Consider the following 115,343-nt stretch of genomic DNA (forward strand, 5'->3'; position numbering starts at 1 on the left):
TGTGATGTATCTCCAATCCTATCTTTTCTTTATACAAATAAAAGTACCCTATAGAGAGACTTTTTTAAAGTGTCTACTCTATAGGGTACATTTTACGATTTGCATGCTTCAGCTTGTTTTTTATTTTTCTTCTTCCCAAATGATCCATTCATGAACTTCAAGGATTTCAAAAAATTTCACAAGTCGTGGTAAGGCCGGTTCGGCTTCTTCCCCAAAGTGTTCAATCATCGCTTCCGAAATCGCTTGAACATTCTTGCGATATGCCATTTGTTCAATGGCAAATCTCCCAAACTTATCTAGCTTGATTTTACGAAATGCCCTTTGCTTCAAGAAACGAATCGTCAGTCTCTCGATGAAGTTAGTTCTCTGGATAATCAAAAATCCTAAGTCCGAAGAAGAATCCATTTCGAGGGTGACACGACTTTCCAAAAGAGGAACCATAGTTAACAGGTTCCTCTTTGATTTTTGCTTTTTACGAAACATCTTCTTTATTCCTTTTGCTAGATACAAACCAAAGTACTCCAGCTAAAGCAAGGAAAAGTAAGAATGGTATTAGGTTGCTCGCTATCACCGCTACGGCTGGAACTTTTACTCCCACTGCAATTAAGACTGCAATAAGCACTCCAATCAATGATTCACCGGCGATTAAACCGGACGCGAACAATGTTCCTCTATCTACTCTTGCTTTACGTGCTTCTTTAGATTTAGAAAAACGTTCAACGAAGTAACGTACAAATCCACCGATCATGATTGGCGCACTCGTATGAACTGGCAAGTAAATCCCAACTGCCACACTAAGTGAATTCAAACCGAAGAACTCTAGAGTAATGGCAATCGCCGTTCCGATGAAGATAAGGGTCCAAGGTAAGTCTCCTCCAAGAACACCTTCAGCAAGAATTTTCATCAAGGCCGCTTTAGGTGCAGGAAGTTCTGCAGAACCCATTGTATAAGCATTATCCATTAACACTAAGGTAAAGCCAATGACAGCTGCAGATGCAACGACACCAATCATCATCGCAACTTGTTGTTTCCATGGCGTACCACCGACAATATAACCTGTTTTCAAATCTTGAGAAACGTCACCTGACACTGCAAGTGCCGTACAAACGATTGCAGCAACCGTTACTACAGCTATCATGCCATCCATGCCAGTGAAGCCTGTTGCCTTATAAATAAGCGCTACAATTAGTAGTGTCGCAATGGTCATCCCAGATGTAGGGGATGAAGAGCTTCCGACAATCCCAACAATCCTTGAAGCGACCGTCACGAATAAGAACCCAAAAATACCGATTGCAACTGCGCCTATGATACCTACTTCCGTTACAGGTGCAAAGGCAATGATCAAAAGAACAATAAGCATCCCTAACCACACGAATTTAGCAGGAATGTCTTTTTCAGTACGAATTAGCCCGGCTTTAAGCTGACCTTTATTCGCTTGCACGCCTCTCAGCGTTGCAAAAGCAGAACTGAATAGAGTGGGCAATGTCTTAATCAGTGTGATTAAGCCCCCAGTCGCAACTGCTCCAGCTCCGATGTACCGAATATAATTATCCCAAATTCCCCAAGCGTCCAGTTCACCGATAGGAACTTCTGACGGGAATATAGGTGTAGAGCTACCACTACCAAAGAAGCTAATGGCCGGTATAAGGACGACCCAAGCCAATAGACCCCCACCGATCATTTGACCCGCAACACGTGGACCGATGATATACCCGACACCCAATAGGGAAGGAAATGCATCAAGGCCGACTACTGCATTTTTAAAACCAGTGATGCCTGTTTCCACTTCCGTTTTAAATAGCTTGAATCCATCTCCAAGCGCTTTAACCACACCACCGATTACTAAACCGACTCCGATTAATTTAGCGCTAGAACCGCCTTTTTCTCCTGATTTCAATACCTCGGCACATGCCGTACCCTCAGGATAAGGTAATGTTTCGTGCTCCCTTACTATTAAAAGCTGACGAAGGGGGACCATCATGAAGACCCCAAGGAATCCACCAGTTAAAACAATGAATAGGATTAACGCTTGACTAACATCCATCCCCCACATAAATAATGCTGGGATAGTAAAAACGGCTCCGGCCCCAATGGCCTCACCTGCTGTTGTCATCGTTTGCACAATGTTGTTTTCTAAGATGGAATCTCGTCGAAAAATCCCTCTCAGGATTGCCATTGAAATTACCGCCGCGGGTATAGATGCGGAAACCGTCAATCCAATAAGGAGACCTAAATATGCATTAGCTGCTCCAAAAACGATGGCAAGAATGATACCTAGAATAATTGCAGTGACAGTTAATTCGGGTAAAGATTTCGAAGCAGAAACGTACGGGACGAATTTGCTCTCTTTCGAATTGTTAGACAATTTAGACACTTCCTATATCTTTTTAACTTTAAAAACACAGGAATTATTATATCACTGTAATTTCTATTCATGCAATGGGAAAATTCTGCTTATTCTTAAATAAGACAATAGGGAAAATTCAGTTAAATGATATTTTATAAGAATATTATTTTGAAAGACTTTGGTTTCTAACTACAATCTTTATCATGGGCATTTGCACATTCTAATGGTAAACCACATATCCTGCTCAAACCAACACTATCGTAAAGGAAGGATACCTATGGATTATGCATCACCTTCGACTCTATTTACCTTCGATGTAAATAAAAGTACTTTAGTAAAAAAAGATAATCTGAACTATATAAATGTATTGGGCATTTCACAGTTGAACACCCTGGAGAATACTTCTTTACTCGATATATTCTTAAGTGCCAATAATATCATCGAACCTCATTACCATCAAAATGCAGCTGAGCTAGTTTATTGCATCTCCGGGGCCGCTACAGTATCCATTCTGAATCCATATACAAAGCTCATTCAGAACTACCCCATTACTCCCGGCCAAGTAGCGAACGTCCCACAAGGCTGGTGGCATTATGAAGTGGCTACCATGGACCAAACACATTTACTTGCTATTTTTAATGCACCTATCCCTGAAGTCATTCTTGGATCGGATATCTTGAAATTAACGCCAGCGGATATCATGGCCCACACTTATTCCATAGATGAAAACCAATGGAAAAAAACGGTGTCACCCGTTCAGCCCTCGACTTTCATTGGCCCACCCGTAACCTATAACAGAAATGGGAATAATCATTCCAATCAATCATGGCACTATCTAAACCAATGGTACGGTAGCCCATACTACAATCAAAATCCATCAGCTTTACCATATTATTAGTATTATTTTAATAAAATAATATAAAATCCCATAAATAACTAAAATATTATCCTTATATTTATATTAATGGTATATTTTAATTAATTCATGCATAAAATAACAGATAAATATCTATACGAATGAAAAAATACTATTTTAAAATATTTATTATCTCACTTTTCTCTTAATAACCATGATAAGATATGCTAGGGTGATATAATGATGAAAAAACTTAAAGTAATATTAGTGGCTGTTCTATGTTTAACTTTATTTACTGGAATCCAGTCAACTGAAGCTGCTGCTTCCAATGTGAAGGTACACTTTATCAATGTGGGCCAAGGCGATTCCATCCTGATTCAAACCGGTAATGAAAACATTTTAATTGATGCTGGTGGAAAAGGAAAAGGCGATGATGTCGTTGCCTATCTGAAAAAACAAAAGGTAAAAACGTTGAATGCGGTTGTCTCGACGCATCCGGATGCCGATCATATCGGTGGACTGGCCTATGTAATCAATAACCTGAAAGTCAAAGCTGTGTATGCACCGAAAGTTTCCCATACCACACAAGCTTACAAAGACTTTTTAAAAGCGGTTAAGAAGAAAGGGCTAAAAATCAAGAAAGCCAAGACCGGGGTAGTAATCACAACGAAGGCAAAGAATACGTCATTGAAATTCCTTGCTCCAGTCAAGGACTATAAGAAAGACTTAAATAACTGGAGTGCCGTCCTATTGCTTAAACATAATAAAAAATCGTTCTTGTTCACTGGCGATGCTGAAGAAAAATCCGAAAAAGACATGCTTGCCAAAAAGGTAGTACCAAGCGTGGATGTCCTTAAAGTTGGGCACCACGGGGCAAAAACATCTTCTAGTTCAGCTTTTATTAAGAAAGCAAAACCAAAATACGCTATAATAAGTGTAGGAAAAAATAGGTATGGGCATCCTACTTCTACCGTTGTAAAACGCTTGAATTCCATAAAAGCTAAAATCTATCGTACAGACAAATCTGGAAACATTATTTTTACTTCTACAGGTACGAAACTTACTGTAAAGACGGTGAAATAAATGAAGCAAGGAATAATTGATCGCTTTGAAGGTAAAATAGCTGTCGTGGAAATCGATGGTGGCGATATGAAGAATTTTCCGAAAAGCTCCCTTCCAAAAGGGGCCAAGGTCGGAGATATGCTGATTATCGATGGTGATACAATTACTGTCTCCAAAGAAGGAACAAGAAAGTTAAAAAAAGAAATTGATGACTTGATGGATGAGTTGTTTGAAGATTGACTTCGACTATCCCCTTCTCAAAATGAGAAGGGGATTTTTTCTACATCTTTTACCTTAATAATAATGAACTAGCTGAGAAACATGAACTTACCCTGGAGGTATATTTTTTAACTTACACGTTCCCTTTCATTCTTATCACTTTTCCCTCTAATTCAAACCCTACTTCCTGCATTCCATTTTTACGATAAAAAGACAATGCGTTTCTATTAGTAGGAGAAACGCGTAGATGATATTCCTTTACCCCATATTTTTTAAAGAAATGAAGAGCATATCGGTGAAGTTCCTTCCCTAACCCCATTCTACGTTTTTCAGGAATGAGATAATAAAGATTTACGTAGCCTACTTTACTACCCTGATATTCTTTAATTGTAAGTTCAAGTTGACCGATGGGCACATTATCTTCCATAACCAAGACAAATCCACCTGGATATCGGTTCGATTTTATTTTTACCCAATCCAGATATTCCTCTACGTTTCCAAGATCCTTATCAGAACCAAAGCTTATGATGAAAGAGTCCCTACGAAATCGAATAATGAATGTTCTATGCTTCGTTACATCAATCGGTTCAAAATGCAAAGAAACTCCTCCCTTAGCATACATATTACGTATTATGTTGGTACCTATCCCAAAGAGAACCCCTTAATAACAAGGGGTTCTCTTTTCATTTTCACATCACCCTTTTAAACATCTTTTCCATTTCGTAAATTGAATAGGAGATGATGATGGGTCTTCCATGCGGACAGGTGAATGGATCGGTTGTTCGCCTTAATTCATCAAGAAGGGCTTGTATTTCATCGTTACGGAGGTGGCGGTTGGCTTTAATGGAGGCTTTGCAGCTCATCATGATGGCCGCCGCTTCACGCAGTTTTTTTATGTCCACCTTTTTCATCGACAATAATTGTTCAATCATGTCTTCAAGGATTTCCTGTTCAATTCCTTTAGGGAACCATTGTGGATGGGACCGGACGATAAAGGAATTGTAACCGAATTCCTCTAAAAAGACGCCGACCTTTTCTAGCTCATCCTTGTATTCATTGATTCGAATTGATTGATCGGTCGAAAATTCTAACGTGATCGGAACGAGCATATCCTGTAGCTCATTTTCGACACGACCAACCTTTTCTTTGAAATATTCATATTTAATCCGTTCCTGTGCAGCATGCTGATCGATGATATACAAACCTTTTTCGTTTTGGGCGAAAATATAGGTGCCATGCATTTGTCCAATTGGATACATAGGAGGTATGCGGCTTGAAGCATCTTCCTCCTCTATTTCTTCCTCATCCTCTTCGACTGTATATGTTGTATACCCTTCAGCGGATTGGAACAAGGACCTTTTTTCTTCTGGAAGTATGACAGGGATAGAGGCCTCTCCCATTTGCATTCCATCTTCACTGCTATATATTAATTCATGCATGGTATCAATATCCTGGTTATCATCGATAGATTCCACTGGAACTTCTTGCTGTTGTTTTTCTCGTATCAAGGTATTCTTTAGTAGGGATGCTTCTTTTTTTGCTTCTTCAAGAACTTGCCTTCCTCTTTCTACGACATGGTCTAAGCTGAGAGACGTCTGCTCGCTTTTAGGCTCCTCTTTCTTTTGTGACGGCGTGAAACCGCTTGGAATCAAGGAAAGTTTCTTGAAAGCTGATTTAATCGTTTCCGATACTAAGGCATATAACTCTTGTTCCTTACTAAGTCGCACCTCTAATTTGGACGGATGTACATTAACATCGACCAAGATTGGATCCATTTCAATATTCAACAAAGCAATTGGGAAACGTCCAATAGGAAGGAGTGTGTGGTATCCCTCCAGGATTGCCTTAACAAGAACATAGTTTTTTATAAATCTACCGTTAATCATCGTCGAAATGTAATTTCTGGAGGCACGGGTGACCTCGGGCATTACGATATATCCGGTTATAGTGAAGTCCAAAGACCTCGTCTCTATCGGAATCATCTTTTTGGCGATATTCATTCCGTAGATTGCGGCCAGTACTTGCCGGACATCTCCATTACCATTTGTATGCAAAATACGCTTCTCATTATGCGTAAGGCGTATCGAAACGTCAGGGTGTGACAAAGCCAGCCTGTTCGTGACATCCGTAATGTTTCCTAGCTCCGTATGAATCGTTTTTAAATACTTCAATCGTGCCGGTGTATTATAGAAAAGCTCGGAGACCGTGATGTCCGTCCCTTTTCGGCTTGATGAAGCCTCCAATTCACGAATGATCCCCCCTTCAAGCAGAATTCGGGTTCCTGGCCCCTCTCCCGTGCTGCTTTTCATTTCAAAATGGGAAACTGATGCGATACTTGGCATGGCTTCACCACGGAACCCGAGCGTCCGAATCCGAAACAAGTCATTTTCATCTTTTATTTTACTTGTGGCATGACGTTTAAACGCCGCTTCTACATCGTCGGCCGTCATTCCATCTCCATTGTCTATGATCCTGATGGACCCAAGTCCGGCCTCCATCAATTCAATTTCAATGATGGTACTGTTGGCATCTATGGCGTTCTCCACTAGCTCCTTCACGACTGAGGCAGGACGTTCAACCACTTCGCCAGCTGCTATTTTATTCGATAAAGACTCGTCTAGCTGTATGATTTTCCCCACTTTTATCGCCTCGCTTCAATTATTCATTTCAATTTCTTATGCAATTTATAGAGTATATTCATCGCATCCAGTGGTGTCATTTCTAGGATATCGAGCGATTTGATATCATCAAGCACTTTTTTTTCCTTAGCTGATGAACTGGTTTTTTCCCTTGGAACTTCTTCTCCGAAAAAGGAAAGTTGCGACGCTTCATTTACAACCGTACCATCCTTTTCTTTAGATCCTTTAGGAACATCTATATCTACTACAACAGCTGACTGTGAAGGTGTTTGCGTCACTTGTTCATTATCACTTTCAAGTTGCGCTAAAATGGCAGCTGCCCGGTCAATTAACTGTTTTGGAAGGTTGGCAAGCTTGGCAACATGAATACCATAACTTTTATCGGCTGGTCCCTCTTTTATTTTATGAAGGAAAACGACATTCCCATTCTGTTCGATTGCACTTACGTGGATATTTTTCAGTTTAGGAAGTTCCTCTGATAGCACGGTCAATTCATGATAATGTGTTGAAAAGAGTGTCTTTGCACCGATTTCTCCATGAATATATTCAATGATTGCCTGCGCTAACGCCATACCATCGTAAGTGGAAGTTCCTCGTCCGATTTCATCGAATAAAATCAAGCTGTTTTCCGTAGCATTCATGATGGCATTTTTTGCTTCGAGCATCTCGACCATGAAAGTACTTTGCCCCGAAATGAGATCATCCGCTGCACCAATTCGAGTGAACACTTTATCGAAAATCGGCAGTTCCGCTGAGGTCGCCGATACAAAACAACCGATTTGGGCCAAAATGGATGTCAACGCAATCTGACGCATATACGTACTTTTACCCGACATATTAGGTCCTGTAATCAAAAGTAGCTCACGGTCGCTATCCATAAAACAGTCATTTGGAACATACTCTTGAGAATGCAGTACTTTTTCGACAACAGGGTGGCGTCCTTCCTGTAAGGCTATTTTACGATTTTCAGAAAAGACCGGCTTTACATAATGACGCTCTTCACTGATTGTTGCAAAGCATTGGAGAACATCAAGTTCACTGATGCCTTTCGCAAGCTCTTGTAAACGTGGGATATAGATTTTCACCTGTTCACGGAGGCTGAGGAACAGATCATATTCAAGACCGATGCTTTTCTCTTCGGCTTGTAAAATCAAGGCTTCCTTTTCTTTTAGTTCAGGTGTGATATATCTTTCAGCATTGGTCAAGGTTTGCTTCCGTTCATACCGTCCCTCTTCAAGTAAATGCAAATTGGCGCGAGTCACTTCAATATAATAACCAAATACTCGGTTATAGCCGATTTTCAATGATCGTATTCCGGTACGTTCCCGTTCCTCCCGTTCCAGCTGAGTGATCCACGTTTTTCCGTTTCGGCTGGCATCTCGATATGTATCCAGTTCCGAGTGGAAACCATCTTGGATAATGTTCCCTTCCTTAACGGATAACGGTGGATTTTCCACTAATGCCGTTTCAAGTAAATCGGTCACTTCCTCACAGGGATCCAGCTTTTCGGCGAGAGCTGTTATATCGCCATTGGAGCCCAAGGATTGGACGATTTCACGAATGATGGGTACTTGTTGGAGTGAACGTTTCAACTGGATTAAATCACGTGCATTGACATTTCCAAACGCCACCCGGCCCGCAAGACGCTCTAAATCATATACTTCCTTCAAGCGCTCGCGCAAATCTTGACGTTCGAAGTAGTGATCCTTCAATATTTCCACAAGGTTTTGTCTACGTTCGATTTGCAGTCGATTGATGAGTGGACGATCAATCCATTGCTTAAGCATCCTGCCTCCCATCGCTGTCTTCGTCTCATCCAAAAGCCATAATAACGACCCTTTTTTTCCTTTGGAACGGATGGTTTCCGTCAACTCCAAATTACGCTTGCTATAATAGTCGATTTTCATATAATGGGACGTTTCATATGCAAATACTGGCTGCAGGTGATCTAGGCTTCTTTTTTGGGTTCGGTATAAATAATTCAATAAACGCGCAGTCGTTTGAGCTTGCTTATCTTCTTTCAACAGTCGAAACAAAGAAACGAACGACTCACTTTGCTCTAAGTTATCCTCAAGGGAAAGTGCTGCGGCACCCCGTTCCTGCAATTGCTTTTTCCATTCATCGTTAAAATCCGTTGCAATGACAACTTCGCTGGCACCAAGGTTTGCAAACTCATTCAATACCTCTTCAAAACTTTCAATCAACGTGACCTTGTTTTCACCTGTCGACAAATCGTTGTAAGCAAAGCCGAATGGCCCATCTGTAAAGGACGTGATGGATGCAATGTAATTATTTTCTTTTTCCCGAAGTCCCTTACTATCCATTTTGGTTCCCGGTGTAATCAGCTGGACAACTTCCCGGCGGACGACCCCTTTTGCTTGTTTAGGATCCTCTGTCTGTTCACAAATGGCTACCTTAAAGCCTTTTTCTATCAAAATATCAATATAATTAGGAGCCGAGTGATAGGGAATGCCACACATGGGAATTCGATTTTCCGTGCCACCCTCCCGGCTCGTTAATGTAATCTCCAGTTCCTGTGAGGCATTCAATGCATCCTCAAAAAACATTTCATAAAAATCCCCTAAACGGAAAAATAAAAAGGCATCCTGATACTCTGCCTTGATTTTTAAATATTGTTGAATCATTGGTGTATATCCAGCCATTCTTTCAAAACCTTTCCAAACTATAATCTGTTATTTATATATGTCATTTATTATACCATACGGGATAGCACCTTTCCTGTATTCGCTATTACAAGAAAACATGCATAATATACTGTTTTTTTCCTTTTTATAAGGGGATTTAGGACGCCGAGGAGCTTATGCGGGTAATAAAATACTCTACTAATTTGGCCTGTCCCTCTTTTAACGTAAATAAGACCGGATGAAGGGAATGTCATCCGGTATTGACTATATTAAAGTATTTTACTCATCTTCGAATTCATCAAGGAAATCCGGATCTAAATCTTCGAACTCATCATCATCAAAATCTGAGCCCCAGTCATCTTCACAGCGGCCATCTGGGCTTACAGCGACGCAAATTTTCGTTTCGCCAACGACCTCCACAAAGAATTCTCTTTCCACATGAACAATGATCTTTTGTCCACATGGGGAGATGGATGCTTCTAAACAATTCGGCTGTTGGACAGCTTGTGCTACGATTTCATGGTCATCATGACAATCTGGATCACGGTATTTTAGCGAAATCACGTCGGTATATTGTACTTTTTCAGTGACAACTTCCGTCTTTGAATTATGGTTATATGAATACCAAACGTTGATTTCGTAGCTACCGTGAATTTCTACCTTTTTGCCGACTTTCTTGGCATCGTATTTATGGTTGATGATCCAACAACCTAGAATGCTAGAAGGATGATGAGCCGGGCAAATGGTGTGTGAGGACTTTGTGAATTTACGTCCCTTGGCCACCACCGCTTTAGTTATTATCTCTCTATATTGTGACATGCTAGCGAACCCTCCTCATACAGTTTCCATTCATCCTATGCGTGGTAAAAGTCTAGTGTGCGTAGAATTTTTAATATCTGAAAACTGCTGTAATGTTTAAATCTAGGTTATTTTATGCACCAGTTTTGGGATATGTGTCACGAATGGGCGCTGTATAAGGGTTTTTGAAACATAAAAAAGCCCTTCTGCATCCAGAAGGGCTTTCCGAAAATATTATGAACAACCTCCGCCACCAGCCTGTACCTTTGATCCTGTCTCACCACGAAGGATATCACCTTCAGTTGATTCAATTATCAAATCCGTCACCTTATTGGATACTTGCGAAGAAACCATTTGAAGAAGGTCGTTGACATCGACTTGGGATTGCTTGAACTCCTGGACGATTGGAAGCTCATCCAACTGCTTTTCAAGGGCATCGATTTTCGCCTGAACTTGCCCGTATGCTTTTTCTTTTCCATAATGTTGGAAGTTCACAGCTTGTTTTTGTAAGCTTTTGATACTGGCAATCATTTCACGTATCTTTTGGTTTTCATTAATATGAGCCTCAGCCCGTTTAAAGAAATCCACTTCTTCCGTGCTGGCAATCATTTCAGCTAGCTCTGCCGCTTTTGTTAAGATATCATCTTTTGTATATTTTGTCATTTTAATCCACCTCTATTGCTGTCGCTTCTTCAACCATATCCCCATTCAATGACCATGTTTTCGTGTCGGTGATTTTCACCTTGACGATTTGGCCAATCGCGGACTTTGGTCCTTTGAAGTTCACTAGCTTATTTTTCGTAGTATACCCTGCTAATACATCTGGATTTTTCTTACTTTCACCTTCCACGAGAACTTCTACAATTTGCCCATTGTACTCTTTCATTTTCAAAGCACATGTTTCGTTCACAAGAGCATTTAAGCGTTGCAGACGCTCTTTTTTCACTTCCATCGGGACATTATCCTGCATTTTTGCTGCAGGCGTTCCTTCTCGCGGAGAGTAAATATACGTATAAGCAGCATCAAATCCAACTTCCCGGTATAAAGACATCGTTTCCTCGAAATGTTCTTCCGTTTCATTTGGATAACCGACAATAATATCCGTCGTTAAAGATGCACTAGGAATTGCTTCCCTAATTTTTCTAACAAGCTCTAAATATTGTTCACGCGTGTATTTACGCGCCATGATTTTAAGCGTTTCCGTACTTCCCGATTGAACAGGAAGATGGATATGATCCACTAAGTTACCGCCTTTAGCAAGAACTTCAATCAAATGATCATCGAAGTCACGGGGATGACTAGTAGTAAAGCGAATCCGCGGGATATCTATCTTACGGATTTCATCCATCAAGTCACCAAGGCGATACTCCATGTCTGTAAAGTCTTTTCCATATGCATTCACATTTTGACCGAGGAGGGTGACTTCCTTGTAGCCCTGTGCCGCAAGATGACGAACCTCCTGAATGATGTCTTCGGGACGGCGACTCCTTTCTTTTCCTCGTGTAAAAGGCACGATGCAATACGTACAGAATTTATCACAGCCGTACATAATATTGACCCATGCTTTTGTTTTCCCTTTACGTACTTTAGGAAGATTTTCAATCACATCCCCTTCTTTGGACCAAACTTCAATGACCATCTCTTTTGAAAGATATGCCTCATTTAGGATTTGTGGTAGTCGGTGGATATTATGTGTACCAAAGATCATATCGACAAAATGATGTTTCTCAAGGATTCTTTTAACGACCGATTCTTCCTGGGACATACAGCCGCAAACGCCCAACAGTAAATCTGGTTTTTCCAATTTAAGTGATTTTAAATGCCCTAGTTCCCCGAATACTTTGTTCTCCGCATTTTCCCTTATTGCGCAAGTGTTCAGTAAAATGACATTCGCATCGTCGACTGTAGTGGTCGGTTGATATCCGAGTGCCGTAAAGATACCCGCCATGACTTCAGTATCGTGCTCATTCATTTGGCAACCGTATGTACGAATAAGAAATTTCTTACCTTCTCCCATTCCTCGGAATTGTTCAGGAATAGCAAAGTCATCATGATATTCTACATTTTCTTTTCCTCGTTTTTTAGCATCCTTCAAGGAAGGCGGTATATAAACTGCCTGAAAGTACTTACTGTAATCCTTTTCGGATTTTTTGTCCGCTGGATTTTCATTCTGTACTTGTTGTAATTCTAATCTTTGTTTCTCGTTCATGTTAATCTCCTTTCAAAATAGTTAGTTTATTTAACGTCCTAACTATTTCCAGACCCGCATGCTAACCAGGTTTTTTGTTCACTTACCTATTTCATTCACGTGTAAATATTTGCTTTTAAGTGTGATATATCCACATTAACATAGTATAAAGCTTTTACCAGGAAGAAACAATCATTCTGTCAATCCTTTAGCGTTTGTTAGAAAAAATTCACAAAATAGGGAATTAAGAGATGGTAATCAACCAGTAACTTTCTATTTACTTCTCTCCAATCCGTTATCTAGGGCTATCGTACATTTTCTCTATATAGGACATAGTCCTATAACATCCTGTCCGCTCTTGAATAAGATATCTCGTACAACAAAAACAATTTAAGGAGTGACTTATATGTCATGTTCTGGAAATAACAATAATAATCACGATCATCATCGTAATAACGACGATAATAGCAGAATCGAAAGAGATTTCTGTCGTGCGGTGAGGGGTTGTCAAAGACGCGACAATGACCGCGACGACCGCCACAACGACAACAACAATCACCATCACCACCACCATCATCATAACAACAATAACAACAATAACAACAACTGTTGTTGTAGAAGAAATCGTTGTAATTTCTTCTCTTTCGGGTGCTGTAACCGAGGAAACCGCTGCGGATGCAATAACGGTTTCTTCTAAGCCCTACTATTTAGGTAGCACCATCTTCTAGCGTGCTGTCTCCTCATTAGAACGCTTGGTTATTAACCACAAAAAAGGTTCACCCCAAATTTGGGGTGAACCTTTTCACGCTTACATAAATTCTTCAACAAGTTTATCAAAATGAGCTTGATCTAGAGTTAAATCAGACTTATTCAATGCTTCTTCTGCATAACCTGGAATTAATTCTTGATAAGAAGAACGTGAAGAATCTTGATAAATGATTCCTGTCACAAGACTGTCATGCTTCATCAACGTTTGCATGGCTTGTTCTTTATTTGTAGAATCATATCCTTCAATCATGCTTAATTTTGTTAGATTTTGTTTGAACCAATCATAGGTATTGATTTTGTTATACGTTACGCATGGAGAGAAAACATTAATAAAGGAGAATCCTTTATGATTGATTCCTGCTTCAATAATTGCAGTTAAGTCTTTTAAATCCGTCGAAAAGCTTTGAGCGACAAAAGTAGCACCAGCCGATAAAGCTAATTCCATCGGAGAGACAGCCCTCTCAATTGATCCTTCAGGGGTGGATTTTGTTTTAAACCCAGCAGCTGAACGTGGGGAAGTCTGTCCTTTTGTTAAACCATAAATTTGGTTATCCATGACAATATACGTAATATCGATATTACGACGAATGGCATGAATGGTATGTCCCATCCCGATTGCAAAACCATCTCCGTCACCACCGGAAGCTATAACGGTCAACTCGCGGTTAGCCATTTTCAATCCTTGGGCAATCGGTAGCGAACGACCATGAATGCCATGGAAACCATAAGATTTGATGTAGCCTGAAATCCGACCTGAACAGCCGATTCCAGAAACCACAGCTAAGTTTTCCGGTTCTAAGCCTACGTTGGCTGCCGCACGCTGCATGGCAGCCTGAACGGAGAAATCCCCACAACCAGGACACCAATTAGGTTTTACATCATTTCGAAATTCTTTAAATGTTGCCATATTCGAACATCTCCTTGCATTGTGTGTGAATTTCATGCGGGAGGAATGGGTTGCCGTCATATTTTAGGATGCTTTTAATTTTATTTACATGCCCGACATTCATCTTGATAATATTAGCCAATTGTCCAGTCGCATTATTTTCAATTACTACTACTTTCTTAGCTGATTGCACTAAAGAAAGAACTTCATCGGCAGGGAATGGATGAATCAAACGAACTTGTGCATGATTCACTTTTATTCCATCCGTTTCTAAACGGCCGATTGCTTCATCTATCGTTCCACGGGTAGAGTTAAACCCTAGGATTAATAAGTCAGCCTCTTCGTGTGGTGCATTCTTGTAAACGGGTGTATTGAATGTGTTCGCTAAATTGCTAAGCTTACGCATCCGCTTATCCATTTGTGCTACACGATTTGCAGCTGATTCAGAAGGCTTCCCTGTTTCATCATGCTCTACACCCGTAACATGGTGAATTCCGTTTTTCATGCCTGGAACGACACGAGGAGAAACTCCATCTTCTGTTACTTCATAGCGCTTGAAATATGTTTTTTCTTGAGGGCCTTCTATTTCCGTGTCCAAAAGTTTACCACGTCTGATTTCCACTTTACTGTAATCTAGCGGTTGCACGGTCTGCTTACCCAATGATAGCTGTAAATCGGATAAAATGATAACCGGACATTGGTATTCCTCAGCAAGATTGAAGGCTTCAGCCGTATCATAAAAGGCTTCCTCAACCGTACTTGGAGCCATGACGATTTTCGGTATTTCTCCGTGCGTCCCATAAATCATCGCCATTAAGTCAGATTGTTCTTGTTTCGTTGGAAGTCCGGTAGAAGGACCGCCACGTTGTGTATCTACAATAACAATCGGAGTTTCTGTGATTCCCGCTAAACCGATTGCTTCCATTTTCAATGAAAGACCTGGTCCGGCAGAAGCTGTAATAGCACGAACACCACCGTAGTTAGCCCCGATTGCCATCGTAGCTGCAGCGATTTCGTCTTCCGTCTGAATGACGGTACCACCCACTTTAGGCAGTTTCTTGATTAAATACTCCATGATTTCCGAGGCTGGCGTAATCGGATAAGCAGCCATAAATCGACATCCACCGGCAACTGCACCTAGTGCGATTGCGTCGTTACCAATCATGAATAAACGTTTTTGACCATCCGCTTTTTCAAGTTCCATAGCGCCCACTTTTTCACCAAGCAATACTTCCATGGCCTTATAACCAGCAGTAATCGCATCCATGTTCTTTTTAACGATTTCTTCACCTTTACGGCCGAAGATTTCATCAACAACATCATTGAACACGGAGATTTCCATGCCAAGTACAGCACAGGTAGCTCCGATTGCCACCATGTTTTTCATTAAAGAAGTACCCAATTCAGATGCGATTTCCGTAAATGGGACTATATATAACTCTGCCTTTGTATCTTCAGGGCAGACAGGTTTAAATTTTGCATCAGCGATAATGATGCCGCCTTCGTGTAGTTCTTTATAATTGACGTCTATTGTTTCTTGATCGAAAGCAACTAAGATGTCTAAATCATCTGAGATAGCACGAGTTTCAGAAGTACTTACACGAATCTTATTATTCGTGTGTCCTCCCTTTATTCGAGATGAGAAATGACGGTAGCCATACAAGTAATAACCTAAGCGATTGAGGGCAATACAGAATATTTCTCCTGTACTTTCAATACCTTCACCTTGTTGTCCGCCAACTTTCCATGAAAGTTGATTGATCATGTCTTACACTCCTTTAGAACGTTCGTATATAACTGCTATTTACCTGTACCTCTCTTCAGAACGTTCAATATGTAAATAATCGTTCTATGACAGAAAAGGTGTACTAAACGCTTTCAATTCTATCGGTTAAATACATAAATTGCAACCTTTTTGCTTTTATTTTTTATATTTTCAGAATATTCAATCCTATCTACAAAATCAGAATAAAAACACCATTTCGCCCTATCCTTTTTTTATCGAGGATAATGACGAATGAAATTTTCAAAAAGAATGCCTTTTACGAATTCTGTGGAATAGAGCCTATCAAGTTCATCAATTAAATTTTGGTAATTGCTATAAGAGACCAAGTCATCGACCATCTCTTCTATGCCATCGAAATCCGATCCAAAACCAATTTGTTTTTCTCCACCTAAACTACAAATATGTTCAATATGATTGATAACGTCTTTTATGGACGCGGATTTACCTTGTGATAAAAATTGAGGAACAAATGTCACCCCAATAGTCCCATTCTTTTTTAGGAGAGCCTTTATTTGGCTGTCTTTCAGATTCCTTGGATGTGGGCATAAACGATAGGCGTTCGAATGGGAAGCAATCGGAAAGTCAGCTATTTCTATGGTGTCCCAAAACCCAGATTCCGATAGGTGGGAAAGATCGCACCATATCGACTGCACATTCAATAATGCCACCACATCCGTTCCAAATCTCGTCAGCCCGCCTCCTCTTTTTTCTAAAACTCCGTCGGCTACCAGATTGGCATAATTCCATGTTAATCCTACCGAAGTAACCCCCAGCTGAAGGAGGGTTTTCATCTTTAATACATCATCCCCGATGCAATCACAGCCTTCTAATGTCAGCAAAGCTCCTATCTCTTTTTCACCCAGTGAATCGATATCTTTCTTTGACCTTATAAATTTCATTTCAGGTTCAGCCAGGATTTTTTTGTGAAAGATATCCACCATCGCCAAGGCAGCCTGAAATCTCATATCCGAATGGACTTGTTCAGGAATGTATATCGCAAAGCATTGGACCTTTCCACCTGAAACCATAAGTTCACGCTTCGTTATATGTAACTTATCACTGTCCACAAAGGAAATATCCGGATCTATAAACAATTTCATCAAAACATCACAATGCGCATCAAAAATCACCCATCCAATCCCCCTTCTCTCCCTTTCTTATTCGTCACATACAAAAAATAACCTGCTCGCCATCCGACAAACAGGCATAAACTTATGAATTTATCTTGGTTCAACGATTAGCTTAATTGCCGTACGCTCTTCGCCATCAATGAGAATATCCGTAAAGGCAGGAATACAAATCAAGTCGACTCCACTAGGTGCGACAAATCCTCTTGCGATTGCTACTGCCTTAACGGCTTGATTTAACGCACCTGCACCAATTGCTTGAATTTCTGCGGTTCCTCTTTCTCTGAGAACCCCCGCCAGTGCGCCTGCTACAGAATTAGGATTAGATTTTGCTGAAACCTTTAATATTTCCATTCCTAGTCCTCCTTGTTTTCCCTGCCGATTATAACTTGGCTCAATAGTTATAACACTTTCCACTGCTACTATATTCAGCTAGTAAAACTTGTATGACAAAGAAAACCAGGATTGTCCAACAACAGATTTTAGATTCCCTATTAGGAGACCTTACTTAACTTTTTCTCTCATTGAATCCTTCGTGTGAAAATCACGTAGCTTTTATAAAGAAAAATGGACAATCAGCCACGACTGATGTCCATTTAAGTTAGTTATAAAACGGGTTATCTTCGTTTATCAGTATTCGCTCAATGTTTACCGCCTTGCCTGACTTTTCATCAATATCTATTAATACAGCACTTAATAAGGAACGGCCAGCTTTAGGTACTTCAAATCGCACAGGGAGGCTCGTCAAGAACTTATGGATGACAGCCTCTCTTTCCATTCCCAGAATGCCGTCATAAGGCCCTGTCATCCCTACGTCCGATACATAAGCTGTACCTTGTGGTAAAACCCGGTTATCAGCTGTTTGGACATGTGTATGTGTGCCTACCACCGCTGTCACCTTCCCATCAAGGTACCAGCCCATTGCTTGTTTTTCACTTGTAGCTTCACCATGGAAGTCGACAAAAATGATAGGTGTCCTTTTTTGGGCTTCCAGAACGAGCTCTTCCGCTTTTCGGAAAGGACAATCCAATGCCGGCATGAATGTCCGGGCCTGTAGATTGATGATAGCGATTTCCTGGTGATCTAGAGCTATATACTTCAGCCCCTCACCTGGGGCACCCATGGGGAAATTGGCTGGACGAACAAGATATTCCGCTTCATCAATAAACGAAAAAATATCTCGATTATCCCATGTATGATTTCCCATTGTTACGGCCTGCGCGCCCCACTCCAGAAAACTGCGATAAATCTTTTCCGTAATTCCCCGGCCTCCTGCAGCATTCTCACCATTTATTACCGTGATGTGCGGGTGATATTTTTCTTTAAGTCTTGGGAGGTATTCTTTAACCATATCACGGCCCGGTGCCCCCACTACATCTCCTATAAATAACAATTTCATACTAAAACCCTTTCCTATATACATTTCACTTATTTGGTATAACTGGTTGATTGCACAGACATCCTCAAAAAAGTTCATACAAAAAATGAAAACGAAGTGGTTTTCACCACTTCGTTTTCCAAGCCAAATCATTTGGCATATTCTACCGCTCTTGTTTCACGGATTACTGTTACTTTTATATGACCTGGGTAATCAAGCTCTTCTTCAATCCGTTTCCGGATGTCACGAGCAAGTTTATGAGCCGAAAGATCATCTATTTGTTCTGGTTTCACTAGAATCCGCACTTCACGTCCGGCTTGAATCGCGAAGGATTTTTCCACTCCATCATAGGATTCGGATATCTCTTCAAGTTTTTCAAGTCTTCTAATGTAATTTTCCAGCGTTTCACTTCGTGCACCTGGTCTTGCAGCTGATAAGGCATCAGCGGCCGCTACAAGCACCGAAATAATGGATGTTGGCTCTGTGTCACCATGATGTGAAGCGATGCTGTTGATGACAGTTGGATGTTCCTTATACTTAGTCGCTAATTCAACGCCGATTTCAACGTGACTACCTTCCACTTCGTGGTCAATTGCTTTCCCAATATCATGTAATAAACCGGCACGGCGGGCAAGTACTTCGTCCTCACCAAGCTCAGCTGCCAATAATCCTGAAAGTTGGGCCACTTCAATAGAATGTTTCAGTACGTTTTGACCATAGCTTGTACGGAACTTCAAACGACCAAGAATCTTGATAAGATCTGGATGAAGCCCGTGAACACCCACTTCGAAAGTTGTTTGTTCACCAATTTCACGAATATGTTCATCTACCTCACGTCTTGCCTTATCAACCATTTCTTCAATACGAGCCGGATGAATCCGTCCGTCCTGAACTAGTTTTTCAAGAGCCAAACGTGCTGTTTCCCGTCGAATTGGATCAAATCCAGATAGGATGACTGCCTCAGGAGTATCATCAATGATAAGATCAATACCCGTTAGCGTTTCAAGTGTTCGGATATTTCGGCCCTCACGTCCGATTATCCGTCCCTTCATTTCATCATTTGGAAGATTCACTACAGAAACGGTGGTTTCTGCAACATGATCAGCCGCACAACGCTGAATGGCTAGAGATAAGACTTCTTTCGCCTTTTTATCAGCTTCTTCTTTGGCGCGGGTATCACTTTCTTTAATCATAACTGCTACATCATGAGCAAGCTCATTTTCTGTTCGATCTATAATGATCGATTTAGCTTCTTCACGAGTCAAACCTGAGACACGTTCAAGCTCCGTTTGTTGCTTGCGTACCGTCTCGTCCACTTTGCTTTCCATCTCTTCAATATGCTGTTGTCTTTGGTTAAGAGACTCCTCTTTTCTCTCTAAAAGGCTTTCACGTTTATCCAACGTTTCATCCTTCCGATCAAGATTCTCTTCTCTTTGCAATAATCGATTTTCTTGTTTTTGTAATTCGTTCCTTCTTTCACGGGATTCCCGATCGGACTCAGAACGAACCTTGTGAATTTCATCTTTTGCTTCCAACAAGGCTTCTTTTTTAAGCGCTTCCGCTTCACGTTTTGCATCCTCAAGGATATGTTCAGCAGAGCCCTTTGCCCCTGCTATTTTACTCTCAAATTTTGATTTGTGAATAAAATAACCAACAACTGCACCGACGATTAGGCCAAGCAAAGTGAAGATGATTGTCATGGGTTCCATCGTTTCACCTCCCCTTGCTATGAACTTTTACATAAAATGTTGAACTGTCGGCAAGTACATTGCACATAAATTCAATATACAGCTCTTAATTTTCAAAATTTTAGTTTGAAAAATTGTAAAATATACATATTAATTGTATAGTTGAGAATTTTTATTGTCAAGCCTTTGTCCCTTATGTATCAAGGTTTATTCTCGTTTTATTACTATGCATAGCAATTATGTATCAGTTTAACATAATTGAGGACTGCAAAACCGCTTTAATTTTTGCAATTTTTCCATTTCAAAGATCTTAAGGAATATAGAAAAGGCCTAAGCATAATTAGCTTAGGTCCTTTCCTACCATCAATCAAGTAGTTCAAGATGCTCCTCTTCAGCCTCTTTCGGGAGCTCAAACTCTCCATCTAGATTATAATGGTCCCTGATTTTTTGTGAGATTTCCTTAGCGATGTCCTGATTTTCTTTCAAGAACAATTTCGCATTTTCCCTACCTTGTCCCACACGCTCATCATTGTATGAATACCACGAACCACTTTTTAGGACGATATCCAGGTCTGCACCCATATCAATGATTTCGCCTTCCTGTGAGATTCCCTGACCATACATGATATCGACTTCCGCTTGACGGAAAGGTGGAGCTACTTTATTTTTAACGACTTTAATCTTTGTTTTATTACCAACGATTTCATTACCTTGTTTTAATTGTTCAGCACGACGCACTTCAAGACGAACAGTCGAATAGAACTTCAAGGCACGACCACCAGGAGTCGTTTCTGGATTCCCAAACATAATCCCGATCTTTTCACGAATCTGGTTAATGAAAATCGCAATGGTATTTGATTTATTGATAGCACCAGAAAGTTTTCTAAGGGCCTGTGACATCATACGGGCTTGAAGACCCATATGGGAATCTCCCATTTCTCCTTCGATTTCCGCTTTAGGAACAAGTGCTGCTACGGAGTCGATAACAATAATATCCACCGCACCACTTCTCACTAACGCTTCCGCAATCTCAAGGGCTTGTTCACCAGTATCAGGCTGTGAAAGCAACAATTCATCAATATTCACGCCAAGTTTTTCAGAATATGCTGGATCCAAGGCATGCTCAGCATCAATAAATGCAGCTGTTCCGCCAGTCTTTTGCACCTCTGCTATTGCATGCAAGGCAACAGTCGTTTTACCTGAACTCTCCGGTCCGTATATCTCAATGACACGGCCTCTCGGATAGCCACCTACTCCCAATGCTACATCCAACGCTAGAGACCCACTCGAAATCGTTGAGATTCTTCGATCGGACTGTTCTCCAAGTTTCATTACAGAACCTTTACCAAATTGTTTCTCAATTTGTTTTAACGCCATATCTAAAGCCGCTTGACGATCACTACTCACTTAAGTTCCTCCTCTATATTCAAATAATCGGCAGTCCGATTAAAGATGTTCTTACGTTAGCCATTCTTTGAGGACAAGGTCAATATCTTGTCTCAAAACCTATCTTAACTATATACTCTTTTTGCTATTTTGCCAAGCAAAAAGTCGAACATTCATTCGTTTTTTTCTTTTGGTTAAATCTTCATGAAAAAGTATTTTGTCTACGTGATTTTACCTTTTTCTTTTAGATATCCGCTAATAAAATGCCTTTTTATTGAATAAACTGTTTTCTTCTTTTCCCTAATTCGACAAAACGAAAACTTCTAAGACATAAAAAAACAGAGCCTTTTAAGCTCTGCTTTTATGTCGCTTATAAACCCCGTAATAAATAATGGCAACCATATTTTACACTTCTTACTCGGTTTTGCGCCCTGCTTCCAGATAAATTCAACTCTTCAAAGCGGGTGTCCCCATCCCGTAAGGAAATGCCAATGAATACAGTACCCACTGGTTTCCCTTCTTGTTCATCGGGTCCTGCCACGCCAGTAAAACTGATACCCACATCCGCATCAAGCTTCTCCCGTACCTTAGAGGCCATTTCCATGGCACACTCTCCGCTCACGACGCCATGAGTTGAAATGGTTCCTTCGCTTACGCCTAGCACATCCGCCTTTGCATCGTTTGTATAGCTGACAATACCGCCTTTGAACACTTTTCCAGCACCTGGTATGGTCGTTAACTGTTCTTGAAACATTCCACCGGTCAAACTTTCCGCCGCCGCGATCGTTAGCTTACGGACCGTTAATTCTTTAACCAGTTCTTTTATCAGCGATGTATTATCACTTCCATAATAATATTGACCGACCCGACTAAGGATTTCCTTCTCCGCTCCCAAAATAAGCTCTTCACACTTTTCTTTAGACGATTCTTTTGCTGTAATCCTTAAAGTCACTTCCCCTTCAGCTGCAAGTGGGGCAATGGTTGGATTGGTTTGGTCTACGAGAAGATCTTCTATCACCGTTTCCAGCTCCGCTTCCCCTATTCCGTAGAAACGAAGAACCTTCGAATCAATTCGTTCATGCTTTTCAAGCCTTTTCATGATTGCTTCATATCCGTAGTTTAAGAACATTGGTTCTATTTCGCTTGGTGGACCAGGAAGCAGCATATATGTGATTCCCGATTTAGCCAAGACCATTCCGGGTGCCATGCCATGGTCGTTTGGCAATACATCACAGCCTTCCAAAACAAGAGCCTGCTTCTTATTATTTTCAGTCATTGGACGACCGCGCTTTTGAAAGTACGCTTCTATGGATTGTAGTGCATCCTCATCAAAGACGAGCTTTTTCCCAATGTGGCGAGAAATTGTCTCCTTCGTTAAATCATCCTTCGTTGGACCAAGGCCACCAGTAAAGACAATTAAGTTAGCCCGTGACTCAGCAATCTCTATGGCTTGTTGCAGACGACGGTCATTATCTCCGACGACAGTATGGTAAAAAACATTGACACCCATTTCAGCAAACTGTTGCGATAAAAACCTTCCGTTTGTATTGTTAATTTGCCCCAATAGAAGTTCAGAGCCTACTGCAATGATTTCTGCATCCATATCAACGACCCCTTCGTTACTTAGAATTAATGAAAGCTTGCTTGTTTTTCACAAAATAATCGGCCCCAGACCATATTGTAAAGATTAACGCAATCCATAGAGCGATATTGGCAAATGGAAGCGAAATAAAAGCAAAGGGCAGGTTATGAAGCAATAAAGCAGATATTGAGACAATTTGTGCCCATGTTTTAATTTTACCCAATTGGTTGGCCGCGACCACTTCACCCGTACCGGCTAAAACCAGTCGTAAACCAGTAACGGCAAATTCCCGACTGATAATGACGATGGCAATCCAGGACTGGCCGTACATTAAATCTAAGTCAACTAAAACAATCAATGCTGCCGAAACTAGTAATTTATCGGCCAACGGGTCTAAAAACTTCCCTAAATCAGTAACCAAATTATATTTTCTTGCAAAATGACCATCAATCCAATCCGTAGTAGAAGCTATGATGAAAAGTATAGCCCCCGCTAGATGTGCCACCGGCAATGTATACTCTCCCCAAGTAAGTGTTCCCCAAGAAAAAGGTACGAGCATGATGATTAAAAAAACTGGAATTAGACAGATTCTTGCTACTGTAATCTTATTAGGCAGATTCAAACTTTTAACCTCCAAAATATACGCTTGCTTTTAGGCAATGCGCTTTCCATCATTGTAATGTGGCCAATGGCCAGGTTTACCTATGTATAATTTACCTCAAAATCATTGATGTATGCCGGTTTAACATGGACATTTTCCATATAGAAAAGAGAAAAATAGTCATCTAAGAGATGACTATTCCGCTTTCGTAAATTGTATCGTAACCAATTGCGTAGTCATATCATTGGGTGAAATAGTATACTCAAGCTTTTCATCATTGACAAAAATTTCCGTTTCGTTTGCTCTACCAATATTAATGACAGCTTCTTTTTCTTCAGTAAAATCTATTTCCTCACTTTCATTTTCCTTGATTGTCCCTTGGAAAAGTAATTTCCCTTCACCATTTGTAATACCTACCCATGGCGAACCTTTAGAGGAAACTTTCAATTTGAAAGTATCCGAACCTTTTAACTCATACGTACTATTTTTACCGCTAGAACTGACAACAGTCAAATCCTGCTCAATCTTTTCTTCTTCTTTTTCTTCTTCTACAGCATTGTCTTTATCCTTTTTATCAGCTGTATCTGTTTCTTTTTTCTGGTCTTTATCTACTTTTTCTTCTTTTTCGTTAAACTCATTACTTTCGTTATATCCAACCACTTCATTCGGTTTATCGCTCTTTTTATCATTGTCATTGGACTTACTCATACTATTGGAAACCAACACCCAAATCAATATAGCGACACCAATTACCACGATCACACCTAGGATTTTAGGCAACATCTCTACAAATTTGGAGTCTTTTGCCGGAATCGTCTTACGGGTTTGAACCCTTGAAAGCTGTTCAGGCAGTTCCTCGCTATAGACAGATGGCACGTCGCTCTTGAACTCCTCGAATATTTCATCAGGGTCCAGACCTACAGCTTCACAATATTGCTTGATGAATGCCCGCACATAAAACTTTCCAGGCATCATACTATAATTTCCCTCTTCAATCCCTACAAGATACCGCTTTTGAATCTTTGTCAGTTCCTGTAAATCATCAAGGGTAAGCCCTTTGGCTTCCCTAGTTTCTTTTAATCGATTACCTAATTCAGTCAAATAAAACACCTGCCATTTTAAAAGTCAAAGGATCCAAATTCCGAACCAGAAAACTGATCTTTTTGGTCCACAACTTCATATGTAATTTCTTCTTCTGGATTGTTTCTTAGTTCAATAATATAATCAAAGTCTTCGAGCGTATACTCCGTATTTTGAACAAACACATCTGGATGTTCAATGACTTTGACAGCATCAAGCCTCATTATTTCACGGATAAGCTGCCAATGTCTCTCATTGGCGCGACGGGTTGATACAATTCCGTCTAGAATAAACAAATTATCATTATTGTACTCATCCTCGATAAGTTGACTGCGAATCGTCTGCTTTAGAAGGGTAGATGACACAAACAACCATCTTTTATTCGCACAAACGCTTGATGCAACTATCGATTCGGTCTTTCCGACTCGGGGCATTCCTCGAATACCGATTAACTTGTGACCTTCTTGTTTGAATAGTTCGGCCATAAAGTCCACCAGTAAGCCCAATTCATCACGAACAAATCTGAATGTGTTTTTTTCATCGGCATCACGTTGTATATAACGGCCATGCCTGACCGCAAGCCGATCGCGTAATTTGGGTTCTCTAAGTTTAATGACCTTTATCGTATCCATCGTATGGAGAATGGACTCAAATCTCTCTATATTTCGGCTGTCGTTTGCCCTTAAAAGCAAACCTCGCCTGCCTTGGTCGACACCGTTAATAGTGATGATATTAATGGATAGCATACCCAGCAAAGATGATATGTCCCCTAATAAACCTGGACGGTTAACTTGAATTTCATATTCAAAATACCATTCTTTTTTCTCCACGATAACACTCCTTAAGCCTAGAAGCTTTTATCCAACCATCGAGTATTACTTATCCGTCATACTATTTCATCTTCTTTACTTTTAAATTATTACTGTCTAGATTCTATAATATAGTATTTCTTGATAAGTTAAAAGGAAAAACCCTATAAAAAATCTCCATTTTCATTGAAGGATAGCGGAATATTTTATATAACCAAGATAAAGGCCCCATTACAAGGGTAACGGGGCCTTTATCTTCACATATTTACTTTGTTCCGTTGTTCTCGACTAACTTGACCATTACATTTGCCATTGCTTGTTTTTCCTCATCGCTCGCAACGGACCAAAGATCAGCTAGCACTTTTTCTTGGTCGTTTTGGGGCTCAACCTGCTTAGCTAAGTAATCACCGATTTCGAAAGCCAAGCTATTTACTGTCTCATCATTCAACCCTTGGCGTTCACCCTCATTAAGACGATCTCCCAAGAAATTTTTCCATTGATCCCAATTGTCTAATACAGACATGTGTGGTCACCCTTTCCTTCAAAATAGTACAAGTATATTTTGTGAAGGAAACGATGAAATTATGCATCTTAAAAAATTTTATTCAAGTATACCAACCGCCATTTACACCAAGGATTTGCCCGGTTATATAAGAAGCCTTATCTGAAAGTAAATAGGAAACGGCTTCCGCCACTTCCTTGGCACTCCCCATCCTGCCCATTGGGATGTCGCCTTTAATGATTTCCAAATCCTCCGCACTAAAAGATTCCAGCATGGAAGTTGAAATCGCGCCAGGGGCGACGGCGTTTACACGAAGTCCATTTAATGATACTTCTTTGCTTAATGCCTTGATAAAGGCATTTTGCCCTCCCTTGACCATCGAATAAAGCACTTCACATGAAGCACCCGTCTGACCCCAGATGGATGTAACTGCGACGATGGTCGCCTTTTCTTGATACATTAATTTAGGCAACAATTCCTTGGTTAATTGAAAAGGGCTGGTCACATGTAGCTGAACCATTTCATTGACAATCTGCTCAGTCATGTCTGATATGAGTCCATAATAACTATTCCCGCTATTAAGGACGATGGCATGAAGAGCAAATATATTTTCCACCAATTTTTTGTAACCATCCCCGGTAGACAAATCTGCCTGAATCGGGATGAGTTCGACCTGAAATGGACGAAGTTGTTCAATTAGATCATGAATGGCTTCCTCATTGCTATTGTAATGTAAATAAAGTGAATAATTTTCTTCCGCAAGTTTTAAAGCAATTTCCCTGCCGATTCCTCCGCTAGCTCCCGTTATAAGGGCAAAACGCTTTTCCACTTTCATGCCCCCTCTATATGTTATTTAGGAAGTACCTCACAGACCGTCATCCGCTCAACGGAGATTAGATCCTTGGCAATCTGTTCGATGTCTTCCATTTTAAGTTTTTCCAAAACTGCTACCACATCGAATAATTTCATCTCATTGAATGCATACCGCGTAAATTGGTTGGCAATATATTCGGGTGAATTCAGTGAGCGAAGGAAAGAACCAATTTTTTTCTTAATTGTTCTTTGCAAACTTTCTTCACTTAAACCAGTACCTTTTTTAGAATTCTCCAGGATTTCCAACAAAGACTTTGTTAATTTTTCAGGATTGGCCGTGTCTCCACCAATTAAAGCGAAACCAAACCCTTGTTCCTGGGTATAATCATACGAGAAGCTTTGATCAATCAATCCCTCCTCATACAGGTCTTCATGAAGGGATGAACTTTTCCCGAACAGCATTTCTAAGTATATATTCGTTGCCAGTTCCCGCTTCAAAAGTTGTTCGCCTGTTTGAAAAACATCGGTGGCCTTGATTCCAATCATCACTTTCGGTGTTTGAACATTCATTTTTAAAATATCCTTATCCTTAGCTACTGTATCGGGCTCCTTTTCGAATCTCCGTTCGATTTCCGGTTGTTCCCGGTAGTCTTTACCGTTTTGATTATCCCGTATCTGCTTCATCGTTTTCTCCACATCCACTGGTCCTACAACGAATAATAGCATGTTGCTTGGATGATAGAACGTATTGTAACAATCATAAAGCATGTCTTTCGTAATATCTGCGATTGATTCGACTGTGCCTGCGATGTCGATCTTCACAGGATGGTGATGGTACATGTTCGCAATCGTACCAAAATATAAACGCCAATCAGGGTTGTCATCATACATATTAATTTCTTGTCCTATAATGCCTTTTTCCTTCTCGACGGTCTTCTCGGAGAAATAAGGTTCTTGGACGAAGTCTATTAATGTGGTTAAGTTCCTTTCAAAATCCGATGTGCTCGAAAAAAGATAAGCCGTCCTTGTAAACGATGTGAAGGCATTGGCGGACGCACCCTGCTTAGAGAATTGTTGAAACACGTCTCCGTCTTCTTTTTCAAATAATTTATGCTCTAAGAAATGGGCAATTCCATCCGGTACTTTTGTAAATCCTTCTTGGTTCAATGGTTTGAAATGGCTGTCAACTGAACCGTACTTTGTCGTAAACGTGGCGAATGATTTGTTAAACTCTTTTTTTGGAAGAATATATACCTCTAATCCATTCTCCATTTTTTCATGATAGAGCTCTTCTTTTAATTGGGCGAATTCAATTTTTTCCATTATTCTTGCACCTCCGTTCCAGATAGGAAGTAAATTGTATCTAGCTCAATCTTTTGGCCAACTTTGATAATATCTTCCTTGGTTGTCTGTTCCGTTTTTTCAAACCATTCATCAAGTGAGATATCTTTCCCCGATAGAACATTATGATAGAGGATTTCGACTAATCCCCTTGATACATCAATGGTTTCTAGAAGTTGATTTTTAATGACAGCTTTCGTTTGCTCCAATTCTTCTTCCGAAAAATTCCCTTGCTTCATTTCCTTCATTTGTTCATGAATGATATCTATCGCCTGCTTATAGTTAGCATTTTCGATGCCAGCCATCACCATTAGAAGTCCCTTATGACTTTCAAGTCTTGAGGCAGCATAATAAGCCAGGCTTGCTTTTTCCCTGACATTGATGAAAAGTTTTGAATGTGAAAAACCGCCAAAAATCCCATTAAACAGCTGGAGGGCATAATAGTCGGGATCTCCATATGAAATATGCGTCCGATACCCCATATTCAACTTCCCTTGTTTCACATCAGCATTCTCAATGATTTCTTGTTCTTTCTCAACTTTTCCCCCTATATTTCTTTGAAGTCGGGCCGGAACCCGTTCCGGAAGGGAAATATATCGGTCAGCCAGCTTCTCCACTTCTGACTCATCAATATCACCAATGACATACAGATCGATATCATCCTGAGCCAGCATTTTTTCATAAAAAGCATAAAGTGATTGTGGAGTAATGGTCTCCAGGTCTTCTAAATTGCCACTGGCCTCCAAAGCATATGGCTCATTTTTACACATTTCCTCGACAAGACGAGTAGCGGAGTATCTCATTTTATCATCATAGATTGACTGAATACGTTGCCTTAATGACCTGATTTCATTGGTAACAGTCTTGGCATCAAAAGCCTCTCCATTTGTTTTGGGATGAAAGATCACTTCAGAAAGCAACGCAAAAGCTTTTTCCAGAAGGGGGGTCGGGTCGCTTAAGAACTTTTCGTTGACGATATCAATGGTAAAGCTCACGACTTGATATTCCCCTTTTTTTGCCACATCGACGTAAAAGCCCGCTCCATATAGATCATCCAAATAAGACCGAAGCTCGGGCGTAGTTGGGAATTTACTTGTACTGCTTTGAAGCACATATGGCAATAAAGCACGGTATGTAACGGAATCTTTAGTCAGTGGAGCTTTCATTTTCAACACGAGCGTGTTTGTTTTATATTTATCCGTATGGACAATATGCAGCTTATATCCGCTTTTTTCTGTAACTGTGTCGGATGCAATAGACATGGATTAATCCTCCTCGATATGGAATGCATTCTTAATTAAGTTATTGTTTGTAGATACGTAATCTTTTAAACATCTCCTTAAAATATACATGTCAAAGGAAAATTCATGCAAGTTGGAGGTACTTTTTTTGTAAAAGTTCCAACTTAACTATCTTTACTCTGTCCCTGACATGAAAAAAACGGTCAGCATTATAATAGCTGACCGTCAAACTTTTATCTATTTCCTTTGATATACGGCTGACCAGATGCCTTAGGTGCATCTGCGCGACCGATGAATCCAGTTAATGCGATAATTGTTAGAACATAAGGCGCAATTAATAGATAGACAGATGGAATGTCTTTAAAGAATGGTAGGCTTGATCCCACAATACTCAAGCTTTGAGCCAGTCCAAAGAATAAGGCGGCTCCCATAGCCCCGATTGGGTGCCACTTACCAAATATCATGGCCGCAATAGCCATGAACCCTTGACCATTGATGGTCGCATGGTTGAATTCATTAGAAAAGATGGTCGCATATATTGCTCCGCCGATTCCCCCAAAAGCACCTGAAAGAAGAACGCCTGCATACCGAATTTTCGTAACGTTGACACCCATCGTATCAGCGGCCATCGGGTGCTCCCCTACAGCCCGGATTCGTAAGCCGAACGGCGTTTTATAAAGGATATACCATACGACAAATGAAATTAAAATAGCGATATAGACGATATAATATCCATTCGAGAAGAGGATTGGACCGATGAATGGGATATCGCTTAGTAATGGGACATCAATCCTCGGGAATGTTTCCGTAATACGATCTGTTTGTCCTTTATCATAAATCAGCTTGACTAAAAACATCGTGAGCCCGACTGCCAATAAGTTGATGGCGACCCCACTAACCGTTTGGTCCGCCCTGAATGTGATCGACGCAACGGCATGGAGAACCGAAAATAACAATCCGGCAACCATAGCGGCTAAAACTGCCAGCCACGGAGTCCAAGCGCCAAATGTTTCGGCAAAGGTTAAGTTAAATACAATCCCGGTGAAAGCACCAATGACCATTAATCCTTCTAACCCAATATTGATGACGCCAGCCCGTTCAGAAAATACTCCGCCGAGTGCCGTGAATATAAGCGGAGCAGCTAGAGCGATCATTGATGGTACAATAATTTGTAAAACTTGATAAAAGTCCACTTATTTCACCCCTTTCTTAAAACGATTGGCAATCCAACGAATAAAGTAACTGGATGCTACGAAGAAGATGATCAATGCAATGACAATGTCTACAATTTCACTAGGTATGCCTGTTTCAAGTGGCATGTTCAATGCCCCGGCTTTTAGTCCACCGAATAATAAGGCTGCCAACACAACACCGATGGCCGTATTCGCTCCGAGTAACGCGACTGCGATACCATCAAATCCCATACCTGTGAATCCGCCTTTTACGGCAGCATATCCGAATGTACCCAATCCTTCCATCGCTCCAGCAAGACCAGCGAATGCACCTGAAATGACCATGGATAGGATAATGTTCTTATTGACGCTCATCCCTGCGTACTCAGATGCATGCTGATTAAATCCAACCGCTTTCAATTCAAAACCGGTTTTGGTTTTTTCTAAAATGAACCACATGATGATCACACATATGATGGCTACGACAATTCCCCAGTGCATCCGGGAATAATCGGTCATGCTTTCAAAGAAAGGTGAACGAAGAGAAGCAGAATCAGCAATTCTCTCTGTTTTATCCAGCTTGTCCGTCAATACGTTCCGGATTAAATAGTTCGTTACATATAAGGCCGTATAATTTAGCATGATAGAAACGATTACTTCGTGTACACGAAATTTCGCTTTTAAATACCCCGGGATAAAGGCCCACAGAGCTCCTGCAACGGCCCCTGCTAAAATCGCTAAAGGTAAATGAATGACCCCAGGAAGTTCAAAAGCAATTCCTACCCATACTGCAGCCAGCCAGCCTACGATTAATTGTCCTTCAACACCGATATTGAATAGACCCGTACGAAAAGCAAAAGCGACCGCCAAACCGGTAAGGATATAAGGGATGATCGTCCTGACTGATTCTCCCACATAATAAGAATCCCCAACAATGCCGCCAAGCATGGAACCATATCCTGCAATTGGATCGTATCCACTGACCAACATGATGATAGCCCCTACAATTAAACCGAGGATGACGGCAATCACCGGGTTTAGTAATTTGGATAAATATTTAGATACAAACTTCATGATTTTGTCTTTAGTCATGTTGTTTCTCACCTGCTCCCGTCCGTTTACTGCCAGCCATAAGAAGCCCAAGTTCCTGTTCTGTCGTTTCTTTAGGATTGACAATGGCCACGATTTCTCCCTCGTATATAACAGCAATTCTATCGCTCACATTCATGATTTCATCCAGTTCGAATGAGATGAGAAGTACCGCCTTGCCCGCATCACGTTGTTCAATCAAACGTCTATGAATAAATTCAATCGCTCCAACATCGAGTCCTCGAGTGGGCTGTGCGGCAATCAATAAATCCGGGTTTCTATCAACTTCCCGGCCGATGATTGCTTTCTGCTGGTTTCCTCCCGATAGAGCCCTTGCAGGTGTATACTCACTTGGTGTACGAACATCATAAGATTTAATTAAAGAACGGGCTTTTTCGAATATTTTTCTTGAATTCAAGATTCCACCTTTGGAAAATGGCTGTTGATAATACGTTTGCAGGACAATGTTTTCCCCAATGCTATAATCGAGGACCAAGCCATGCTTATGACGGTCTTCCGGGATATGTCCTACCCCTGATTCCGTAATTTTCCGTGGTTTTAGATTCCGGATTTCCTTGCCATTCAATTGAATGCTACCAGCTGTCGTTTTCCTTAAACCGGCCAAAGCCTCAATGAGTTCGGATTGACCATTGCCATCCACTCCTGCGATACCGACGATTTCTCCAGCACGGACGGTTAAATCCAGGTTCCTTACGGCTGAAACTCCCCTGGCATCCTTCACTTCAAGTCCTTTTACATCTAAAACGACATCCGTTGGGGTACCTTCCGTTTTTTCCGTTTTAAATAGGACTTCCCGGCCAACCATTAAACTAGCTAGTTCATTGGGGTTTGTTTCACTGACAGTAACCGTCCCAATTCCTTGTCCTTTACGGATGACTGTCACACGATCACAAACTTCCATGATTTCCTTAAGTTTGTGGGTGATCAAAATGATAGATTTCCCTTCTCTAACGAGCGCCTTCATAATCGTTATCAGCTCTTTAATCTCTTGAGGGGTCAATACGGCCGTAGGTTCATCGAATATGAGAATCTCTGCCCCACGGTAGAGTGTTTTCAAAATTTCGACACGTTGTTGCATCCCTATCGAAATGTCGGCAATTTTCGCATGAGGGTCAACACGAAGCTGGTATTGTTCCGATAGTTTCCGAACTTCTTCACTCGCCTCTTTTAAATCAATTTTCCCAGCCTTTGAAGGTTCTTTTCCCAAAATGATATTTTCAGTGACAGTAAAAGGATCAACAAGCATAAAATGCTGATGCACCATCCCGATTCCTAAATCATTTGCAATATTTGGACTTGTGATTTTATGGGGCTCTCCATTCACTCGAATTTCCCCTTGTTCTGGTTGGTAAAGTCCAAACAGAACATTCATCAATGTCGATTTTCCGGCACCATTTTCACCCAATAATGCGTGAATCTCCCCTTTTTTCACTTGAAGGGTTACATTATCATTAGCGACGATTCCAGGAAACTCCTTTCGGATGTTCAGCATCTCAATTACATAATCCACGTATAATCAACCCCTAAATGAGTGTATATGAAACTTAACTAGAAGATTGGCTTATCCCTACCTTATTAGAAAAAACCAAATGAGAAACTATGAATCTTTCATAGTCTTTCATTCATTTTTTTCCACCAGCGTTTTTGGGGAAAAGAAGGAATAGGAAAATGTTCCCTACTCCCTCTCGATCTTTCTGATTATAATTCTTCTTGGAATTTTTTGAATTCATCATCCGTGCCAGGAACCACTAAATCACCTGACTTGATTTTCGCAGTCCATTCTTCTACTGCTTTTAAAGATTCTTCAGAAACATTGTCTTTCGATTCTGAAATGCCTACACCATTCTCTTCGATACCATATTCAATGGTTTCTCCACCAGGGAATTTTCCATCCTTCGCTTTTGTAGAAAGGTCTTTAACCGCAATATCAACGCGTTTGATCATGGATGTTAATGTAACATTTTCATCTGTTCCTGGAACATCTCCCAGTTTAACTTGATCACTATCCACACCAATTACATAAATTTCTCTCTTAGGATCTTTTTGTTTTTGTTCCACTGCTTCAGTGAATACACCTTTACCCGTACCGCCAGCAGCATGATAAATGATATCTGCTCCTGAAGAGTACATAGACCCAGCAGTAGATTTACCGATATCAGCCTTATTGAAATCACCGGCATACTTGACTTCTACTTTTGCTTTCGGGTTTACTGCCAATACACCAGCTTTGAATCCGATTTCGAATTTTTTGATTAATTCGGATTCAACTCCGCCGATAAAACCGACTTTGTTCGTTTTCGTTTGAAGTCCAGCTATAACCCCAACCAAGAAGGAACCTTGCTGTTCTTTGAAATTAATACTTGCAACATTCGGTTTATCCACAACAGTATCGACGATAGCAAAATGTGAATCAGGACGTTGGTCAGCTACTTCTTCAACTGACTCTGCTAATAAGAAACCAATGGCATAAATCAAACTGTAATCTTCACGGACAAGCGTATTCAAGTTCTTTGCATAGTCAGCATCCGATTTCGATTGCAGGTAATTGTATCCATCCTTACCTTTTTTTAAGTTATTTTCTTTCCCGAAGTCCTGAATTCCTACCCAAGCGGATTGGTTGAAAGACTCATCATCAACTCCACCCGTATCGGTCACCATCGCTACTGTGAAATTATCTTTCTTGTCTTTCCCAGTAGAAGATTCTTTATCATCGTCCTCTGAATTACCACAAGCCCCCAATAATGTACCAGCAGCAAGAACAAGCGAAAGAGCTAAACCCAATTTGCGCTTTTTCATTTTTTTTCCTCCTAAGATTGATGGTTTGAGCAGGAATGTTCTGAAAAGTCATTCATGTTTGCGTTTTCAATGGTCCACAAAAAAACTAAACGGTTAACGGTGTGCCATAGTGGAAACAAACGTTTGCATTCATCCTTATGTAAGGGACTATGCCTACACCCGTTTCCGAAGGACATGAAAACTGAACATATTGGCTTTAAAGTAGTTAACAGAATACAAGATAGGCTGGTCCCAGTCATCCAGATGCATCTGCTTTAGAACGAGCAAGGCAGCTTCAGGCGTACATTTAAGGATAGGAGAAACCTTCTCATGGTATCCGATAGGCTCTATTTCAGCTACGGCATGGGTGATTTTCCTATCAGCGTCCCTTTCCAATATATCAAAAAGAGACTCATCATTACGGTCGAAATTCACCGAGAGAATAGATTCAGGAATTTTATCGATACAGTAGATGACAGGCTCACCATTCGCTGTTCTTACACGTTCAATAATCACGATGCGTTCATCCGGTGTACATGAAAACCTGCGGATATCCTCTTCTGTTGGTTCTTGAGTCGTCGAACTTAAGAAAAACGTCCCCGGCTTCATCCCTGCCTCCTCAATCATATCCGTGACACTTTTTAGTTGCTCGATACCTGAAGTGAACCGTGGCTTAGGATTGACAAAGGTTCCGACTCCATGGCGGCGAATGATGATATTTTCTTCTTCTAAAATTCGCAGTGCTTCACGAAGCGTCGCTCTACTCACTCCTAGCTTTTTTGCAAGATCGAATTCAGAAGGGAATTTTTCATTTTCCTTGTAAACTCCTGATTCAATATCTTGCTTCAGGTAATCAATGACCTGCAAATATAAATGTCGACTATCTGATTTAATAGACATACAGTTTCCCCCAGCTTGTTTCTTAAGACATCAGACATCTGATGTTGAATCATTCCTACTAATCGAAAATAATATAACATTTTTTCAACTATAAATAAATAGAGTTTTACTAATTAACTGAAAAGAATTTAGTAGAATATACCCCCCTATTTTCTTCCACGTAGTAAAAACGTTGCAAATCTTACGATTATTTGCCCTAATCCAACTATTGGTCATGGGTAAAATTCTTATTGCGAAAATGACACTGCTTTCTTTCCAAGAATCCGTTTTGCTGTATAATAGAACTTATCTTCTTTGAAGGGATGATCGAATTATGTTAAACATTACAGAATATACCGTAGAAAAATTGACCGACCCATTCGGAATCTTATCCGGAGACCGCTTTGAATACTTTTTAGATATTGAAGTTCCGGAAGAGGACGAACTCTTTTCAGAGAACGGTTTATATATCCGGGTTTTATTTGTTGTCGAAGAACAGAATGGCAGACTTGTTAAATATGACATTCTAGAAAAAGGCAGCGATCAACTGTTTGATTTCGAGTTAGAAGATGAAGAAGTAGCCATGATTACTGCCTTCTGCCTAGAGCATCTAGACGAAGCGACAGTAAATTAAAAAATACCGGGCAGCTGCCCGGTATTTTTTTATACCTAAGATAAATGTGCTTCATCATGATCATCTTTGGAAATTAACACATTACGTGGTTTACTTCCTTCATATGGACCGACGATTCCCCTTGCTTCCATTTCATCGATTAACCTTGCAGCCCGCGTATAGCCAATCCTGAAACGGCGCTGAAGCATCGAGACAGAAGCTGTCTGCATTTCGGTAATTAAAGCCACCGCTTCCCCATATAAACTATCTTCGACTTCACCGCTTGACGTCTCCGGTATCTCATCCGGAATCATTTCTTCGTTGTACTGAGCTTTCTGTTGGGAAATGACGAAAGTGACCACTTCTTCAACTTCATGATCGGATAAGAAAGCCCCTTGGACGCGAATTGGTTTTGAAGATCCAACAGGTAAAAATAGCATATCTCCACGGCCTAGCAGTTTCTCCGCACCTCCCATATCGAGTATGGTTCTTGAATCCGTTGAGGAGGAGACACTAAAAGCGATCCTGGATGGGATGTTGGCCTTGATGACACCCGTAATAACATCTACAGAGGGTCGCTGAGTGGCTATGATTAAGTGGATGCCCGCTGCCCTTGCCATCTGTGCAAGACGTGTGATAGCATCCTCCACGTCATTTGAAGCCACCATCATCAAATCAGCCAGTTCATCGACTATCACTACTATATAAGGTAACAACGGTTGTTTGGAATCTTCCTCACTGTTAAAACGGTTTACGTAATCGTTATAGCCTTCTATATTACGCGTACCCGTATGTGAAAAGAGCTCGTAGCGTCGTTCCATTTCACTGACCACTTTTTGCAAAGCTTGGGCCGCTTTTTTCGGATTAGTCACGACTGGTGCCAGTAAATGTGGAATCCCGTTATAGACATTGAGTTCCACCATTTTCGGATCAATCATCATCATCTTCACTTCATGAGGTTTTGCCCGCATCAAGATACTTGTGATAATGCCGTTGATACAGACGGATTTACCACTTCCTGTAGCCCCCGCTACCAGTAAATGGGGCATTTTATTTAGTTCGGCCTTAACCGCTTCACCGGAAATATTTCGGCCTAGACCAATTTGCAGCTTGGCATCCGGCTTGTCCACTTCTTTTGCATCCAATACTTCTCTAAGGGAAACCATTGCCACCTCGGAATTCGGTACCTCAATCCCAATCGCCGATTTACCTGGAATCGGTGCTTCCATCCGGATATCTTTAGCTGCAAGTGCCAGTGCAAGGTCATCGGAAAGGCTCACTATTTTGCTGACTTTCACCCCTACATCCGGGTGCACTTCATATTTAGTGACAGCCGGTCCCAAATAAACTTGAGTGACTCTTGCTTTGACCCCAAAGCTCTGAAAAGTGCGTTCAAGCTTTGCCGCATTTTCATGAATTAATTGATACTCTCCACTTTGATCCGTTTTTTTCGGTTGCGATAACAAGGAAAGTGGCGGTAGAGCATATTCTTTATTTTCTACTTCCGTAAAATCGATGGCGGGAACAGGATCGTCATGTTCTTCTTCAACTTCAGCCGAAGGTAGCGTTTCAGCAGACGGTTGTTCATCCTTTTCATCATCACCGTATGCTTTATCTGCAAAGCTTGAAATAATACGCTCTGTCGCCACTTGTTGTGTCTCTTCTACCTGCTGTATGGCATGAACCTCTTCTTCCACTGGTTCTTTTTCACGTTTTTTCTTTTTGACCGGATCTTTTTTCTTCTGTTTCTTATCGTTATTCCAGGTTTTCATATCATCACTAAACGCGGTCCATTGCCTTTTAACAAAGCTACCAAGGGCGAAGGCAAATTTACCAAGAGTATCGCCTAGTGTTTTCCCAGTCAGTAATACAATCCCAATGATTATTAGGACGATGGATACGATTTTTGAACCCGCTTCATCGAACAAGAAATAAGAAGCAGCGAATAAAACAGCACCAACCATCCCACCGCCAAGATCCTTTGTGCTAGCATTTCCGGTCACTTCCATCCAGAACAATTCCCAAGTATTCGAAATGACACTTGGCTTTGCGAAAGGACCACCTTCGGCCAATAAATTAAAGAGGGTGACATGACTAAGCAGTAGCATACTCGCAACAATGAAATACAAACCAATTAACTGCCGTTTCAGCAAATATGGAACTTCTCTTTTAATCATCAAATAAAAGCCCGCCGTTATTGCCCCTAATAAAAAGAGGATATACCACTCTCCCATAAAGAAACGGACTAAAAGGACGGTACCATTTCCCACTGCCCCTAGTTTTGCAATGGCAATGACGGCCAGACTTATTATGATTAGGCCAATCAATTCATATTTAAGCGTAATCTTTAATTTTTCTGTACTTTTCTTTTTCCTTTTTTTCTTCTTCACCATAAAATCACCTGATTCTTCTTGAAACTTCTTTACATTCATATGGTACAACTCAATAGGAAACAAACGTTCGCTCAACGATTATATCAAAAAAATATCATGTTGTCCCTTGATCGTGTCTTATCTAACATGAAAAAACAAACCAATGAATAAAGCAGCCAAAGGGCTGCTAATTTTTTCATTAGTATATCATAATTTCTCTCCGTTGGTCCTTTTTTCTAATTTCTCAACGGTTCGAATACATTGACGACTTCACCAGGCTGTACATTGGTCTTCATGTAATCCTCAGGATTCGTACTCACGATCCGATCAATGCGAAACGAACTTCCTCCTTCATGTTCCACCATAACATGAACCCCATTCACCTTCATTTCAATCATTTGTGCAATTTTCTCATGGGGATGAGGGAAGATGATTTCTTCTGGAACAATCGTATAAAGTGTCATTGCAGTAGCCCCTCTTCTCCTTTATTTGTACTTCTTTCCTCCATGAATTCATTCAGTTTCCTCATCGCCTGCCCTACTCCTCCGACACCATCAATCATTCCAACATCGACCGCTTCCACCCCGATTACATTCGTGCCTATATCCCTCGTTAAATTTCCTTTAGCGAACATTAGATCTTTAAAACTGTCTTCGGTAACATTGGAATGCCGTGTGACAAACTTTATGACCCGTTCCTGCATTTTATCTAAGTATTCAAATGTTTGCGGTACTCCAATGACCATACCTGTCAACCTAATAGGATGGATCGTCATGGTCGCCGTCTCTGCTATAAAGGAATAATCACAAGATACGGCAATCGGCACCCCAATGGAATGTCCGCCTCCTAAAACGATGGAGACGGACGGCTTAGACAAGGAAGCTAACATCTCGGCAATGGCTAGTCCCGCTTCCACGTCTCCTCCGACGGTATTTAAAATGACAAGTAACCCCTCAATATTAGGATTTTGTTCAATCGCAACAATTTGAGGAATAACATGCTCATACTTTGTCGTTTTATTTTGTGGAGGAAGTTGCATGTGACCTTCAATTTGACCAATGATCGTCAAACAATGGATTTTTGAGTCTTTCGATAATTGTGGGACACTTGTTGTTCCCAACTGCTGAATCTTCTCAATTAAAGTTGAATTTTTACCTTCCTGTCGTCCTTCATTTTCATTTGGTAATGGTGTATCCACTTATGGCAACCCCTTTCTCAAAAGCCTATGCCCTTATTATGTCTCGAGTCTTAAACTTCATTCTTCCAGTCAGATAGCCTGCATGAGAAAAAGCCTTGCCCCTTTTAAAAATCGAAATCGAAAGGAATACAAAAAGGCAGAAACGTTGTATGAACGTTGCCGCCTTTTGCATTTTCGCTTATTTTACTTGAAAAAGGGGGTATGAAAATCCCTTTTTTATTAATATTCCATGATGATGGGTAATATCATCGGACGACGCTTTGTTTTTTCATAGAAGAATTGGTTTAGCGCATCACGCATTTCCTGTTTCAGCGTGGACCAATCGAAAGGCTGACGAGAACCGTTTTTCTTCACTATCTCATTGACAATGGCTGTTGCTTCCGTCATCATTTTTTCTGATTCACGTACATATACGAATCCACGGGAGATGATTTCCGGACCTGCAGCAATGCTCTTATCTTGTCGATTCAACGTGACCACAACAATCAATATACCATCTTGTGATAACAGACGGCGATCACGGAGTACGATATTCCCGACATCACCAACACCACTGCCATCAATTAAAATATTTCCAGCAGTTACCTTGCCTGAAAGGGCAATCTTATCACCATTCATTTCAATGACGTCACCTTTTTCAGCAATCATAATGTTTTCCGGCTTGATTCCGGCAGAGATACCTACTTTTTGGTGAGAATAAAGGTGACGGTATTCCCCATGTACCGGTATGAAAAACTTAGGGTTCATCAGGTTGATCATCATTTTCAATTCTTCCTGACTACCATGGCCCGTAACATGGACCTTATATTTATTAGAAGAAACGACTTCCGCACCCACCCGGTAAAGTAAGTCGACGGTTTTTGATAGAATGAGTTCTCCACCCTGTAGTGGGGACGCACTGATCAAGACCGTATCCCCTTTCTTAATCGTAACTTGCTTATGAGTCTGCTTCGCCATTTTTTGAAGTGCCGCTATCGGCTCCCCCTGATGACCCGTTGATAGCACCACAATTTCACGGTCTTCGTATTGGCTGATTTCACTGACCGGAATGATTAAATCTTCTTCCACTTTTAAGTAACCTAGATTTAAGGCTGTTTCATATACCCGCTTCAGACTTTTTCCAACAACGGCCACTTTCCTCTTATTCGCTGCAGCCGCGTTGAAAACATGCTGAATTCGATTTACGTTCGAAGCAAAGCAGGCAACGATAATTCTTCCGGATGTGGAACGGAAAGCTTCGGTAATATCCTTGGCCACTACCGCTTCAGATGGTGTATAGCCTGGTTTCTCCGCTCCTGTGCTATCAGATAGGAGACACAGGACCCCTTCTTCTCCTATACTTGCCATTTTGCCTATTTCCGGTTTATACAGTTCGGTCGCAGCTTGATCAAACTTGAAATCACCGGTGTAGACGATGGCCCCTTCACGAGTATGGATGACCACTCCCACAGAATCAGGGATACTATGGTTCGTACGGAAAAAGGAAACAGCAGCCTCTGGGAAACTCAAAAGGGAATCAGAGTCAATCTCAGTAAAAATTGCCCGGCCATTAAAGCCATCTTCCTTCAACTTAGTCTTAATCAACGCTAGTGTTAACTTTGTCCCATAAACAGGAACAGGTAAATACTTCAATACATAAGCTAGGGCTCCCATATGATCTTCATGACCATGCGTTATAAAAATCCCCTGAATCCGTTCTTTGTTATCCATCAAATAAGAAATATCAGGTATAACAGCATCGATGCCAAGCATTTCTTCTTCCGGCAACATCAAACCTGCATCCAAAAGATAAAGGTCATCGTTCACCTCAACTACATACATATTTTTACCAAGTTCCCCTTGTCCCCCAAGAGAAATCACTTTAATTCCATTATTTTTATCTTTACCCAATCGAATATCCTCCTTAAAAAATAGCCGTTCATAAGTTCCAATGATTTCATTATAACTCAAGTTCAAAAAACATGACAACACATACCATTTTTAGAAAGATTTTTTCCTCTACTTGGCCATGCGTATATGTATAGGTCCCACTTCTCAATTTTTGTCTTTTTTAAAGAAAAGACTATTAGAAGTATAAGCCTTTATCCTATAACTGGAAAGAAAATAATACGGGAATCCCAAAACTAATCATTCTATGTAAAAACAAGCCAATCATTAAACGATCAGCTTGTTTGGTGAATTTTTATTTATTTAAGACGGATATGAGCGTTAAGCGCTCTTTTTCAGTCAATGGTACAATTGGTAACCTGACTGAGCCTACATCTATGCCACGAATTTGAAGAGCCGTTTTAACAGGCGCAGGGCTTGGTGCTGCAAATAAGCCTTTTATGAGCGGGAGTAGCTCCTGATGAAGTCTCGCCGCTTCCGATAAGTTCCCAGTGACGAAAGCTTCAACAATTTTCTGCATTTCATTCCCGGCTACATGGGAAGCAACCGATACGACCCCAACCCCACCGATTGCTAGTACAGGAAGGGTTAAAGCATCATCGCCACTATATAAAGCGAAATCTTCATCCGTTTCGGCAATGATTTGGGTCATGGCGTTTAAATCGCCGCTCGCCTCTTTCACAGCCACGATATTCGGTATTTCCGCAAGGCGAATAATGGTCTCCGGTTCAATATTGACCGAAGCACGTCCCGGAATGTTATAAACCATGACCGGCAATGTCGTACTTTCGGCAATCGCTTTAAAATGTTGGTATAGGCCTTCCTGATTCGTTTTACTATAATAAGGAGCCACCAACATGATTGCGTCGGCGCCATTCTTTTCTGCTTTTTTAGTCAGCTCAATGGAAGCATATGTGTTATTGCTCCCAGTTCCCATGATGATTGGCACCCGTTTTTCTACAACCTTGGTGACATGGCGAAGCAAGGCTATCTTCTCTTCCGAGGATAATGTCGGTGATTCCCCAGTTGTACCCGCAAGTACAAGCGAATCCGTTCCGTTCGATAATAAGTAATTGACTAATTTAGTTGTTTTTTGAAAATCAACGTTTCCCTTGCTATCGAAAGGGGTGACCATTGCGGTTGATACTCTACCAAATATCATTATTTAACACCTCTTTAATTTTTAAAACCTCTATATAGATTATTCTGCTTCTATTTCATGTAAATGGAATGCATCATGAAGTGAATTTACAGCCTTGATTAAATCTTCTTCCTTCACTAGAACCCATATAGTCGTATGGCTATCCGCGGATTGTAGAATCGAGATTTCATTTTCCGATAATGCTGTGACAATTTTTGATGCAACCCCAGGTACTCCGTTGATGCCTGCTCCCACGACTGATACCTTCGCACAATTCCGCTCAACGAGAGGCTCATGTCCCATTCCTGTAAGAATGGAAAGTGCAAGTTCGGTCATCTCTTCCGTGACCGTATACACGACACCATGCGGAGAAATATTGATAAAGTCTACGGAAATAGATGCATTTGCCATTGCTTTAAACACTTCTGCCTGTAAATTATATTGTCCTTTTTTTGCATTCACCTTAATTTGGGTGATTTTCGAAACATGAGCGATTCCTGTAACGAGTCTTTCCCTGATATCACTACCTTGGCTTCCTTTATTGACACTGGTAACCAGAGTTCCCAACCCTTCACTGTATGTCGAACGAATCCGGATTGGTACTTTTGCCTGCATAGCAATTTCGACCGCGCGGGGATGGATGACTTTAGCGCCTTGATATGCCATATTGCATACCTCAGTATAAGAAACGATCGATAATGGGCGTGCATGCTCTGCAATCCGTGGATCAGCGGTCATGATACCTTCGACGTCCGTGAAAATATCAACGCGGTCAGCCTGTAAAGCCGCCCCCAATGCAGCAGCCGAAGTGTCACTTCCACCTCGTCCAATAGTTGTCATGTCCCCATTTTTAGCGGCCCCTTGGAAGCCTGCGACCACGACGACATCCTTCAATTCAAGTTCTTTCAGAAGACGGTCACATTTCATTTCAATGATTTTCGCACTCGAAAATTCATAATTCGTCTGGAACCCTGCTTGAGCACCTGTGTATGCAGTAGCCTCGATTCCATGTTCCAATAACATATTCGTAAATACGACAGAAGAGATCGTTTCCCCTACCGACATTAGTAAATCCTGTTCCCGCTTGGAGAGGCGGGCGTTGGAACCATTCACTAAAGAAAGTAACGTATCCGTCGCATATGGATCGCCTTTCCTACCCATGGCAGAAACAACGACCACCACTTTGTAGCCTTCTTTAATTGCCCTTTCGATATGATTCTTGGCATGGGCCCGGCTCTCTTCGTCCCGGACTGATGTCCCACCGAATTTCTGGACGATTATTTTCACTATTCTCACCCCAAATATAAGCCAGCTCCCCCGTTAAGGAAGCTGACCTAACTCTCTATCATGTTGACAAGTCTTAGCTGCTTGAGTTTTTACCTTACTTAACTGTCACTAACCCTAATTTTAAAAGGCTTTCAGCTATTTGGACAGAATTCCATGCTGCCCCTTTTAATAGATTATCGGAAACTATCCATAAATGGAAGCCTTTATCTTCATCTAAATCTTTACGGATCCGGCCAACGAATACGTCATTCTTGCCGACAGATGATGCAGGCGTTGGATAAACCTGTTGTTCTGGCTCATCTTCTAATACGACTCCCGGTGCCGTTTTCATCAAATTCTTGATCTCAGACGCAGAAATGCCTTCTTTTTCGACTTCGATGTATACGGATTCCGAATGCCCCGTTACAACAGGAAGCCTTACGCAAGTTGCCGCTACAGGTAGCTCTTCCATATGCATGATTTTCTTTGTTTCATTAATCATTTTCATTTCTTCAAACGTGAATCCATTATCTTGGAACCTATCGATTTGTGGAATGACATTGAAAGCAATTTGATAATGCTTGGCATCCCCTTTTACCGGCAAGATTTTTGGTTCGATTTCTTTTTCATCCAGAAGATCACGAGCCTGATCCTTTAGTTCGTTTATCGCAGCGACTCCAGCTCCAGATACTGCTTGGTATGTTGAAACTACTACCTTTGATAAACCAAACTCTTGACGGATTGGTTCCAATGCAACAACCATCTGGATTGTTGAGCAATTCGGGTTGGCAATGATCCCGTTATGCTGTTTCAAGTCCTCTTCATTTACTTCCGGTACAACAAGCGGAACATTTTCATCCATGCGGAACGCGCTTGTATTATCTACTACTATCGCTCCTCTTTTTACTGCTTCAGGAGCCAATTCCTTAGACACACTTCCTCCTGCACTGAAAAGAGCGATATCTATGCCTTCAAAGCTTTCAGGTTTTGCTTCCTGAACTTCGATTTCTTCGCCTTTAAATGACAATTTAGTCCCTGCAGAACGAGCCGATGATAAAAAGATGATTTTCTTAATCGGTAAATCCCGTTGTTCAAGTGTTGAAATCATTTGTTGTCCTACTGCTCCAGTCGCTCCTACTACTGCAATATGCAATCCCTGTGTCCCGGTCATTTGTCCATACTCCTTTTCTATCTCTAAAAGTTGGTTTATAATTTGTCTAATTATTTCTACTTGCTCAGAATATCATATATTTTAACACATTAACATTCGAAAGAACGCACTTTAACAAAATATTCTGGTAGTATAGATTGTTTTTGGTTCTTAACGATAATTCCAACTGGTTGCAAAGCATGAACAAATGACATTTCCTGGATTTAGGCATTATGGAACGACAATTAGATTACATCATCTTTGAACCTTTCAATAATCACTGGCTGTATTTGTTCTCCTTCTATTGCCGCCACGATGGTATCCCGAATCAAACTCATTCTCGCCACCATCGAGCTCGGTTTGCCTACCGGATTATCTTGGCCGTATGGAACAAAATAGATATCCTTTGCAGCCATCAGCCTCATTAAATTTACACCATTCAAACCAAGGGCATCGTTGGTTGAAATCGCAACCACAACTGGACGGTGATTTCTCATCGTCGCTTTTGCAGCCATAAGTACAGGCGAATCTGTAAGGGCATTTGCCATCTTACTCATCGAATTCCCGGTCAACGGAGCAATGACCATGCAGTCTAGCGGCAATTTAGGTCCTAATGGCTCTGCTTTGACGATTGTATCAACGGCTTCATTTCCCGTCAATTTTTCTATACGTGCAACCCAGTCCTCCCCATTTCCAAAGCGTGTTTCCGTATTTTGAACAGTGGATGTCACAATCGGAATGACTTCTGCCCCTTCATTTATAAGTTTTTCTATCTCGGGAAACACACTATCGTATGTGCAATGCGATCCTGTCAATCCAAAACCGATCCGTTTACCTTTCAGATTCATAATTTTTTCCCCTTTCTTTTCAAGAATTCCCCTTGGATCAAGACCCCAAGTGCATTCGCCAAAATTTGACCGGCAGTTTTCGGGGCCACTATCCCCGGTAGGCTTGGCGCCAATAACGCTTTAATTCCCCTTTTTTCCGCAAAACGAAAATCCGTCCCCCCAGGCTTTGAAGCAAGGTCAATAATCAAAGTATGAACGGGCATGTTTGCAAGAACGTCTGCTGTAATGATGGGAAAAGGGATGGTATTAATGCAAATATCAACATTTTTCATTTCGGACGCAAGATCATTTAGATGAAAAGGGATTATCGCCATTTCAGTAATTCTCGCAATATCTTCGCTTTTCCTCGCCCCTACCTTCACTTTGGCTCCAAGTGCTTGAAATGATCGTGCCACACTCATCCCAACCCTTCCTAGGCCTAGAACGGCAACATCCGATCCATGGATGGTAAAATCCGTGTGTTGAATAGCCATCATGATTGCGCCCTCTACGGTGGGAATCGAATTGTATATCGCTACATCGTCTCGCTCAAATAAGAGTACGAGTTTACGACCTGCTTCCTTGAATAGTCGATCGAGGTAATCATTACTGATTCCTGAATAAAATACACAATCCTTTGGCGTGTCATTTATCATGGACTCGGTCAAGAAAACATCTTCACTGGAGAAGATGGTTTCCACTTTACCGGTTGAATCCGTCCCTCGCACAGGCAAGATAACTGCATCCAGTTCCGTAAAATTTATATCTTCTAATTTCTCCTTAACCGCACCTGTAAACGCATGGTCAAGCTGTTCAAACCCTACTAAAAACAGCTTCGCATCTAGCTCAGTCAGTTTACGAACAACTTCAAGCTGACGCGCATCCCCACCGATTACAGCGATTTGCATGTCTGTGAGCATTAAATCGTCACCTTCTTTTTAAAAATCCAACCCACTCCTCGCCCAAAATCAACTCTTGAAGGCGTTTTGTTATCCGATATTCATTCAGTCTCCATCCATCTTATGTACTGAAATAAAGAACGGTGATTAGAAAAGTAAAAACGCCTATAGCTATTACCAGCTAAGGCGCTCATTAGTCTTTTCTCATTTTCATTCCTATCCATCCATATGTTCTCCGTCTTCCACCGAATGAGCTTCAAGTTCTTCCCTAAAATCGATAATGAGCATATCCGTTCCCACTTTTTTAATGTGATTCCATGGTACCCTGATTTCACTTCCATTTCTGAAAAGCCCAAACCATTTTACTGAAGGAATGACCAAAGTGGTAATTTGTCCCGTTTCGTCAAATTCCAAATCCGTTTGTCCCAGGACACCTAATCGTTCTGCCCTGTTCACATCGACTATCTCTTTTCCACTTAATTCACTCAGCCTCAAATCCGAATCCCCCTTTTTTTCTCCTTAATTCCATCTATATCCGAAATCAAGAGAACTTAGAAGGCATTTATTAAAATAGTCGTCCCCTTCCTTCCAAAAAAAAACCTGCCCTCCTAAACAGAAGAACAGGTCGTAGATATTTATTTATCCCAATTTTCCAAAGGGCTCACCAACGATAAAGAGTGTTCTGTGAAGATACGGTTTGCTAGTTCATTGACACTATCTTCCGTAACTTCATCAATCTTGACTATGATATCATCCAGTGAACGATGCTCACCTAGCATTAGCTCATTTTTGCCATTACGGCTCATTCGGCTGTTTGTGCTCTCAAGGCTTAGCATTAAGCTACCTTTTAGCTGTTCCTTACTATTTCGCAATTCTTTTTCTGTGATTCCGTCTCTTTTCAGCGTAGCAAGCGTCTCCTGGATCGTATCATACAAGCTGTCAAGCTGGCTTGTGCCTGTCCCACCATAAATGGTCACTAAACCCGTATCCTGGTAGCTTGAATGGTAAGAATATACCGAGTAGGCCAGCCCACGTTGCTCACGGACCTCTTGGAATAGACGGCTACTCATGCTACCTCCAAGGATATTATTCAATGTGACTAGACTATAGGTTTTATCATTTCCGATTTCCAAACCTTTGAAACCGAGGCATAGGTGTGCTTGTTCAGTCTCTTTTTTACGAGTGATTCTATTTTCATGGAATGAAGGCTTCACCAATTCAAGACGCTCTTCCCCACCTTGATAGGAACCAAAGTAACTTTCCACTTCCTGAATCAACTTCTCGTCCACATTTCCAGCAATCGAGATGACGACTTTATCAGGCGTATACATATCATGAACATATTTCTTAAGTGTTTCACTATTGAATGTTTCCAACGTACTTTCCGTACCAAGGATTGGATAGCCAAGAGGATGATTTTCATAGACAGCCTTGCTCAAAAGGTCATGGACGATATCATCGGGTGTATCTTCATACATTTTGATTTCTTCATAGACAACATTTTTTTCTTTTTTCAATTCTTCCTCATCAAATGTAGAGTTGAAGAACATATCAGCAAGAATTTCAAGAGCATAGCTTGCATGGTTATCCATTACTTTAGCATAGTAGCATGTATACTCTTTTGAAGTAAATGCATTCACTTGGCCGCCAATGCTGTCAAACGACTCGGCGATTTCACGCGCGTTCCTCGTTGTCGTCCCTTTGAAAAACATATGCTCAAGAAAATGGGATACACCATTCAGTTCCGGTGTTTCATTCCGCGAACCGGTCTTGATCCAAACTCCAATTGCCGCTGAACGCACTGTTGGAATATTTTCCAATACTATTCTTACTCCATTTTGACACGTGTATTTCTTAATCAACTAACATTCCTCCCAATCATTCTATGCTGCTATCGTAACCAAAGCCTTACGGATTCAAACGTTCCTCACTAACTGCTTCCGAAACCTTAACAACTTCCAGGTCTTTCTTTTCTATATTAATAATTAACGTCTCCAAGGATTTGGCTGTAGATTCTGTCGGATGCATTAAAATAAAAGCTCCAGGGTGAACTTTAGAAAGGACCCTTTGTTGAAGGACCTCGGGGCTGGGTTTTTGCCAGTCAATCGTATCCACACTCCACATCACGGTCCCCATTCCTAAAGAACTCGCAATTTTGACCGTTTCGTCTCGATAACTCCCACTTGGAGGGGCGAACCAATTCATCTTCACGCCCGTCACAGCTTCCACCACTTCATTCGTCTTGGTGATTTCCTCCCGTGTTGCCTGTGAGGAAATGGTTTGCATATTAGGATGCGAGTATGAATGATTGCCTATTTCATGACCACCATCCACAATCATTTTTGCGAATTCCGGATTATTTTTCGTCCATTTCCCTTCTAGAAAAAACGTCGCCTTTACATTATGCTTCTTCAACACAGCCAACATATCTTGTAGGTATTCATTTCCCCAAGCCACATTGATTAAAAATGATACAACCTGCTTTTCCGGATGTGCCCGGTAAATGGGTGCAGGCTCAAGATCTTTTAAATGGACTTTTGGGGGAACTTGTTCATACACAAGCTTATCCTTATCGAATTTATCCTCCTTCTTCATTGCTTTATACGAAGCCTGGATATTGACCGTAAGGCCATTATACCCAGGAACGGTCTTCCAAACCGAATCTATTCGTGCATCTTGGGGTGCAATCTCATATTTTTGGGCTGATCCTTTTATCTCGGTAAGCAGTTCATCTTCCTGCTTCATGGTAGCCACTGATTGATTCGTTAACTGGGTCAAATAAACTTGTGTATATGGATTTTGCACTAATAACCATGATATACCTGCAATGGCACTTATCGCAACTATCTGCTTCCATTTATTATTCATTTTTTACGCCCCCTTCATACAGAAATGTATGAAGAAAATGGACAAGGTAGAACATGACAACTTTCAATTGCTGAAATGCTTATAAATAAGGGGGCCTTTTCAAACAAAAAAAGCATGCAGGTTCATAAAGAGAACCGCATGCCGTATATTCTTTTTTCTTATGATTGAGAAGGATTAGCTGCTTCTTTTTGTTCTTTAAGTACAGCTTTACGAGAAAGGTTAACCCTACCTTGTTTGTCAATCTCAGTGACCTTTACTAATAGCTCATCGCCAAGTGAAACGACATCTTCCACTTTGCCGACTCTTTCTTCAGCCAATTCCGAAATATGGACCAAACCATCTTTACCATTGAAAATCTCCACGAAGCAACCGAATTTTTCAATGCGTTTAACTTTACCTAAGTATAGTTCGCCCACAACGACTTCACGAACGATGTCTTCAATGATTTTTTTAGCTTTTTCGATCATCGGTTCGTCCGTTGAAGAAATGAATACCGTACCATCTTGTTCGATATCGATTTTCACGCCGGTCTCTTCAATGATTTTATTGATATGTTTACCACTAGGTCCGATAACATCGCGGATTTTGTCCGGATTAATGGTCATTGTAACGATTTTAGGCGCATATTTGGACAATTTTTCACGCGGTTGATTGATTGTAGCAATCATCGATTCCAAGATATGCATGCGGCCTTTTTTAGCTTGAAGCAATGCTTCTTCAAGAATTTCTCTTGAAAGACCATCAATTTTGATATCCATTTGAAGAGCGGTAACACCTTTAGATGTTCCAGCCACTTTAAAGTCCATATCGCCAAGGTGATCTTCCATGCCTTGAATATCAGTCAGGATCGTATAATGCTCACCTGTTTTTACAAGACCCATTGCGATACCTGCAACCGGTGCTTTCAATGGAACACCCGCATCCATCATAGCTAGCGTACTAGCACAGATACTTGCTTGAGATGTTGATCCATTAGATTCAAGTACTTCAGATACAAGTCTGATTGTATAAGGGAAGTCTTTATCATTTGGAATGACTGGTTCTAATGCTCTTTCACCAAGTGCACCGTGACCGATTTCACGACGTCCTGCCCCGCGGATCGGACCTGTTTCCCCAACACTGAAATGTGGGAAGTTATAATGATGCATAAAGCGTTTTGACTCTTCTGTTCCAAGCCCGTCCAAAATTTGTACATCTCCTAGTGCTCCCAGTGTACAAATGGATAGTGCTTGTGTTTGTCCGCGTGTGAACAATCCAGAGCCGTGGGTACGTGGTAAAATCGTAACTTCAGATGACAATGGTCTGATTTCATCAGGATTACGGCCATCCGGACGTACTTTTTCTTCCGTGATTAAACGGCGGACTTCTGATTTAACCAGTTTATTTAAAATTTCTTTAATTTGTTTTAGTTTTTCTTCATCAGTTTCTTCTTCGTATTTAGCCAACACATCATCTTTAACCTCTTTGATGGCGGCTTCACGTGCATGTTTTTCCTGAACTTGTACAGCTTTGTTAAGTTCCGCCTCACATAGGCCTTTCACTTCTGCTTCAAGTTCTTCATCCACTTTATACAAAGTGATTTGTAGCTTTTCCTTGCCAATTTCAGCAACGATTTTTTCTTGGAATGCAATGACCTTCTTGATTTCATCATGTCCAAACATGATGGCTTCAAGCATTGTTTCTTCAGGCACTTCATTCGCTCCAGCTTCAACCATGTTGATAGCGTCCTTTGTTCCAGCAACCGTTAAGTTGATATCACTTTTCGCAAGTTGGTCAACAGTAGGGTTTATGATGAATTCATTATTGATTCTTCCTACTACTACGCCCGCGATTGGTCCTTCAAACGGAATGTCAGAAACTGAAAGTGCAAGGGAAGAACCTAGCATTGCTGCCATTTCTGTAGAACAATCTTGATCAACACTCATGACCATGCTGATGATTTGAACGTCGTTCCTGAAACCATCCGCAAATAGTGGACGAATTGGACGGTCAATTAGACGGCTTGCCAAAATAGCTCTTTCGCTCGGTCTACCCTCACGTTTAATGAAGCCCCCTGGAATTTTACCGACTGCATACAGTCTTTCTTCGTAGTTGACTGTCAACGGGAAGAAGTCGACGTTTCTAGGTTCTTTAGAAGCAGTTGCTGTACTTAAGACAGCTGTTTCGCCATAACGGACTAAAACGGCTCCGTTCGCTTGTTTGGCCAACTGACCGATTTCTACCGTTACATTACGGCCGGCCCAGTCAAATGAATACGTATGTTTTCCCTGTCCCATTTATTAAACCCCTCTCTGAATCTTCGCTATTAGAGGCTTAGTTTACCTAAACCTTTATTAAAATAAATCATTATATGTGAAAGTAATTGAACTCAAGTTATAACCAAACTATCACTATTATGCACGAAAAAAACAAGTGTTAACAGTAATATGACTAAATATTTATTCATTCAATTATGTATATATCTTAATCATTTATGAGTAGAAAAAAACTCGGCGGCTGCCGAGTCCAAAGGACGATGGCTTAGCCTAAAAATTGATAGCGTCCAAATCATTTGAATAACATCAAAAAAGCGGGAAATTTCCCGCTTTTTTTGAAAAAATTATCTACGTAGACCTAATGTGTTAATTAGTGTACGGTAACGAGTAACGTCTTTATTACGTAGGTAAGTTAAAAGATTACGACGTTTACCTACCATTTTAAGAAGACCGCGACGAGAATGGTGATCTTTTTTGTGTGTGCGTAAGTGACCGTTCAAGTTGTTGATTTCTTCTGTTAGTACTGCGATTTGAACTTCTGGAGATCCAGTGTCAGTATCGTGAGTTCTGAACTCAGCGATAAGTTCGTTTTTGCGTTCTTGTGTAATAGCCATGTTATTATTCCTCCTAAAATTCTGTAAAATCACCTATTACCGAGCCAGCGTCGGAGTCTCGACTAGCCAAGCAATGGTTATTTTCATACATACAATAGAATACATGTTTTCCGTCAAAATTGCAAGCCTTGTCTTCTATCCTTTTGGTTTCTTACAATGTTACCCGTTCAATTCGGCAAAATATGCTTGCGTATTTTGCTTGTCAATTTCAATCTGGTTGACTAACTCTTCAAGTCCCGAGAATTTGCGCTCGCTTCTCAACCTAATATGCCACTCGACTGACACCTGTTCTCCATAGATATCTCCTGTAAAACCTAATGCATGAACTTCTACGCTAGGATATTCGGGTTTTTCTTCATGGAATGTCGGCTTATACCCTACATTGCACACCCCATCATACCAGGATCCACTTATTTTAATCCTGACTGCATATACGCCAGGTGCGGGGAATATGTAATCATCACTCACTTCAATATTCGCGGTCGGGAATCCTAACTTTCTCCCCCGCTTTTCTCCATGGACTACATGTCCCTTTGTTACATAGCGACGACCCGCTAAATGATAGAAGTCAGAAAAATCACCATTGCTGAGCGTCTCCCTGATTCTTGTGGAACTTACCTTTCCGTCCTCGAATGTCTGCTTTGCAACGACGGTTTGACCAAATCTTCCCTTAGCATAGGCAGGTAGATCATCCATCGATCCATTACCATAGCGGCCATAAGAATAATCAAAACCTGCTACAACGTGACGGACATTCAGACCCACTATGTAATCATCCACAAACTCCTCAGGTAGCATCGAAGCGAATTCCTTACTGAAGTTGACGACAAATAGGTAATCGATTTCCATCGTTTCTATGATTTTTATCTTATCTTCCAGTGGTGTAATATAACGAATGTTTCCCACTTTCTTCCCTAATACAGCGGAAGGATGTGGATCAAATGTCATGACTGCTGACATAAGATTCATTTCATGAGCCTTTTGCTTAGCGGTTTGGATGACAGTTTGATGTCCTTTATGGATGCCATCAAAAAAACCAAGTGCCATGACAAGCTCAGGGAAGTCATCCGGTTTAAATTGATGAGGATGCTCTAATGCAATCACTTTCACCTTTCAATCTCCTCTTTCCGACGGCAAAAACGGTCTATGATTCTTGTGCGAAAACTTTGACAGGTTTAATTAACCCTTCTTTTGTGGGATGTATTTGATAAATGGCAATCGCCTTATCAGTGGGATCCATCATGACAAATGGTTGCCCCTTTTCAAAAACAACATCCTCCGTTTGTTCCAATACCGCACCGTTAAGTACTTTCTTTGCTACTTTATCATTAATCTGGAATTTCGGCAAATGTAACAATCCACGTTCTAATGGCAACAGAAAATCTCCTGTCTTTTCTGATTCCATGAATTCTTCCACCTCAGCGAACGTGAAACAATCCTCAAGCGTAAAGCCAGCCGCTTCAATCCGGACCAAGTCCGACATATGTGCCGGGTATCCCAATCTTTCGCCCATCATCACCGCTAATGTCCGAATATAGGTTCCTTTGCTACACTTGACACGAAACCGGAAGGAAATGGTTTCACCTTTGAATTCTGAACGATCATCCAGTAAAGTAATATCATGAATAGTTACTTCCCGTGTTGGACGTTCCACTTCTATCCCAGCCCGAGCATATTCATATAGCTTTTTGCCATTTACCTTGACAGCTGAGAACATTGGCGGAGTTTGTTCAATTTTTCCTGTTAGGGATTTCAATACCTCAAGGATTTGTGAACGTTGAAATGTTTCGGTTACCTTTTGTTCCGCCACTTTTTCTCCAGTCGCATCTTCGGTAGCCGTTGAAAAACCAAGCGTCACTTCCCCTTCATACGCTTTACCTGCTTCTGTTAAGTATTCGGCAATTTTCGTTGCCCTGCCGATACATATCGGTAAAACACCGGTGACTTCAGGATCTAAAGTGCCCGTATGTCCGACTTTTTTCGTTTTTAAAATCTTCCTTAATTTAAAAACACAATCATGGGATGTCATTCCCTTTGGTTTCCATAATGGGAGTATGCCGTCCATTCCTTCACCTCATTAATCTTGTCATTTCAAAAAAAAGAGGCCGAGCCAAGAAGTGCAAAGCACTTATTGAGTCAGCCTCCATTTACTGCTTGCTTATTCTTCGTCTTTTACTGAAGGTTTTTCCTCTTTTTTGATTTGAGAAATTAATGATTCGATACGGTTACCATAATCGACGGATTCATCAAATTCAAAAAACAACTCCGGAGTTTTACGCAAGCGAATTCTTTGCCCAATTTCTGAACGCATGAATCCTTTTGCCTTTTCAAGACCCTGCAAAGTTTTTTCCCGTTGTTCCTGGTCTCCCAAGACAGAGATATAAACTGTTGCTTGTTGTAAATCGCCTGTCACTTCAACATCCGTTACTGTGACGAATCCGATTCTTGGATCTTTAATTTTGCGGCCGATGATTTCACTCAGCTCTTTTTTCATTTGTTCGCCCACACGATTTGCTCGAAGGCTCATAATATCACCTCGCTAGCTTATAGCCAGTCTATATCTGTTATTGTGCGCTCAATTTCCGGAAATGAATCTAGAAATTTAAGGGCATTTTGAAGTTCCCTCTCAGTAGCTTTCCTTGAGGATGAAACGGTTACGATAGAAATCTTAGTACGCTGCCAAAGATCCTGGAAATCCGTTTCCGCTACCGAGACATTAAGCTTCTGCTTAAGCCGTGTCATGACACGTTGCAACACAGCTCGTTTTTCTTTCAAAGAATGGGTGTCATAGATTATGCACTCACATTGGACGGATCCAACGATCATTTACGCTCGATTTCTTCCATTATATAAGCCTCAATTACATCGCCCTCTTTAAGGTCATTGTAATTTTTAATGGTAATACCACATTCATAATTTGTTGCCACTTCTTTAACGTCATCTTTAAAACGTTTCAATGCGTCAATTTCACCTTCGTAAATGACAACACCTTCACGAATTAAGCGAATTCCGCTGTCACGCGTAAGTTTTCCTTCGGTAACATATGAACCAGCAATTGTACCAACTTTAGATACTTTGAAAGTTGTACGAACTTCAGCTTGACCAATGATTTTTTCTTCGAACTCAGGATCAAGCATCCCTTTCATAGCCGATTCAATCTCTTCAATTGCTTTGTATATGATACGGTGAAGGCGAACATCAACTTGTTCTGATTCAGCGGCACGCTTCGCATTCGCATCTGGACGAACATTAAAACCAATTACGATTGCATTAGAAGCGGTAGCAAGGATGATATCAGACTCTGTGATAGCACCGACGCCGATATGAATGATTTTTACTTTAGCGCCTTCTACTTCTATTTTATTCAGGGAAGCGGCTACTGCTTCAGCAGAACCTTGAACATCCGCTTTTAAGATGATGTTCAATTCCTTAATTTCCCCTTCTTTCATTTGTTCAAACAATGTATCAAGTGTTACACGTGATTTTTCATTACGTTGTGAAGCAAGTTGTCTCTGTGCACGTACTTCCCCAACTTGGCGGGCTGTTTTCTCATCTTCAAAGACGATGAAACGGTCGCCTGCTTGTGGAACTTCATTCAATCCAGTGATTTCAACCGGTGTTGATGGACCTGCATCCTTAACACGACGTCCAAGATCACTGACCATGGCACGTACACGGCCGAAAGTGTTACCGATAACGATTGGGTCTCCGACTTTCAAAGTACCGTTTTGGACTAGTAACGTCGCTACAGAGCCACGGCCTTTATCCAAACGTGCTTCTATAACCGTTCCGTTCGCTTTACGGGTTGGATTGGCTTTATATTCTTCTACTTCACTAACTAGTAGAATCATTTCCAGCAAGTTATCAATTCCTTCGCCCGTTTTGGCAGAAATAGGTACGAAGATCGTATCTCCACCCCATGCTTCAGAAACTAAACCATGCTCTGTTAATTCTTGCATGACGCGGTCAGGATTAGCTGCTTCTTTATCCATTTTATTAACAGCAACAATGATTGGAACATCCGCTGCTTTAGCATGGTTAATCGCTTCAATTGTTTGCGGCATTACACCGTCATCCGCTGCTACAACAAGAATCGTAATATCCGTGATTAAAGCTCCACGAGCACGCATTGTTGTAAACGCAGCATGTCCTGGTGTATCAAGGAATGTGATTTTCTTGTCATTGACTTTGACTTGGTAAGCACCGATATGTTGAGTGATTCCGCCCGCTTCGCCTTCTGTTACTTTCGTATGGCGAATAGAATCAAGCAATGTCGTTTTACCATGATCGACGTGACCCATGATAGTTACGACTGCTGGACGTTCGATTAAATCTTCAGAAGCATCTTCAGTCACTAATGACTCAAGATCTGTCAAGTCAACACGAATCTCTTCTTCAGCCAATACTCCGTACTCAGTACAGATTAATTCGATAGCATCTTTATCCAACGTTTGGTTGATTGTAGCCATGACTCCAAGCATGAAAAGCTTCTTAATGATTTCAGAAGGTTCACGGTGAAGTTTCTTACCAAGTTCCATGACAGTCAAAGACTCATAAAACGTAATTTTTTCTGGAAGTTCTCTTTCCTTACGTTTTGTAACTGGTGCCTGCGGCGCCGATTGTCTTTGTTTGTTATTCTTATTACGGTTATTTCTTCCCCTGCTAAACTGTCCTGATGGTTTTTTAGTGCCCAACGGTTTAACTGGTGGCTTTTTCTTTAGCTTTTCTTTATTGATCGTGCTTTTCTCATCTGCTTCAGCTTCGTATTTCGCAACCGTTGCATTTGCTTTTGGTTCAGCAGCTGCTTGGGTTGGTTCTTCGCTTTTTGGTTTAAGAGAATCGTTTAATTTGTTTACAGTTGAATCGTCTAATGCTGTCATATGGTTTGTTACCTCTATATTCATTTCTTTAAGTTTATTTATTACGTCTTTACTTGAAACGTTTTTCTGTTTTGCATATTCATATACACGCAATTTTGTCATACGTTCACCCCCGGTAAATTTAATCGAGCAGCATTCGGAGTTTTTGTGCAAAACCTTCATCAAGAACTGCGACGGCAACTCTAGCATCTTTGCCAATAGCATGGCCGAGCATAGATCTGTCTTCGACTCTTTTTAAAGGAACCTGATAAAATGCGCACTTATCAGAGATTTTTTTCTCAGTGTTTTTTGAAGCGTCCGCGGCTAAAATAACAACTTTGGCATTACCGCTTCTAATCTCTTTAACCACTAATTCTTCACCCGAAATTAGCTTGCGTGCTCGATTGGCCAAACCTAATAGAGACATCCATTGTTGTTGTTGGGTCATGGTGTTAGTCTTGCTCCTTATCCACTAATTCAAGCAATTGTTCATAAAGGGAAGAATCAATTTGAGTACTAAGGTGATTTGCCAGCACATTTTTCTTTTTGGCCAGCTCGATAATATTCCGATCAAGGGTCAAATAAGCTCCCCTTCCCGATTTTTTTCCGGTCGGATCAAGGCTGACTTCCCCTTCTTTAGATCGAACGATACGAATGAGTTCTTTCTTTGGCTTCATAACGCCAGTGGCAACACATTTACGCATCGGGATTTTTTTTCGGCTATTCATCTATTTTCACCTCTACCTTACTCGTTATCCTCTTCGAATTCTTCATCCTCTTCATTCACATAACTATCCCGGCTTAATAAGAACTCCTGTTCTTCAACAGGGTAAATACCAGCTTCGCGGGCTTCCGTTTCACTCTTGATATCAATTTTCCAGCCAGTCAGTTTGGCTGCTAAGCGTGCGTTTTGTCCACGCTTACCAATTGCTAGTGAAAGTTGGTAGTCAGGAACAATGACCGTCGTCGCTTTGTCTTCTTCTTTAACGATTACTTCAAGCACTTTTGAAGGACTTAAAGCATTCGCAACAAAGATAACAGGATTTTCTGACCATTTAACGATATCGATCTTCTCACCTTTTAATTCATTGACGATAGCCTGGACACGCTGTCCTTTTTGGCCAACACATGAACCAACTGGATCGACTTCCTCATTATCTGAGTGTACAGAAATTTTTGAGCGGTCGCCTGCTTCTCTGGCAACTGATTTGATTTCTACAGTTCCATCAAAAATCTCAGGCACTTCTATCTCAAACAAACGTTTTAAAAGACCTGGATGAGAACGGGATACAAAAATTTGTGGCCCTTTCGAAGTCTTTTCAACTTTTGTAATGAAAACCTTGATGCGGTCGTGAGGTTTATACTGTTCATTTGGCATCTGTTCATTGACAGGAAGCAATGCTTCAATTTTCCCCAAACTCACATAGATGAAACGTGAATCCTGGCGTTGCACGATACCTGTCATGATATCCTCTTCACGGTCTATGAATTCTGCGTAAATGATACCACGTTCAGCTTCACGCACTCTTTGTGTTACGACCTGCTTGGCTGTTTGTGCAGCAATACGGCCGAAATCCTTAGGCGTAACTTCCATTTCCACAATATCTTCCAACTGGTAGTTTGGATCTATTGCTCTTGCTTCTTCAACGGAAATTTCCAGACGTGAATCGAATACTTCCTCGACTACATCTTTTCTGGCAAATACTCGCATGGTGCCTTTGCCTAAATTCAAGTCGATACGTACATTTTGTGCTTGGTTAAAGTTACGGCGATATGCCGATATAAGTGCAGCCTCAATCGCGTCGATCAAAACTTCTCTCGAAATTCCTTTATCATGTTCTAAAATATAGAGAGCATCCAATAACTCATTGCTCATGGTGATCCCCCTTACGGATATTTAATTAATAATTGCTTGATTAAGAGAAGGTAATGGCAAGTCTTGCTTTCGCCACTTTTTCAAATGGAATGACGACTATTTTCTTTCTAGTCTTGATTTTGATTTCAAGCGTCACTTCATTCCCATCATAATTGGTCATGATTCCTTCGAATTCTTTTTCATTTAAAATGGGCTCGTATGTTTTTATGTAAACATTTTTACCGATAGCATTAAGGAAATCCTTCTCTTTTTTTAGAGGCCTTTCCGCTCCGGGAGATGAAACTTCGAGAAAATAAATTTGTGGAATTGGATCGACTTCATCAAGCTTTTCACTGAGCTTTTCACTCGTTTTCCCGCAATCTTCAAGATCTACGCCTGTCTCTTTATCAATGTACACTCGAAGGAACCAGTTCTTGCCTTCCTTCACATACTCCACTTCAACTAATTCAAGCTGCAATTCTTCAAGAATTGGTAGAGCTAATTCTTCTACAACTTCCGTTACCTTTTTACTCATTTGTTTCCTCCATACGTGCGTTGTGTGCGCTTGGTTTCGGATTCAAAATTAAATGGTCAATACAACACGAAAGAGTGGGTTTCCCCACTCTTGCCATTGGTTCCTCTTAGTATTTCCAATAAAAATATACCATAATCAAGATATTTTTGCAAATATCATGTCTGTTTCTTCCTTTTCATAGGCAGTTCCACACTTAAAATAAGGAAAGCTGATTTTGTTCTGGAAGAGCCTCGAGACAGCCTTGTTTATCAAGGTATTCAAGAATTGTCTTGGATACTTTCCCACGTTGTTGCAAATCTTCCTTGGAGAGAAACTCTCCGTTTTTGCGCGCATTGACAATATTGATCGCCGCATTCGTACCAAGACCTGGAATCGAATTGAAAGGTGGAATTAACGTGTTACCCTCAATGATGAATTGGTCTGCACTCGATTTATACAAGTCTACCTTGGCGAAAGAGTATCCACGCTCACACATTTCCAACGCTAGCTCAAGTACCGTCAGTGTGTTTTTCTCTTTCGTGGAAGCATCCAACCCTTTTACATTTATTTCATCCATCTTGGTCTTGATTGCTTGTGACCCACGTGTCATGGCATCTATTTCGAAGTCATCGGCACGAACCGTGAAATATGCTGCATAATACAATAATGGCAAATGCACTTTGAAATAGGCAATCCGAACCGCCATCAACACATATGCGGCAGCATGTGCTTTCGGGAACATATATTTAATCTTCTTACAGGAATCTATATACCATTCCGGCACTTGATTCTTACGCATTTCCTCTTCGAATTCCTCAGACAAGCCTTTCCCTTTACGTACGGATTCCATGATTTTAAAAGCAAGGGAAGGGTCTAGTCCCTGATAAATGAGATAAACCATAATATCATCCCGGCAACCGATTACTTCGCTAAGTGTACAGATTTTATTATGAATCAGTTCTTGTGCATTGCTCAGCCATACATCAGTACCGTGGGATAAACCAGAAATCTGGACAAGCTCGGAAAATGTCGTCGGTTTAGTGTCCTCAAGCATTTGTCGAACAAAACGCGTTCCAAATTCAGGTATGCCGAGTGTCCCGGTTTTACACATGATTTGATCTTCAGTCACACCTAACGACTCCGTACTGCTGAATATCTTCATTACCTCTGGATCATCTGTCGGAATCGTTTTTGGGTCAATACCACTTAAATCCTGAAGCATCCTGATCACTGTCGGATCATCATGACCAAGTATATCCAGTTTCAAAATATTATCGTGAATGGAGTGGAAATCAAAGTGAGTCGTTTTCCACTCTGAGTTTCTGTCATCCGCAGGGAACTGTATTGGTGAGAAATCATAGATATCCATGTAATCCGGGACAACGATGATTCCCCCTGGATGCTGTCCAGTTGTCCGTTTAACACCCGTACATCCCGCGACAAGTCGATCTGTTTCTGCACCACGCATGTGGATATTATTGTCGGCTGAATAGCCTTTAACATATCCGTATGCCGTCTTTTCAGCCACCGTACCGATTGTACCGGCACGATAAACATAATCTTCTCCAAATAGGACCTTCGTATAATCATGGGCTTTCGGCTGATATTCACCAGAGAAGTTCAAGTCAATATCGGGGACCTTATCCCCTTTAAATCCAAGGAACGTTTCAAATGGAATATCATGACCGTCTTTCGTATAGGCAATGCCACAATCCGGGCAATCTTTATCAGGCAAGTCAAACCCTGAGCCTACTGACCCATCATTAAAGAATTCCGATTTCTTACATACTGGGCACACATAATGTGGCGGCAGCGGGTTCACTTCCGTAATTTCTGTCATCGTCGCAACGAATGACGATCCGACCGAACCCCGGGAACCAACGAGATAGCCATCATTCAATGATTTTTTAACCAGTTTATGAGAAATTAAATAGATAACGGCGAATCCATGGCCGATAATACTTTTTAGTTCCTTTTCAAGACGGGCCTCAACGATTTCCGGTAGATTCTCTCCATATATCTTTCTAGCCATTCCATAACTCATTGCACGCATTTCTTCTTCTGCACCCTCGATTTTAGGTGTATATAGATCGTCCTTGATTGGCTTGATGTTTTCTATCATATCTGCAATTTTATTCGTATTTGTGACTACGACTTCTTTTGCCTTCTCGGCACCAAGGAAGGAAAAATCCCTTAACATCTCATCCGTTGTACGGAAATGGACATCTGGTAGCTTATGTCGATTCAGCATATTCGCCCCACCTTGTGAATTCACAAGGATTTTACGGTATATCTTGTCATTCGGGTCCAAATAATGCACATTTCCTGTCGCTACAACAGGTTTATTAAGCTTTTCTCCGAGCTTGACAATGTTTGAAATAATCGTCTCTAACGACTTTTCATCACGGACAAATTCAAGCTCTATCAAATGTTGATAAACATCCTTTGGATGGATTTCAAGATAATCGTAAAACTCGGCTATTTCGACAACATCCTCAAAACCCTTTTGCATCATCCCTTCGAAGACTTCCCCTTTATCACATCCAGAACCAACGAGAATTCCTTCACGATATTTTTTTAGTTGAGAACGCGGAATCCGCGGAACTCTGTAAAAATAATTAATATGGGATAATGAAATCAATTTAAAGAGATTTTTCAAGCCTTCCTGTGTTTGTGCAATCAAAGTACAATGAGATGGTCGAGAACGCTGATATGCATTTCCGTTTCCCATATTGTCATTTAATTGATCATGATGGGTAATGCCTCTCGCTATCGTTTCCTTCAACATCTTCAACATCAGGTACCCCGTAGCCTCAGCATCGTATATGGCCCTATGATGTTGAGTCAAATCAATATCGAGCTTTTTACACAATGTGTTCAACCGGTGATTTTTGAACTCGGGATATAAAAATCTCCCTAATTCCAGCGTATCCAATACGGGATTGGTTGCTTTTGGATACCCAATATTTTTGTAGCCCATGTTCAAAAAGCCCATATCAAAACTTGCATTATGCGCAACAAGGATGGCATCTCCCGCCCATTCCTTGAACTTTTCCAATACGTCTGAAACTTCCGGTGCATCCACCAGCATATCATCTGTGATATGAGTCAAGTCGATGATCGTATTGGATAACGGTCGATGTGGGTTAGCGAATGATTCAAATTTATCAATGATGTCTCCATCATGAATTTTCACGGCTGCTAATTCAATGATCGTATCATAAACGGCAGACAAACCAGTCGTCTCGACATCGAAAACGATATAGGTGGCATCGGAAAGCGGTATATGTGCTTCATTATAGGCGATTGGCACACCGTCGTTCACGAGATTCACTTCGACACCATACAAAATCTTGATGTCATGTTTTTGGCCGGCGCCGTAGGCCTCTGGGAAAGATTGAGCCCCTGCATGATCGGTGATGGCTACGGCCTTATGACCCCACTTCGCGGCTTGGGCAACAAGGGCGGATGTCGGCGTCACTGCATCCATTTGGCTCATCGGTGTGTGCATATGAAGCTCGACGCGTTTTTCACCCTCAGGAGCCTTATCCTGCCGTCCCTGCTTAGAGATCTCATTAATATCGTTTGCAATCATAACTAGATCGCGAACAAACGTATCATTTTGAATGCTACCTTGGGCACGTACCCACATTCCTTTTTTAACACGGGCTAGGATGGCAGCATCCTCTTTGTCACGTGAAAACATTTTAACTAAAATAGAGCTTGTATAATCCGTAACTTTAAACGTCAATAGACTACGTCCGCTCCGGAGCTCACGGACTTCCGCGTCAAACACGAAACCTTCAATCGCTATCCTGCGCTCTTCATCAATAATTTGCTCTATGCTACGGAAATCGGCATCTTCTTTAATGGTGTACCCGATTTTAACCGGGCCTTCGTAAACACCCTCGTCTCCTTTTTCCGATTCTTTCTTCTGCATCTCTAGTAACGCGGCAAGTCCCTTTTCCTCATCTTCCTTTTGCTTCTCTGCTAAAAACTTCTTGTAATCAGTTTCCGAAACATTTTCGTTCACTTCTGCTTCAAGAGTTAATGGAGGGAAACCATACGTTTGATAAATATTCGAAATGAGACCGGAGTATTTCTGTTTTAACTGTCCAGCTTCCGCACCATTACGTGCATTGACCACGAGCTTATACCCTGTCACTTTGGGTTCTTGCTCATTTAAGAGTGATAAAAGTGCTGGCGATATGCCTTGTAGTTCACTTATGCAATTTTTCCAGTATTCTTTGACCAATTCCTCCGTCACTATCGGATTGGCAACATTCATGGTGAATGTAACCTTGGCAATATGGGCAAAAGTACTAGTTAAATGATTTGAAAATCTTGTATGAACACTGCATGGAATTAACGCAGGTATATTAAAGGCAAAATGCCATTTTTGGGACTCTCTCTCTATGGAAAGTTTATCAATTTCGGCACCGATGAAAAAATTCACAAAGGCATCCTCAGTCAAGCCCAATTGCTGGAGCAAGAGTTGAAATCTCTCTCTACCGCTGTTTGGATTTTGATCCATTTCCTCTCTCCCCTTTATCTACTATCTAAAGATATTATTCATCAGTTTCATTCTAATAACAGTGGTTATTATAACATACTAGATGCAGTTCACGGACATCTAATTATAGGGAAAAGGAAAGGCATCATCCAAATGAATGATGCCAAATCAAGCTATGATTTTACTGCTTTATCCCAATAATTCATGTAACTTCTGTGCAAGTTCCGATGTTTCCAGTTCAAGCACTTCACCTGTTTTACGGATCTTCACTTCCACGATGCCTTCGGAAGCTTTTTTACCGACCGTTACGCGGACAGGAAGTCCAATCAAGTCAGAATCGGCAAATTTCACTCCGGCACGTTCATGACGGTCATCCAACAAGACATCCATGCCTTGTTTTTTAAGTTCAGCATATAGTTTTTCTGCAAGTTCAGCTTGAGATTGATCCTTCATGTTAACCGGAATCAAATGGACCTGGAACGGAGCCAAATTCACCGGCCATACTAAACCTTTCTCATCATTGAATTGCTCAGCGACAGCTGCAAGTGTACGAGATACACCAATACCGTAACAACCCATGATCATCGGTTGCGAACGGCCGTTTTCATCTAGGAACGTCGCGTTCATCGCTTCGGAATATTTAGTCCCAAGCTTGAATACGTGACCGACTTCAATTCCTTTAGCAAACTTGATTATTCCGTTGCCATCCGGTGATGGATCTCCCTCTTGGATAAAACGAAGATCGATAAAACTTTCCACCTTAAAATCACGGTCAGGGTTTACATTCACAAAATGATAATCTTCCTCATTAGCGCCGCATACTCCATTAACCATTGCTTCAATGGCCAAATCGGCGATGACTTCTACGCTTGAGGCAATATTGATTGGTCCAAGAGAACCTACCGCACAACCTAAGACTTCTTTCGTTTCGTTAGGGTCCACTAACTCCACGACTTCAGCATTGTAGAAGTTTTTTACTTTGATATCATTCACTTCATGATCTCCTCGTACCAAGACGAGTACATATTTTTCATCCACTTTAAATAACAAGGACTTGATCAATTTTGAAGCATCGGTTTTTAAAAATGAAGCTACATCATCAATTGATTTCTGTCCAGGAGTATGAACTTTATCAAGTGTTCCCTGCTCTTCGGAATTTTTTTCATATTTTACCGCTACAGGCGCCATTTCAATATTCGCCGCATAATCGGATGTATCTGAATAGGCAATCGTGTCTTCTCCAATTTCAGAAAGCACCATGAATTCATGTGTATCCTTTCCACCCATCGCTCCTGAATCGGCGATGACTGCACGGAAATCAAGGCCACAACGGCTAAATACATTTGAATAGGCCGCATAAAGTTTTTCATATACAGCATCAAGACTTTCTTGATTTGCATGGAATGAGTAAGCATCCTTCATGATGAATTCGCGTCCGCGCAATAAACCAAAACGAGGTCTTTTTTCATCACGGAACTTCGTTTGGATTTGATAAACCGTCAATGGCAAACGCTTGTATGACTTCACTTCGTCACGGACCAAGCTTGTAACGACCTCTTCATGTGTAGCTCCAAGGGCAAATTCACGGTTGTTACGGTCTTTTAATCGCATTAATTCGGGTCCATATGTATACCAACGACCGGATTCCTGCCAAAATTCCGCTTGTTGAAGGGCTGGCATCAATAATTCTACGGCACCTGCATTGTCCATTTCTTCCCGAACAATCGCTTCAACCTTTTGAAGCACTTTATTACCAAGCGGCATAAAACTGTAAACGCCACTTGAATTCTGTCTCATGAATCCTGCTCGCAACAAAAGCTGGTGGCTTTTAATTTCTGCATCTGCAGGGACTTCCCTCAATGTAGGGATTAACGTCATACTTTGTTTCATATCTACACCTCTTCAATATTTCCTTTAAACTTCCATACGGAAATTTACGGGTCATGTAATACAAAATTACATTATTATTGTCTGATTGATTTAAATTAAGTTGATTTCATTCGCTCTTTTTCGATTATACTTACGAATTCCCGATAAAACAAACTATTTTGCCCAAACTCTTCAAAAAGTTACAAGTAGATTCAAACAGCCAACAGATAGTTCTGCTGGCTTGTTTGGTTTCATTCATATCAGCTTATAGGAAGAATCTCTGGATGTCATTCCATGTCACGACGATCATTAACAACATCAGCAAAGCAAATCCGATGAAATGCACCATTCCTTCTTTTTGGCGATCAATTGGTTTTCCTCTTAAGAACTCAACCACGAAGAATAATAATCGTCCGCCGTCCAAAGCAGGTAACGGTAAAAGATTCATGATTCCTAAATTTATGCTGAGCAACCCAGCCCATTTCATCAACGTGAACAAGCCCTGTTTTGCGACTTCCTCAGTCGATTTATATATACCTACTGGACCAGATAGACTGTCAATCGTAAAGCCACCCGTTACTAGGTCACCCAGAATGATGAAAATCTGTTTCGTCCAAAAATACGTCTCCGTCGCACCATATTGAATGGCTTTTAGTGGAGCTTTTTCAACGGGAGGGTATACCCCGATGATTCCAATTTTCTGACCTTCCCTCTCGACTTCCTGAGGAGTAACTGGAACTTCTAACGTTTTACCGTCCCTATATACAACGAATTCGATTTCTTTACCGGGACTTTTTTGGATACTCGCCTGTACATCTTCCCAGGTTGTGACTTCCGTACCTTCAATCGATTGAATGGCATCCCCGGATTTAAGTCCAGAAGTAACGGCTGCACCGTCCTTAGTTAATTCACCCAGTTTGGCTTCGTCCACCACGACGCCTTGAAATAAACCAATCAATGTAAAAATAACAAAAGCTAGAACAAAGTTCATTGCTGGGCCCGCTAAGATTGTTAAAAAGCGGTGTCCAAGAGATTTAGATGCAAACTGGCGATCATAAGGGGCAATTTGGTTCTCGACCCCATTTTCAACGATTACGGCTTCCTTATGGATCGAAAACGTTTTTAACGTGTCTTCTTCTCCCTCTTCATATCCCGTAAGTATCAGTTTATGATCTAAATCTATCACTTCCACTTCGACAAGCCGAATATCCGGGTATTTGTCTTTGTTGTTCAAGATGATTTTCGTGACGGTTTCTTCTTCATCAAACATCAATCCCACACGGTAACCAGGTTTCAATTCAATATTTTCCGCATCTTCTCCGGCCATTCGAACGTATCCACCTAGAGGAAGAAGACGTATCGTATAGACCGTTTCCTTCTTTTTATATGTGAATACTTTTGGTCCAAATCCGATTGCAAATTCGCGGCATAGAATTCCAGCACGCTTCGCAAATACTAAGTGTCCAAGCTCATGGAAAAAAACAAGAGCGCCAAAAATGATAATGAACGCTATAAGCGTTTCTAGAGTCTGCATGTTCTGGTCACCTATCTTTCACTAAGGATTCTATAAACTTCCTTGTCATTTTATCGACTTCCTGGATCGTTTCTAAGTCAGGACTCGCTATGACAGAATGTTTGTTAAGCGCTCTTTCTATCAGGGTTTCAATTTCTAGGAAAGAAACTTTTCCAGATAAAAATGCAGCTACTGCAGCTTCATTTGCAGCATTCAACACCGTTGTCATCGTGCCGCCCATTTTACCTGCTTTGTAAGCGAATTGCAAACAAGGATATCGAGTGAAGTCCATTTCACTAAAGTGGAGTTTTCCCGCTTCAGCCAAATTCAAACGCTTCCGTCCTACAAGAGGCAGTCGATCTGGATATGTAAGGGCAAATTGGATGGGTACACGCATATCAGGTGTACCTAACTGTGCCATCACACTGGAATCATGAAATTCCACCATTGAGTGGATAATGCTCTCCCTATGGAGAAGCACGTCAATCTTTTCGTATGGAAGATCAAACAACCAGTGTGCCTCGATTACTTCCAATCCCTTGTTCATCATGGATGCTGAATCGATGGTGATTTTAGCCCCCATAGACCAGTTTGGATGGTTTAAAGCCTCTTCTACCGTGACGCCTTTTAGCTCTTCACGGGTTCGATCACGGAAACTTCCACCAGAGGCAGTAATGACTAAGCGCTCGATATTTTTTTCTTGTTCACCCTGAAGTGCTTGAAAAATTGCTGAATGCTCACTATCGACCGGAAGCAGCCTTACCCCGGCCTTTTTCGCTTCATCAATGACCAAATGGCCCGCTGTTACCAAAGTCTCCTTATTGGCAATCGCAATATCCTTACCGGCTTTAATCGCTTGCAAAGTCGGATAAAGTCCTACGCTGCCGATGACCGCATTCACTAAGACTGTTGCTTGATTATACACAGCCACTGCCGTTATTCCCTCATCGCCATACATGAACTCAATATCTTTCCGGTTAGAGAACTCGCTTTTCAAAACCTCATAATCTTCTTTTGTCTGTACGGAAACTAGTTCTGGTTCAAACTCTTTTATATAGGTTCTGACCAAAGCAATATTCTTTCCGGCCGAAAGTGCCACTATCTTAAATTGATCGGGATGGGCCCTGACCACATCCGCCGTTTGCTTGCCTATCGAACCTGTTGCACCCAGAAGGCTGATATACTTCAAATCCGTTCATCTCCTAATTCCATATAACCTTACCTTTTTAATTATAATACATGCAATAAATGTAAGATTGGTAAAATAAATATTAAACTATCCAGCCTGTCTAAAATCCCGCCATGACCAGGTAGGATCTTTCCTGAATCCTTTACGCCATAATGACGTTTATAAGCCGATTGAACAAGGTCTCCCAGTTGGCCGAAGATTGCTATGATTAACGATATCAACAACAATTGCCATATCGAATAGTCAAGGGATGAAAATACGTAAAAAAGCACACCTACGACTAACGCGGAAACTACGCCTCCCAAAAATCCCTCGACTGTTTTATTAGGACTGATTTCAGGCCATAACTTCCTCTTACCGATTGCTTTTCCAATGAAGTATGCTCCTGAATCGGTTGCCCATATCGTAAATAAAGTAAGAAGGATATAGACTAGACCTAGAGATTCATTGTCACGTGTTTCAAAGAAATAGTAAAAGCCGATGCCTAAGTAAAGAATCGTAATGACCAAAAATCCTGCATCATCGAAAGTGAACATATTTTTCGAAAGGACCGTATAAAGCAATAGCACTAAAACGCCGATTAAGAAAATCTGTACTTTGTCATAATTATTTTCAGTTAAAAACGTGCTATATTCATTCGGCAGTAATAATATCCAAAGTAAAACATGTGAAAGAATCGCCTCAAAGGAGAATACACGCATCTTTTTCATTTTCATCAATTCATACAAACCGATAGATGCTAGAAGGTAGATTACCAATAAAAAGGGAAGCTTCCCTATCATCACGATTGGAATGAAGATGGCGGCAGCGATGACTGCCGTAATAATTCTCTGTTTCATTATTCCTATTTCCTCACCTTCTACATTAAACGCCACCGAACCTGCGTGAACGTTTTTGATACTCCTCGACAGCCTGTAGTAAATGACCTTCACTAAAGTCCGGCCATAACACATCCGTAAACCATAGCTCGGTATACGCTGACTGCCAAAGCATGAAGTTGCTTAACCTTTTTTCGCCGCTTGTACGGATCAACAAATCCGGATCCAGCAAATGTTGTGTCATTAAGTAGCTTGATACTATTTCCTCAGAAACATTTTCCTTTATTATACCATTTTTCACATCATGTATGATGCTGTTGACCGCCGCAACTATTTCTCCACGGCTTCCATAATTAAGGGCAAAGTTCAAAATCATCCCGTTATTATTTTTCGTATCCTCCATCGCTTGTTTAACTGCTTTCTGAGTATGTGACGGGATTAACGATAAGTCTCCCATCATCTCCACCCTTACATTTTCAGCTATAAGCTCTGGCAAAAAGGTGCCTAGGAATTCCTGTGGAAGTTTCATCAAAAAATCGACTTCACTTTTCGGACGTTTCCAATTTTCTGTGGAGAACGCATAAACGGTCAACGTTTTTATTCCCAACTCATTAGAAATCTTTGTTATTTTTCGAACGGTTTTCATTCCTTCATGGTGGCCTGCCACACGTGGCAGCGCACGTTTTTTAGCCCATCGGCCGTTTCCATCCATAATAATGGCAATATGTTGAGGAACATTAGACTCCTTAATATGCTGGATCCTACTTGCTACATCGGAAGAAGCATCTTTTTTAACGAAACGCTTCCATAGTGAATACATATGTTAGTCCCCCATTAGGTTGTACTTATCTCTACAAAGGCAATATTTACGTGCACTATGTATATTTTTTGGATTCTAAATAAGAACAGAATCTATATTATAATATCAAAAAAAAACTTGTTCTCATATTATTATTATGAAAATATTATCTTCATTAGAAGTTGGCAAGAAATAAATAATGCATATCCTTTCAAGAAGAAAAGGCAAAAAGGACCTCCTCCATCATTTTCAAGCTCTTACTAACTCAGGCGTAATCATAATCGGAGAAACCTTATTATAACAGTTTTCTCTTTTTAACACACCTATATGTTAGATCAAAGACATGACCACAATGGATTCGGCCCTTTTATTCAATGCTTTTAGAAGGGATTAGACTTCTAGAATTTCTTTTTCTTTATCTTTTGTAATATCATCGATTTTTGAGATGTTGCCATCCGTCATCTTTTGAATGTCATCTGCATAACCGCGCAAATCATCTTCTGTGATATCGCCATTTTTCTCAAGCTTTTTCAACTCATCGTTAGCATCACGGCGAACGTTACGAACCGCTATTTTTGCTTCTTCGGCTTCTTTCTTAACGACCTTGACAAGTTCTTTCCTACGTTCTTCTGTTAACGCAGGAATGGCAATCCTGATTATAGAACCATCATTAGAAGGATTTAATCCTAAATCCGATTTCAAAATTGCTTTTTCAATCTCGCCCAAAATCGTTTTGTCATAAGGCTGGATGACTAAAAGTCTTGCTTCTGGTACAGAAATGCCCGCCATTTGATTAATAGGTGTTTGGGATCCGTAATAATCAATTGAGATTCTATCAAGCAATGAGGCATTTGCTCTTCCGGCACGGATGCTGGCTAATTCACGTGTGTAAGCGCTAATGGCTTTTTCCATTTTCGTTTTCGCATTCGAAATAACTTGTTTCGGCATCTTTTATTTCCCCCTTACAATAGTTCCAAGCGTTTCGCCTAATACAGCGCGCTTAATATTACCTTTTTCCATAATAGAGAAGACAATCAATGGAATATCATTGTCCATACATAGCGAGGACGCAGTAGAATCCATGACTTGTAATCCGTCTTTTATCACATCAAGATATGAAAGCTCATCATACTTCACTGCATTTTTGTCTTTAACAGGATCAGCATTGTATACTCCATCCACATTGTTCTTCGCCATCAAGATGACATCCGCTTCAATTTCAGCTGCACGTAATGCGGCAGTCGTATCCGTTGAGAAATATGGGTTTCCTGTTCCTGCTGCAAAAATGACTACTCTCTTTTTCTCCAGGTGTCTAATTGCACGTCGTCTAATATATGGTTCTGCCACTTGTCTCATCTCAATGGACGTTTGGACCCGCGTTTCAATCCCAAGCTGCTCGAGGCTATCTTGTAACGCCAATGAATTCATGACTGTAGCGAGCATGCCCATATAATCGGCATTTGCACGGTCCATGCCCATTTCACTACCGATTTTCCCGCGCCATATGTTTCCGCCACCGACAACCACAGCTACTTCTACATCCAATTCAGCTACTTCTTTTACTTGTTCTGCAATCGACTTTATAACTGCAGGATTAATTCCGAAACCCTCGTCTCCAGCCAATGCTTCACCACTGAGTTTCAATACGACACGTTTATATTTAGCCATGAGAACCTCCAACTATGTAATCTTTTTGTTCGTCCATCATGCTCATTCTTGCATTAATCAAAAATTCAGGACATTTTAAAAAATAGGGAACACTATAGTGTTCCCTATTTAACCATTTTCTTACAATCAATTAGTCCTTTTTAACTTGGTTCATTACTTCTTCAGCAAAGTTTTCTTGACGTTTTTCAAGACCTTCCCCTACTTCGTAACGTACGAATGAAAGGATTTTTCCGCCTAGTGCTTCAACGAATTGTCCTACTTTTTGATCTGGGTTTTTAACGAAAGCTTGTTCGTTTACACAGATTTCTTCGTAGAATTTGTTGATACGTCCTTCAACCATTTTAGCAACGATTTTTTCTGGCTTGCCTTCGTTTAGGGCTTGTTGAGTAAGAACTTCACGTTCGTGCTCTAGCTCAGTAGCGTCTACTTGGTCACGAGAAACATATTTTGGGTTAAGAGCTGCGATGTGCATAGAAACACCTTTAGCTGCTTCAGCATCAGTTGTACCTTCAAGAACTGTAAGTACGCTGATACGTCCACCCATGTGTAGGTAAGCGCCGAAAGCATCGCTGTCTGTTTTTGTAACGACTTGGAAACGGCGAAGAGTTAATTTTTCACCAATTTTAGCTACTGCTGCATTGATATGATCAGCAACTTTCACACCGTTTTCCATTGTTTGCTCAAGAGCAGCTTCTACAGTTTCAGGCTTGTTAGCCAATAAGAATGAAGCCAATTCTTTAACAAGAGTTTGGAAACCTTCGTTTTTAGCAACGAAATCAGTTTCTGAGTTCACTTCAAGGATTACTGCTTGGTTTCCGTCTACTACGATAGAAGTTAACCCTTCAGCAGCGATACGGTCGCCTTTATTGGCAGCTTTTGCAATTCCTTTTTCGCGAAGGAAGTCAATCGCTTTATCCATATTTCCTTCAGTTTGTACAAGTGCTTTTTTGCAGTCCATCATGCCAGCGCCAGTTTTTTCACGCAATTCTTTAACTAATTGTGCAGTGATTGCCATAATATAAATCCTCCTCAAATTAAGTGCGGTTTATTCAGTCTTTACCCATTTTGCTAGATAATACTTGTTTTCAACAACAAATACAACAAATCGCAGCAAATTTTTACAAAAAATATTTATTGGTCAACGTTATGACAAATAAGCTCTGTTCTCTCCAGTTTCAAAAATCAGCCGTGATAAGGCACGGGATTTATGTATGCTTATTTAGTGCAAAAAAAAGGGATAAAAGGCATTATCCTCTTATCACCTTTTTTTCTCACTAGTTAAGCAGTTCTGTCAACTATTAAGCAGTAGTTGTTTCAGTTGCTGTTTCTTCGCCTTGTTTAGCTTCTAAGATAGCATCTGCCATTTTACCTGTTAATAATTTAACAGCACGGATTGCATCGTCATTCGCAGGAATAACTACGTCGATTTCGTCCGGATCACAGTTTGTATCAACGATACCAACAAGTGGAATGTTTAATTTGTGTGCTTCCGCAACAGCAATACGCTCTTTGCGAGGGTCGATAACGAAGATCGCATCTGGAAGAGTCTTCATATCTTTAATACCGCCTAAGAATTTTTCTAAGCGATCCCATTCTTTTTTAAGTTGGATTACTTCTTTTTTAGGAAGCACTTCGAAAGTTCCGTTAGCGTCCATTTTTTCGATATCTTTAAGACGATTAATACGTTTTTGGATTGTTTCAAAGTTTGTTAAAGTTCCACCTAACCAACGTTGGTTTACATAGTACATACCAGAGCGGATAGCTTCTTCTTTAACTGATTCTTGAGCTTGTTTTTTAGTACCAACGAAAAGAACAGTTCCACCGTTAGCAGCTAGTTCTTTAACGAAGTTATAAGCTTCTTCAACCTTTTTAACTGTTTTTTGAAGGTCGATGATGTAGATGCCGTTACGCTCAGTGAAGATATATTTCTTCATCTTAGGGTTCCAGCGACGTGTTTGGTGTCCGAAATGCACACCAGCTTCAAGCAATTGTTTCATAGAAATGACTGACATTTTAGTTCCTCCTAAATGGTTTTGTTTTTCCTCCGCTCCGATCATTTTCATACAGAAACTGTATAAACAGCACCATCTGCTAGAATCACGGGCGTGTGTATTAACACCATTTCATAATATATCATACTCAGGTGATACAATCAAGCATTATTTATCTATCCATACGGAACTTTAATATAAGCTCAATTTCCGTTTGACCCCTATTTAATTTTTTGGCGATATCTTCAATTGAAAGACCTTGCTCTACTAAATAGTCTACCTGTTCATTTAATGATAATTCTTCTAAAGAATCCTGTAGCATGGCTGAAAAATCTTTTTCCACGCGTGCCTCTTGTTTGGTTAAAATGGAGGCCTCCGCCGAAAGTTCGAGCTTGTCCTTCACTTCATTGGCTGGCTTGAATTCTTCTTCTATTCCAGTCTGGTTCATATAAGCATTAGCAGCCTGCAATTTCTTCCCGTTAAAACTTGGTTCTTTATAGTCAGGGAATGATTCCTTTTCTAGTTCTGCTTCCTTTTCTATAGGTGGCCTTGTTTTTACTATTACTGACTCTTCTATCTTTTTCTCATTAGGTAAGACGTCAGTTTGTGTAAAAGCTTTTATCAAGGCTTCGTTATCTTCCTTCATTTCCATTAGATAGCCTGTTAGTAGTTCTTCCATTTCAATTATGGTGGCTTTTTGTTCCTTTTCTAGCTTACTTAATCGATTTTGTCTAAGATACAAAAGAATAACGGCGAAAATCGTGAAAATATTTAGACTAAAAAGGAGTAACATAAAAAATACTGACATGGTGCCTCCTCTTAACCGGAATAGTCGATACTCTTTCCTTTATAGGGATGGGGATCTATATTCTCTGTTGTTTGTCTCGTATTGTCTTTCTTCCTACGCTGTTTAAAAAACGGACCCTTATCCGCGCTGCCTTCCTTTTCATAAAAATGAGCTGGGAGCTTTTGTTCCTCGCCCATTACAGTCGTTTGTTTTCGTTTCTCTTCTTTTCTTCCTTGATGGGTGGCATGATCCTGTTGGATTAGATTTTTTTGTAAAAGTTGTTCTTGGATCTTTCCGGCATCTTGGGTTCTTGGAAGGGCAATTTGCATCTCGATTGCTTTTAAACTCACAGCCATCCACCCCTATATTTCTATAGTGATTCTTCTGTATAACTGCCTGTGTTACACATGTTCTTCCCATGGATTCAAAATGTTCGGAATGGTCTATCCAAAATGATAAATCCATGCATTTCTCATAGAGCATGCCTCGAAGCATGACACTAAATAAAAATATGGGTTAACTTTTTTTATCCTGCATAGCATGTCTAAGTTTAAATATCGCCCTTGAGTGAATTTGCGATATTCTTGATGTGGAAAGACTCATCACTTGTCCAATTTCCGTCAGCGTAAGTTCTTCTTTATAAAAAAGTTGCAATACCAACTGTTCTTTCTCATTTAGTGTTTCTATGACCTTTGCTAGCTCTGCATACAATTCTTGTCTTAGAACATTCTCTTCAGGCAGGTCTGCTTTATCATCTTTAATATGGAAATTCGTTTTTTCTTTGTCATCCTGTTCTTGAGGATTTTCATCCATGGATAAAACATTGGCAAAGAAATGCTCGTTAAGTGCAGCATATACTTCATCTTCCGGAATATTTAATTCAAATGCAATTTCCTTTGGTGTAAGGTTCCGCATATATTTTTGTTCCAATTTTTCAATAGCTGAATCGATTTTTTTCGCTTTATCCCTCGCACTCCGCGGTAGCCAATCCTCTTTCCTTAAACCATCCAATATGGCCCCACGGATCCGGAATGAAGCATATGTGTCAAATTTCAGATCACGCTTTGGATCAAAGCGCTCCAAGGCATCAAATAAGCCCATCATCCCTAAGCTCCTAATGTCATCACGACTGACATTCCTAGGAAGGCTGACTGAAATACGTTGGACATGGTAAGATACAAGCGGAACATATTTCTTCACCAAAACGTCCCCTGCTTGCGGGTCCCTGCAATCGACCCAATTTTTCCAGCATAACTGTTCTTCTTCGATAGTCAGTTGAGACATGGGATTTCCTCCTAACATTGTTTACGTTTTGTAATCAAAACGGTCCTCGAAGGCTCTAGGTGCAACAATATTTTGATTGCAGTGTTCCCGTCACTTTCCGGCTGCGCAAATTTCATCTTCCCTTAAATATTTCTAGTCCCTTTATTTACTGTCCGGATATTAAGCATGCACTTTGTCACATTGAATTCTATCGTCCTACCACTGTTCCCGCCGACGTCCTCCGAAACGACCTGTATTCGTAAATCAGCCAATTCTTTCCGGACAGCTTCAACATTTCGGGGTCCTATTCTCATTAAATCCCCCCCAGAGGCAAATTGAAACATTTGTGCACCTCCAGCCAGCTTTGCTTTCAAAAAAGCAGGCCTTGCTCCTTCCTTCACCAGACGATTCACCAATTCCTTTACGGCTGTATCGGCAAACTTGGCCCGATTAATCTGACCAGACTTAGCAAGTGAAGAATCCGGCAACATGACATGCGCCAAACCGGCAATCTCTCTTTTCTCATCATAAATGACGACCCCTACGCATGAACCAAGCCCTGAAGTGCGAATCGAATAAGGAGGTTTTACAGTATTCATATCCGCTATCCCCACTTTAACAACTTGGATTTGCAATAATTCAACCATTTATTGTCACTCCCAGGGCAGCAAAAATAGTATCAAAGGAATCAGGATCGGGCAGTAAAAAGAAATGGCCATTGATAGATTCAGCAAACCTCTCATTCTGCGCTAGGACGGTATCTATCACAATAGCAGAATCACTTACTTGTGATAATTCCAGTAATCCATAACTGATAGTTGCTCCCACCATATCGATATTCAAGGAAGGAACCGATGGATATATATTCAACTTAGTAAAATCCGATAAAGAAGAAAGATAGGATCCCGACAAGATATTCCCTAATTCCTGTAGACAAGAAAGAGCTAATTCAGAATGCTGTGGTTTATCAATGGAGAAGGTTTCATCCCCTATCATCTGTTGAATGAAATATTCAGCTACAGGTAATGAAAGGATAAAAATCATGCTTCCAGTGGCATCTCCTTCAATTCGCAAAAAGACACTAGCCACAACATGTTCTGCTCCCCCTGCCAATTCCATCATTTCATCAAAGGAAACTACCCGGACATTAGGAACATTCATATCTATTTTTTTATTAAGAATGGCAGAGAGTGCAGTAGCAGCATGTCCCGCCCCAATATTCCCAATTTCTTTGAGGATATCAAGGTGGATGGGGTTGATTTTATCAATAAATGACATCCCTTTATCCTTCTTTTCTCACGATTTCATTTGCTTCGAGACTTAAGGCCTTCTCCAAATTCACCAATACAAGCAAACGTTTTTCAATTTTTGCGACACCGCTGATATATTCAGAAGAAAAATGACCGACAACTTCCGGCTGAGGCTCAATGCTCTCGACAGGAATGTCAAGCACATCATTGGCTGAATCGACAATCAACCCTACTTCGATGTCATCAAGGACAACAATGATGATCCTCGTTGAATCGTTATATTCAACCTCTTCAAAACCGAAACGGACTCTTAAATCAATAATGGGGGTAATCACACCCCTTAAATTAATCACACCTTTAACAAATGGAACGGCCTTGGGTACCCTTGTTATATGCAAAAGTTTTTCTATTCCACTTACTTTATCCACCGGAATCGCATATTCTTTGTCTTTGATTTGAAACACGATTACTTTTATATCTTGAACAGGACTTGTGATCGACATTCAATTACCCTCCTCTTTTTACCCCTCAACCATATCTACTGTTCATCCATTGACCCTTGTTTCCAAAGGGTCTCCAGTAATCAAATGGTAGGAAGGATTGTAGCGAATCTATATATTAAAATGGTCAGTGAATCAATGCATTGCAATCGACAATCAAGGCTACTTGGCCATCGCCTAAAATAGTAGCTCCAGATATGGCAAATGCAGTCGATAAATAATTACCTAATGACTTCAAGACGATTTCAAGTTGCCCTATAAAGGAATCCACTACAAGTCCCGCCATTTTTTCGCCTTTCCTGACTATAACGATTGAAAGAAACTCTTCTTCTTCGTTTTGTACGGGCACTTCAAAAATGTCCTTTAGGAACAGGAGTGGCAGCACTTTTCCTCTAAAGTCGATCACTTGTTGATTATGGGCATTCATAATATCTTCTTTTCTTATAATGGCTGTCTCTATAATAGAAGAAAGAGGGATTGCATATTTCTCCTGTTGAATTTCAACTAACATGACGGAAATGATAGATAACGTCAAAGGAAGTTGTATGAGAAAAATGGACCCTTCATTCTCCTTAGAGTCGATTGTTACCGATCCGCCCAGTGATTCTATTGTGTTCTTCACGACATCCAAACCTACGCCACGGCCAGATACATCCGAAATGGTATCGGCTGTGGAGAAACCTGAAGCGAAAATCAATTCATAAATTTGCTTATCCGATAGTGTTGCGGCGGTTTCCTTCGTTAGTATTCCATTGGAAAGGGCTTTACTTAAAACCCGTTCTTTATTAATACCAGCTCCATCATCTTCAATTTCAATGAACACATGGTTACCGCTATGATAGGCCTTTAATAGAATCTTCCCTACTTCATTTTTCCCCATAGAAAGACGCTTTTCAGGTGTCTCCACTCCATGATCCATCGCGTTTCTTAATAAATGAACGAGTGGGTCGCCAATTTCATCAATGACCGTTCGGTCCAATTCAGTTTCAGCGCCGATAATCTCTAAATCTACCTTTTTATTTAAATCCCTCGCTAATTGGCGTACCATTTTCGGAAAACGGTTGAATACCGTTTCGACAGGAACCATGCGCATGTTCAACACAATCGTTTGCAAATCGCTTGTTACGCGGGACATTCTTTCCACAGTTTCGTGCAGTTCCTGGTTATCCAAATCGCTTGAAATTTGATCTAACCTTCCTCTATCGATAACTAGTTCTTCAAATAAGTTCATTAATATATCTAGCCGCTCGATATTTACCCGAATGGTCTTGCTTGGAGCATGCTTGACCGTTTTTTTTGTTTCTTTAGCCTCATTGATTGAAGGTGACTGGTCCGTACCTTCCTGAGGCTTTTTATCGGCCGCTTTTTTTTCCTCTTTAATATTTGCAGCATGACGTAGTTCTTCCAGATTTAGGGCTGTTATTTCGACGACATCCACTTCTGAAACCTTCATGATTTTTTTCTTGGTCTCTTCAATCGATTCATTGGTCACCAATGTAACCGTGAATTTCTGATCAAATTGTTCTTCCTCCAAAAGTTCAGCGGGTGGATTCGATTTTATCACCTCACCTGACTTTTCAAGAACTTCAAACACCATAAACACTCTTGCAGCTTTTAAAAGGCAGTCGTCACGTAAGCTGATTGAAATTTCATAGCTTTTAAATCCTTGTTCCTTGGATTGCTGCAAAACAGTCATTTCGAATTCGTCATATTCGCCCATCGTTGCTTGTTCCATTGTTTCTAGAACGGGAGATGCTGCTGCCGTTTCATTAATTGTAGGGATAACCAGTGATTCACCTTTTTCGATTTGTTGCAATTTTCGCACCACGTTCGTCACATCACGTTTGCCATCTCCGCCTTCAGCAATCGACATGACAATTGCTTCTAGGTCATCCACCGCCAAGAATATTACGTCGAACAGTTCAGGAGTTAGGATAATTTTGCTGTTCCGGATCGCGTCTAGAACATTTTCCATTTTATGGGTCAAATTAGCTAAATCCTCATAGCCCATTGTAGCCGACATACCTTTTAAAGTATGTGCGGAACGAAAAATCTCATTGACTATCGAAAGATCCTCCGGGTTCTTCTCAAGTACCAACAGCTGTTCACTACACGTTTGAAGATGTTCTTTACTTTCTTCAATAAATACCTCTAAATACTGATTCATATCCATACAATCTCCACCCCCGTATGTTAGCAATAGCCAATTATGGCTTTTGCTATTTTATCTACATCCTCTATGCTATCTATTAAATTGGTAGCAATCGCCGCCTTTGGCATTCCAAAGACAATTGACGTCTCCTGTGACTCTGCTATTGCCTTTAAGGGACCAGTTCTTTTCAACTTGGTAAGCCCGCTTGAACCATCCATACCCATTCCAGTCATGACAACAGCTATTTTTGCAAATTCCGCTATTTCACTTACTGATTCGAAAAGCACATCCACCGAAGGACGGTGCCCATTTCGCTGCTCGGATTGATCCAATTCTACCGCAAGACTCAACCCAACTTTTTTCACTTTGAAATGGAATCCCCCCGGAGCGATATATGCTACTCCTTTTTGAATCAATTCCCCATCTTCCGCTTCCTTTACCCGTATCCTCGATAATGAATTGAGCCTATCGGCTAAGGATTTCGTGAAGCTGGGAGGCATATGCTGGACAATCAAAATAGGGGCATCGATATTTTCCGGGAGACCCGTCAATACTGTCTGCAAAGCCCTTGGTCCTCCTGTCGATGTACCAATAACTACAATCTTTTTATTCCCATGGAACCATTTTTTCATATTATTATCAATATCGCTATTTTCTTTTGATTCTATTTTACTATATTTTTTCCAGTCTGATGGGTTTCTTTCAACATTTATCGCATTTTTTTGTAGTTTGTGAACATTTGCAAGGCTGGCTGCCATAACTTTCTCACATAGTTCTTCCTTAATTTTATGCAAATCCAGTGAAATAGCCCCTGAAGGCTTAGCAATAAAGTCAATGGCGCCACTCTGCATGGCGATACACGTACTTTCCGTCCCTTCCTTCGTCGTGCTTGATAGCATGACCACTGCTGTCGGACATTCTTCCATAATTCGGTTTAACGCTTCTAATCCATCCATAACCGGCATTTCAACATCCAAGGTGACGACATCCGGTTTCAACGATTTTATTTTTAATAAAGCATCTTTTCCGTTCCTGGCCGTCCCAATGATTTCCATTCTATTATCTTCTGCTAAAAGTTCAGAAATCAGCTTCCTCATAAACGCGGAATCATCCACTATCAACACTTTAACCTTTTCCATATAAGGAAACCTACTTTCCAAGAAAATATCGTTTCATATTTTGCAGGAAATTACTTTTTTGTATAATTGATTCTTCACCAAAGCCATGATTTACATATCTAGATCCAATCTCGATTAGAGATTTGGAAACAGCCGCATCAGGATAAGAAAGAATAAAAGGAATTTGCTTGGAAACCGCTTTGGAAACGGATCTATCATCGGGGAGATATCCAAGTGCAACCATCTCCGCCCCAAGGAATTTCCTCAGAGCATTTTGAAGTCTGATCATCGTTTCTTTCCCTTCCTTTTTCGTGAACACCCTGTTGCAAACGAGAAAAAATGGAATCTCATCATTTACTGAATGAATGTATTTCATCGTAGAGTAAGCATCCATCACAGAAGTCGGTTCTGGGGTTGTGATGATGATTAACTCATCCACACACAAAAGGAATTTTGCGGAGTCCTGTGTGATACCGGCCCCCATATCAAACAATATATAATCATAACTCTCTAGGAGAGAACCAAATTCTTCAGTAAAACGTGCATATTTATCTTCATCTAAAGTAAAAAGGTGGGTCAGCCCCGTTCCACCTGTTATTACGGAAATTTGTTCCGGTCCTGTGGTCATGATCTCTTTCAAGCTTAGACCATCTTCAAAAAAATCAACGATGCTATATGGAGAATGCTGCCCAAATAAGATATCTATATTACCCATTCCAATATCCATATCGAACAACAATACCTTTTTTCCCAGTTTCGACAAGGAGATGGCAAAGTTCAAAGAAAAGTTGGATTTACCGACTCCACCTTTTCCACTCAAGATGGCAAGTGTCTTGGCCATTGAATGGTTTTTTTGCAATTCCAGTCTCCTTCTTAGATTTTCAGCTTGATCTTTCATAATCTTTAGCTCCAAGAACCATCTTTAATAAATTGGATGAAGTTGCTTTTTCAATATCATCTGGCACATTTTGTCCATTTGTTATATAAGCTACCCCCAATTTATGAGTGTGAATAAAATTAAAGATTGAACCAAAAGTAGACGTTTCATCCGCTTTCGTAAAAATGATCTGCTTAATCGGAATCGTCGTGAACTGTCGATAAATATCCTCCATGTCCTTTTGCTTCGAGGTCAATGAAAGCACTAAATACGTTTCCATCTCATCTGTGAAGTGGATGATTTCCCCTAGGTCTTTAACATACTGCGGATTACGAAAATTCCTTCCAGCTGTATCGATAAAAACATAATCATAATGAGAAAAGCGTTCTGTGGCTTTTTTGAAATCTTCCAAGTTATAAGCCACTTCGATTGGAACGTTTAGAATCTTTGCATATGTCTTCAACTGATCGATAGCAGCTATCCTATACGTGTCGGTTGTAATGAAAGCTACCTTCTTATCATGCTTCAGCATGGTCTCTGCTGCTACCTTGGCTAAAGTTGTTGTCTTGCCAACACCTGTCGGACCTACAATATTAATATATTTCTTCTGCAGGCCGGGCCTTCCATTCGGTACCTGATCCACTAGTTTACACAAAGATGCTTCTAGCCAGTTTTTAATTTCTTCATCAGTAGAATCCTCTTTAGTAGCAAACCATTTATCAAGGAGCTCGTCCATGATTTGTGAGCGGATAACTGTATTGACATCCTGTTCGATAAGATACTCATAAACCTGTTGTAATTTCTCCGGATAATGAGCGTGTGATGGGATTTGTATATTTCTTATCATCCCTTTTAACCCTTCAATTTCCTTTAACAGTTCAACATCTCCCCGGTTGATTTGTTTTGATGCGACCGGTTCATTGATTTTCACTATAGAACTCTCAAGTGCCGGTTTTACAGGCAGCTTTTTCTCTTTTTGTTTAGTTACAGGTTGGGCGGGCTGTGAAACGGGATCGATGGCAGCCATGACTTCAATATTCCTTTTCTTGAACAATCCTAGAAAACCACCCGTGAATACCGCTTTCGAACTTAAAATGACCGCTTCACTGCCTAACTCTTGTCGTATCTGCTTCATGGCTTCAGACATGGAAGGTGCCATATATTTCTTTACTCTCAATCAATATTCACCACCCCTACACTTTGTACTTCTACATTTGATTCGAGTTCATTGTATGAAAGAATCGGTACATTGGGAAAATAACGTTCTGTCAATTGTCGAGCGTACATACGTACAGCTGGGGAGCAAAGCACAATCGGTTGATGATCCATCAAAGTCAGCTCCTCCAATTTACTGGCAATCGCCTCTAGTATCGACTGGGATACAGTAGGATCGAGCGATAAAAAGTTACCATGTTCAGTTTGTTGTACCGCATCTGCAATCGCCTTCTCCACTTTTCCCGATAAAGTGATGACTTTTATCCGGTTTTCTCCTGAAATAAAGGAGTTCGTAATTTGCCTTGCTAAATTCTGCCTTACATATTCAGTGAGCAAATCGGTATCAGTAGATAACTTTCCATAATCAGCAAGCGTTTCAAAAATGATTGGTAAGTTCCTTATCGAAACTTTTTCTTTCAATAGTTTTGCCAATACCTTTTGGACATCCCCAATCGATAATGGATTCGGGGTGACCTCCTCGACGAGAATCGGCGATGTTTCTCGTAGATGATCGATTAATTGTTTCGTTTCCTGCCTGCCCAAAAGTTCATGAGCATTAGCTTTGATAACTTCCGTTAAATGCGTGGAAACCACACTTGGAGGATCCACCACGGTATAGCCCATCATTTCCGCATGCTCTTTCATGTCTTCCGTAATCCATTTAGCAGGCAGACCGAATGACGGTTCAACCGTATCGATTCCTTCTATTGTATCGTCCTCTATGCCAGGACTCATGGCTAAATAGTGGTTCAAAAGTAATTCTCCGTTGGCAATTTCACTTCCCTTGATCTTCAAGCGATACTCATTAGGATTCAACTGGATATTATCCCGAATCCGAACCACCGGGATGATCAAACCCATTTCGATTGCCAGCTGTCTGCGAATCATGACAACCCGATCGAGAAGGTCTCCTCCCTGATTCGTATCGGCAAGGGGGATTAGTCCATAGCCAAACTCAAATTCAATGGGGTCGACACTCAAAAGGTTCACGACGCTTTCAGGACTTTTCATTTCGTCCGTTTCCAATACTTCTTCCATCTCCTGGATTTCATTTTCATCAGGTTGTGGTGTTTTGGAAATGACATATCCACCCAGAACCAACAAAGCGGCAATCGGCATTGTGAATACATCCGATATGGGGGTGAATAATCCCAGGAGGAAAATTGTTGCCGCAGTCAAGTACAGCATTTTAGGAAATTGAAATAACTGCTCAACGATATCCGCACCTAAATTTCCATTAGATGCCGCACGAGTCACGACAATCCCTGTAGCCGTTGAAATCAGTAATGCCGGCACTTGGCTGACGATTCCATCACCCACCGATAACATGGAAAAATGGACGGCTGATTCGCCAAAGCTCATGTCCAATTGCATGACACCGATGATCATCCCAAAAATCAAGTTGATGATGACAATGATGATACCTGCAATGGCATCACCTTTTACGAACTTGCTCGCCCCGTCCATGGATCCATAGAAATCGGCTTCGTTGCTGATTTTTTCTCGCCTTGTGCGTGCTTCGCCTTCAGATATCATCCCAGCGTTCAAATCCGCGTCAATGGCCATCTGTTTCCCAGGCATCGCATCCAGCGTAAACCTTGCCGCAACTTCAGATACCCTTTCGGACCCTTTCGTGATGACAATGAAATTGATGATGACTAAGATTATAAATACCACTAAACCGACAAGCACATTCCCTCCAACCACAAAGGAGCCAAAGGTTTCAACGACACCGCCAGCATCTCCATACGTCAAAATGGCACGAGTCGTGGACACATTCAAACCGAGTCTGAATAGTGTTAATAATAAGAGCAGCGACGGAAAGATTGAAAACTCAAGCGGCTCTTTCATATTCATCGTAGTCAATAGAACCAACAGCGCAAGAGATATATTTAAAAGAAGTAAAATACTTAATAACCAAGTTGGTAATGGTATGACCAACATGGCGACAATCATGATGACACTCGATATAACAACCAAATCTCTTGCTCGCATGTTTTTCTCTCCTAACTAACAGGTAACAACCTACCTTTTAAAGCTTGCCTTTCGTTTTATATACAAAGGCCAGTATTTCAGCGACTGCCTTAAAAAACTCTTCCGGTATCGCTTGTCCCACTTCGGCTTGATCATATAACGATCTTGCCAAAGGCCGATTTTCCACCATGACGACATCATTTTCTTTTGCGATATATTTAATCTTCTGAGCAACAAAATCCACACCCTTCGCCACGACAAAGGGAGCTTCCGCTTCATTTTCATCATATTTTAGAGCAATGGCAAAATGCGTGGGGTTTGTAATGACAACGTCCGCATTCGGCACTTCCTGCATCATTCTCTGGGCAGCCATCTGACGTTGCTTTTGCCTGATCTTAGATTTAATGAGCGGGTCGCCTTCAGAATTTTTATATTCATCCTTAATATCTTGCTTAGACATGCGGATGTTTTTTTCAAAGTCATATTTTTGATACATATAGTCCAATAGTGCAATGAACAATAAAGCCACGGCAGCATAATACCCTACTTTAATCGTAATATCCGCCAATGTTGCCATTGCATCTGCCACAGATATCTGTGATAAAATCATGATCTCTTCCATACGGTTCCAAAGTACATAAAAAGCAACAAAACCAACAAATGATATTTTAAGAATGGATTTCAATAATTCAACAATTGCCCTCATGGAAAAAATTCGTTTAAACCCTTTAATGGGGTCCAGCTTTTCGAGCTTGAACTGAATTGATTCCGTAGAAAACATAAAACCGATTTGCATCACATTGGCCAAAATCCCTGCTACCACTGCTGCCAGAAAAACAGGACCCAGAACAAGTCCCATCTCTACAAGAATTTCGAGCAAAATGACTTGCATCCCCTCTTCACTGAAATCAGCCATCGTGAAGTTCTGTAGGTATTTCTTCATAAGGGAGAGTAAATGATTGTACATATAGGGTCCCATCAACAGCAACACTGAGAATACAGTTATTAAATTAACTGAGGTGTTGACATCCTGGCTTTTGGCAACTTGCCCTTTTTTCTTTGAATCCTGACGTTTTTTTGGGGTTGCCTTTTCCGTTTTTTCACCGGCGAAAAACTGTAAATCCAGTTGTATCCATTCCATTGTCATAAGCCCCCGATCAGCTGCATTAACTGACGCATCGTCAGGAGCATGAAGTTAAATAACTGTGACACAACCGTCATCATCATTCCCATGACTATGATGACAATCGCTAAACCCACGATGATTTTCACAGGGATGCCGACAACAAAAACATTTAGTTGAGGAACGGTCCTTGCTAGGATACCAAGCGTGACATCCACTAAAAATATGCTCCCCACTACTGGGATTGCCATTTGAAAGGCAATCATAAATGCTTTACTAAACGCCTTGGCCAAGTACTCAATTATTGTTTGGTCGCCGAACGGGACGAACAATTGGTCAATCGGGATAAATTGATAGCTATAAAAGATTCCATCCAGTAGTAAATGATGACCATTGGTGCTTAATAGAAACAATAGGGCTATCGTGTATAAATATTGTCCCATCAAGGGACTTTGTGCTCCTGTTTGTGGATCGATGACATTTGCTATCGAAAAGCCCAGTTGAAAATCGATTAACCCACCGGCAATTTGGACCGCAGACAAGATCATATAAGCAGCAAACCCAATGAAAAGTCCTACAAGTGCTTCCTTCATGATCAATAAATAAAAAGTCACATCCAAATCCAGAACCGGGGCATCGATGGTATAGTACATGATCCAAGCCAGGAAAACCCCTAACCCGATTCTGTGCTGTATCGGAATTGATCGATACGAAAAAATCGGCATGGCCACGAAAAAGGTGGTAACCCTGACTACTATTAATAAAAAAGCAGGAAAGTAAGGGAATATTTCCTCCATGCCCTAACCTACAAATCGATTCAAATTACCGAATATATCATTGGCGTATGATAATAGATGACTGAGCATCCATGGGGCCAATAAAATAAGCGCCAATAAAACAGCCACAATTTTCGGAACGAAGGCCAATGTCTGCTCCTGAATCTGAGTGGTCGCCTGAAAGATACTTACTAATAACCCGACCACAAGAGCTATCAACATCAACGGACCCGCAATAATCAACACCATATAAATCCCTTTTTCTGCTACATCAATCACATAATCTGCACTCATCTTTTCTCACCTGCTTAAAAACTCTGTAATAACGACTTCACTACTAAATACCAACCATCAACAAGAATGAAGAGAAGGATCTTGAATGGGAGGGAAATCATGACCGGCGGTAACATCATCATCCCCATTGACATCAGGACGCTGGCAATGACCATATCTATCACTAAAAATGGAATGAAAATCATGAATCCGATTTGAAAGGCCGTTTTAATTTCACTGATTGCAAATGCTGGAACAAAGGCAGTCAAGGGGATATCCTGTATCGTTTTTGGCTGTTCTACCTGGGCATAGTCAAGAAATAAGGCCAGGTCTTTCTGTCTCGTATGAGCGCTCATAAATTCCTTAAAAGGAATCGCTGCTTGCTCATACGCCTCTTCCAAATCAATTTCTTCATTAAATAAAGGAGTCAATGCCTTCTCATTCACTTCCTGGAAAGTGGGAGCCATGATGAAAAAAGTCATGAAAAGAGCCAAGCCGACCAGTACCTGGTTCGGCGGCATCTGTTGCGTCGCCAGCGAAGTCCTCACAAAACTGAGTACGATGATGATCCTCGTAAAACACGTCATTAAAATCAATATGCTCGGAGCAAGAGATAAAACGGTTAGCAAAAGAACTAACTTGACGGAAGTAGAGACGCTAGTGGGATCACTGTTGTTAAAGAACTCCATGAACTCATTCATTCTTTGTCTCTTCCTTTCCTATCAAGTTCTTTTAACAGCTTCTTCCTGCTTTTAGACATTTTCTCGAGCTGATTTTTGAACTCCGAGGAAAAACTATTAGTCTCATTTTCATCCTTTTTCAGCCATTTGCCTTTCATTTTTTCCACAAGATCTCTTGGCTGGATCATCTGGTCTATTTTCCCATTGTAATCTTCTATCAGCTGTTCATATTCTTTTGGATCATCTATTTCCTTTAAAAGTTGGATGTTTTCACCAACCCCTACGACTAGAATCCTTCCTCCGACTTTTACAAGCTGTACGGATCGGTTTGCCCCGAGACTCGTGCCTCCCAGATTCTCAACCGAATTGGCTTTTTGATACGTTTTGCTTTTCTTTCCTACAAATCTTAAAACTATATAAAGCAGCACGACCACAAAAATGGTCGCAAGAATCATCCTGAGGAACTCCCATCCAGTAATTCCTACTTTTTCAGGATTCGTTGCTTCATCGGTAGATTGGGAATTGGTAGAAAGAGATTCTTTTGATTTATCGGTTTTATCCGTTTTTGAATTTCCTGGCTCAAAAAAATTCTTTACTGTGTCATCCTGATCTTGTGCATGGGCCTGAATGGCCCCGCAAAACACAATGACTAGCGCTAATGAAACTTGAAGCCATTTTTTTAAAGCAAACAATATGAAGACACCCTCTTAGTTAGCTTAGTGCTTTATTTATGGCTTCCAATACGCGATCCGCTTGGAACGGTTTTACAATGAAATCTTTGGCTCCCGCTTGAATGGCATCAATGACCATCGCTTGTTGGCCCATTGCAGAGCACATGATGACCTTGGCTTGAGGATTTACCTTTTTAATTTCCTTTAATGCGGTAATTCCATCCATTTCAGGCATCGTTATATCCATCGTTACAAGATCCGGGTGCGTTTCTTTATATTTCTCAACTGCTTGGGCTCCATCTGCCGCTTCTCCGACAATCTCAAAGCCATTTTTAGAAAGGATGTCCTTGATCATCATTCTCATAAATGCTGCATCGTCTACAATTAATATTCTATTTGCCATTTTGTTTCTTCCCCCAAATTTTATCTAATTTTTTTTAATCGGTCGGTCTGACTCATAATATCAGTAACTCGAACTCCAAAGTTTTCATCAATGACAACAACTTCACCTTTTGCGATTAACCGGCTGTTTACAAGAATATCAACAGGTTCCCCAGCCAGTTTATCCAATTCAATGATAGAACCGGATGATAACTCCAGGATTTCCTTGACCGAACGCTTTGTCCTGCCAAGCTCTACCGTTACTTGAAGAGGAATGTCCATCAGCATGCTTAGGTTCTTCGTTTCCGATTCTTGAAGTTGATAAGGCTGAAAACTTGTGAAACTAGCTGGTTGGATATTTACAGGCTTTCCATTGGATGCACTTGGTGAACCAAAATGCTGAGGTTCATTGGGCATTTGATAAGTCTGTTGTTGTGCCTGATAAGGCATTTGTGCATATGGATCATGGGCTGATTGGTTCGTAATCGGCATCTGTGATTGAACAGTCGCTTGTGTCGGAATGCTCTGTGGCTGATTTTTGGCCACCTGTTCCATTTCCTTTGGAATTTCGGCAGGTTCACTATCTCCGGTACCATTCAATAGTTCATCGACCAATCCCTTAGCGAACTCTAAAGGCAATAACTGCATGATGCTGGAATCAATTAAATCACCGACGCGCAACCGGAACGAAATTTTTGCAAATAGATCTTCGTTCGGGATGGCGTCCTCGCCTTCGCCGTTCAAAAAATTGAGTAAATCTATGCTAGGTGGAGAAATATCAACCTTTTTGCTGAAAATGGTCGACATTGACGTAGCGGCGGACCCCATCATTTGATTCATTGCTTCCTGGACCGCGCTTAATTGGATTTCACCTAGCATATCCGAAGGACTTAATCCATCACCACCCAACATCAAATCGGCGATGATGGCTGCATCACTTTGCTTGATAACAAGCATATTGATACCGGAAAAACCCTCCGTATACCTTACTTGGATGGCCACATATGGCTGTGGAAACTCCTCTGCTATCTTACCCTTTTCAATGATGGTAACAGTCGGAGTCGTGATATCCACCTTTTGGTTCAATAAGGTAGATAATGCAGTTGCTGAGCTTCCGAAAGAGATATTCCCGATTTCACCGAGTGCATCCAGTTCCATTGCTGATAAATAATCAGCAATGGGAAGCGAGCTTACCCCTTCATCTGTTTCATCTGTATCATCTGTACCTTTTAAAAGGGCATCTATTTCGTCTTGTGAAAGCATTTCGTCACTTACCATCTTCGTCTCCCCCTTTCAAAATATCAAGAATCTGGATGGCATGTTTTTTACCTACTTTGCCTGGCTGCCCACTATATTTTGGAATTCCTCCAACTTTAATTAATAAAGGTTGATCGATTGCCTGATTTAAATCGATAACATCACCTACATCAAGAAGCAGAAAATCCTGTATGGTAATATCAGTGGTTCCAAGCTCAGATATAATCGGGAGGTCTGAATTCCTGATACGCGTTTCCAAGACCTTGATTTCCTCAGGCAGTCTTTCTTTTTGGGACGTTTCCATCCAGTAATGAGCAGATAACTTTGGTATGATTGGTTCTAATACGACGTGCGGTATACATATATTGATCATTCCACTTGTTTCACCAATCTGGGTATTCAACGAAATGACCACCACTGTGTCATTGGGTGAAACTAGCTGTAAGAACTGCGGATTCACTTCGAATTCCGTCATCACCGGTTCGATTTCGACAATTGTCTCCCAGGCTTCCTGTAAATTTTCAAAAGCCTTCTCAAAGAGGTTTGACATGATTTTCGTTTCGATTTCCGTTAGACTGTCAACTTTATTTGCACTGACGCCCCTGCCGCCCAACACCCGGTCCATCATGGAATACGCAATATTCGGGTTGACCTCCAGTATGATGCGACCATCCAAGGGTGGGACCTCGAATACATTCAAAATCGTCATTTTTGGGATGGACCGTATAAATTCTTCATAAGGGATTTGGTCAGCGGAAGCGACCGAAATTTGAACATAGGTTCTTAGCTGCGCTGAAAAGTAGGTTGTCAATAACCTTGCGAAATTGTCATGGATGCGTGTCAAACTCCTGATTTGGTCTTTCGAGAACCGGAGCGCTCTCTTGAAGTCGTACACTTTCACCCTTTTTTCTATTTCTTCTTTCTTTAAATCGTCTGCATCCATTTCTCCTGTAGAAATCGCTGATAGTAGTGCATCAATTTCATTTTGCGATAATATTTCCCCGGACATTAGCATTCACCTCCAAAACTTCCCCTTCTTATTTAATGAAGTCAGGATGTTCTTATTGAAGGATCGAGGAGGTTATATAAACCTTTTCAACTTTTCCTTCTTCCATTAATTCATTAATTTTAGTCTGTAATGTATTCTGAAGTTTTTCCTTGCCCTTTTTACCTGTCAAATCTGTTGCCTTCATTTCGGAAAGCTCGGTTATAATGATATTTTTCACTTGAAAATTCCTTTTTTCCAGTTCTTCTTTAGCCTTTTTACTATCTGTCTGGACCATAAATGATATTTTAATATAATCATTGCCCGCTAGATTCGTCGTAATCTCCGGAATTTCTACAGAAGATTTAACGATTTCATCTATACTTGGCTTGTCCTCTGCCGATGTGGGGTCAGATAACTTCGTAACAACCACTACTGCTATGACGCCAACCAAGGTTATCGCCACTAGCATAATCAATATAATCGTCAATAGCTTTTTTTTCATACGCTTCCCTCCCCATCTTTTTGAAATCCAAGAACGTTAACGGAACGGTAAAATTGAATGATAGCCTGAATCAAATCCTCTTCTTTCTCAAGCACGACAATCTTCTTGCCATTTGTAAAAGTAATGGTCGTATCCGGCAAGGATTCGACCGTATCTATGTACAATGCATTTATATGAAATCTTTTGCCATTCAGCCTTGTCACTTTAATAATAATATGTAGGAGCCAGAGCAAATCAGCACCTGGCTCCTCCCTCCCTTAACCTATCGTTTTAAGTTAACCAGTTCTTGCAGAATTTCATCAGACGTCGTGATGATCCGCGAATTCGACTGGAACCCACGCTGAGCAACAATCATCTCCGTGAACTCTTCGGATAAATCGACGTTGGACATTTCCAATGACCCGGATGCAAGTGTTCCGCGGCCATCCCCAGCTACACCGATGTTCGCCGTTCCTGAGTTAATCGATTCCTGGAATGTGCTACCGCCAGTTTTGGTTAAACCAGAAGCGTTTGAGAACTTGGCGATGGCCATTTGCCCTAATGTCACGATTTCCCCGTTTGAGTAGACACCATTGATTTCACCCGATGCACCAAAATTAAAACTTTCTAGTTTCCCTTCAGTATTACCATCAGGATTGACAAGTGCGGTAGTAGTTCCATCCACCTGCGTCAATTTAGAAAAATCAAATTTTATTCCTTTTAGAACCTGAAGACTTTCGTCAATTTTTGTATCTTCATCATCAGCAAGTCCCGTTGGAACTTTAAGCGACATGTCAACCGATGATTTACTATATGGGATTTTTCCATCCACGAAATTCAATGTCGTATCTGGTTGTGTTGCTGCCGTTATATTGATAGAACCGATACCTGTTGTTGTTGCAGGCGCTTTCGGGTTCAGAGGGGACTTTGGAATAACTTCAATATTTGCATAGTATGAAACGTAGTCCTCATAACTCTCTAATTTGTTTTTATACTCTTCTAACTGTTCATCAGTCACTGTAGCTGGCGCTGTTACTGTTGTAGCTGGATCTATTGGTTTAGTTAAAGCTTTGTATCCTGATACACTGACTTTGATTTTCCCACCATTAACTGTAACTTCTTTTATTCCATCATTATCAAATGTCGCTATAGTTGCATCATCAGCACCTACAAGTTTATATTTACCTGCTGTAACATCCCATGTAACTTTCAAGGGGAGATTTTCACTTCCAGTATATCCCGATGCGTCCTCTATTTTAATTTTAAATGTTGAAGTATTATCTTCAACATTTATTGTAGCACTAGCTTGTTTCACAACTGAGGATAGATCAATTTCTAAACCTTTTAATAAAGTTCGATCAGCTGATTTGACAGCTTGTAATTTTTTTGTTGATTCATTCAGCTTCATCTGAATCTTTTTATCTCCAATGGTTAATTCATAGTCACCATTCGCATCTGGTTTATAGTTTAAGTTCCATTTAGCATTTTCTAGTCCCGTATAAGCATCTGTTTTAGTAATTTTAATATCACCAGTCGTGCTTACTTCTGATGGTTTTGGCTCGTTATTTGCATATACTCCCCATTTGTCTTCAGAAAGTTTTTTGAAGTATATGGTTGCTGACTGCGGTTTCCCTGCTTGATCTACAATCTGAATCTGCTGGCTAAAAACGGAACCCACTATCGCGTTGGATGCTAAATTTTCCGTAAAACCGACAGTAGTGGTTGAGACAGCTGGAAGGACGGCATTCACATTAATTGACACATCATCCAGTTTATTTGAAACCGACCCCTTAGCATCAACTTGATATGCTTGTACCTTTAACCCATTCGAGTTTACTAGAGTACCGTTATCATCCAAATAGAAGTTCCCGGCACGTGTATACGATAGGGCGTCACCTTGTTTTACGACGAAATAACCATCACCGGAAATAGCCAAGTCAAGGTCGCGGCCGGTAGTTTGCAAGCTAGATTGACTATGAATCGTATCTATCGTCGCGATGGTAGACCCTAAACCGACTTGTTTGGCATTGGTCCCTCCTCTATTTTCCGTTGCAGCACTTGCCCCTGATATTGTTTGGTTCATCGTATCACTGAAAGTAACCCGGCTTTTCTTAAAACCATACGTATTTACATTAGCCACATTATTCCCGATGACATCCAATTTTGTTTGTAAGTTTTTCAACCCACTGATCCCTGAGTACATTGAACGAAGCATATTAAACGTTCCCCTTTCATATTAGCGACTGTTTCTGTCATTCCACAGTCTAGGCTTCCTATATTAGGGCCGGCCCATTAATCCAGTAATATGGTTCCATTGATATTCGTGAAAATTTGAGATGATGCTTCATCTCGGTCCATGACAGTGACGACTTTGTTATTTTTCGTGCTGACTACGAGCGCCGCATTTTCAATGATGATGAGTGACTCGGTCACCCCCATTTTTTTGGCCTCATTTGCTTTATCGGCAATTCGATTCCACATTTGCGGGTTTATTTCTATTTTTCTTTGATTCATCCGCATTTGGGCATGTTTACTGATTGTCAGTTTCTCAACGGCCGTTACTGCTGTTTGAAAATGCTGTTGAAATCCTTGCTGGACCGTTTGCTTTTGTCTCAATGGTTTTTTCAGCAGTGGCATCGCTTGAGCGGAATTAGTTTGAAAATCTAGTTTATTCATCTTTCCGCTCCTTAAGCGCCAGCTATTTTTATCAATTGCTCTCTTGATAATTTTGTGCCTGCTTTATCATTCACTTCGATTTGCAACTTACCATTACTCATCGATACGGAAGACACGATGGCCGACTGCTCACCGTTTTTCTTATCATTCCAGGTGACACTTTTTCCAATCAGTTCACTTGCCGTAGTCAGAGTATTTGAACCTGTTCCCGTCTGCTTCAAGGCTGAAATATTTGCCGGCTCTAGTTTAGTTCCATCTTCTAGAAGGAAATAAACTTTGTCCCCTTTAAATTGAATAGAATCCACGACGCCCGTACCTTCTTCAATTGCAAGGTTCTCATCGCTCTCATCGAGTTTATGCCAGGTCACTTCCTTACCAACGAAGGAATTATAATTCATCAAGCTAGTCTGTTGATTGGCCGCAAGCAACTCGTCCATTTTGGTTCCGATATTCATCATCTGTTCTAAAGATGAAAATGTCGCCATTTGGGCTATGAACTCCGAGTTGTCCATCGGGCTTGAAGGGTCTTGATTTTGTAACTGGGTAAGCAATAGCTTCAAGAAATCATCTTTTCCTAATGCATCCCCCGTTTTTCTTGTTTCGGTTTGATAGTTTGATAACATGAGTGATGTATCAATCGACGTCATTTCTTCACCTACACTTCTAGATTTAACAGGGCTTCAGCAAACGAACTGGTAAATTCACTTTCTGATTCTTCGTTACTTTCCTGCTTGCTTTCTTGGTGTTGTCTGCTGTGTTGCTCAGCATCTTTCTGGCTAAATTTCTCTGCATTGAAAGAATTGAAAGCTTGTGCAATTTCGATTTTTTCGATTTGAATGTTCTGCCCATTAAAGGCTTGCTTTAATCCTTGAACTTGGTTCTCCAACATATCCTTTGCATGTGCTGTGGTAGCCAAGATCCTTGCTGTCATCATGCCATCTTTTTGAATCAATTCAATCCTCAGCGAGCCTAGGTGTTCAGGATTCAGTCTGATTAACAGCTTATTGACGCCATTCGTTCCTGAGAAATTTGATTTGTTCAAGATGGATTCAAATCGCTTGACGAATTCCTCTTGACTAACGGTCTGTCCACCTTTGGAAGCTGTCAGAACCAGCTGCTCTACTTTGGTTGTTTGAACAGGGACACTAGTATTTAAATGGATGCTTTCCTCTTTATTTAATGGCGTGAGGCCTGCCTGTTCGCTTTTAATATTTTTGCCCAATTTGTTTAGGAAGACTGTTTCTCCGTTAGCACTTTCCTCCGTATTTAATCCCGTTGTCGCCAGTTGTCCATTTTTGATATTTTTCCCCAGTTGATTAAAGGGGGCAAAATCTGAACTGCTTTCTTCTCCATTTAGAACAGGGGGTCCAGTCTGTTCATTTTTTGTTAGAGTGAAATTAAGCTGATCCGGTTTTAAAATTTGGATTGGCAAACTCAGACTATGCTTGTTTCCTTCTTTATCAGCCCCTACCATCCGAGAGAATGCATTCCTCACCGTTTCGAGAGATTTATTCTGCCCTTTATCCACTAGAACTGAAAAATCAAGATCTCCACTTTTTTTCTGTTGCTCATTTGACACCCATTTTTCAAGCTTTCCGGTTATTCCTTCAAGCACGTTCTTCATTTGCTTCTGGATGGAAGCTTCATCTTGTGTCATATCTTTTTTCTCTGATAGAAGTTCCTGAACTTTCACCAGCTTTAAAAGGTTTGCCGTTCCGTCTATTGGGAGCTGTTTCCATTCTTCTTCACTCAACGATGCAACCTGTTTAAGGATTGTATATAGTTCCATGACATTAGCACCGAGAAGACATTGAGAGTCGAGTGCCATCTCTTCCTGATCACTATCTAAATCAAGTTCTTCGATACTTGTAAAAAATCTCTCTAGACTAGTCTTGTCATCACCGTTAAGGCTTTGCAGTAGCTGTAAAAGTAACTCTCCCGAACCTGACGAATCGTTTATTAACAAGTCCTCAGCTGCTACTCCCCCTTCAAGATCACTTAAGCTGGATTGTTTCAAGAAATTCACCAAATCCTTTAGTGTTGTGAGTTTTTCCTCGGAAAGAGTGATAGATTCTGCATCCAACGCCTTGTCCGGTTCCTTCTCTACAGTCAATGCGGATTGAAGGGCGGATCCAAACTGGGCATTTGATCCTTGGCTCTGGTTGGGTTGTACTTTTGAAATCACTGATGCCAAAGGTAGCATTGAATTAATGACCGAATTCACGTTTGAAATCACCTCCTTTCATGCGCCTTACGTACTTTGCTCTGTTAGTTTCTTCGTTAATCTAGCAGCATCTGCAGTAGTCATCTGCTCCAAGACTTTCGCTAATGTATCAGCTTTCATACTTGCCAAGATTTTCACGGCATCTTCATCGTTCATCTCCGTAATGATTGGCGCTGATTTTTTAGGAGCCATCGTTTCATATGTGCGTATGATGTCCTTGAATGCCCGTTTACTCCCATCCTGGCTTTCCTTAAGCTGATTCAATTGAGTTTGTAGTTGCTGTTTTTCTGCCTCAGCCTTTTCGACCGCCTGATCACGGGTGTCAATGATGCTTTCAAGTTTCTTTATCTCTTTTTCCTTGTCTTTAATTTCAGTCTCTAGTCTAGCCAGTCTTTTTGAATCCTTACCAATCTCTTGCGCAGGTTTTACTTTTTCATCATCTTTTTCAAATAGTTCAGTTAAGGGGATTTTCCCTGATAGCTCCTTAGCCTTTTCCATGACATTCACACCGGCTACAGTAAAAACGATCAATGCAACAGTCACCGCAAAAATCAAAGGGATAAAGATGACAAGAAACCATTGAAATTTACTTATTTTACTTTCTTCCAATTCATCCAATCCAGTTGGTTCTTCTTTTTTACGCATTCTATCACCTAACGCCCTTTACTTAAGAATTGCCTGATAGATATTTCATCCATTTGTCTATTCTCATCTTCCTTGATGATATCCAAGAATTTATGAAAATCGTTTTCTTTCATTTTCTCGTACTTCTTCACTTCAATATTTCTTTCCATTAATACTTCTTGCAGGACATTCATTTTATAACGAGCTTCTATGACTTCCTCCTGGCTAAGACTTATGAGCTTTTCAAGATTGTCCATAAACAGCTGGTGATGGCGAATTTCTTGAATGGACAAACCATTTCTCAACCTTTCCTCTTGGAATGCCAGTAAGTCCTCTTTTTTCTTCAAGAACTTATATAGTTTTCCAGCCACTTCTTCAAACTTTTTCAGCGCTGTATTATATTTAGATAGTGCATCTCTTTTTTCTTTTTCTTTTATGGTAAGGATCTTTTCGAACTTATATTGATAAATCATAGCTACTCACCTCTTTCCATCAAATCTACAAGGTTTCCTATACTTATATCTTTAGGCGCCTTTTCATGAGTGCCCTGCTTTAAAAATGAAATGATTTCCGGGTAGCGTTTTATGGAATTATCTATTTCCTTCGAAGATCCCCTTTTATAAGCTCCTATATTAATCAAATCTTCCGAATCCATATAAGTCGATAAGTTTGCACGAAGTTCTTCTGCCGACTTTTTGTGTCTTTCTCCAACGATGTTATTCATGACTCGGCTGATGCTCTTTAAAACGTTAAGCGCAGGATACTGACCCTTGTTAGCCAAATTACGGTCTAAGATGAAATGCCCATCCAATATTCCCCTGACTGCATCGGCAATTGGTTCATTCATATCGTCTCCATCAACAAGAACTGTATAAAAGGCTGTGATAGATCCCAGTTGATTTGTTCCCGTTCTTTCTAAAAGTCTTGGAAGAATGGCGAATACCGATGGTGTATACCCTTTTGTCGTAGGTGGCTCACCGACAGCTAGTCCGATTTCCCTTTGGGCCATCGCCACCCTTGTGACTGAATCCATCATCAACATTACATTCAGGCCCTTGTCCCGAAAGTATTCTGCAATTGCTGTTGCTGTCATTGCTCCTTTAATCCGCATCAATGCTGGCTGATCGGAAGTTGCCACCACCACAATGGAACGAGCCAATCCCTCTGGACCAAGATCCTTTTCAATGAACTCCCGAACCTCCCGACCACGTTCCCCAACAAGTCCAATAACATTTAAGTCAGCTGTCGTATTCCTGGCCACCATGCCTAGCAATGTACTTTTCCCTACTCCACTCCCGGCGAAAATCCCAACACGTTGCCCTTTTCCGACTGTTAGTAGACTATCTATCACCCTGACACCAACATCAATCGGTTCATCAATCGGTGGTCTTTCCATAGGATTGGGAGGATCTTGATCGACTGGTACTGTAGCTAGTCCCTTCGGAAGGAGGGAATGATCGATGGGAAAACCTAGAGGATCGACAACCTGGCCAATCAATCCGCTTCCCACTTTTATTTCAAGGCTGCGCCCACTTCCTTCGACGATGCACCCTGGTGAAATATCACTCACAGCTGTAAATGGCATGAGAATAACCATTTCATCGCGGAAACCGACGACTTCAGCCAATATCGGTTTTTTCTTTTTTTGAATACCGGTATAAATATAGCAAACGTCTCCAACCGAGCTTTCAGGGCCTTGAGATTCAATCATCAACCCTACGACACGCTTGACTCGGCCATAGTGTTTAAATGTATCGACTTCATCAATATAGGGTATGAGGTCTCTCGCTTTCATCTTTACTCCCCTTCCAACAATTCGGATAGTTTTGCCTTAATTTCTAGTAGTTGACTATCGACACTTGCATCAATTCTTCCATTCTCCGACTCTATGATACAGCTGCTTTCATCCAATTCATCATCAGGATAAATATATAATTCCGCTTCTTTTGGAAAAATCGCAATCATTTCATCCTTGTGAGAAAGAATCGATTGGTATCTGGACGGATGAATGTGCAACTGAACTTCCCGGTATTCCCTTGCTTCTTTAATCGCTCCCTTAACGAGGGATAAGAATGTTTCTTCCTTAGCCTCCAATTGCTGTCCGATGATTTTTTTGGCTACGTTCAATGCTATATCTAGAATGACTGATTCAGAGGATTCAAGATGTTGCTGATAATCAACTTTTGATGCCTCCACCACTTCTTTCGCAAAAGCGATGTCCCCGGCCATCTCGTTATAGCCCTTTTGAATTCCATCCTCAATGCCCTGTTGGTATCCTTCTTTTTGTGCTTGTTCAATGTATATTCTTTTTTCCTCTTGCTCCCAATAATCCTTTGCTTGTTGAATTTCTTCGACAATCGTTTCGGCTTGCTGTTTTGCTTCTATTAATATGGCATCCGCTTCTTGTATGGTTTGATTAAGAAATTCATTAGGTGGGAAGTGATTGGTGACTTGCCCCTCATCATTTTCTGTTACCTGGACATCAAATTGCCGGATTTTAATCGTGAATTTGTTACTTTCATCTTCCTTCGCCTGATGAGATTTAATAATTCTAGACAATAATATCATCCCCTCCGCCACGGGCGATTACAATTTCACCAGTTTCTTCAAGGCGGCGAATGACAGCAACAATTCTTGATTGTGCTTCTTCTACATCACGTAAACGAACAGGTCCCATATATTCCATTTCTTCTTCAAAGGTTTCGACCATCCGTTTGGACATATTGCGGAATACAATGTCTTTCACTTCCTCACTTGCCACTTTAAGTGCAAGTTTAAGATCTTCATTATCCGATTCCCGAACCACACGTTGAATGGCTCTACCATCAAGGGTCACGATATCTTCAAAGACAAACATCCGCTTCTTGATTTCTTCTGCAAGTTCAGGGTCTTGAATTTCAAGAGCATCCAAAATGGTTCGTTCCGTGGAGCGATCGACTCCATTCAAGACATCTACCACAGCTTCAACGCCGCCGGTTTGTGTATAGTCCTGGGTAACGGTTGCAGAAAGTTTTCTTTCTAATATCTGTTCCACTTCATTAATAATCTCTGGCGAAGTGCTATCCATCAAAGCAATCCTTCTTGCAATGTCTGCCTGCACTTCTTGAGGCAATTCTGATAAAATTTGTCCGGCCTGTGTCGGATCTAAATAAGATAAAATCAGGGCAATCGTCTGAGGGTGCTCGTTTTGAATAAAGTTCAATATTTGTCCTGGATCTGCTTTACGTGCAAAGTCGAAAGGCCGAACTTGCAGGGATGAAGTTAAACGGTTAATGATGGCCGCAGCTTGATCGGTACCTAACGCCTTTTCCAAAACCTGCTTTGCGTATCCTATCCCACCTTGTGAAATATAATCCTGTGCTAAAGCGATGTTATGGAATTCCTCTAAAATCTCTTCCTTATCGTGCGAGTCCACACTTCTAACTCCTGAAATTTCCAGAGTCAACCTCTCGATTTCTTCTTCTGAAAGATGCTTATATACGGATGCAGAAACATCCGGGCCTAAGGAAATTAGGAGGATCGCCGCTTTTTGTTTTCCTGTTAATCCCGCCTTTTTCTTTCGATCTGTCACTTGAATGGCCTCCTAATCTTCTGCTATCCAGCTTCTTAATAATTTTGCGAATTCATCCGGCTTTTCTTTAGCCAATTTTTCAAGCTGTTTCCTTTTTAAAGAGGCCTCCGTTTCCGTCTCTTTATTTAGATCAGGAACTTCGAATTGGGCTTCTTCTTTCACTTCCTCGTAATACTCCTCTTCCACATCCCGTTGACGTCTTGAACGGAAGAATAAGACTAATAGAATGATAATGACTAACAATAGGACGCCACCAACAATATAAACCCATATCGGTAGTGAGGAAGCATTCTCCTCTTCCGAAATCTTCATTTTTCCATTAAACGGTTGTACTGAAATGGCAATCTTCTGATTTAATTCATCATCTGTCAGCTCTTCCCCTACCGCTTTCTTATCAATCGTCGTTCGGATAATCGTGCTTAGGATTTGTGTGATATCATCCACACTCTGTTGAGATAATGAATTCGGATCATCAGCGGTAGGTGGTTCCACCATGACTTGAATGCCTAAATCCTTGACTTTATATGGACTTTCAACGATTTCTTTCTTGATTCGGTTCACTTCACTATTTATTGTTTCATCTGATTTTTCATAATCACCTGAACCTGTCGTACCTTCTACGTAACTAGAACCCAATGAATCAGCAGAGTCCTCGCTTTGGGGAATTCCCCCATTTCCAGCCGCGTCCCCGCTATAGGATTCGTTGATTCTTTGGGCTGAAATTTCAATACCAGCCATATTTTCCTCATCCACCGGCTCCACAAGGTTCTCTTCCCGATTTTCTTGAGTAAAATCAACGTCGGTCGTAACGGAAACGGCCACTTTATCCCGACCCATTATTGTTCCAAGCATATTTTGCACTTGTCTTTGTATATCTCGTTCTATTTCTTTTTTTATCTCATTTTGAGATTGAAAAGCAGAACTGAACGACGAATTTTCACTTTTAAGGTCATAGTACTCAAAATCTTGATTCATAATGACGATATTATCCGTAGGAAGGTTGGGAACACTTTTCGAAACAAGATGATATAGGGAATTGACTTGGCTCTCCTCGAATTTATAGCCCGATTTCGTATTCAATACTATCGATGCTGAAGCTTCACCGGCGGATTCGCTGACAAAGACTCCTTTATCAGGTAGCGTAATCATGACGCTAGCGTCCTCGACCCCATCAATTTTCTTTATTAAATTGGATAATTCTGTTTGCATCGTATCCAATTTAATTACATTAAACTCATTTTCGGTCATTCCCAATCCAGCACCCTGGCTAAAGAATGAATAATCGATGCTACCAGACTCCGGTATACCCTCAGCCGCAAGCTCGACTTTGAGTGTATCAACACTTTCTTGTGGTACTTTGATGGTTGTACCGTTATCCGCAATCTCGTTTTTTATTCCTTGACTGTCTAAATTTTCTTTTATGCTTCCCGTTTCGGATGGTTTCAGATTGGAATATAACGGAACCAATGTCGTTCGGGTTGCGAAAAATGAGGCAACCATGATGATGATGATGACTAATGCCGTTGAACCAATCATTATCATCTTTTGCTTTCTACTTCTTGTACTCCAGTAACCAGTTATTTTATTTTTAAAGTTCACTAGTGCATCATTCATTTAAATCCCCCGGTCATTCTATGAATTTATGAGAGGAGGCATTTTCCCCCCAAGCCATTTTTTCTCTCTTTATATGAGGTCTTTAAAATGAATGTTAAATGCTCATTCTCATCATTTCCTGGTAGGCTTCGACCACTTTATTCCGAACTTCTAACGTAGCCTGCATCGTAATGCTCGCCTTTTGTGAAGCAATCATCACATTATGGAGTTCTACGTCTTCTCCGTTAGCTAACTTAGCTGTAAGGCTGTCCGATGATACCTGGGCTTCGTTAACTTTATTCATAGTTTCTTTTAATACGGACGCAAAATCTTGTTGCGCTTCGTATGGTGTACTTGTGTTAGTCTGTTTACTTTTCCATGCTTTATCTACATTGCTTATGCTCGAAAGAGAAATCCCCTCCATAATGCACACGCTCCCATCAAAAATTATTTACCGATTTCTAATGCCTTCATCATCATTCCCTTTGACGCGTTCAAAACAGTGACATTGGCTTCATACGATCTAGTGACGCTCATTAAGTCGACCATTTCTCTCAGTGGATCCACGTTTGGCATCTCTACATATCCATCTTCATTTGCATCTGGATGATCTGGATTGTAATCCAGTTCAAATGGTGTTTCATCTTTTACAATCCCTGATACTTTTACACCTGTACCCGTTCCGTTCGTTTTTCCTGTTGCTGCGTCTAGAAAACTTGCAAAACTTGCTTCCTTATTTTGCAGAACAACCGATTTTCTAGAATAAGGTTTCCATTGTCCCGTCTCCGCATCAAATTCAGCTCTAGTCGTATCGGCATTGGCCATATTGGCAGAAATCACATCCATCCGAAGCCGTTGGGCAGTCAAGGCCGAGCCTGTCGTATTAATACTCTGATAAATCCCCATTACTTCCCACCCCTAATCACAGATTCCAAAGATTGAAATTTACCTGAAAGCCTATCCGTTACAGCATTATAATAAATTTGATTTGTAGCCAGGTCCGTCATTTCTTTATCGACATCCACACTGTTCCCGTTACTGTTATAATTCACATTGTTCTGTGTAACAATGGAAGAAGTCGCTTTACCGTTTGATTTAAAGGTAAAGTGCCTGTCATCGGTACGATATGATTGAATGGCCATATCAAGTTCTGTTTGAAAGGACTTTGTATTAGAAACATCTTTCGCCTTATAATTCGGCGTATCGGAATTAGCAATATTTTGCGAAATGACCTTTTGTTTCGTACTAGAAAAATTCAGAGCGTTTTCCAGTGATTGAAAAGTATTTGAAAATAATTCCATTTTATCGCTCACCTCTTTCTATCCAAGCAAATAATAACTTATGTGATAAATAAATCCATTATGTTAATATCCTTAATTTTAAAGAAATGCAAGAACGATGTCTATAATCAATATATAGACTTTAGACCTATTATAGTCGAAAAATGTCACAAATTGCTCAAATTTATAGCTTTTTTATTTAAATTTCTAGTCAATTGTGACGTCATATTACATTATTTTATGATTTTATCCATTTTTTATCTTTAAATACTTATTTATCATACAGAATCACAAACCAATATACCTGATACTTTAGAACTAAATAGTATAGAAACCATCAGGTATATATTGGTAATAGTTTAATGGTAATCTACATACTGCTTCAGTAAAGGGTGAATTAACGTGTAAAAAATCAGATTTTTTACAAATACTGACTTCCTAATTTTTTTGAAAGAATATAAAACTATTAAAGCATTCGACTTTTTTCCTCATATTAAACTTCCCGGAAATTCCGATTAATAAATGCCTCAGATATAAAGTATTCTTAAAATTAACGAAAACAATCTTTTATTGACCATAGGGGACTGTCTATTCAGATAGCTATTACAGTATAATTACCCTTTATAAGGAAAATTATACTGTATTTTGGATAAACGATTCTTTATCCTCATACTGCCTATTAGAATTTGATTCCAATTACCCTATAATGGAAAACTTCATTATAAATTGAACCTCCTACATGTTCTTATAACTACTACCTTAGTTTTACCTGATGAAGGATATATTAAATAAGTGCAATTTAATATATATACGATTATATTTCGTACCTAACCCCAAAAAGGCACGATCTCTCACCCACTAAGAGATCGTGCCATATTAGGTTGCTAGAAACCGAGATGCTAATTTTCTCCATCTACATTTAAAGATAAAAAAAGGATTCGGGAATTAAATTCCCGAACCCTTTCCTTTGGTACTATCAGCTTTATATCTAGAGCTGAATTTTAGTTATTTTTAAGTTTTTCTAACTCGTTAAGGAATTTATCGTTCAATACTTTGATGTACGTACCTTTCATCCCTAATGAACGTGACTCAATAACGCCGGCGCTTTCAAGTTTTCTAAGTGCATTCACGATTACTGAACGAGTGATACCAACCCGGTCTGCAATCTTTGATGCAACAAGTAATCCTTCGTTCCCTTTAAGTTCTTCGAAGATATGTTCAATAGCTTCTAATTCACTGTAAGAAAGGGAAGATATAGCCATTTGAACGACTGCTTTACTACGTGCCTCTTCTTCAATCTCTTCTGATTTCTCACGAAGGATTTCCATTCCAACAACAGTGGCTCCATACTCCGCCAAGATTAAGTCGTCATCATGGAACTTATCTTGTAATCGAGCAAGAATCAATGTTCCTAAACGGTCTCCCCCACCCATGATAGGAACGATGGTAGTTAGGCCATTTGAAAACAACTCTTTATTCTCAATTGGGAAAGCTGTATATTCGCTTTCAATATCGAGGTTAGAAGATGTTTCTTGGATGTTGAATAGATTCTTTGTATACACTTCAGGGAATTGCTTATCTTCTAACATTTTATACATACGTTCATTTTCGATTTGTTGGCTTACTGCGATTCCAAGTAATTTTCCGCGACGGCTAACGACGAATACATTCGCTTCAATTACTTCACTTAAACTTTCTGCCATTTCTTTGAAATTAACTGCTTTTCCTGCTGCTTTTTGGAGCATTGCATTAATTTTTCTTGTTTTTGCTAATAAGTTCATCTGACTTGTTCCTCCTAAAAATACCATGGTTCACAATTGACTATGAAGTTGTATTTCCGTAATGTGATGTAATTTGCTTAGGCAATGAATATTGCCGCTGGTTCATTCTAAAGGATAAACTGGCTTAAGTCTTTATTACGGGCAATCGAGCCCAGCTTATCTTCGACATATTGAGGAGTGATTGTAATCTTCTCCATCGTAATGTCAGGAGCTTCGAAAGATAAGTCCTCTAGAAGACGCTCCAGGATTGTATGAAGGCGCCTTGCCCCAATATTATCTGTGTTTTGATTAACCTCGAAAGCCACTTCTGCTATCTTACTTACAGCTTCGTCAGAAAATTCAATTTCTATACCTTCTGTTTCTAATAAAGCTACATATTGCTTTAACAGGGCATTATCCGGCTCGTGTAAAATTTTCACAAAGTCTTCGACGGTCAATTTGTTTAATTCCACACGGATTGGAAAACGGCCCTGCAGCTCAGGAATAAGATCCGAGGGTTTAGCCGTATGGAAAGCCCCTGCTGCAATGAAGAGTACATGATCGGTTTTAACGGATCCGTATTTTGTTACAACTGTAGACCCTTCAACAATTGGAAGGATATCCCGTTGTACACCTTCTCTTGAAACGTCCGCTGAAGAACTTCCCGACTGTTTGCTAGCGATCTTATCAATTTCATCGATGAATATTATCCCATTTTGCTCTGCACCGTATACAGCATCCGATGTTACTTCATCCATGTCGATTAATTTTGCCGCTTCCTCATTGGTCAAGACAACTCGTGCTTCGCTTACTTTCAATTTACGCTTTTTATTTTTCTTGGGCATCAAGCTTCCCAAGGCATCCTGCATATTCATCCCCATTTGTTCCATTCCCGAACCTTGTAGCATATCAAACATGGATGCGGCCTGTTCTTCCACCTCAACTGTAATCATTTCATTCTCTAACTCGCCTTTAGCCAGCTGATTGGCCACAAGCTTTCTTTTTTGCTGAAGGCTTAAATCTTCTGAGTTGTCACTCGAATCCTGTTCAGCTTGATTCGTTCCCCCTCCGAAAAATGCTTCGAGAGGGTTTTTGAAATTGCTCTGTTTTTTATTAGATGGCACTAATAAATCAATTAAACGGCGATTGGCATTTTCCTCTGCCCGTTCTCTGACACTAACCATCTTTTCTTCCTTCACGAGGCGGACGGAAGTCTCCACTAAATCACGCACCATGGATTCTACATCACGGCCGACATAACCGACTTCCGTAAATTTCGTTGCTTCCACTTTCACAAAAGGAGCACCAACCAATTTAGCCATTCTCCGAGCAATTTCTGTTTTCCCAACACCAGTCGGTCCAATCATTAATATGTTTTTCGGAACGACTTCATCACGAAGTTGTTCTGAGAGTAAAGAACGACGATATCGATTACGCAATGCTACCGCTACTGCACGTTTTGCTTCACTCTGTCCTACAATATATTGATCCAGTTTCTCTACGATTTGCCTCGGTGTTAAATTAGTTTTCTTTGACATTGTGCGCTCCTCCTTACAACTCTTCCACGATTATATTCGTATTTGTAAATACACAAATTTCCGCTGCAATTTGTAAAGATGATTGGGCTATTTCCCTTGCCGATAGGTTTTCACTAGAAAAACGCTTTAAAGCCCTGCCTGCAGCTAGAGCATAATTTCCACCAGATCCTATGGCTAGAATCCCGTCGTCAGGTTCAATTACTTCTCCAGTACCGGAAACGAGAAGCAAATCTTGTTTATTCATGACAATTAACATTGCTTCCAGCTTTCTAAGCACATTATCACTCCGCCATTGCTTCGCCATTTCGACGGCTGCACGTTGAAGATTCCCATTGTATTCCTCAAGCTTGGCTTCAAACATTTCGAAAAGAGTGAATGCGTCTGCAACAGAACCTGCAAAACCTGCCAGGACATTCCCGTTAAAGATTTTCCTCACTTTTCTTGCCGTATGCTTCATCACTACTGAATTCCCTAAAGTAACCTGCCCATCACCGGACATGGCACATTCTCCTTTATGATGCACTGCAAATATCGTTGTCATAAAGTGTCCCCTTTCAACTTTTATGCCCGCGGATGTGATGCATTGTAGACTTTTTTTAATTGGTCCTTTGTTACATGCGTATACACTTGCGTAGATGAAATTTTTGAATGTCCAAGCAGTTCCTGAACCGTACGTATATCTGCTCCGTTATTTAAAAGGTGAGTGGCAAATGAATGCCTCAACATATGGGGATGCAGATTTCCATCAGCGGCCGACTTTTTAATCAATTCATTTAATATATAACGGACCCCCCTAGGTGTAAGGGGTTCTCCGCGAAAGTTAACAAATAAATAAGCATGCGCCTTAGCGTCAGACGATGTCATTTCCATCCTGGCTGTACGTATGTATAAATCTATCGCTTCCTGAGCATAACTGCCAACCGGGACATACCGATCTTTCTTCCCTTTTCCATGGATCAGTACGGTTCCAAGCGAGAGATCGATATCCTGTACTTTGATTTCACAGCACTCACTTACGCGAATGCCAGTAGCATACAGTAATTCCAGTAATGCAACGTTTCTGATTTCAATTGGGGTATCTTTCTTTAAAGAAGAAAACAACTGATTGACTTCTTCCTCATACAGAAAGCGAGGCAATCTCTGTTCCTTTTTGGGTAAAGATGCAAGGGAAAAAGGATTATCCTTGACTTCCCCTTCCCTCATTAGAAATTTATAAAAACTACGCAAACAAGATGTTTTTCTTGCTACAGTCCTCTTTGAAAGTTGTTTCTCATATAAATTCGTCAAATATAGCCGGACATCCATATATTCGACTGACGCGACATCGGTAATCCGTTGTTCGTTCAGGAATAAGAAAAATTCGTGAATATCCCGCTTGTAATTTTCAATCGTGTAGTGTGAACTATTTTTTTCTATTTGTAGATATTCAATGAAGGAAGATAACGCCTTATTTTGATTGATCATAGAAACACCTCGCAAAGGCTTATAAATAGTATCATACTTTAAAACAGCAGGCAAATGATTTTACAAACTTTTCACAAAGTTCTGAATTGTGTCTAAAGCGCGATTTGCATGTGCCTCATTTCGTTCCTTTTTCGACTTGATTCTGATTTCTAAATCTGGGAGGAGACCAAAATTCGCATTCATCGGCTGGAAGCTCTTCCCGTTAGTGGACGTAATATACCTTGCCATGCTCCCCATTGTCGTTTCAGCAGGGAAAACGATTGGTTCCATCCCTTGAACCAGTCTTGCTGCATTAATTCCGGCGACCAGTCCTGATGCGGCAGACTCCACATACCCTTCCACACCCGTCATCTGGCCGGCAAAGAATAAATCTTCCCGGTTTTTGAATTGATAGGTCGGCTTTAACACATTCGGAGAGTTGATGAATGTATTGCGGTGCATCACTCCATAACGGACAATTTCAGCATTCTCTAATCCTGGAATCAGCTGAAGTACCTCTTTTTGAGGTCCCCATTTTAAATGTGTCTGAAAACCAACAATGTTATAAAGGGTTCCAGCTGCATCATCTTGACGAAGTTGAACGACAGCAAATGGTCGTTTACCCGTTTTTGGATCTTCCAATCCAACCGGCTTCAACGGTCCGAATAGCATCGTCTTTTTCCCACGAGATGCCATTACTTCTATTGGCATGCACCCTTCGAAGAAGATTTCTTTTTCAAATTCCTTAAGTGGCACAGTTTCTGCAGAAATCAGCGCTTCATAAAACCGATCGAATTCTTCTTCGGTCATCGGACAGTTCAAGTAAGCAGCCTCCCCTTTATCATAGCGGGACTTTAAATAGACTTTATCCATATTGATGCTTTCTTTTTCAAGAATTGGAGCTGCAGCATCATAGAAATATAAATATTCTTCATCCATAATTTGCTTCAAGCTATCCGATAAAGATTGGCTAGTCAATGGACCCGTAGCTATGACGGTTGGACCCTCAGGAATCTCTGTCACTTCTTCATGGAACACGGTCACATTTGGGTGATTTTTCACCCTCTCCGTTACAAGGTCAGCAAATTCGTGACGATCGACGGCTAATGCACCACCAGCAGGAACAGCACAAGTATCTGCTGCGGAAATAATAACGGAATCCAATGTTCGCATCTCTTCTTTTAAAACACCTACAGCATTTGTTAACGTATTTGCCCGAAGTGAATTGGAACAAACAAGTTCAGCGAATTTATCGGTATGGTGTGCAGGCGTTTGCTTAACCGGACGCATTTCGTACAAATCAACTTTTATTCCTCTTTTAGCTAATTGCCAAGCAGCTTCACTTCCTGCAAGCCCAGCACCAATTACACTTACTTTTGCTTCTTTCATATTTCGAACCTCCATGTATAGATATGATAAAACAGGAAGATTTATCATCAAAATTGTTTTTTACAAAATCTTCATTTTAACGATATGTTTATATGTATACCCCATCTTGCACATTCCTGCTGATGCACTTTTTAAGTATGTCTATTTGGATAAATGCCTTAAGTCGTGTTCTTACAGAAACAATAACTGGACACAAAGAGGAATTATAACTTTAAATGAAGGCACTTGTCCACTGAATTTTACAATACTTGAGCAAAATTAAAAAGTTTCATGCCTTTCCAATATATTCTGCGAGGAACATCATTCTCTTTATCATGATATCATACCTTACCTAATATGAAGAAACTCAGCTCTACCCGAGTCAGTCCTTTTTTGGTGAACATGAAAAAGGTGGGCATGATTGCCCACCTTTCCTTAAGCTTGAGGTACCTCTTTGAAATCACAGTCCATACATTGTACTTGTACGCCTTTTTTTAGTTTTTTCTCAACAAGGGTCCCTTCACATTTTGGACAATTACGCGGCAATGGCTTATCCCATGAAATGAAATCACACCCTGGATACGTATCGCATCCATAAAACAGGCGGCGTTTTTTACTTTTCCGCTCGATGATGTTTCCTTCTTTACATTTTGGGCACTTCACACCGATTTCCTTGACGATTGGTTTCGTGTTACGGCAGTCAGGAAAATTGCTGCATGCCATGAATTTTCCGTATCTCCCCATTTTGAAGACCATTCCATGACCGCATTCTTCACAATCCTCGCCAGCAGGTTCATCTTTAATTTCAATCTTTTCCATCTCGGCTTCTGCCTTGGCCAAATCAACAGCAAAATCCTTGTAGAAGTCATCAATGACATTAACCCATTCAACACTTCCAGCCTCTACACCATCAAACTCCTGTTCCATCTTGGCTGTGAATTCAGCATCCAGGATATATGGGAAGAATTCGCGAATTAGTTCAAGGACTATTTCACCAAGTTCGGTCGGGATAAATCGTTTGTTATCAAGCGTGACGTAACCCCTTTTTTGTATCGTATCCAAAGTAGGGGCATAAGTGGATGGCCGACCTATGCCTAATTCTTCCAGCGTTTTAACAAGGCGTGCCTCTGTATAGCGGGGCGGCGGTTGCGTGAAATGCTGCTTAGGCTCAACATCTTTTGAAAAGAATTGATCACCTTTTTTCACATCAGGAAGGGTATTCTCCTTTTCCTCCACCGAGTCATCCGTTCCTTCAACATAGACCTTCATAAAACCAGGAAATTTAACTTTTGATCCATTTGCTCTGAATATGACATCTCCGTTATGTAAGTCGATGCTCATTGTATCCATAACAGCAGAAGACATTTGACTTGAAACGAAACGTTCCCAGATCAATTTATATAAACGGAATTGGTCTCTGGATAAAAATTCTTTCACTAAACCTGGTTCCCGCAGTGTGCTAGTCGGTCTCACTGCTTCATGGGCATCCTGGGCATTTGTCTGTTTTTTCTCTTTACGCTGTTCCGTCTGCACATACTCTTCACCATAACTAGTTGAGATGAAGTTATGCGCTTCGAGCTTAGCCACATCGGAAATCCGGGTTGAATCCGTTCTCATGTAAGTAATCAGTCCGACTGTTCCTTCTTTTCCTAGCTCAATTCCTTCGTAAAGCTGCTGGGCAAGCATCATCGTTTTCTTGGCCCTGAAATTCAATTTACGCGCAGCTTCCTGTTGTAGGGAAGAAGTTGTGAATGGTGCAGCTGGATTACGTTTTCTTTCCTTTTTCGTCACGGTACCGATTGTAAATTCCCCACCGCTCAAAGAATCCAGAACCTTCTTCACGTCTTCTTCCGTATTCAATTCAGTACGTTCTCCCGCAAGGCTGAAAAAGGAACCCTCAAACTGTTCTTTTCCTTTTACAAAATCGGCCTTGATTGTCCAATACTCTTCAGGAACGAAGTCTTTGATTTCTTTTTCACGATCTATGATCATTCGGACTGCAACTGATTGAACCCGTCCGGCACTCAAGCCTTTTTTCACTTTTTTCCACAATAGAGGGGAAATATTGTACCCGACCAAACGATCCAATATCCTCCTTGCCTGCTGGGCATCAACCAATTGCATATTAATCGGTCTCGGAGATTTAAATGATTCTTTGATTGCTTCTTTCGTAATCTCATTGAATACGACACGGCAATCCGAGTTTATGTCGACGTCGAGGCTATGCGCTAAATGCCAGGCAATCGCTTCACCTTCTCTGTCGGGGTCAGCTGCGAGATAGATTTTTTTTGCTTTTTTTGCTGCTGTTTTCAATTCTTTTAAAACCGGGCCTTTGCCGCGGATTGTTATATATTTAGGTTCATAGCCATGTTCAACATCGACACCCGTTTGACTTTTAGGTAGATCGCGTACATGACCCATGGAAGCTTTAACTTTATATTTCTTTCCTAAGTATCGCTCTATCGTCTTTGCTTTTGCGGGCGATTCCACAATCACTAAGTAATCTGACATCCAATAAATCCTCCTCAAAGAGGTAATATAAATCTTCACTATTATTAATCATTCAAAAATCATTTGTCAACACCTCTTTACTTTTCCAATCCCGCTGATTCATCAGGATTTAGATATTTTGACAAGAGGTGCCTGTTGCAAAACTTATAACAGTTTTACAATTTTTTCAACCTTTTTGTCTAATATTTTATTCTATTCACCTAAAAAAGCACCTTTTTCGACAAAAATTGGAGGTTTCACCGTATATCTTCTATATTATATTGTTTTAATATTCCTCCTCAATCTGTTCAGCTGTCAAAACTAATTTAGCTCCCTCTTGAATTAATTGATTAGTCCCCATTGATTCAAGACTGGTTATATTACCAGGAAGTGCAAATACGTCCCTTCCCTGGTCAAGTGCAGCCTGCGCTGTGATAAGCGAACCACTTCTCTGCTTTGCCTCTACCACGAAAATCCCCTGCGATAAACCACTGATGATTCTATTGCGGAGAGGGAACATCCAAGGTTCCGATCTCCTAGTCGGAGGGGTTTCCGAAAGAAGCAATCCCTTATCGATGATCACCCTTGCGAGTGGAATATTGATTTTCGGATAAATGTGCATTAATCCCCCTCCTAAAACCCCTATCGTATGTCCACCTTCGTTCAACGTGATTTTATGGGCAATCGCGTCAATTCCAACTGCCACTCCACTAATAATCACGAATTTTCTCTTTACGAGTGGCGTTAAAATCGTTTTTAAGGCCTCTAACCCGTACGAGGTTGGATTCCGTGTACCAACGACACCTATGGTATTCTTCTTAGCTAAAAGCTGTTTATTGCCTTTTAAATAAAGCACCCAGGGGGGATCGAAAATTTGTCTTAATAGATATGGATAGTCTTCATCAAAAATCGTCATACAGTGGATTTGATTATTTTCATATTGTTTCAGTTTTTCAATCGTATTGTAAGAATGCAAGTCTGCGAGAAAGAGTTGGAGTTTGTCGTTCGGGATGGTGAGAATTTCTTTCCATTCAGCATACGATTTTGTAAAGAGGGTGGTGAGGGATGGGTCTGCAGCCAAGATCATTTTTATCGTTTTCCAGCCTGCACCACGACAATGATGAAGGTGGATTAGCTTTTCATTTCTGTTCAATTTGGAAGCACTCCTTTGAGGATTATTCAAAAGCAGGGGATGGTCGTATGGTTTGTCAAACGAAGATGTCATGGATACTTTCGAAGGGTACTTACTATAGAAGTGAAATAAAGGCCGACCAATATCAGGTCGGCCCATCTCTTATTAATGCGTTTTACAAGGTTCGTACATGCCTTTTTCTTTTAAGACGGATATCAAGGTTTCTCCCATGACCGATGGTGTTTCAGCAACTTTAATTCCACATTCATTCATGACGCGGATTTTTTCATCGGCTGTTCCTTTTCCTCCTGAAATAATTGCACCAGCATGTCCCATACGTTTTCCAGCTGGAGCCGTACGTCCTCCAATGAATCCAACAACCGGTTTCGTCATATTTTCCTTAACCCAAATGGCCGCTTCTTCTTCTGCTGTGCCACCGATTTCCCCTATCATGATTACCGCATGGGTTTCTGGATCTTCATTGAACGCTTTAAGCACATCAATGAAATCAGTCCCATTAACAGGGTCCCCACCAATGCCGACAGCTGATGATTGCCCAATGCCTTCTTGTGATAATTGATGTACGGCTTCATAAGTCAGAGTACCTGAGCGAGAAACCACGCCAATATGGCCTTTTTTGTGGATATAGCCAGGCATTATCCCGATTTTGCATTCTTCCGGGGTAATCACACCCGGACAGTTAGGTCCAATTAAGCGTGTTTTTTTGCCTTCCATATACCGCTTGACCTTAACCATATCAAGGACTGGAATATGCTCGGTAATACAGATGACGAGATCAATCTCCGCGTCAACCGCTTCTAGAATTGCATCTGCTGCAAATGGAGCTGGTACATAGATAACCGATGCATTCGCCCCTGTTTCAGTGACAGCTTCGGAAACTGTATTATATACAGGTACCCCTTCCGCTTCTGTTCCACCTTTACCCGGAGTGACCCCTGCAACGATTTTCGTACCGTATTCTAACATCTGTTTTGTATGAAATAATGCTGTTGAGCCAGTGATTCCCTGAACGATCACTTTCGTATCTTTATTAATATAAACGCTCATTATGTTCCCCCCTGCCTATTATCCTACAAGTGATACTATTTTTTGCGCTCCGTCTGCCATGGATTCAGCAGCGGTGATATTTAGACCAGAATCTTTCAAAATCCTTTTCCCTAAATCGACATTCGTTCCTTCTAAGCGAACAACGAGTGGAACATCCAGGCCTAGCTCTTTTGCAGCAGCTACGACGCCTGTCGCGATGATGTCACATTTCATGATTCCTCCGAAGATATTGACAAAGATGCCCTTTACTTTTTCATCGGACAGGATGATTTTGAAAGCCTCTTTCACCTTTTCCTCTGTAGCGCCGCCCCCGACGTCAAGGAAATTGGCTGGGTCGCCCATATAGTGTTTAATGATGTCCATTGTTGCCATTGCAAGCCCGGCGCCATTAACCATACAGCCAATATTTCCGTCAAGCGATATGTAACTAAGACCATGTTTTGATGCTTCAATT

Annotated in this window: 109 protein-coding genes and 1 pseudogene (1 of these 110 running past the window's edge); 5 read left to right on the forward strand and 105 right to left on the reverse strand. The window is 40.8% G+C overall.

Annotated features, from left to right (window positions below):
* Window positions 1-120: 120 nt before the first annotated feature.
* Both ACIQXR_RS11180 and ACIQXR_RS11185 read right to left on the reverse strand, forming a co-directional pair.
* Window positions 121-483 carry a PqqD family protein gene (locus ACIQXR_RS11180; RefSeq protein WP_402868494.1) on the reverse strand — a complete coding sequence of 121 codons (363 nt, stop codon included), beginning with the start codon at window positions 481-483 and terminating at the stop codon, window positions 121-123.
* Window positions 473-2,365: an OPT family oligopeptide transporter gene (locus tag ACIQXR_RS11185; protein ID WP_402868492.1), complete on the reverse strand. Its 1,893-nt coding sequence runs from the start codon at window positions 2,363-2,365 to the stop codon at window positions 473-475. Before ACIQXR_RS11185 ends, ACIQXR_RS11180 begins: the two co-directional genes overlap by 11 nt.
* A gap of 259 nt (window positions 2,366-2,624) precedes the next feature.
* On the opposite strand from ACIQXR_RS11185, the gene ACIQXR_RS11190 reads away from it, so the two are divergent.
* The 3 genes from ACIQXR_RS11190 (at window position 2,625) to ACIQXR_RS11200 (ending at window position 4,505) form a co-directional block, all read left to right on the forward strand.
* Window positions 2,625-3,245, forward strand: coding sequence for a cupin domain-containing protein (locus ACIQXR_RS11190; protein ID WP_402868490.1), 621 nt, complete (start codon window positions 2,625-2,627; stop codon window positions 3,243-3,245).
* Between the two features lie 201 nt (window positions 3,246-3,446).
* Entirely contained in the window at window positions 3,447-4,286 is an 840-nt protein-coding gene (locus ACIQXR_RS11195; RefSeq protein WP_402868488.1) for a ComEC/Rec2 family competence protein, read from the forward strand.
* Complete coding sequence (locus tag ACIQXR_RS11200) at window positions 4,287-4,505, forward strand: DUF3006 domain-containing protein (protein WP_402868486.1); 219 nt, start codon at window positions 4,287-4,289, stop codon at window positions 4,503-4,505.
* 112 nt (window positions 4,506-4,617) lie between these two features.
* Here the strand turns inward: ACIQXR_RS11200 and ACIQXR_RS11205 are convergent, their stop codons facing one another.
* The 6 genes from ACIQXR_RS11205 to miaB all read right to left on the reverse strand — a co-directional run bounded on the left by ACIQXR_RS11205 (window position 4,618) and on the right by miaB (window position 12,775).
* On the reverse strand, window positions 4,618-5,082 hold the full coding sequence (locus tag ACIQXR_RS11205) for a GNAT family N-acetyltransferase (protein WP_402868484.1): 465 nt from the start codon (window positions 5,080-5,082) through the stop codon (window positions 4,618-4,620).
* A gap of 91 nt (window positions 5,083-5,173) precedes the next feature.
* Window positions 5,174-7,123, reverse strand: coding sequence for a DNA mismatch repair endonuclease MutL (gene mutL / locus ACIQXR_RS11210; RefSeq protein ID WP_402868482.1), 1,950 nt, complete (start codon window positions 7,121-7,123; stop codon window positions 5,174-5,176).
* Window positions 7,124-7,146: 23 nt separating this feature from the next.
* The gene (gene mutS / locus ACIQXR_RS11215) at window positions 7,147-9,786 is read right to left on the reverse strand and encodes a DNA mismatch repair protein MutS (protein WP_403080006.1); all 2,640 of its coding nucleotides are present in this window, start codon (window positions 9,784-9,786) and stop codon (window positions 7,147-7,149) included.
* Window positions 9,787-10,047: 261 nt separating this feature from the next.
* Window positions 10,048-10,587, reverse strand: coding sequence for an outer spore coat protein CotE (locus ACIQXR_RS11220; RefSeq protein WP_402868478.1), 540 nt, complete (start codon window positions 10,585-10,587; stop codon window positions 10,048-10,050).
* A 213-nt stretch (window positions 10,588-10,800) separates the two neighbouring features.
* On the reverse strand, window positions 10,801-11,229 hold the full coding sequence (locus tag ACIQXR_RS11225; RefSeq protein ID WP_402868476.1) for a YlbF/YmcA family competence regulator: 429 nt from the start codon (window positions 11,227-11,229) through the stop codon (window positions 10,801-10,803).
* A 1-nt stretch (window position 11,230) separates the two neighbouring features.
* Complete coding sequence (gene miaB / locus ACIQXR_RS11230) at window positions 11,231-12,775, reverse strand: tRNA (N6-isopentenyl adenosine(37)-C2)-methylthiotransferase MiaB (protein ID WP_402868474.1); 1,545 nt, start codon at window positions 12,773-12,775, stop codon at window positions 11,231-11,233.
* Window positions 12,776-13,275: 500 nt separating this feature from the next.
* Between miaB and ACIQXR_RS11235 the strand changes: the two genes are divergently transcribed.
* Window positions 13,276-13,482 (forward strand): hypothetical protein, encoded by a 207-nt coding sequence (locus ACIQXR_RS11235; RefSeq protein WP_402868472.1) that lies wholly within the window; start codon window positions 13,276-13,278, stop codon window positions 13,480-13,482.
* A gap of 80 nt (window positions 13,483-13,562) precedes the next feature.
* Here ACIQXR_RS11235 and ACIQXR_RS11240 read toward each other — a convergent pair whose 3' ends face one another.
* From ACIQXR_RS11240 to ACIQXR_RS11335, 20 genes are all read right to left on the reverse strand, one after another.
* Window positions 13,563-14,429: a 2-oxoacid:ferredoxin oxidoreductase subunit beta gene (locus tag ACIQXR_RS11240; protein ID WP_402868470.1), complete on the reverse strand. Its 867-nt coding sequence runs from the start codon at window positions 14,427-14,429 to the stop codon at window positions 13,563-13,565.
* On the reverse strand, window positions 14,416-16,173 hold the full coding sequence (locus ACIQXR_RS11245) for a 2-oxoacid:acceptor oxidoreductase subunit alpha (protein ID WP_402868468.1): 1,758 nt from the start codon (window positions 16,171-16,173) through the stop codon (window positions 14,416-14,418). Before ACIQXR_RS11245 ends, ACIQXR_RS11240 begins: the two co-directional genes overlap by 14 nt.
* A gap of 233 nt (window positions 16,174-16,406) precedes the next feature.
* Window positions 16,407-17,324: a dipeptidase gene (locus ACIQXR_RS11250; protein ID WP_402868466.1), complete on the reverse strand. Its 918-nt coding sequence runs from the start codon at window positions 17,322-17,324 to the stop codon at window positions 16,407-16,409.
* Window positions 17,325-17,414: 90 nt separating this feature from the next.
* Window positions 17,415-17,675, reverse strand: a complete 261-nt coding sequence (gene spoVS, locus ACIQXR_RS11255) for a stage V sporulation protein SpoVS (RefSeq protein WP_191095538.1) — start codon at window positions 17,673-17,675, stop codon at window positions 17,415-17,417.
* Window positions 17,676-17,922: 247 nt separating this feature from the next.
* Window positions 17,923-18,720 (reverse strand): TIGR00282 family metallophosphoesterase, encoded by a 798-nt coding sequence (locus ACIQXR_RS11260; protein ID WP_402868465.1) that lies wholly within the window; start codon window positions 18,718-18,720, stop codon window positions 17,923-17,925.
* Window positions 18,721-18,848: 128 nt separating this feature from the next.
* A complete protein-coding gene (gene rny / locus ACIQXR_RS11265; RefSeq protein WP_402868463.1) occupies window positions 18,849-20,408 on the reverse strand; it encodes a ribonuclease Y in 1,560 nt (519 codons plus the stop codon).
* 342 nt (window positions 20,409-20,750) lie between these two features.
* Complete coding sequence (gene recA, locus ACIQXR_RS11270; RefSeq protein ID WP_402868461.1) at window positions 20,751-21,794, reverse strand: recombinase RecA; 1,044 nt, start codon at window positions 21,792-21,794, stop codon at window positions 20,751-20,753.
* Window positions 21,795-22,143: 349 nt separating this feature from the next.
* Entirely contained in the window at window positions 22,144-23,376 is a 1,233-nt protein-coding gene (locus ACIQXR_RS11275; RefSeq protein WP_402868459.1) for a competence/damage-inducible protein A, read from the reverse strand.
* A gap of 16 nt (window positions 23,377-23,392) precedes the next feature.
* The gene (pgsA, locus tag ACIQXR_RS11280; protein WP_402868457.1) at window positions 23,393-23,977 is read right to left on the reverse strand and encodes a CDP-diacylglycerol--glycerol-3-phosphate 3-phosphatidyltransferase; all 585 of its coding nucleotides are present in this window, start codon (window positions 23,975-23,977) and stop codon (window positions 23,393-23,395) included.
* Window positions 23,978-24,151: 174 nt separating this feature from the next.
* Window positions 24,152-25,066, reverse strand: coding sequence for a helix-turn-helix domain-containing protein (locus ACIQXR_RS11285; protein ID WP_402868455.1), 915 nt, complete (start codon window positions 25,064-25,066; stop codon window positions 24,152-24,154).
* Between the two features lie 8 nt (window positions 25,067-25,074).
* Window positions 25,075-25,866, reverse strand: a complete 792-nt coding sequence (locus tag ACIQXR_RS11290) for a DUF3388 domain-containing protein (RefSeq protein ID WP_402868453.1) — start codon at window positions 25,864-25,866, stop codon at window positions 25,075-25,077.
* A gap of 244 nt (window positions 25,867-26,110) precedes the next feature.
* Window positions 26,111-26,368 (reverse strand): DUF3243 domain-containing protein, encoded by a 258-nt coding sequence (locus tag ACIQXR_RS11295; RefSeq protein ID WP_402868451.1) that lies wholly within the window; start codon window positions 26,366-26,368, stop codon window positions 26,111-26,113.
* Window positions 26,369-26,450: 82 nt separating this feature from the next.
* Window positions 26,451-27,176 carry an elongation factor P 5-aminopentanone reductase gene (ymfI, locus tag ACIQXR_RS11300; protein ID WP_403080009.1) on the reverse strand — a complete coding sequence of 242 codons (726 nt, stop codon included), beginning with the start codon at window positions 27,174-27,176 and terminating at the stop codon, window positions 26,451-26,453.
* Window positions 27,177-27,196: 20 nt separating this feature from the next.
* Window positions 27,197-28,483, reverse strand: coding sequence for an EF-P 5-aminopentanol modification-associated protein YfmH (yfmH, locus tag ACIQXR_RS11305; protein ID WP_402868447.1), 1,287 nt, complete (start codon window positions 28,481-28,483; stop codon window positions 27,197-27,199).
* Entirely contained in the window at window positions 28,483-29,763 is a 1,281-nt protein-coding gene (yfmF, locus tag ACIQXR_RS11310; protein WP_402868445.1) for an EF-P 5-aminopentanol modification-associated protein YfmF, read from the reverse strand. The genes yfmH and yfmF overlap by 1 nt, the downstream gene beginning before the upstream one ends.
* Before the next feature lie 212 nt (window positions 29,764-29,975).
* Window positions 29,976-30,935 (reverse strand): ABC transporter permease, encoded by a 960-nt coding sequence (locus ACIQXR_RS11315; RefSeq protein WP_402868443.1) that lies wholly within the window; start codon window positions 30,933-30,935, stop codon window positions 29,976-29,978.
* Window positions 30,936-32,006, reverse strand: coding sequence for an ABC transporter permease (locus tag ACIQXR_RS11320; protein WP_402868441.1), 1,071 nt, complete (start codon window positions 32,004-32,006; stop codon window positions 30,936-30,938). It lies immediately after the preceding gene.
* Window positions 31,999-33,534, reverse strand: a complete 1,536-nt coding sequence (locus ACIQXR_RS11325; RefSeq protein WP_402868439.1) for an ABC transporter ATP-binding protein — start codon at window positions 33,532-33,534, stop codon at window positions 31,999-32,001. Before ACIQXR_RS11325 ends, ACIQXR_RS11320 begins: the two co-directional genes overlap by 8 nt.
* A 188-nt stretch (window positions 33,535-33,722) precedes the next feature.
* Complete coding sequence (locus tag ACIQXR_RS11330) at window positions 33,723-34,820, reverse strand: BMP family lipoprotein (RefSeq protein ID WP_402868437.1); 1,098 nt, start codon at window positions 34,818-34,820, stop codon at window positions 33,723-33,725.
* 153 nt (window positions 34,821-34,973) lie between these two features.
* On the reverse strand, window positions 34,974-35,699 hold the full coding sequence (locus ACIQXR_RS11335) for a GntR family transcriptional regulator (protein WP_402868435.1): 726 nt from the start codon (window positions 35,697-35,699) through the stop codon (window positions 34,974-34,976).
* 313 nt (window positions 35,700-36,012) lie between these two features.
* Here ACIQXR_RS11335 and ACIQXR_RS11340 point away from each other — a divergent pair, with 313 nt between their 5' ends.
* A complete protein-coding gene (locus ACIQXR_RS11340) occupies window positions 36,013-36,312 on the forward strand; it encodes a DUF6509 family protein (RefSeq protein WP_402868433.1) in 300 nt (99 codons plus the stop codon).
* A 35-nt stretch (window positions 36,313-36,347) separates the two neighbouring features.
* Here ACIQXR_RS11340 and ACIQXR_RS11345 read toward each other — a convergent pair whose 3' ends face one another.
* The 77 genes and pseudogenes from ACIQXR_RS11345 to sucC all read right to left on the reverse strand — a co-directional run.
* Window positions 36,348-38,681 carry a DNA translocase FtsK gene (locus tag ACIQXR_RS11345; RefSeq protein ID WP_483878326.1) on the reverse strand — a complete coding sequence of 778 codons (2,334 nt, stop codon included), beginning with the start codon at window positions 38,679-38,681 and terminating at the stop codon, window positions 36,348-36,350.
* Between the two features lie 218 nt (window positions 38,682-38,899).
* Window positions 38,900-39,127 (reverse strand): YlzJ-like family protein, encoded by a 228-nt coding sequence (locus ACIQXR_RS11350; protein ID WP_402868431.1) that lies wholly within the window; start codon window positions 39,125-39,127, stop codon window positions 38,900-38,902.
* The gene (locus ACIQXR_RS11355) at window positions 39,124-39,861 is read right to left on the reverse strand and encodes a ClpP family protease (protein ID WP_402868430.1); all 738 of its coding nucleotides are present in this window, start codon (window positions 39,859-39,861) and stop codon (window positions 39,124-39,126) included. The genes ACIQXR_RS11350 and ACIQXR_RS11355 overlap by 4 nt, the downstream gene beginning before the upstream one ends.
* A 219-nt stretch (window positions 39,862-40,080) precedes the next feature.
* Window positions 40,081-41,751 (reverse strand): ribonuclease J, encoded by a 1,671-nt coding sequence (locus ACIQXR_RS11360; protein WP_402868428.1) that lies wholly within the window; start codon window positions 41,749-41,751, stop codon window positions 40,081-40,083.
* A gap of 292 nt (window positions 41,752-42,043) precedes the next feature.
* Window positions 42,044-42,913 (reverse strand): 4-hydroxy-tetrahydrodipicolinate synthase, encoded by an 870-nt coding sequence (gene dapA / locus ACIQXR_RS11365; RefSeq protein ID WP_402868575.1) that lies wholly within the window; start codon window positions 42,911-42,913, stop codon window positions 42,044-42,046.
* A 36-nt stretch (window positions 42,914-42,949) separates the two neighbouring features.
* Window positions 42,950-44,176, reverse strand: coding sequence for an aspartate kinase (gene dapG / locus ACIQXR_RS11370; RefSeq protein ID WP_402868426.1), 1,227 nt, complete (start codon window positions 44,174-44,176; stop codon window positions 42,950-42,952).
* Window positions 44,177-44,270: 94 nt separating this feature from the next.
* Entirely contained in the window at window positions 44,271-45,326 is a 1,056-nt protein-coding gene (gene asd, locus ACIQXR_RS11375; protein WP_402868424.1) for an aspartate-semialdehyde dehydrogenase, read from the reverse strand.
* Window positions 45,327-45,550: 224 nt separating this feature from the next.
* Window positions 45,551-46,153, reverse strand: a complete 603-nt coding sequence (locus ACIQXR_RS11380) for a dipicolinate synthase subunit B (RefSeq protein WP_402868422.1) — start codon at window positions 46,151-46,153, stop codon at window positions 45,551-45,553.
* Window positions 46,150-47,052: a dipicolinic acid synthetase subunit A gene (gene dpaA / locus ACIQXR_RS11385; RefSeq protein ID WP_402868421.1), complete on the reverse strand. Its 903-nt coding sequence runs from the start codon at window positions 47,050-47,052 to the stop codon at window positions 46,150-46,152. Before dpaA ends, ACIQXR_RS11380 begins: the two co-directional genes overlap by 4 nt.
* Before the next feature lie 195 nt (window positions 47,053-47,247).
* Complete coding sequence (locus ACIQXR_RS11390) at window positions 47,248-47,526, reverse strand: YlmC/YmxH family sporulation protein (protein WP_402868419.1); 279 nt, start codon at window positions 47,524-47,526, stop codon at window positions 47,248-47,250.
* A 140-nt stretch (window positions 47,527-47,666) separates the two neighbouring features.
* Entirely contained in the window at window positions 47,667-48,893 is a 1,227-nt protein-coding gene (locus tag ACIQXR_RS11395) for a M16 family metallopeptidase (protein WP_402868417.1), read from the reverse strand.
* 46 nt (window positions 48,894-48,939) lie between these two features.
* Complete coding sequence (locus ACIQXR_RS11400) at window positions 48,940-49,899, reverse strand: polysaccharide deacetylase family protein (protein WP_402868415.1); 960 nt, start codon at window positions 49,897-49,899, stop codon at window positions 48,940-48,942.
* Window positions 49,900-50,057: 158 nt separating this feature from the next.
* Window positions 50,058-52,175, reverse strand: coding sequence for a polyribonucleotide nucleotidyltransferase (pnp, locus tag ACIQXR_RS11405; RefSeq protein WP_402868413.1), 2,118 nt, complete (start codon window positions 52,173-52,175; stop codon window positions 50,058-50,060).
* A gap of 323 nt (window positions 52,176-52,498) precedes the next feature.
* Window positions 52,499-52,768: a 30S ribosomal protein S15 gene (gene rpsO / locus ACIQXR_RS11410; protein WP_402868411.1), complete on the reverse strand. Its 270-nt coding sequence runs from the start codon at window positions 52,766-52,768 to the stop codon at window positions 52,499-52,501.
* A gap of 159 nt (window positions 52,769-52,927) precedes the next feature.
* The gene (ribF, locus tag ACIQXR_RS11415; protein ID WP_402868407.1) at window positions 52,928-53,878 is read right to left on the reverse strand and encodes a bifunctional riboflavin kinase/FAD synthetase; all 951 of its coding nucleotides are present in this window, start codon (window positions 53,876-53,878) and stop codon (window positions 52,928-52,930) included.
* A gap of 34 nt (window positions 53,879-53,912) precedes the next feature.
* Window positions 53,913-54,833, reverse strand: coding sequence for a tRNA pseudouridine(55) synthase TruB (gene truB / locus ACIQXR_RS11420; protein WP_402868405.1), 921 nt, complete (start codon window positions 54,831-54,833; stop codon window positions 53,913-53,915).
* A gap of 93 nt (window positions 54,834-54,926) precedes the next feature.
* Entirely contained in the window at window positions 54,927-55,295 is a 369-nt protein-coding gene (gene rbfA, locus ACIQXR_RS11425; protein ID WP_402868404.1) for a 30S ribosome-binding factor RbfA, read from the reverse strand.
* Window positions 55,296-55,312: 17 nt separating this feature from the next.
* Window positions 55,313-55,594, reverse strand: a complete 282-nt coding sequence (locus tag ACIQXR_RS11430) for a DUF503 domain-containing protein (protein WP_402868403.1) — start codon at window positions 55,592-55,594, stop codon at window positions 55,313-55,315.
* Entirely contained in the window at window positions 55,591-57,750 is a 2,160-nt protein-coding gene (gene infB / locus ACIQXR_RS11435; RefSeq protein ID WP_402868401.1) for a translation initiation factor IF-2, read from the reverse strand. The genes ACIQXR_RS11430 and infB overlap by 4 nt, the downstream gene beginning before the upstream one ends.
* 19 nt (window positions 57,751-57,769) lie before the next feature.
* Window positions 57,770-58,075, reverse strand: a complete 306-nt coding sequence (locus tag ACIQXR_RS11440) for a YlxQ family RNA-binding protein (protein WP_402868399.1) — start codon at window positions 58,073-58,075, stop codon at window positions 57,770-57,772.
* Window positions 58,076-58,079: 4 nt separating this feature from the next.
* On the reverse strand, window positions 58,080-58,355 hold the full coding sequence (gene rnpM, locus ACIQXR_RS11445; protein WP_402868398.1) for an RNase P modulator RnpM: 276 nt from the start codon (window positions 58,353-58,355) through the stop codon (window positions 58,080-58,082).
* Between the two features lie 17 nt (window positions 58,356-58,372).
* Entirely contained in the window at window positions 58,373-59,503 is a 1,131-nt protein-coding gene (nusA, locus tag ACIQXR_RS11450; RefSeq protein ID WP_402868396.1) for a transcription termination factor NusA, read from the reverse strand.
* Between the two features lie 40 nt (window positions 59,504-59,543).
* Entirely contained in the window at window positions 59,544-60,017 is a 474-nt protein-coding gene (gene rimP, locus ACIQXR_RS11455; RefSeq protein ID WP_402868394.1) for a ribosome maturation factor RimP, read from the reverse strand.
* Window positions 60,018-60,210: 193 nt separating this feature from the next.
* Window positions 60,211-64,530, reverse strand: a complete 4,320-nt coding sequence (locus ACIQXR_RS11460) for a PolC-type DNA polymerase III (RefSeq protein ID WP_402868392.1) — start codon at window positions 64,528-64,530, stop codon at window positions 60,211-60,213.
* Between the two features lie 168 nt (window positions 64,531-64,698).
* Entirely contained in the window at window positions 64,699-66,399 is a 1,701-nt protein-coding gene (locus tag ACIQXR_RS11465; RefSeq protein ID WP_402868390.1) for a proline--tRNA ligase, read from the reverse strand.
* Window positions 66,400-66,643: 244 nt separating this feature from the next.
* Window positions 66,644-67,912, reverse strand: a complete 1,269-nt coding sequence (rseP, locus tag ACIQXR_RS11470) for an RIP metalloprotease RseP (RefSeq protein WP_402868389.1) — start codon at window positions 67,910-67,912, stop codon at window positions 66,644-66,646.
* A 7-nt stretch (window positions 67,913-67,919) separates the two neighbouring features.
* On the reverse strand, window positions 67,920-69,080 hold the full coding sequence (dxr, locus tag ACIQXR_RS11475) for a 1-deoxy-D-xylulose-5-phosphate reductoisomerase (protein WP_402956342.1): 1,161 nt from the start codon (window positions 69,078-69,080) through the stop codon (window positions 67,920-67,922).
* 41 nt (window positions 69,081-69,121) lie between these two features.
* A complete protein-coding gene (locus tag ACIQXR_RS11480; protein WP_402868385.1) occupies window positions 69,122-69,919 on the reverse strand; it encodes a phosphatidate cytidylyltransferase in 798 nt (265 codons plus the stop codon).
* 25 nt (window positions 69,920-69,944) lie between these two features.
* Window positions 69,945-70,718, reverse strand: a complete 774-nt coding sequence (locus ACIQXR_RS11485; RefSeq protein WP_402868383.1) for an undecaprenyl pyrophosphate synthase — start codon at window positions 70,716-70,718, stop codon at window positions 69,945-69,947.
* A gap of 369 nt (window positions 70,719-71,087) precedes the next feature.
* Complete coding sequence (gene frr, locus ACIQXR_RS11490; RefSeq protein ID WP_402868382.1) at window positions 71,088-71,645, reverse strand: ribosome recycling factor; 558 nt, start codon at window positions 71,643-71,645, stop codon at window positions 71,088-71,090.
* Window positions 71,646-71,648: 3 nt separating this feature from the next.
* Complete coding sequence (gene pyrH / locus ACIQXR_RS11495; RefSeq protein ID WP_402868380.1) at window positions 71,649-72,365, reverse strand: UMP kinase; 717 nt, start codon at window positions 72,363-72,365, stop codon at window positions 71,649-71,651.
* 130 nt (window positions 72,366-72,495) lie between these two features.
* Entirely contained in the window at window positions 72,496-73,380 is an 885-nt protein-coding gene (gene tsf / locus ACIQXR_RS11500) for a translation elongation factor Ts (RefSeq protein ID WP_402868378.1), read from the reverse strand.
* Between the two features lie 283 nt (window positions 73,381-73,663).
* Window positions 73,664-74,377, reverse strand: coding sequence for a 30S ribosomal protein S2 (gene rpsB / locus ACIQXR_RS11505; RefSeq protein WP_402868377.1), 714 nt, complete (start codon window positions 74,375-74,377; stop codon window positions 73,664-73,666).
* Between the two features lie 151 nt (window positions 74,378-74,528).
* A complete protein-coding gene (locus tag ACIQXR_RS11510) occupies window positions 74,529-75,164 on the reverse strand; it encodes a hypothetical protein (protein ID WP_402868375.1) in 636 nt (211 codons plus the stop codon).
* An 11-nt stretch (window positions 75,165-75,175) separates the two neighbouring features.
* A complete protein-coding gene (locus tag ACIQXR_RS11515; protein ID WP_402868373.1) occupies window positions 75,176-75,493 on the reverse strand; it encodes a hypothetical protein in 318 nt (105 codons plus the stop codon).
* 166 nt (window positions 75,494-75,659) lie between these two features.
* Window positions 75,660-76,427 carry a FliA/WhiG family RNA polymerase sigma factor gene (locus tag ACIQXR_RS11520; RefSeq protein WP_402868372.1) on the reverse strand — a complete coding sequence of 256 codons (768 nt, stop codon included), beginning with the start codon at window positions 76,425-76,427 and terminating at the stop codon, window positions 75,660-75,662.
* Window positions 76,428-76,549: 122 nt separating this feature from the next.
* Complete coding sequence (locus ACIQXR_RS11525; RefSeq protein ID WP_402868370.1) at window positions 76,550-77,053, reverse strand: chemotaxis protein CheD; 504 nt, start codon at window positions 77,051-77,053, stop codon at window positions 76,550-76,552.
* Window positions 77,046-77,684, reverse strand: coding sequence for a chemotaxis protein CheC (locus ACIQXR_RS11530; RefSeq protein WP_402868368.1), 639 nt, complete (start codon window positions 77,682-77,684; stop codon window positions 77,046-77,048). The genes ACIQXR_RS11525 and ACIQXR_RS11530 overlap by 8 nt, the downstream gene beginning before the upstream one ends.
* Before the next feature lie 4 nt (window positions 77,685-77,688).
* Window positions 77,689-78,159, reverse strand: coding sequence for a chemotaxis protein CheW (locus tag ACIQXR_RS11535; protein ID WP_402868366.1), 471 nt, complete (start codon window positions 78,157-78,159; stop codon window positions 77,689-77,691).
* Between the two features lie 124 nt (window positions 78,160-78,283).
* Complete coding sequence (locus ACIQXR_RS11540; RefSeq protein ID WP_402868364.1) at window positions 78,284-80,329, reverse strand: chemotaxis protein CheW; 2,046 nt, start codon at window positions 80,327-80,329, stop codon at window positions 78,284-78,286.
* Between the two features lie 20 nt (window positions 80,330-80,349).
* Window positions 80,350-81,447, reverse strand: a complete 1,098-nt coding sequence (locus ACIQXR_RS11545) for a protein-glutamate methylesterase/protein-glutamine glutaminase (protein WP_402868362.1) — start codon at window positions 81,445-81,447, stop codon at window positions 80,350-80,352.
* Between the two features lie 10 nt (window positions 81,448-81,457).
* Window positions 81,458-82,324 (reverse strand): MinD/ParA family protein, encoded by an 867-nt coding sequence (locus tag ACIQXR_RS11550; RefSeq protein ID WP_402868361.1) that lies wholly within the window; start codon window positions 82,322-82,324, stop codon window positions 81,458-81,460.
* On the reverse strand, window positions 82,308-83,480 hold the full coding sequence (flhF, locus tag ACIQXR_RS11555) for a flagellar biosynthesis GTPase FlhF (RefSeq protein WP_402868359.1): 1,173 nt from the start codon (window positions 83,478-83,480) through the stop codon (window positions 82,308-82,310). Before flhF ends, ACIQXR_RS11550 begins: the two co-directional genes overlap by 17 nt.
* Window positions 83,477-85,513, reverse strand: a complete 2,037-nt coding sequence (gene flhA / locus ACIQXR_RS11560) for a flagellar biosynthesis protein FlhA (RefSeq protein ID WP_402868357.1) — start codon at window positions 85,511-85,513, stop codon at window positions 83,477-83,479. Before flhA ends, flhF begins: the two co-directional genes overlap by 4 nt.
* Window positions 85,514-85,550: 37 nt before the next feature.
* Window positions 85,551-86,633 carry a flagellar biosynthesis protein FlhB gene (gene flhB / locus ACIQXR_RS11565; RefSeq protein WP_402868355.1) on the reverse strand — a complete coding sequence of 361 codons (1,083 nt, stop codon included), beginning with the start codon at window positions 86,631-86,633 and terminating at the stop codon, window positions 85,551-85,553.
* A gap of 2 nt (window positions 86,634-86,635) precedes the next feature.
* Entirely contained in the window at window positions 86,636-87,412 is a 777-nt protein-coding gene (gene fliR, locus ACIQXR_RS11570) for a flagellar biosynthetic protein FliR (RefSeq protein ID WP_402868354.1), read from the reverse strand.
* Between the two features lie 3 nt (window positions 87,413-87,415).
* Entirely contained in the window at window positions 87,416-87,685 is a 270-nt protein-coding gene (fliQ, locus tag ACIQXR_RS11575; protein ID WP_402868351.1) for a flagellar biosynthesis protein FliQ, read from the reverse strand.
* A 14-nt stretch (window positions 87,686-87,699) separates the two neighbouring features.
* Entirely contained in the window at window positions 87,700-88,365 is a 666-nt protein-coding gene (gene fliP, locus ACIQXR_RS11580; RefSeq protein WP_402868349.1) for a flagellar type III secretion system pore protein FliP, read from the reverse strand.
* Window positions 88,362-89,036 (reverse strand): flagellar biosynthetic protein FliO, encoded by a 675-nt coding sequence (locus ACIQXR_RS11585; protein WP_402868347.1) that lies wholly within the window; start codon window positions 89,034-89,036, stop codon window positions 88,362-88,364. The genes fliP and ACIQXR_RS11585 overlap by 4 nt, the downstream gene beginning before the upstream one ends.
* 19 nt (window positions 89,037-89,055) lie before the next feature.
* Window positions 89,056-89,418: a chemotaxis protein CheY gene (cheY, locus tag ACIQXR_RS11590; RefSeq protein WP_063231856.1), complete on the reverse strand. Its 363-nt coding sequence runs from the start codon at window positions 89,416-89,418 to the stop codon at window positions 89,056-89,058.
* A 20-nt stretch (window positions 89,419-89,438) separates the two neighbouring features.
* Window positions 89,439-90,674: a flagellar motor switch phosphatase FliY gene (fliY, locus tag ACIQXR_RS11595; protein WP_402868345.1), complete on the reverse strand. Its 1,236-nt coding sequence runs from the start codon at window positions 90,672-90,674 to the stop codon at window positions 89,439-89,441.
* Window positions 90,664-91,662 carry a flagellar motor switch protein FliM gene (fliM, locus tag ACIQXR_RS11600; protein ID WP_402868343.1) on the reverse strand — a complete coding sequence of 333 codons (999 nt, stop codon included), beginning with the start codon at window positions 91,660-91,662 and terminating at the stop codon, window positions 90,664-90,666. The genes fliY and fliM overlap by 11 nt, the downstream gene beginning before the upstream one ends.
* Window positions 91,663-91,714: 52 nt before the next feature.
* Window positions 91,715-92,143 (reverse strand): flagellar basal body-associated protein FliL, encoded by a 429-nt coding sequence (gene fliL / locus ACIQXR_RS11605; protein ID WP_402868342.1) that lies wholly within the window; start codon window positions 92,141-92,143, stop codon window positions 91,715-91,717.
* Entirely contained in the window at window positions 92,140-92,355 is a 216-nt protein-coding gene (locus tag ACIQXR_RS11610) for a flagellar FlbD family protein (protein ID WP_402868573.1), read from the reverse strand. The genes fliL and ACIQXR_RS11610 overlap by 4 nt, the downstream gene beginning before the upstream one ends.
* 50 nt (window positions 92,356-92,405) lie before the next feature.
* Window positions 92,406-94,274: a flagellar hook protein FlgE gene (locus ACIQXR_RS11615; RefSeq protein WP_402868572.1), complete on the reverse strand. Its 1,869-nt coding sequence runs from the start codon at window positions 94,272-94,274 to the stop codon at window positions 92,406-92,408.
* A pseudogene (locus tag ACIQXR_RS11620) lies at window positions 94,275-94,337 on the reverse strand (hypothetical protein); the annotation flags it as partial.
* Window positions 94,338-94,414: 77 nt separating this feature from the next.
* Complete coding sequence (locus ACIQXR_RS11625) at window positions 94,415-94,798, reverse strand: TIGR02530 family flagellar biosynthesis protein (protein ID WP_402868340.1); 384 nt, start codon at window positions 94,796-94,798, stop codon at window positions 94,415-94,417.
* Between the two features lie 11 nt (window positions 94,799-94,809).
* Window positions 94,810-95,445, reverse strand: a complete 636-nt coding sequence (flgD, locus tag ACIQXR_RS11630) for a flagellar hook assembly protein FlgD (protein WP_402868338.1) — start codon at window positions 95,443-95,445, stop codon at window positions 94,810-94,812.
* A gap of 8 nt (window positions 95,446-95,453) precedes the next feature.
* A complete protein-coding gene (locus ACIQXR_RS11635) occupies window positions 95,454-97,022 on the reverse strand; it encodes a flagellar hook-length control protein FliK (protein ID WP_402868336.1) in 1,569 nt (522 codons plus the stop codon).
* A gap of 27 nt (window positions 97,023-97,049) precedes the next feature.
* The gene (locus ACIQXR_RS11640) at window positions 97,050-97,667 is read right to left on the reverse strand and encodes a MotE family protein (RefSeq protein WP_402868335.1); all 618 of its coding nucleotides are present in this window, start codon (window positions 97,665-97,667) and stop codon (window positions 97,050-97,052) included.
* An 8-nt stretch (window positions 97,668-97,675) separates the two neighbouring features.
* On the reverse strand, window positions 97,676-98,119 hold the full coding sequence (gene fliJ, locus ACIQXR_RS11645) for a flagellar export protein FliJ (RefSeq protein ID WP_402868333.1): 444 nt from the start codon (window positions 98,117-98,119) through the stop codon (window positions 97,676-97,678).
* A gap of 2 nt (window positions 98,120-98,121) precedes the next feature.
* Window positions 98,122-99,441: a flagellar protein export ATPase FliI gene (gene fliI, locus ACIQXR_RS11650; RefSeq protein ID WP_402868332.1), complete on the reverse strand. Its 1,320-nt coding sequence runs from the start codon at window positions 99,439-99,441 to the stop codon at window positions 98,122-98,124.
* A 2-nt stretch (window positions 99,442-99,443) separates the two neighbouring features.
* Window positions 99,444-100,205 (reverse strand): flagellar assembly protein FliH, encoded by a 762-nt coding sequence (gene fliH / locus ACIQXR_RS11655; RefSeq protein ID WP_402868330.1) that lies wholly within the window; start codon window positions 100,203-100,205, stop codon window positions 99,444-99,446.
* Window positions 100,198-101,217 (reverse strand): flagellar motor switch protein FliG, encoded by a 1,020-nt coding sequence (fliG, locus tag ACIQXR_RS11660; RefSeq protein WP_402868329.1) that lies wholly within the window; start codon window positions 101,215-101,217, stop codon window positions 100,198-100,200. Before fliG ends, fliH begins: the two co-directional genes overlap by 8 nt.
* A 12-nt stretch (window positions 101,218-101,229) precedes the next feature.
* Window positions 101,230-102,831 (reverse strand): flagellar basal-body MS-ring/collar protein FliF, encoded by a 1,602-nt coding sequence (fliF, locus tag ACIQXR_RS11665; protein WP_402868327.1) that lies wholly within the window; start codon window positions 102,829-102,831, stop codon window positions 101,230-101,232.
* A gap of 94 nt (window positions 102,832-102,925) precedes the next feature.
* Complete coding sequence (gene fliE, locus ACIQXR_RS11670) at window positions 102,926-103,234, reverse strand: flagellar hook-basal body complex protein FliE (RefSeq protein WP_402868326.1); 309 nt, start codon at window positions 103,232-103,234, stop codon at window positions 102,926-102,928.
* A gap of 23 nt (window positions 103,235-103,257) precedes the next feature.
* Window positions 103,258-103,716, reverse strand: coding sequence for a flagellar basal body rod protein FlgC (gene flgC / locus ACIQXR_RS11675; RefSeq protein ID WP_402868324.1), 459 nt, complete (start codon window positions 103,714-103,716; stop codon window positions 103,258-103,260).
* Entirely contained in the window at window positions 103,716-104,111 is a 396-nt protein-coding gene (gene flgB / locus ACIQXR_RS11680) for a flagellar basal body rod protein FlgB (RefSeq protein WP_402868323.1), read from the reverse strand. The genes flgC and flgB overlap by 1 nt, the downstream gene beginning before the upstream one ends.
* A gap of 980 nt (window positions 104,112-105,091) precedes the next feature.
* Window positions 105,092-105,871, reverse strand: coding sequence for a GTP-sensing pleiotropic transcriptional regulator CodY (gene codY / locus ACIQXR_RS11685; protein ID WP_402868321.1), 780 nt, complete (start codon window positions 105,869-105,871; stop codon window positions 105,092-105,094).
* Window positions 105,872-105,978: 107 nt separating this feature from the next.
* The gene (gene hslU / locus ACIQXR_RS11690; protein ID WP_402868319.1) at window positions 105,979-107,388 is read right to left on the reverse strand and encodes an ATP-dependent protease ATPase subunit HslU; all 1,410 of its coding nucleotides are present in this window, start codon (window positions 107,386-107,388) and stop codon (window positions 105,979-105,981) included.
* Window positions 107,389-107,401: 13 nt separating this feature from the next.
* A complete protein-coding gene (hslV, locus tag ACIQXR_RS11695) occupies window positions 107,402-107,929 on the reverse strand; it encodes an HslVU peptidase proteolytic subunit (protein WP_402868317.1) in 528 nt (175 codons plus the stop codon).
* 20 nt (window positions 107,930-107,949) lie between these two features.
* Window positions 107,950-108,852 carry a tyrosine recombinase XerC gene (xerC, locus tag ACIQXR_RS11700; protein WP_402868315.1) on the reverse strand — a complete coding sequence of 301 codons (903 nt, stop codon included), beginning with the start codon at window positions 108,850-108,852 and terminating at the stop codon, window positions 107,950-107,952.
* Window positions 108,853-108,912: 60 nt separating this feature from the next.
* Window positions 108,913-110,235, reverse strand: a complete 1,323-nt coding sequence (trmFO, locus tag ACIQXR_RS11705) for an FADH(2)-oxidizing methylenetetrahydrofolate--tRNA-(uracil(54)-C(5))-methyltransferase TrmFO (protein ID WP_402868313.1) — start codon at window positions 110,233-110,235, stop codon at window positions 108,913-108,915.
* 399 nt (window positions 110,236-110,634) lie between these two features.
* Window positions 110,635-112,710 (reverse strand): type I DNA topoisomerase, encoded by a 2,076-nt coding sequence (gene topA, locus ACIQXR_RS11710; RefSeq protein WP_402868312.1) that lies wholly within the window; start codon window positions 112,708-112,710, stop codon window positions 110,635-110,637.
* A 265-nt stretch (window positions 112,711-112,975) separates the two neighbouring features.
* Window positions 112,976-113,842, reverse strand: coding sequence for a DNA-processing protein DprA (gene dprA / locus ACIQXR_RS11715; protein WP_402868310.1), 867 nt, complete (start codon window positions 113,840-113,842; stop codon window positions 112,976-112,978).
* A gap of 144 nt (window positions 113,843-113,986) precedes the next feature.
* Window positions 113,987-114,889: a succinate--CoA ligase subunit alpha gene (gene sucD, locus ACIQXR_RS11720; protein WP_402868308.1), complete on the reverse strand. Its 903-nt coding sequence runs from the start codon at window positions 114,887-114,889 to the stop codon at window positions 113,987-113,989.
* Window positions 114,890-114,907: 18 nt separating this feature from the next.
* Window positions 114,908-115,343: the end of an ADP-forming succinate--CoA ligase subunit beta gene (gene sucC, locus ACIQXR_RS11725; RefSeq protein WP_402868307.1), read on the reverse strand. Its footprint extends 725 nt past the window's final position; the window shows 436 of its 1,161 coding nt (coding positions 726-1,161); the start codon falls outside the window, past its right edge; its stop codon occupies window positions 114,908-114,910.

The organism is Peribacillus sp. NPDC097224, from assembly GCF_044761985.1.
GTDB lineage: Bacteria > Bacillota > Bacilli > Bacillales > DSM-1321 > Peribacillus.

Bases quoted from the DNA above. Each gene is read 5' to 3' on its own strand.
- ACIQXR_RS11180 (WP_402868494.1), bottom strand. From the start codon at position 483: ATGTTTCGTAAAAAGCAAAAATCAAAGAGGAACCTGTTAACTATGGTT.
- ACIQXR_RS11190 (WP_402868490.1), top strand. From the start codon at position 2,625: ATGGATTATGCATCACCTTCGACTCTATTTACCTTCGATGTAAATAAA.
- ACIQXR_RS11195 (WP_402868488.1), top strand. From the start codon at position 3,447: ATGAAAAAACTTAAAGTAATATTAGTGGCTGTTCTATGTTTAACTTTA.
- ACIQXR_RS11200 (WP_402868486.1), top strand. From the start codon at position 4,287: ATGAAGCAAGGAATAATTGATCGCTTTGAAGGTAAAATAGCTGTCGTG.
- mutS (WP_403080006.1), bottom strand. From the start codon at position 9,786: ATGGCTGGATATACACCAATGATTCAACAATATTTAAAAATCAAGGCA.
- ACIQXR_RS11220 (WP_402868478.1), bottom strand. From the start codon at position 10,587: ATGTCACAATATAGAGAGATAATAACTAAAGCGGTGGTGGCCAAGGGA.
- ACIQXR_RS11225 (WP_402868476.1), bottom strand. From the start codon at position 11,229: ATGACAAAATATACAAAAGATGATATCTTAACAAAAGCGGCAGAGCTA.
- miaB (WP_402868474.1), bottom strand. From the start codon at position 12,775: ATGAACGAGAAACAAAGATTAGAATTACAACAAGTACAGAATGAAAAT.
- ACIQXR_RS11235 (WP_402868472.1), top strand. From the start codon at position 13,276: ATGACCGCGACGACCGCCACAACGACAACAACAATCACCATCACCACC.
- ACIQXR_RS11240 (WP_402868470.1), bottom strand. From the start codon at position 14,429: ATGGCAACATTTAAAGAATTTCGAAATGATGTAAAACCTAATTGGTGT.
- ACIQXR_RS11245 (WP_402868468.1), bottom strand. From the start codon at position 16,173: ATGATCAATCAACTTTCATGGAAAGTTGGCGGACAACAAGGTGAAGGT.
- spoVS (WP_191095538.1), bottom strand. From the start codon at position 17,675: ATGGAAATATTAAAGGTTTCAGCAAAATCTAATCCTAATTCTGTAGCA.
- ACIQXR_RS11260 (WP_402868465.1), bottom strand. From the start codon at position 18,720: ATGAAATTGTTATTTATAGGAGATGTAGTGGGGGCACCGGGCCGTGAT.
- rny (WP_402868463.1), bottom strand. From the start codon at position 20,408: ATGGAACCCATGACAATCATCTTCACTTTGCTTGGCCTAATCGTCGGT.
- ACIQXR_RS11275 (WP_402868459.1), bottom strand. From the start codon at position 23,376: ATGGATGCAGAAATCATTGCAGTAGGCTCTGAACTTCTATTGGGGCAA.
- ACIQXR_RS11295 (WP_402868451.1), bottom strand. From the start codon at position 26,368: ATGTCTGTATTAGACAATTGGGATCAATGGAAAAATTTCTTGGGAGAT.
- yfmH (WP_402868447.1), bottom strand. From the start codon at position 28,483: ATGGAAAAAATTGAATTCGCCCAATTAAAAGAAGAGCTCTATCATGAA.
- yfmF (WP_402868445.1), bottom strand. From the start codon at position 29,763: ATGTCTATTGCATCCGACACAGTTACAGAAAAAAGCGGATATAAGCTG.
- ACIQXR_RS11320 (WP_402868441.1), bottom strand. From the start codon at position 32,006: ATGACTAAAGACAAAATCATGAAGTTTGTATCTAAATATTTATCCAAA.
- ACIQXR_RS11330 (WP_402868437.1), bottom strand. From the start codon at position 34,820: ATGAAAAAGCGCAAATTGGGTTTAGCTCTTTCGCTTGTTCTTGCTGCT.
- ACIQXR_RS11335 (WP_402868435.1), bottom strand. From the start codon at position 35,699: ATGTCTATTAAATCAGATAGTCGACATTTATATTTGCAGGTCATTGAT.
- ACIQXR_RS11340 (WP_402868433.1), top strand. From the start codon at position 36,013: ATGTTAAACATTACAGAATATACCGTAGAAAAATTGACCGACCCATTC.
- ACIQXR_RS11350 (WP_402868431.1), bottom strand. From the start codon at position 39,127: ATGACACTTTATACGATTGTTCCAGAAGAAATCATCTTCCCTCATCCC.
- asd (WP_402868424.1), bottom strand. From the start codon at position 45,326: ATGACCGGGACACAGGGATTGCATATTGCAGTAGTAGGAGCGACTGGA.
- ACIQXR_RS11380 (WP_402868422.1), bottom strand. From the start codon at position 46,153: ATGAATCTGAAAGGTAAACGGATCGGTTTTGGATTGACAGGATCGCAT.
- dpaA (WP_402868421.1), bottom strand. From the start codon at position 47,052: ATGCTCACAGACATGCAAATCGCTGTAATCGGTGGGGATGCGCGTCAG.
- ACIQXR_RS11400 (WP_402868415.1), bottom strand. From the start codon at position 49,899: ATGAATAATAAATGGAAGCAGATAGTTGCGATAAGTGCCATTGCAGGT.
- pnp (WP_402868413.1), bottom strand. From the start codon at position 52,175: ATGGGACAGGGAAAACATACGTATTCATTTGACTGGGCCGGCCGTAAT.
- rpsO (WP_402868411.1), bottom strand. From the start codon at position 52,768: ATGGCTATTACACAAGAACGCAAAAACGAACTTATCGCTGAGTTCAGA.
- truB (WP_402868405.1), bottom strand. From the start codon at position 54,833: ATGGACGGCATACTCCCATTATGGAAACCAAAGGGAATGACATCCCAT.
- rbfA (WP_402868404.1), bottom strand. From the start codon at position 55,295: ATGAGCCTTCGAGCAAATCGTGTGGGCGAACAAATGAAAAAAGAGCTG.
- ACIQXR_RS11430 (WP_402868403.1), bottom strand. From the start codon at position 55,594: ATGATCGTTGGATCCGTCCAATGTGAGTGCATAATCTATGACACCCAT.
- infB (WP_402868401.1), bottom strand. From the start codon at position 57,750: ATGACAAAATTGCGTGTATATGAATATGCAAAACAGAAAAACGTTTCA.
- ACIQXR_RS11440 (WP_402868399.1), bottom strand. From the start codon at position 58,075: ATGACCCAACAACAACAATGGATGTCTCTATTAGGTTTGGCCAATCGA.
- rnpM (WP_402868398.1), bottom strand. From the start codon at position 58,355: ATGAATAGCCGAAAAAAAATCCCGATGCGTAAATGTGTTGCCACTGGC.
- nusA (WP_402868396.1), bottom strand. From the start codon at position 59,503: ATGAGCAATGAGTTATTGGATGCTCTCTATATTTTAGAACATGATAAA.
- rimP (WP_402868394.1), bottom strand. From the start codon at position 60,017: ATGAGTAAAAAGGTAACGGAAGTTGTAGAAGAATTAGCTCTACCAATT.
- ACIQXR_RS11460 (WP_402868392.1), bottom strand. From the start codon at position 64,530: ATGGATCAAAATCCAAACAGCGGTAGAGAGAGATTTCAACTCTTGCTC.
- ACIQXR_RS11465 (WP_402868390.1), bottom strand. From the start codon at position 66,399: ATGAAACAAAGTATGACGTTAATCCCTACATTGAGGGAAGTCCCTGCA.
- rseP (WP_402868389.1), bottom strand. From the start codon at position 67,912: ATGCAGACTCTAGAAACGCTTATAGCGTTCATTATCATTTTTGGCGCT.
- ACIQXR_RS11480 (WP_402868385.1), bottom strand. From the start codon at position 69,919: ATGAAACAGAGAATTATTACGGCAGTCATCGCTGCCGCCATCTTCATT.
- ACIQXR_RS11485 (WP_402868383.1), bottom strand. From the start codon at position 70,718: ATGTATTCACTATGGAAGCGTTTCGTTAAAAAAGATGCTTCTTCCGAT.
- frr (WP_402868382.1), bottom strand. From the start codon at position 71,645: ATGCCGAAACAAGTTATTTCGAATGCGAAAACGAAAATGGAAAAAGCC.
- pyrH (WP_402868380.1), bottom strand. From the start codon at position 72,365: ATGGCTAAATATAAACGTGTCGTATTGAAACTCAGTGGTGAAGCATTG.
- tsf (WP_402868378.1), bottom strand. From the start codon at position 73,380: ATGGCAATCACTGCACAATTAGTTAAAGAATTGCGTGAAAAAACTGGC.
- rpsB (WP_402868377.1), bottom strand. From the start codon at position 74,377: ATGTCAGTCATTTCTATGAAACAATTGCTTGAAGCTGGTGTGCATTTC.
- ACIQXR_RS11510 (WP_402868375.1), bottom strand. From the start codon at position 75,164: ATGTCAGTATTTTTTATGTTACTCCTTTTTAGTCTAAATATTTTCACG.
- ACIQXR_RS11520 (WP_402868372.1), bottom strand. From the start codon at position 76,427: ATGTCTCAACTGACTATCGAAGAAGAACAGTTATGCTGGAAAAATTGG.
- ACIQXR_RS11525 (WP_402868370.1), bottom strand. From the start codon at position 77,053: ATGGTTGAATTATTGCAAATCCAAGTTGTTAAAGTGGGGATAGCGGAT.
- ACIQXR_RS11530 (WP_402868368.1), bottom strand. From the start codon at position 77,684: ATGTCATTTATTGATAAAATCAACCCCATCCACCTTGATATCCTCAAA.
- ACIQXR_RS11535 (WP_402868366.1), bottom strand. From the start codon at position 78,159: ATGTCGATCACAAGTCCTGTTCAAGATATAAAAGTAATCGTGTTTCAA.
- ACIQXR_RS11540 (WP_402868364.1), bottom strand. From the start codon at position 80,329: ATGGATATGAATCAGTATTTAGAGGTATTTATTGAAGAAAGTAAAGAA.
- ACIQXR_RS11545 (WP_402868362.1), bottom strand. From the start codon at position 81,447: ATGGAAAAGGTTAAAGTGTTGATAGTGGATGATTCCGCGTTTATGAGG.
- ACIQXR_RS11550 (WP_402868361.1), bottom strand. From the start codon at position 82,324: ATGAAAGATCAAGCTGAAAATCTAAGAAGGAGACTGGAATTGCAAAAA.
- flhA (WP_402868357.1), bottom strand. From the start codon at position 85,513: ATGCGAGCAAGAGATTTGGTTGTTATATCGAGTGTCATCATGATTGTC.
- flhB (WP_402868355.1), bottom strand. From the start codon at position 86,633: ATGGAATGGATACAACTGGATTTACAGTTTTTCGCCGGTGAAAAAACG.
- fliR (WP_402868354.1), bottom strand. From the start codon at position 87,412: ATGGAGGAAATATTCCCTTACTTTCCTGCTTTTTTATTAATAGTAGTC.
- fliQ (WP_402868351.1), bottom strand. From the start codon at position 87,685: ATGAGTGCAGATTATGTGATTGATGTAGCAGAAAAAGGGATTTATATG.
- fliP (WP_402868349.1), bottom strand. From the start codon at position 88,365: ATGAATGAGTTCATGGAGTTCTTTAACAACAGTGATCCCACTAGCGTC.
- cheY (WP_063231856.1), bottom strand. From the start codon at position 89,418: ATGGCAAATAGAATATTAATTGTAGACGATGCAGCATTTATGAGAATG.
- fliY (WP_402868345.1), bottom strand. From the start codon at position 90,674: ATGGTAAGTGACGAAATGCTTTCACAAGACGAAATAGATGCCCTTTTA.
- fliM (WP_402868343.1), bottom strand. From the start codon at position 91,662: ATGTCCGGGGAAATATTATCGCAAAATGAAATTGATGCACTACTATCA.
- fliL (WP_402868342.1), bottom strand. From the start codon at position 92,143: ATGAAAAAAAAGCTATTGACGATTATATTGATTATGCTAGTGGCGATA.
- ACIQXR_RS11625 (WP_402868340.1), bottom strand. From the start codon at position 94,798: ATGAATAAACTAGATTTTCAAACTAATTCCGCTCAAGCGATGCCACTG.
- flgD (WP_402868338.1), bottom strand. From the start codon at position 95,445: ATGACGTCGATTGATACATCACTCATGTTATCAAACTATCAAACCGAA.
- ACIQXR_RS11640 (WP_402868335.1), bottom strand. From the start codon at position 97,667: ATGCGTAAAAAAGAAGAACCAACTGGATTGGATGAATTGGAAGAAAGT.
- fliJ (WP_402868333.1), bottom strand. From the start codon at position 98,119: ATGATTTATCAATATAAGTTCGAAAAGATCCTTACCATAAAAGAAAAA.
- fliI (WP_402868332.1), bottom strand. From the start codon at position 99,441: ATGAAAGCGAGAGACCTCATACCCTATATTGATGAAGTCGATACATTT.
- fliF (WP_402868327.1), bottom strand. From the start codon at position 102,831: ATGAATGATGCACTAGTGAACTTTAAAAATAAAATAACTGGTTACTGG.
- fliE (WP_402868326.1), bottom strand. From the start codon at position 103,234: ATGGAGGGGATTTCTCTTTCGAGCATAAGCAATGTAGATAAAGCATGG.
- flgC (WP_402868324.1), bottom strand. From the start codon at position 103,716: ATGGGGATTTATCAGAGTATTAATACGACAGGCTCGGCCTTGACTGCC.
- flgB (WP_402868323.1), bottom strand. From the start codon at position 104,111: ATGGAATTATTTTCAAATACTTTTCAATCACTGGAAAACGCTCTGAAT.
- codY (WP_402868321.1), bottom strand. From the start codon at position 105,871: ATGAACTTATTAGCAAAAACAAGAAAAATTAATGCAATGCTCCAAAAA.
- hslU (WP_402868319.1), bottom strand. From the start codon at position 107,388: ATGTCAAAGAAAACTAATTTAACACCGAGGCAAATCGTAGAGAAACTG.
- hslV (WP_402868317.1), bottom strand. From the start codon at position 107,929: ATGACAACGATATTTGCAGTGCATCATAAAGGAGAATGTGCCATGTCC.
- xerC (WP_402868315.1), bottom strand. From the start codon at position 108,852: ATGATCAATCAAAATAAGGCGTTATCTTCCTTCATTGAATATCTACAA.
- trmFO (WP_402868313.1), bottom strand. From the start codon at position 110,235: ATGGAGGTTCGAAATATGAAAGAAGCAAAAGTAAGTGTAATTGGTGCT.
- topA (WP_402868312.1), bottom strand. From the start codon at position 112,710: ATGTCAGATTACTTAGTGATTGTGGAATCGCCCGCAAAAGCAAAGACG.
- sucD (WP_402868308.1), bottom strand. From the start codon at position 114,889: ATGAGCGTTTATATTAATAAAGATACGAAAGTGATCGTTCAGGGAATC.